Origin of the sequence: Sinomonas susongensis (assembly GCF_005877005.1) — a bacterium.
Taxonomy (GTDB): Bacteria; Actinomycetota; Actinomycetes; order Actinomycetales; family Micrococcaceae; genus Sinomonas; species Sinomonas susongensis.
Map to the genome: position 1 here is coordinate 287,641 of NZ_SSNH01000002.1, position 115,343 is coordinate 402,983.

Annotated in this window: 100 protein-coding genes (2 of these 100 only partly in view); 35 read left to right on the plus strand and 65 right to left on the minus strand. The window is 66.6% G+C overall.

What is annotated here, in order from left to right:
• Positions 1–268, minus strand: the 5' portion of a protein-coding gene (locus tag E6A21_RS04485; protein WP_138442922.1) for a proteasome assembly chaperone family protein. Its footprint begins 719 nt before the window's first position; 268 of the gene's 987 nt are visible here — the first part of the coding sequence; its start codon is at positions 266–268; its stop codon lies beyond the left edge, outside the window.
• A gap of 168 nt (positions 269–436) precedes the next feature.
• Between E6A21_RS04485 and E6A21_RS04490 the strand changes: the two genes are divergently transcribed.
• The 5 genes from E6A21_RS04490 (at position 437) to E6A21_RS04510 (ending at position 6,627) form a co-directional block, all read left to right on the plus strand.
• Positions 437–1,969 (plus strand): leucyl aminopeptidase, encoded by a 1,533-nt coding sequence (locus E6A21_RS04490; protein WP_138442923.1) that lies wholly within the window; start codon positions 437–439, stop codon positions 1,967–1,969.
• A 304-nt stretch (positions 1,970–2,273) separates the two neighbouring features.
• The gene (gene lpdA, locus E6A21_RS04495; protein ID WP_138442924.1) at positions 2,274–3,656 is read left to right on the plus strand and encodes a dihydrolipoyl dehydrogenase; all 1,383 of its coding nucleotides are present in this window, start codon (positions 2,274–2,276) and stop codon (positions 3,654–3,656) included.
• Positions 3,657–3,715: 59 nt separating this feature from the next.
• Positions 3,716–5,551 carry a 2-oxoglutarate dehydrogenase, E2 component, dihydrolipoamide succinyltransferase gene (gene sucB / locus E6A21_RS04500; RefSeq protein ID WP_138442925.1) on the plus strand — a complete coding sequence of 612 codons (1,836 nt, stop codon included), beginning with the start codon at positions 3,716–3,718 and terminating at the stop codon, positions 5,549–5,551.
• A 138-nt stretch (positions 5,552–5,689) separates the two neighbouring features.
• A complete protein-coding gene (locus E6A21_RS04505; RefSeq protein ID WP_138442926.1) occupies positions 5,690–6,061 on the plus strand; it encodes a hypothetical protein in 372 nt (123 codons plus the stop codon).
• Positions 6,062–6,198: 137 nt separating this feature from the next.
• The gene (locus tag E6A21_RS04510; RefSeq protein WP_138442927.1) at positions 6,199–6,627 is read left to right on the plus strand and encodes an OsmC family protein; all 429 of its coding nucleotides are present in this window, start codon (positions 6,199–6,201) and stop codon (positions 6,625–6,627) included.
• A 69-nt stretch (positions 6,628–6,696) separates the two neighbouring features.
• On the opposite strand, the gene E6A21_RS04515 is transcribed toward E6A21_RS04510, so the two are convergent.
• Positions 6,697–10,194: a S41 family peptidase gene (locus E6A21_RS04515; RefSeq protein ID WP_138442928.1), complete on the minus strand. Its 3,498-nt coding sequence runs from the start codon at positions 10,192–10,194 to the stop codon at positions 6,697–6,699.
• Positions 10,191–11,681, minus strand: coding sequence for a protein kinase domain-containing protein (locus tag E6A21_RS04520; protein WP_138442929.1), 1,491 nt, complete (start codon positions 11,679–11,681; stop codon positions 10,191–10,193). The genes E6A21_RS04515 and E6A21_RS04520 overlap by 4 nt, the downstream gene beginning before the upstream one ends.
• A gap of 76 nt (positions 11,682–11,757) precedes the next feature.
• Here E6A21_RS04520 and lipB point away from each other — a divergent pair, with 76 nt between their 5' ends.
• The 3 genes from lipB (at position 11,758) to E6A21_RS04535 (ending at position 14,307) form a co-directional block, all read left to right on the plus strand.
• A complete protein-coding gene (gene lipB / locus E6A21_RS04525; protein WP_281281551.1) occupies positions 11,758–12,495 on the plus strand; it encodes a lipoyl(octanoyl) transferase LipB in 738 nt (245 codons plus the stop codon).
• Positions 12,492–13,502, plus strand: a complete 1,011-nt coding sequence (lipA, locus tag E6A21_RS04530; RefSeq protein ID WP_138442931.1) for a lipoyl synthase — start codon at positions 12,492–12,494, stop codon at positions 13,500–13,502. Before lipB ends, lipA begins: the two co-directional genes overlap by 4 nt.
• Before the next feature lie 85 nt (positions 13,503–13,587).
• The gene (locus E6A21_RS04535) at positions 13,588–14,307 is read left to right on the plus strand and encodes a DUF4191 domain-containing protein (protein WP_138442932.1); all 720 of its coding nucleotides are present in this window, start codon (positions 13,588–13,590) and stop codon (positions 14,305–14,307) included.
• An 88-nt stretch (positions 14,308–14,395) separates the two neighbouring features.
• Here E6A21_RS04535 and E6A21_RS04540 read toward each other — a convergent pair whose 3' ends face one another.
• On the minus strand, positions 14,396–14,830 hold the full coding sequence (locus tag E6A21_RS04540) for an RDD family protein (protein WP_138442933.1): 435 nt from the start codon (positions 14,828–14,830) through the stop codon (positions 14,396–14,398).
• A gap of 260 nt (positions 14,831–15,090) precedes the next feature.
• Here E6A21_RS04540 and glnA point away from each other — a divergent pair, with 260 nt between their 5' ends.
• Positions 15,091–16,515, plus strand: coding sequence for a type I glutamate--ammonia ligase (gene glnA / locus E6A21_RS04545; protein WP_138442934.1), 1,425 nt, complete (start codon positions 15,091–15,093; stop codon positions 16,513–16,515).
• Positions 16,516–16,612: 97 nt separating this feature from the next.
• Here glnA and E6A21_RS04550 read toward each other — a convergent pair whose 3' ends face one another.
• From E6A21_RS04550 to E6A21_RS04565, 5 genes are all read right to left on the minus strand, one after another.
• On the minus strand, positions 16,613–16,837 hold the full coding sequence (locus tag E6A21_RS04550; protein ID WP_138442935.1) for a hypothetical protein: 225 nt from the start codon (positions 16,835–16,837) through the stop codon (positions 16,613–16,615).
• A gap of 38 nt (positions 16,838–16,875) precedes the next feature.
• Positions 16,876–17,052 (minus strand): hypothetical protein, encoded by a 177-nt coding sequence (locus E6A21_RS17750; RefSeq protein ID WP_171041263.1) that lies wholly within the window; start codon positions 17,050–17,052, stop codon positions 16,876–16,878.
• A gap of 195 nt (positions 17,053–17,247) precedes the next feature.
• Entirely contained in the window at positions 17,248–17,574 is a 327-nt protein-coding gene (locus tag E6A21_RS04555) for a cupin domain-containing protein (protein WP_138442936.1), read from the minus strand.
• A gap of 29 nt (positions 17,575–17,603) precedes the next feature.
• Positions 17,604–20,636, minus strand: a complete 3,033-nt coding sequence (locus tag E6A21_RS04560) for a bifunctional [glutamine synthetase] adenylyltransferase/[glutamine synthetase]-adenylyl-L-tyrosine phosphorylase (protein WP_138442937.1) — start codon at positions 20,634–20,636, stop codon at positions 17,604–17,606.
• A 6-nt stretch (positions 20,637–20,642) separates the two neighbouring features.
• Positions 20,643–21,983, minus strand: a complete 1,341-nt coding sequence (locus E6A21_RS04565; protein ID WP_138442938.1) for a glutamine synthetase family protein — start codon at positions 21,981–21,983, stop codon at positions 20,643–20,645.
• A 75-nt stretch (positions 21,984–22,058) separates the two neighbouring features.
• On the opposite strand from E6A21_RS04565, the gene panB reads away from it, so the two are divergent.
• On the plus strand, positions 22,059–22,949 hold the full coding sequence (gene panB / locus E6A21_RS04570) for a 3-methyl-2-oxobutanoate hydroxymethyltransferase (RefSeq protein WP_138442939.1): 891 nt from the start codon (positions 22,059–22,061) through the stop codon (positions 22,947–22,949).
• 30 nt (positions 22,950–22,979) lie between these two features.
• Here the strand turns inward: panB and E6A21_RS04575 are convergent, their stop codons facing one another.
• Complete coding sequence (locus E6A21_RS04575; RefSeq protein ID WP_138442940.1) at positions 22,980–23,168, minus strand: SPOR domain-containing protein; 189 nt, start codon at positions 23,166–23,168, stop codon at positions 22,980–22,982.
• Positions 23,169–23,207: 39 nt separating this feature from the next.
• Between E6A21_RS04575 and map the strand changes: the two genes are divergently transcribed.
• Positions 23,208–24,086 (plus strand): type I methionyl aminopeptidase, encoded by an 879-nt coding sequence (gene map, locus E6A21_RS04580; RefSeq protein WP_138442941.1) that lies wholly within the window; start codon positions 23,208–23,210, stop codon positions 24,084–24,086.
• A gap of 74 nt (positions 24,087–24,160) precedes the next feature.
• Positions 24,161–24,958, plus strand: coding sequence for a polyphosphate--glucose phosphotransferase (ppgK, locus tag E6A21_RS04585; protein ID WP_138442942.1), 798 nt, complete (start codon positions 24,161–24,163; stop codon positions 24,956–24,958).
• A gap of 16 nt (positions 24,959–24,974) precedes the next feature.
• On the opposite strand, the gene nrdR is transcribed toward ppgK, so the two are convergent.
• From nrdR to dinB, 26 genes are all read right to left on the minus strand, one after another.
• Positions 24,975–25,454 carry a transcriptional regulator NrdR gene (gene nrdR, locus E6A21_RS04590; protein WP_138442943.1) on the minus strand — a complete coding sequence of 160 codons (480 nt, stop codon included), beginning with the start codon at positions 25,452–25,454 and terminating at the stop codon, positions 24,975–24,977.
• A gap of 68 nt (positions 25,455–25,522) precedes the next feature.
• Positions 25,523–26,902: a histidinol dehydrogenase gene (gene hisD / locus E6A21_RS04595; RefSeq protein ID WP_138442944.1), complete on the minus strand. Its 1,380-nt coding sequence runs from the start codon at positions 26,900–26,902 to the stop codon at positions 25,523–25,525.
• A 25-nt stretch (positions 26,903–26,927) separates the two neighbouring features.
• On the minus strand, positions 26,928–27,401 hold the full coding sequence (locus tag E6A21_RS04600; RefSeq protein WP_138442945.1) for a hypothetical protein: 474 nt from the start codon (positions 27,399–27,401) through the stop codon (positions 26,928–26,930).
• Positions 27,394–30,930: a DNA polymerase III subunit alpha gene (dnaE, locus tag E6A21_RS04605; protein ID WP_138442946.1), complete on the minus strand. Its 3,537-nt coding sequence runs from the start codon at positions 30,928–30,930 to the stop codon at positions 27,394–27,396. The genes E6A21_RS04600 and dnaE overlap by 8 nt, the downstream gene beginning before the upstream one ends.
• Before the next feature lie 30 nt (positions 30,931–30,960).
• Positions 30,961–31,887, minus strand: a complete 927-nt coding sequence (locus E6A21_RS04610) for an RluA family pseudouridine synthase (RefSeq protein ID WP_138442947.1) — start codon at positions 31,885–31,887, stop codon at positions 30,961–30,963.
• Positions 31,880–32,515, minus strand: a complete 636-nt coding sequence (lspA, locus tag E6A21_RS04615; RefSeq protein WP_246036195.1) for a signal peptidase II — start codon at positions 32,513–32,515, stop codon at positions 31,880–31,882. The genes E6A21_RS04610 and lspA overlap by 8 nt, the downstream gene beginning before the upstream one ends.
• A gap of 70 nt (positions 32,516–32,585) precedes the next feature.
• Positions 32,586–33,209: a DivIVA domain-containing protein gene (locus tag E6A21_RS04620; protein WP_138442948.1), complete on the minus strand. Its 624-nt coding sequence runs from the start codon at positions 33,207–33,209 to the stop codon at positions 32,586–32,588.
• A 127-nt stretch (positions 33,210–33,336) separates the two neighbouring features.
• Positions 33,337–33,624 (minus strand): YggT family protein, encoded by a 288-nt coding sequence (locus E6A21_RS04625; protein WP_138442949.1) that lies wholly within the window; start codon positions 33,622–33,624, stop codon positions 33,337–33,339.
• A 5-nt stretch (positions 33,625–33,629) separates the two neighbouring features.
• Positions 33,630–34,160 (minus strand): cell division protein SepF, encoded by a 531-nt coding sequence (locus E6A21_RS04630; RefSeq protein ID WP_138442950.1) that lies wholly within the window; start codon positions 34,158–34,160, stop codon positions 33,630–33,632.
• Between the two features lie 74 nt (positions 34,161–34,234).
• Positions 34,235–34,972 (minus strand): YggS family pyridoxal phosphate-dependent enzyme, encoded by a 738-nt coding sequence (locus E6A21_RS04635; RefSeq protein ID WP_138442951.1) that lies wholly within the window; start codon positions 34,970–34,972, stop codon positions 34,235–34,237.
• Entirely contained in the window at positions 34,965–35,702 is a 738-nt protein-coding gene (locus E6A21_RS04640) for a purine nucleoside phosphorylase YfiH/LACC1 family protein (RefSeq protein WP_138442952.1), read from the minus strand. Before E6A21_RS04640 ends, E6A21_RS04635 begins: the two co-directional genes overlap by 8 nt.
• On the minus strand, positions 35,699–36,904 hold the full coding sequence (gene ftsZ, locus E6A21_RS04645) for a cell division protein FtsZ (RefSeq protein ID WP_138442953.1): 1,206 nt from the start codon (positions 36,902–36,904) through the stop codon (positions 35,699–35,701). The genes E6A21_RS04640 and ftsZ overlap by 4 nt, the downstream gene beginning before the upstream one ends.
• Before the next feature lie 174 nt (positions 36,905–37,078).
• Complete coding sequence (locus E6A21_RS04650) at positions 37,079–38,278, minus strand: cell division protein FtsQ/DivIB (RefSeq protein ID WP_138442954.1); 1,200 nt, start codon at positions 38,276–38,278, stop codon at positions 37,079–37,081.
• Positions 38,268–39,770, minus strand: a complete 1,503-nt coding sequence (gene murC, locus E6A21_RS04655) for a UDP-N-acetylmuramate--L-alanine ligase (protein ID WP_138442955.1) — start codon at positions 39,768–39,770, stop codon at positions 38,268–38,270. The genes E6A21_RS04650 and murC overlap by 11 nt, the downstream gene beginning before the upstream one ends.
• Complete coding sequence (gene murG / locus E6A21_RS04660; RefSeq protein WP_138442956.1) at positions 39,767–40,879, minus strand: undecaprenyldiphospho-muramoylpentapeptide beta-N-acetylglucosaminyltransferase; 1,113 nt, start codon at positions 40,877–40,879, stop codon at positions 39,767–39,769. Before murG ends, murC begins: the two co-directional genes overlap by 4 nt.
• 26 nt (positions 40,880–40,905) lie before the next feature.
• Complete coding sequence (gene ftsW / locus E6A21_RS04665; protein ID WP_138442957.1) at positions 40,906–42,162, minus strand: putative lipid II flippase FtsW; 1,257 nt, start codon at positions 42,160–42,162, stop codon at positions 40,906–40,908.
• A gap of 3 nt (positions 42,163–42,165) precedes the next feature.
• Positions 42,166–43,689, minus strand: coding sequence for a UDP-N-acetylmuramoyl-L-alanine--D-glutamate ligase (murD, locus tag E6A21_RS04670; protein ID WP_138442958.1), 1,524 nt, complete (start codon positions 43,687–43,689; stop codon positions 42,166–42,168).
• 17 nt (positions 43,690–43,706) lie between these two features.
• Positions 43,707–44,816 carry a phospho-N-acetylmuramoyl-pentapeptide-transferase gene (gene mraY, locus E6A21_RS04675; RefSeq protein ID WP_138442959.1) on the minus strand — a complete coding sequence of 370 codons (1,110 nt, stop codon included), beginning with the start codon at positions 44,814–44,816 and terminating at the stop codon, positions 43,707–43,709.
• Complete coding sequence (locus E6A21_RS04680; RefSeq protein ID WP_138442960.1) at positions 44,813–46,318, minus strand: UDP-N-acetylmuramoyl-tripeptide--D-alanyl-D-alanine ligase; 1,506 nt, start codon at positions 46,316–46,318, stop codon at positions 44,813–44,815. Before E6A21_RS04680 ends, mraY begins: the two co-directional genes overlap by 4 nt.
• Entirely contained in the window at positions 46,311–47,960 is a 1,650-nt protein-coding gene (locus tag E6A21_RS04685; RefSeq protein WP_138442961.1) for a UDP-N-acetylmuramoyl-L-alanyl-D-glutamate--2,6-diaminopimelate ligase, read from the minus strand. The genes E6A21_RS04680 and E6A21_RS04685 overlap by 8 nt, the downstream gene beginning before the upstream one ends.
• A gap of 127 nt (positions 47,961–48,087) precedes the next feature.
• Complete coding sequence (locus E6A21_RS04690; RefSeq protein WP_138443108.1) at positions 48,088–49,890, minus strand: peptidoglycan D,D-transpeptidase FtsI family protein; 1,803 nt, start codon at positions 49,888–49,890, stop codon at positions 48,088–48,090.
• Positions 49,891–49,979: 89 nt separating this feature from the next.
• The gene (gene ftsL / locus E6A21_RS04695; protein WP_138442962.1) at positions 49,980–50,627 is read right to left on the minus strand and encodes a cell division protein FtsL; all 648 of its coding nucleotides are present in this window, start codon (positions 50,625–50,627) and stop codon (positions 49,980–49,982) included.
• The gene (rsmH, locus tag E6A21_RS04700; RefSeq protein ID WP_138442963.1) at positions 50,624–51,622 is read right to left on the minus strand and encodes a 16S rRNA (cytosine(1402)-N(4))-methyltransferase RsmH; all 999 of its coding nucleotides are present in this window, start codon (positions 51,620–51,622) and stop codon (positions 50,624–50,626) included. Before rsmH ends, ftsL begins: the two co-directional genes overlap by 4 nt.
• A 141-nt stretch (positions 51,623–51,763) precedes the next feature.
• Positions 51,764–52,195, minus strand: a complete 432-nt coding sequence (mraZ, locus tag E6A21_RS04705) for a division/cell wall cluster transcriptional repressor MraZ (protein ID WP_138443109.1) — start codon at positions 52,193–52,195, stop codon at positions 51,764–51,766.
• 371 nt (positions 52,196–52,566) lie between these two features.
• Complete coding sequence (locus tag E6A21_RS04710; RefSeq protein ID WP_138442964.1) at positions 52,567–52,926, minus strand: DUF3040 domain-containing protein; 360 nt, start codon at positions 52,924–52,926, stop codon at positions 52,567–52,569.
• Positions 52,927–53,122: 196 nt separating this feature from the next.
• Complete coding sequence (dinB, locus tag E6A21_RS04715; protein ID WP_138442965.1) at positions 53,123–54,406, minus strand: DNA polymerase IV; 1,284 nt, start codon at positions 54,404–54,406, stop codon at positions 53,123–53,125.
• Between the two features lie 236 nt (positions 54,407–54,642).
• Here dinB and E6A21_RS04720 point away from each other — a divergent pair, with 236 nt between their 5' ends.
• Together E6A21_RS04720 and E6A21_RS04725 are read left to right on the plus strand one after the other, a co-directional pair.
• A complete protein-coding gene (locus tag E6A21_RS04720) occupies positions 54,643–55,197 on the plus strand; it encodes a hypothetical protein (protein ID WP_138442966.1) in 555 nt (184 codons plus the stop codon).
• 20 nt (positions 55,198–55,217) lie between these two features.
• Positions 55,218–56,303, plus strand: coding sequence for a polyprenyl synthetase family protein (locus tag E6A21_RS04725; RefSeq protein ID WP_246036197.1), 1,086 nt, complete (start codon positions 55,218–55,220; stop codon positions 56,301–56,303).
• A gap of 6 nt (positions 56,304–56,309) precedes the next feature.
• Here E6A21_RS04725 and E6A21_RS04730 read toward each other — a convergent pair whose 3' ends face one another.
• Complete coding sequence (locus E6A21_RS04730; protein WP_138442968.1) at positions 56,310–56,663, minus strand: Rv2175c family DNA-binding protein; 354 nt, start codon at positions 56,661–56,663, stop codon at positions 56,310–56,312.
• 162 nt (positions 56,664–56,825) lie between these two features.
• On the opposite strand from E6A21_RS04730, the gene E6A21_RS04735 reads away from it, so the two are divergent.
• Both E6A21_RS04735 and pknB read left to right on the plus strand, forming a co-directional pair.
• Positions 56,826–57,971, plus strand: a complete 1,146-nt coding sequence (locus tag E6A21_RS04735) for a LysM peptidoglycan-binding domain-containing protein (protein WP_138442969.1) — start codon at positions 56,826–56,828, stop codon at positions 57,969–57,971.
• Positions 57,972–58,050: 79 nt separating this feature from the next.
• Positions 58,051–60,078 carry a Stk1 family PASTA domain-containing Ser/Thr kinase gene (gene pknB, locus E6A21_RS04740; protein WP_138442970.1) on the plus strand — a complete coding sequence of 676 codons (2,028 nt, stop codon included), beginning with the start codon at positions 58,051–58,053 and terminating at the stop codon, positions 60,076–60,078.
• 27 nt (positions 60,079–60,105) lie between these two features.
• Here the strand turns inward: pknB and E6A21_RS04745 are convergent, their stop codons facing one another.
• Together E6A21_RS04745 and E6A21_RS04750 are read right to left on the minus strand one after the other, a co-directional pair.
• Positions 60,106–61,500, minus strand: coding sequence for a class II 3-deoxy-7-phosphoheptulonate synthase (locus tag E6A21_RS04745; RefSeq protein ID WP_138442971.1), 1,395 nt, complete (start codon positions 61,498–61,500; stop codon positions 60,106–60,108).
• Between the two features lie 53 nt (positions 61,501–61,553).
• Positions 61,554–62,294 (minus strand): lysophospholipid acyltransferase family protein, encoded by a 741-nt coding sequence (locus E6A21_RS04750; RefSeq protein ID WP_138442972.1) that lies wholly within the window; start codon positions 62,292–62,294, stop codon positions 61,554–61,556.
• Positions 62,295–62,362: 68 nt separating this feature from the next.
• Between E6A21_RS04750 and E6A21_RS04755 the strand changes: the two genes are divergently transcribed.
• From E6A21_RS04755 to E6A21_RS04765, 3 genes are read left to right on the plus strand one after another with little or no spacing between them, the layout of a single operon-like run.
• Positions 62,363–63,136, plus strand: coding sequence for an alpha/beta hydrolase (locus E6A21_RS04755; protein WP_138442973.1), 774 nt, complete (start codon positions 62,363–62,365; stop codon positions 63,134–63,136).
• Between the two features lies 1 nt (position 63,137).
• Positions 63,138–63,893 (plus strand): alpha/beta hydrolase, encoded by a 756-nt coding sequence (locus E6A21_RS04760; RefSeq protein WP_246036198.1) that lies wholly within the window; start codon positions 63,138–63,140, stop codon positions 63,891–63,893.
• Positions 63,890–64,420, plus strand: coding sequence for a hypothetical protein (locus E6A21_RS04765; protein ID WP_138442975.1), 531 nt, complete (start codon positions 63,890–63,892; stop codon positions 64,418–64,420). The genes E6A21_RS04760 and E6A21_RS04765 overlap by 4 nt, the downstream gene beginning before the upstream one ends.
• A 95-nt stretch (positions 64,421–64,515) precedes the next feature.
• Here E6A21_RS04765 and E6A21_RS04770 read toward each other — a convergent pair whose 3' ends face one another.
• Positions 64,516–65,547 (minus strand): ROK family glucokinase, encoded by a 1,032-nt coding sequence (locus E6A21_RS04770; protein ID WP_138442976.1) that lies wholly within the window; start codon positions 65,545–65,547, stop codon positions 64,516–64,518.
• Positions 65,548–65,715: 168 nt separating this feature from the next.
• Here E6A21_RS04770 and E6A21_RS04775 point away from each other — a divergent pair, with 168 nt between their 5' ends.
• On the plus strand, positions 65,716–67,530 hold the full coding sequence (locus E6A21_RS04775) for an AMP-dependent synthetase/ligase (RefSeq protein ID WP_138442977.1): 1,815 nt from the start codon (positions 65,716–65,718) through the stop codon (positions 67,528–67,530).
• Positions 67,531–67,634: 104 nt separating this feature from the next.
• On the opposite strand, the gene E6A21_RS04780 is transcribed toward E6A21_RS04775, so the two are convergent.
• Positions 67,635–71,036: a pyruvate carboxylase gene (locus E6A21_RS04780; protein WP_138442978.1), complete on the minus strand. Its 3,402-nt coding sequence runs from the start codon at positions 71,034–71,036 to the stop codon at positions 67,635–67,637.
• A gap of 211 nt (positions 71,037–71,247) precedes the next feature.
• Here E6A21_RS04780 and E6A21_RS04785 point away from each other — a divergent pair, with 211 nt between their 5' ends.
• A complete protein-coding gene (locus E6A21_RS04785) occupies positions 71,248–72,072 on the plus strand; it encodes a ParA family protein (RefSeq protein ID WP_138442979.1) in 825 nt (274 codons plus the stop codon).
• Positions 72,073–72,190: 118 nt separating this feature from the next.
• Here E6A21_RS04785 and E6A21_RS04790 read toward each other — a convergent pair whose 3' ends face one another.
• The 5 genes from E6A21_RS04790 to gcvH all read right to left on the minus strand — a co-directional run bounded on the left by E6A21_RS04790 (position 72,191) and on the right by gcvH (position 75,141).
• Complete coding sequence (locus E6A21_RS04790; RefSeq protein ID WP_138442980.1) at positions 72,191–72,784, minus strand: MerR family transcriptional regulator; 594 nt, start codon at positions 72,782–72,784, stop codon at positions 72,191–72,193.
• Positions 72,785–72,993: 209 nt separating this feature from the next.
• On the minus strand, positions 72,994–73,500 hold the full coding sequence (locus tag E6A21_RS04795) for a bifunctional nuclease family protein (RefSeq protein ID WP_043123122.1): 507 nt from the start codon (positions 73,498–73,500) through the stop codon (positions 72,994–72,996).
• Entirely contained in the window at positions 73,497–74,225 is a 729-nt protein-coding gene (ftsR, locus tag E6A21_RS04800) for a transcriptional regulator FtsR (RefSeq protein ID WP_138442981.1), read from the minus strand. The genes E6A21_RS04795 and ftsR overlap by 4 nt, the downstream gene beginning before the upstream one ends.
• Positions 74,226–74,234: 9 nt before the next feature.
• Positions 74,235–74,723: an FHA domain-containing protein gene (locus tag E6A21_RS04805; RefSeq protein WP_138442982.1), complete on the minus strand. Its 489-nt coding sequence runs from the start codon at positions 74,721–74,723 to the stop codon at positions 74,235–74,237.
• 31 nt (positions 74,724–74,754) lie between these two features.
• Positions 74,755–75,141, minus strand: coding sequence for a glycine cleavage system protein GcvH (gcvH, locus tag E6A21_RS04810; protein ID WP_138442983.1), 387 nt, complete (start codon positions 75,139–75,141; stop codon positions 74,755–74,757).
• Positions 75,142–75,339: 198 nt separating this feature from the next.
• On the opposite strand from gcvH, the gene E6A21_RS04815 reads away from it, so the two are divergent.
• The gene (locus E6A21_RS04815) at positions 75,340–76,251 is read left to right on the plus strand and encodes an Fpg/Nei family DNA glycosylase (RefSeq protein WP_138442984.1); all 912 of its coding nucleotides are present in this window, start codon (positions 75,340–75,342) and stop codon (positions 76,249–76,251) included.
• Between the two features lie 73 nt (positions 76,252–76,324).
• Here E6A21_RS04815 and E6A21_RS04820 read toward each other — a convergent pair whose 3' ends face one another.
• The 4 genes from E6A21_RS04820 to E6A21_RS18350 all read right to left on the minus strand — a co-directional run bounded on the left by E6A21_RS04820 (position 76,325) and on the right by E6A21_RS18350 (position 81,790).
• Positions 76,325–76,900, minus strand: a complete 576-nt coding sequence (locus tag E6A21_RS04820; protein ID WP_138442985.1) for a dienelactone hydrolase family protein — start codon at positions 76,898–76,900, stop codon at positions 76,325–76,327.
• 20 nt (positions 76,901–76,920) lie between these two features.
• A complete protein-coding gene (locus tag E6A21_RS04825; protein ID WP_171041264.1) occupies positions 76,921–78,246 on the minus strand; it encodes an MFS transporter in 1,326 nt (441 codons plus the stop codon).
• A gap of 232 nt (positions 78,247–78,478) precedes the next feature.
• A complete protein-coding gene (locus E6A21_RS04830; protein WP_138442987.1) occupies positions 78,479–79,531 on the minus strand; it encodes an LLM class flavin-dependent oxidoreductase in 1,053 nt (350 codons plus the stop codon).
• Between the two features lie 87 nt (positions 79,532–79,618).
• Positions 79,619–81,790 carry an ATP-dependent DNA ligase gene (locus E6A21_RS18350; protein ID WP_138442988.1) on the minus strand — a complete coding sequence of 724 codons (2,172 nt, stop codon included), beginning with the start codon at positions 81,788–81,790 and terminating at the stop codon, positions 79,619–79,621.
• 134 nt (positions 81,791–81,924) lie between these two features.
• On the opposite strand from E6A21_RS18350, the gene E6A21_RS04840 reads away from it, so the two are divergent.
• Positions 81,925–82,314, plus strand: a complete 390-nt coding sequence (locus E6A21_RS04840) for a helix-turn-helix domain-containing protein (protein WP_138442989.1) — start codon at positions 81,925–81,927, stop codon at positions 82,312–82,314.
• Here E6A21_RS04840 and E6A21_RS04845 read toward each other — a convergent pair.
• The 6 genes from E6A21_RS04845 to E6A21_RS04870 all read right to left on the minus strand — a co-directional run bounded on the left by E6A21_RS04845 (position 82,311) and on the right by E6A21_RS04870 (position 94,604).
• Positions 82,311–86,672, minus strand: a complete 4,362-nt coding sequence (locus E6A21_RS04845) for an NACHT domain-containing protein (RefSeq protein ID WP_138442990.1) — start codon at positions 86,670–86,672, stop codon at positions 82,311–82,313. The genes E6A21_RS04840 and E6A21_RS04845 overlap by 4 nt on opposite strands.
• Positions 86,673–86,836: 164 nt before the next feature.
• Positions 86,837–87,607: an abortive infection family protein gene (locus tag E6A21_RS04850; RefSeq protein ID WP_212745868.1), complete on the minus strand. Its 771-nt coding sequence runs from the start codon at positions 87,605–87,607 to the stop codon at positions 86,837–86,839.
• Positions 87,604–90,714: a type I restriction endonuclease subunit R gene (locus tag E6A21_RS04855; RefSeq protein WP_138442992.1), complete on the minus strand. Its 3,111-nt coding sequence runs from the start codon at positions 90,712–90,714 to the stop codon at positions 87,604–87,606. Before E6A21_RS04855 ends, E6A21_RS04850 begins: the two co-directional genes overlap by 4 nt.
• Positions 90,711–91,946, minus strand: coding sequence for a restriction endonuclease subunit S (locus E6A21_RS04860; RefSeq protein WP_138442993.1), 1,236 nt, complete (start codon positions 91,944–91,946; stop codon positions 90,711–90,713). Before E6A21_RS04860 ends, E6A21_RS04855 begins: the two co-directional genes overlap by 4 nt.
• Before the next feature lie 67 nt (positions 91,947–92,013).
• On the minus strand, positions 92,014–93,582 hold the full coding sequence (locus E6A21_RS04865; RefSeq protein ID WP_138442994.1) for a type I restriction-modification system subunit M: 1,569 nt from the start codon (positions 93,580–93,582) through the stop codon (positions 92,014–92,016).
• 236 nt (positions 93,583–93,818) lie between these two features.
• Positions 93,819–94,604 carry a hypothetical protein gene (locus tag E6A21_RS04870; RefSeq protein WP_138442995.1) on the minus strand — a complete coding sequence of 262 codons (786 nt, stop codon included), beginning with the start codon at positions 94,602–94,604 and terminating at the stop codon, positions 93,819–93,821.
• A 185-nt stretch (positions 94,605–94,789) separates the two neighbouring features.
• Between E6A21_RS04870 and E6A21_RS04875 the strand changes: the two genes are divergently transcribed.
• The 12 genes from E6A21_RS04875 to E6A21_RS04930 all read left to right on the plus strand — a co-directional run bounded on the left by E6A21_RS04875 (position 94,790) and on the right by E6A21_RS04930 (position 103,989).
• Positions 94,790–95,098: a hypothetical protein gene (locus tag E6A21_RS04875; protein WP_138442996.1), complete on the plus strand. Its 309-nt coding sequence runs from the start codon at positions 94,790–94,792 to the stop codon at positions 95,096–95,098.
• A 13-nt stretch (positions 95,099–95,111) separates the two neighbouring features.
• Positions 95,112–95,351 carry a hypothetical protein gene (locus E6A21_RS04880; RefSeq protein WP_138442997.1) on the plus strand — a complete coding sequence of 80 codons (240 nt, stop codon included), beginning with the start codon at positions 95,112–95,114 and terminating at the stop codon, positions 95,349–95,351.
• Positions 95,352–95,357: 6 nt separating this feature from the next.
• On the plus strand, positions 95,358–95,537 hold the full coding sequence (locus tag E6A21_RS04885; RefSeq protein WP_138442998.1) for a hypothetical protein: 180 nt from the start codon (positions 95,358–95,360) through the stop codon (positions 95,535–95,537).
• A gap of 150 nt (positions 95,538–95,687) precedes the next feature.
• Positions 95,688–95,885 (plus strand): hypothetical protein, encoded by a 198-nt coding sequence (locus E6A21_RS04890; protein WP_138442999.1) that lies wholly within the window; start codon positions 95,688–95,690, stop codon positions 95,883–95,885.
• 170 nt (positions 95,886–96,055) lie between these two features.
• Entirely contained in the window at positions 96,056–96,259 is a 204-nt protein-coding gene (locus E6A21_RS04895; RefSeq protein ID WP_138443000.1) for a hypothetical protein, read from the plus strand.
• The gene (locus tag E6A21_RS04900) at positions 96,252–98,426 is read left to right on the plus strand and encodes a type IV secretory system conjugative DNA transfer family protein (protein ID WP_138443001.1); all 2,175 of its coding nucleotides are present in this window, start codon (positions 96,252–96,254) and stop codon (positions 98,424–98,426) included. Before E6A21_RS04895 ends, E6A21_RS04900 begins: the two co-directional genes overlap by 8 nt.
• Positions 98,423–99,397, plus strand: a complete 975-nt coding sequence (locus E6A21_RS04905; protein WP_138443002.1) for a replication-relaxation family protein — start codon at positions 98,423–98,425, stop codon at positions 99,395–99,397. The genes E6A21_RS04900 and E6A21_RS04905 overlap by 4 nt, the downstream gene beginning before the upstream one ends.
• A 70-nt stretch (positions 99,398–99,467) precedes the next feature.
• Positions 99,468–100,382: a DNA-methyltransferase gene (locus E6A21_RS04910; RefSeq protein WP_212745869.1), complete on the plus strand. Its 915-nt coding sequence runs from the start codon at positions 99,468–99,470 to the stop codon at positions 100,380–100,382.
• 93 nt (positions 100,383–100,475) lie between these two features.
• Complete coding sequence (locus E6A21_RS04915) at positions 100,476–100,790, plus strand: hypothetical protein (protein ID WP_138443004.1); 315 nt, start codon at positions 100,476–100,478, stop codon at positions 100,788–100,790.
• A 226-nt stretch (positions 100,791–101,016) separates the two neighbouring features.
• Positions 101,017–101,400, plus strand: coding sequence for a helix-turn-helix domain-containing protein (locus E6A21_RS04920; protein WP_138443005.1), 384 nt, complete (start codon positions 101,017–101,019; stop codon positions 101,398–101,400).
• Between the two features lie 25 nt (positions 101,401–101,425).
• The gene (locus E6A21_RS04925; protein WP_138443006.1) at positions 101,426–102,070 is read left to right on the plus strand and encodes an ImmA/IrrE family metallo-endopeptidase; all 645 of its coding nucleotides are present in this window, start codon (positions 101,426–101,428) and stop codon (positions 102,068–102,070) included.
• 2 nt (positions 102,071–102,072) lie between these two features.
• The gene (locus E6A21_RS04930; RefSeq protein WP_138443007.1) at positions 102,073–103,989 is read left to right on the plus strand and encodes a recombinase family protein; all 1,917 of its coding nucleotides are present in this window, start codon (positions 102,073–102,075) and stop codon (positions 103,987–103,989) included.
• 130 nt (positions 103,990–104,119) lie between these two features.
• Here the strand turns inward: E6A21_RS04930 and E6A21_RS04935 are convergent, their stop codons facing one another.
• The 9 genes from E6A21_RS04935 to E6A21_RS04975 all read right to left on the minus strand — a co-directional run.
• On the minus strand, positions 104,120–105,391 hold the full coding sequence (locus E6A21_RS04935) for a hypothetical protein (RefSeq protein ID WP_246036199.1): 1,272 nt from the start codon (positions 105,389–105,391) through the stop codon (positions 104,120–104,122).
• A gap of 95 nt (positions 105,392–105,486) precedes the next feature.
• Entirely contained in the window at positions 105,487–106,224 is a 738-nt protein-coding gene (locus E6A21_RS04940) for a M48 family metallopeptidase (protein WP_138443009.1), read from the minus strand.
• Positions 106,211–109,312 (minus strand): type I restriction endonuclease subunit R, encoded by a 3,102-nt coding sequence (locus E6A21_RS04945; protein ID WP_138443010.1) that lies wholly within the window; start codon positions 109,310–109,312, stop codon positions 106,211–106,213. Before E6A21_RS04945 ends, E6A21_RS04940 begins: the two co-directional genes overlap by 14 nt.
• The gene (locus tag E6A21_RS04950) at positions 109,309–110,496 is read right to left on the minus strand and encodes a restriction endonuclease subunit S (protein WP_138443011.1); all 1,188 of its coding nucleotides are present in this window, start codon (positions 110,494–110,496) and stop codon (positions 109,309–109,311) included. The genes E6A21_RS04945 and E6A21_RS04950 overlap by 4 nt, the downstream gene beginning before the upstream one ends.
• Positions 110,493–112,943, minus strand: coding sequence for a type I restriction-modification system subunit M (locus tag E6A21_RS04955; protein WP_138443012.1), 2,451 nt, complete (start codon positions 112,941–112,943; stop codon positions 110,493–110,495). The genes E6A21_RS04950 and E6A21_RS04955 overlap by 4 nt, the downstream gene beginning before the upstream one ends.
• A gap of 71 nt (positions 112,944–113,014) precedes the next feature.
• Entirely contained in the window at positions 113,015–113,221 is a 207-nt protein-coding gene (locus tag E6A21_RS04960; RefSeq protein ID WP_138443013.1) for a helix-turn-helix domain-containing protein, read from the minus strand.
• 175 nt (positions 113,222–113,396) lie between these two features.
• Positions 113,397–113,585, minus strand: a complete 189-nt coding sequence (locus E6A21_RS04965) for a hypothetical protein (RefSeq protein ID WP_138443014.1) — start codon at positions 113,583–113,585, stop codon at positions 113,397–113,399.
• A 51-nt stretch (positions 113,586–113,636) separates the two neighbouring features.
• A complete protein-coding gene (locus tag E6A21_RS04970) occupies positions 113,637–113,969 on the minus strand; it encodes a GmrSD restriction endonuclease domain-containing protein (protein ID WP_138443015.1) in 333 nt (110 codons plus the stop codon).
• A gap of 473 nt (positions 113,970–114,442) precedes the next feature.
• Positions 114,443–115,343 carry the 3' portion of a DUF4209 domain-containing protein gene (locus E6A21_RS04975; RefSeq protein ID WP_138443016.1) on the minus strand. 878 nt of this gene lie beyond the right edge of the window, so only the last 901 of its 1,779 coding nucleotides appear in the window; its start codon lies beyond the right edge, outside the window — the gene reads right to left on this strand; its stop codon occupies positions 114,443–114,445.

The window sequence follows — 115,343 nt, forward strand, 5'->3', positions numbered from 1 at the left end:
CCTCGAGATGGTCTTCCGAGAACGTGATCCTCGGACGGCGGGCCCTGTAGTCGATGAGGGCATCGACGTCGAACTCGGCGACGGTCCGGGCCGTGCCTTCGCGGAGCAGCTCTGCCGTGATCTGCTCGACGGCGTGGCCCGCGTCGGCAAAGCCTGTGAAACCCATGAGCATCGGCAGGCCCTTCAGGTCCGGGTCTCCCAGCAGCTCCTGCGCCGCGGCATAGAGTCCGGTGGGATCCTGAAGCGGTCCGCCCGGGGCGTGGTCCATCTGCCTTTCGCTCCTCTCGGTCGTCCTCTGAGTGTCAACGGCACACGGCTGTCCATCATTCCACCACCGGCTACGATCGGAATTCCGGAGCGGGACACCCCTCCCGACCGGAAGCCCTCCTTCAACCCGCCCCAGTAGCCTTCCCCACAAGAAACGAGGCCTCCCTCCGTGTTCATCAATGCTGAAGCTTCACTGAGCGCCATCGCCCGGGACCTGCGGAAGACCCCGAGCGATGCGGTCGTCGTCGGAGTCGCCCAGGGCGGCGACGGGCCCGTCCTCCTCGACAGCCCCCTGAGCGCGAAGGATGCGGAGGCGATTCAGAGCACACTCGGGCTGTTGGGAATGAGCGGGGCCGCCGATTCACTGGTGCGTCTCCCCGGCATCCCCGAGCTCCACGCGCAGATCATCGCGCTCGCAGGGGTCGGGAAGGTCGACGGTGCTGCACCCACCCGGGAACAACTGCGCCGTGCTGCTGGCTCGGCTGTGCGTCAGCTCTCGGGACTCGAAACCGTGGTGCTCGCCTTCCCGGCTCCCACGGTCGCCGAGTTCTCAGCCGTCGCCGAAGGCGCCGCCCTCGGCGCCTATTCCTACACCGAACACCGCGGCCGGTCGGGCGAGGGGGCGAAGCGCAACGTGGCGCGCGCCGTCGTCCTCTCCCCCATAGCAGGGAGCGCGGCCGCCGACGCAGCCCTCGACCGCGCGGCCGTCGTCGCCCAGGCCGTGAACTCGACCCGCACCCTGGTCAACATGCCCCCGAGCCACCTGTACCCGGCGTCGTTCGTCGAAGCCGCAAAGGAATTGGCCAAGGGGACGCCGGTCAAGATCACGGTCTGGGATGAGAAGCGGCTCGAGAAGGACGGGTTCGGCGGCATCCTTGCGGTGGGGCAGGGAAGCACGCGCCCTCCGCGGCTCGTCAAGGTCGAATACATCCCTGCCCAGGCCCCGAAGTCCCCGTCAGTGCACCTCGTCGGCAAGGGGATCACGTTCGACACGGGCGGAATCTCGATCAAGCCCGCCGCGAAGATGGACGAGATGAAGAGCGATATGGCTGGCGCGGCCTCCGTCCTCGCCACCGTCCTCGCCGCGGCGCGCCTCGGCATCAAGGCGAAGGTGACTGCGTGGCTCTGCATCGCGGAGAACATGCCCTCAGGCAGCGCGCAGCGCCCCGCCGACGTGATCACCATCCGCGGCGGGACCACCGTCGAGGTGCTCAACACCGACGCCGAAGGCCGGCTCGTCATGGCCGACGGGCTTGCCGCCGCGAGCGAGGAGAAGCCCGACGTCATCATCGACATCGCGACGCTGACGGGTGCCGCGCTCGTGGCGCTCGGGACACGAACCGCCGGGCTCATGGGGGACACGACCGTGACCGGCGCGCTCAAGGAGGCGGCCGACGGCGAGGGCGAGGCCGCGTGGGCGATGCCCCTCCCTGAGGAGCTCCGAGCCGGCCTGGACTCCGCGGTCGCCGACATCGCCAATGTGGGCGACCGGCCGGGCGGGATGCTCACCGCCGGGATCTTCCTGCGCGAATTCGTCGGGGCCAACGGCGACGGGGCGACCATTCCGTGGGCCCACATCGACGTAGCCGGCCCCGCGTTCAACACCGGTGCCCCGTGGGGCTACACGCCCAAGCAGGGCACGGGAGCCATGGTCCGGACTCTCGTGCGCTATATCGAGGACCTTGCGGACGGCAGGTCCTGATTCCGACGACCACCCGGAGGGCGTCCGGCATTCGGCCGGACGCCCTCCGTTGCAATGTGGTGAGGATCACCTAGTGCGGCAATGCAAAACGGCTTCCACTCAGTGAGAACATAAATCCACTGCGCGAAACTCCGGCTGGTCCGTGAGCCTTGCCACAAGGGCGGGACAAACGACGGTGGGAAGGTGGAGCATAGTCCGTCAGGGCGATAGGGTTGCCCTGATACCGGGCCTGCCGGCGCACCAGCTGGCGGCACATTGTCACCCACGACGGCTTATCGCCGTCCTTCATGCGAGGGAGCGTCACGTGGCCGACCAGCCAACTGCGCAGGAATTCGACATCTTGATCCTCGGTGGCGGCAGTGGCGGTTACGCCGCCGCACTGCGCGCCGTCCAGTTCGGCTACAGCGTCGGGCTCGTCGAGAAGGGCAAGCTCGGCGGGACTTGCCTCCACAATGGCTGCATCCCCACGAAGGCCCTCCTCCACTCGGCGGAACTCGCGGACCACGCACGCGACGCGGCCAAGTACGGCGTCAACGTGACCCTCCAGGGCATCGACATGGACGCAGTGAATGCCTACAAGAACGGCATCATCGCGGGCAAGTTCAAGGGCCTGACCGGTCTCATCAAGGCCAAGGGCATCACCGTCATCGAAGGCGAGGGGCGCCTCACCGGCCCGGACACGATCACCGTCAACGGCACTGCCTACAAGGGCAAGAACATCATCCTCGCGACGGGCTCCTACTCGCGCACGCTCCCCGGCCTCGAGCTCGGCGGCCGCGTCATCACCTCCGACCAGGCCCTCGAGCTCGACTACGTCCCGAAGTCCGCCATCGTGCTCGGCGGAGGCGTCATCGGCGTGGAATTCGCCTCGGTCTGGAAGTCGTTCGGCGTCGACGTCACCATCGTCGAGGGGCTGCCGTCGCTCGTCCCCAACGAGGACGACGCGATCATCAAGCAGCTCGAGCGCGCATTCAAGAAGCGCGGCATCAAGTTCAACACCGGCACGTTCTTCCAGGGTGTCGAGCAGGACGAGAACGGCGTCAAGGTCACCCTTGTCGACTGCAAGACGTTCGAGGCCGAGCTCCTCCTCGTCGCCGTCGGCCGCGGGCCCGTGACGGCCAACCTGGGCTACGAAGAGCAAGGTGTGACCATCGACCGCGGCTTCGTCATCACGAACGAGCGCCTCCACACCGGCGTCGGAAACATCTACGCAGTCGGCGACATCGTCCCCGGCGTCCAGCTTGCGCACCGCGGATTCCAGCAGGGCATCTTCGTTGCCGAGGAGATCGCGGGGCTGAACCCCGTCGTCGTCGAGGACGTCAACATCCCCAAGGTCACGTTCTGCGACCCCGAGATCGCAACCGTCGGCTACACGGAGAAGGGCGCGAAGGCGAAGTTCGGCGACGACCAGGTCCAGGTCCAGGAGTACAACCTGGCCGGCAACGGCAAGAGCTCCATCCTCGGCACCTCCGGCATCGTGAAGGTCGTCCGCCAGAAGGATGGCCCGGTGGTCGGCGTGCACATGATCGGCGCCCGCATGGGCGAGCAGATCGGCGAGGCCCAGCTGATCGTGAACTGGGAGGCCTACCCCGAGGACGTCGCCCAGTTCATCCACGCCCACCCGACCCAGAACGAGTCCCTGGGCGAGGCCAACCTCGCCCTGGCCGGCAAGCCGCTCCACGGCTGAGACGCCTGCGGGCAACGACATCAATCGCACGATTAGAAGCACGAAGGAGCACGGAGACAATGTCTGAATCCGTCAACTTGCCGGCTCTCGGGGAGAGCGTCACCGAAGGCACCGTCACACGCTGGCTCAAGCAGGTGGGGGACCGCGTCGAGGTTGACGAGCCCCTCGTCGAGGTTTCGACGGACAAGGTCGACACGGAGATCCCCTCGCCGATCGCCGGCATCCTCGAGGAGATCCTCGTCGCGGAGGACGAGACCGCCGAGGTCGGAGCTCCCCTCGCCCGCATCGGAGACGGCACGGGAGGCGGCTCGGCTCCTGCCGAGGCAGCGCCCGCCCAGGAGTCGGCGGCCGACGCCGCTCCCGCCCCCGAGGCTGCCCCCGCAGCCCCTGCCCAGGCGGCGCCCTCCGAGGAGCCCGCTGAGCCGTCCGTCGACCAGGCCGCGCCCGACGGGCACGAAGTGACCCTTCCCGCCCTCGGTGAGAGCGTGACCGAAGGCACCGTGACCCGCTGGCTCAAGAGCATCGGCGACGCCGTCGAGGTCGACGAGCCCCTCCTCGAGGTCTCCACCGACAAGGTCGACACCGAGATCCCTTCGCCCGTCGCCGGCACCCTCCAGGAGATCAGGGTCAACGAGGACGAGACGGCAGAGGTCGGCGCAGTCCTCGCGGTCATCGGTTCAGGGACTGCCGCCCAGGCGGCTCCGACTCAGCCGGCCCCGGCCGAGGCTTCCTCTCAGGCATCCTCGCCCGCAGCGGTCGCCTCCGAGCCGGCCCCAGCGCCGGCCGAAGACGCGGACAACGCGCTCGCCCAGTCAGCCCCCACCCCGCCTGCTCCCTCGCAGCAGGCGCCCGCCGCGCAGACGGCAGCCGCTCCGGCAGCGCCCACCCAGACGGCAGCACCCGCACAGGCAGCTCCTGCTGCCCCCGTATCGGCCTCCAACGGTGCCGAGGCGGGCTACGTCACCCCGCTCGTCCGGAAGCTCGCCAACCAGCAGGGCGTCGACCTCTCGGCCGTCAAGGGCACTGGGGTCGGCGGACGCATCCGCAAGCAGGACGTCATCGCTGCCGCCGAGGCACAGAAGGCGGCACAGCAGGCAGCAGCCCCGGCGCCCGCCCAGCCGTCCGCCGCTCCTGCGGCTCCTTCCGCACCTTCAGCCGCCCCGGTCTCGTCGCTCCGCGGCACGACCGAGAAGGCCCCGCGCATCCGGCAGGTCATCGCGCGGCGCATGCGGGAGTCGCTCGACACCTCGACGCAGCTCACGCAGGTGCACGAGATCGACATGACGAGGATTGCCAAGCTCCGCGACCGGGCGAAGGCGAACTTCCAGGCGCAGAACGGCGTCAAGCTCACGTTCCTCCCGTTCATCGCGAAGGCTGTTGCCGAGGCGCTCAAGCAGCACCCGAAGCTCAACGCGGAGTACAACGAGGAGAAGCAGGAGATCACGTACCACAACGCGGAGCACCTTGCGATCGCAGTGGACACCGAGAAGGGCCTCCTCGTTCCCGTCATCAATGACGCGGGCGACCTCAACCTCGCCGGTCTCGCCGGCCGGATTGCCGACGTCGCGTCGCGGACGCGCAGCGGAAAGATCGGCCCGGACGAGCTCTCGGGTGGGACCTTCAGCATCACGAACATCGGTTCCGTCGGGGCGCTCTTCGACACCCCGATCATCAACCAGCCGCAGGTTGCGATCCTGGGCACGGGTGCGATCGTCAAGCGGCCGTGGGTCACCCAGAACGCCGAGGGCGACGACGTGATCTCGATCCGCTCGATGATGTACCTCTCGCTCACGTACGACCACCGCCTTGTGGATGGCGCGGACGCAGGCCGCTTCCTGCAGACGCTCCGGGCCCGCCTCGAGGCCGGCGCCTTCGAGGCCGACCTCGGCCTCTGACCGAGTCGCCCCGGGCGCAACGGGCCGCGGCCCGGATCCAGTCTGGATCCGGGCCGCGGCCTTTCGTTATCCACTTGGAACCCTCAGGGGTTCCGGATCCGGCGGGCCGGTCATGGGGCCGACATTAGAATCGTGACCATGACTGTCGTCCTCAGCATTTTCGTCTTCCTCCACATCGTCGGCGCAGCCATGATCGTGGGCCCGTGGATCGCGAATATGAAGAAGCCCACAGTGGGCGCTCGGCAGTTCGACGGCGCGATGACCCAGCTCATCACCGGCATCATCCTCGTCGGGCTCATCACGGTGCTCTCGAAGCAGGCAGACTCCAACGTCGCCTCCCCCGACTACCTCAAGCTCACGATCAAGTTCATCATCGCCGTCGTGGTGGGCGCCCTCGCGTTCGTGGGGAACAGACGCCGGAAGGCTGGCGACGTCGTCGCTCCCGGGCTCGCGCACGCCGTCGGCGGCCTCGCCCTCCTCAACATCGCGATCGCTACGATCTGGCCCTGACGGCAGGCCAGGCACCGTCGGCCCCGCCCGCTTCACAGGACGCGGGCGGGGCTCCTTTATGCCTACGATGGCCGGGCCAGTCACTCCGGCCTTCCGTGCCGGCGAAGCAGTCCACAGGACCAACGAAGGAGCGAAGCATGGCTACCATCCGCACCGCCCACACCGTATGGAACGGCAACCTCATGGAGGGATCCGGCCGGACCACCCTGGACACCTCCGGGCTCGGCACGTACGACGTGACCTGGAAGGCGCGTAGCGCCGACGCAAACGGCAAGACGAGCCCGGAAGAGCTCATCGCCGCTGCCCACTCCGCATGCTTCTCGATGGCGTTCAGCAACGGCCTCGCCGAGGCCGGGTACACGGCCGATGAGATCAACACTCGGGCCGAGGTCGACTTCATCCCCGGCAAGGGCATCACCACGAGCAAACTGACCCTTTCGGCTCGCGTGCCGAACCTCTCCCAGGACGAGTTCGAGAAGATCGCGGAGGGCGCCAAGAAGGGCTGCCCGGTCAGCCAGGCTCTCGCCGGGATCGAGATCACGCTCGACGCCAAGCTCGAGTCCTGATCCGGAAGAAGCACTGAAGAGACGGGACCCCGCCTGCGCTCCTCGCAGGCGGGGTCCCGCTGTCTCGGCTCAGCCTTCGTACGCGAGCGCTGATCCGGCCGCGGCCAGCTCCTGAGGCCGCGGGGGCAGGGCCGGAGGACGGACCGAACGGTAGCCGGTCCGCGCAGGGGGCCGCTCGGTCGGGATCTCCATCAGCATCTCCTTGAGCACGCCGATGCCCTGCTCGAGCTGCGGATCGAGGCCCGCGGCGTAGGCGTGCGGCGGGAAGGGGACCTCGATGTCCGGCTCGACGCCGCGGTTTTCGACCTCCCATCCGACTTCGCCTCCGAACCAGGTCGCGTAGCGCGGCTGGGTCACGGCCGTGCCGTCGGCCAGCCGGAAGCGGTTGTCGATCCCGACGACACCGCCCCACGTCCGGGTCCCGACGACGGGCCCGATGCCGCGCAGCTTGCACACCTGCGTGATGATGTCCCCGTCCGAGCCGGCGAACTCGTCCGCGAGGACCACGACCGGCCCGCGCGGGGCGTGCCGCGGGTAGGTCCGCGGCTGCTCGCCGCGCGGCATGGTCCAGCCCGTCACCCGGCGCCCGAGGAGCTCTGCGACGAGCTGGGACGTGTGGCCGCCGCGATTGCGGCGAATGTCCACCACGAGCGCGTCGAGGGCGGTCTCGGTGTCGAGGTCGCGGTGCAGCTGAGCCCACCCGCGCGCCCCCATGTCGGGGACGTGGAGATACCCGAATCGGCCCTCGGACGCCTCGCGGACGAGCCTTCGGTTGGCCTGCACCCAGTCCTGGTAGCGGAGCCGCTCCTCGTCCTTGAGGGGGACGACGGCGATGCGTCGCCGTCGTCCTTCCCGCTCGCCGTGCTCGGGGCCGTTGAGCACGGTGAGCTCGACCGTCTTGCCCGCTGCGCCCACGAGGGCCATCGCGGGCCCGAACTGCGCGGTGAGGGGGACGCCGTCGACCGCCAGGAGCCGGTCCGCGGGCCGCACGTCGGCCCCCGGCGCGGCCAGCGGGGACGTCGCGAGCGGATCGGACGATTCGCTCGCGAGGACGCGCTGGACAACCCATCCGTCGTCGTAGCCGAACTCGCCGCCCAGCCGGCCCTGGCCCCCGGCATCGGGCTCTGAGGCAAGGCTCGGGGTCACATAGGCGTGAGAGGTTCCGAGCTCCCCCTGCATCTCCCATAGGAGGTCGACGAGATCGTCGTGGGAGCCGAGCCGCTCGACGATCGGCTCGTACTGCGCGCGCACCTCCTCCCAGTCACGTCCCGCCATGTCCTCCGCCCAGAAGAAGTCCCGCTGGAGCCGCCACGCCTCCGCGTACGCCTGCCGCCACACGGCGACCGGCTCGAGGCGCACCCGGATCCGGTCGAGATCGACGCGGACGTACTCGGGCGAGCCCTCCTCGGCCTTGGCATCGCTCGGCACCGAGCTGACGCGGCGGTCGCTCACGTACACGATCCTCGAGCCGTCCCCGCTCAGCCGATACGTGTCGAGCGCGCCCACGACAGTCGTCGTGCGACCGTCGCCGAGGTCCAGCCGTTCGAGTGTCGGCTGGGGGTCCTTGTCCCCCGGCTTCGCCTTGCCGTCGCCCGTAGCGCCGGAGAGGTCGTGCGAAAGCCACAGGAGCGCTCCCGGAGCCGCCGTGAGGCGCGAGTAGTTCCCCTGACGGACCGGAAGCGCCACGACTCGATGCGCCAGCCCCTCGAGGTCCACCCTCGTCTGCCCGGATTCAGGCTTGTCGCCGTCCTCCTTCTCTGTCGTCTCCCCCGCGGTCTCTGTGCCGAAGCCCGCGACTCGGGGACCGAAGGGCGCGGCGGTCGTGGCCTCGAGCGGCACGATGTAGGGCTTGATCGGGCTCGGGAACGCGAGGTCGAACGAGTGGCCGTCGTAGACCGGGTCGAAGCTGCGTCCCGAGAGGAACGCGAGGTACTTCCCATCCGGAGTGAAGGCGGGCCACGCATCCCAGAAGCGGCCGTCGGTCACGTCGGCGATCTCGCCGGACGAGACGTTCGCGACGCGCAGCTTCGAGCGCGATCCGAAGGCTGTCACGGGCTCGCTCCACGCGAGCCATTGGGAGTCGGGGCTCCACGCAAGCTGCTCGATCGTGCCCTCCTCCACGGTCGAGAGCGTGCGCGAAGACTTCGAGTCCAGGTCCACGAGGTGCACTTCGCCGAAGGCCGTGCCCAGCGCGATGCGGCGGCCGTCGGGGCTCGGGACCAGCTGGGCCACGCGGCTGGGGGTCGGCAGGCCGAGGCGGACCGGGGCACCAGGGCGGGTCTCCCCGGAGCCGCGCTCGCGCCTGGCCGGCACGACGTAGGAACGCTGTTCGGCGGGGCCCACCCGAGCTGGCTGCAGGCCAGAGCCGGAACCCGTGCCGACCGGCACGGGAGCGGGCAGAGCGCTCTCCGCATCCGTCGCGTGCGAGGCAGCGGGTTCGGTTCCGTTGGGGGCCTCGTCTGCGGACTGGCCCTCTCCGGCGTCCCGCAGGTCCTTGAGGAAGAGCCCCTCCTCCCCTGCGTGGTCGGCGATGTACGCCACCTGGTGGCTGCCTACGGGACGGGCCAGCCGAGCACGGACGCCGGGTGTCGCCTCGACGACGTGCGAGGGGCCGTCGCGGTGGGTCAGCCAATGCACGGTGCCGTGGGCCTCGACGACGCTCGCCTCGCCGTCGTGCGTGGGCACGGCCTCGCCCAGGTGGCGCCCGACGGCGAGCCGGGCCGGGCGTCGCGACGTCGAGGCCGAGCCCAAGGTCACCTCGAGCTGGCGGGGTTCCGCCTCGAGGCTGTCCAGCAGCCAGAGCCCGCCTGCCGATTCCAGAATGATCCTCGAACCGTCCGAACTCGCGTGGCGCGCGTAGAAGCGGTCGAAGTCCGTGTGCCGACGCAGGTCGGAGCCGTCCCGCTCGACCGAGTACACGTTGCCGTAGCCCTCGTGGTCCGAGAGGAAGGCGATCCGACCGCCGATCCAGACGGGATCGCACAGGCTGCCCTCGAGCTCGGGGACCAGGCGGCGGAACTCGCCGCCGCCGTCCACGTCGATCCAGAGCTTGCCGGCGGCACCGCCGCGGTAGCGCTTCCAGGCCGCGGGCTCCCGTGAGAGGACGCTCCCGACGACGACCGGACGCTCGTCCCCGACCGAGGGGCCGAACGCCACCGAGTCGACGGGGCCGAACGGCAGCTCCTCGAGCCAGCCGCCCTCGACGGGGATCGCGTAGGCGTGGGTGTGGCGCGCGTCGGGCTGGTTGTGCGCACTGGTCACGACCACACGGCCCCGGGGGTCGAAGCCCTTCACCCGGGTGGACTGGTGGCCGAAGTACGTGAGCTGGTGGAAGCCTCCGCCGTCGACGTCCGCGGCGACCGCCTCGGGGGCGTTCCCCTGGACGACGCTCCAGACCACCTTCGTGCCGTCAGGCGTGAAGCGCGGGTTGCGGGCGGGGAGCTCGAGGGCCGAGATGCGCCAGGCCCGACCGCCGTCGACCGGGGCAAGCCACACGTCGTCCTCGGCCACGAACGCAACGAGGTCGCCGTGCACATGGGGGTACCGAAAGTAGCTGGAGGCTGTCATCCTCCGATCATAGGCAGGGCGGCCGGGAGCACCCGCGACACCTGCCACCCCGCGTCGTGGCGTTCGAGGACGATCCGCAGCCACTGGTCCTTCGCCTCCCCCGGCGGTGCAACCTCGCCTCCGTCCCTCCCCCGGACGGCGAATGCCGAGCTCAGGACGCGCACGCGGACGACGGCGGTGCTCCCGTCGGCCTGCGTCGTCGCCCCGGCTGCGTCATCTCCCGGCCCCGCGAGTTCCGCCGAGAGCACCCGGGAGGCGAACCCCTCGAGACGCCGGCCGGCGGCGTCGAGGTCGTCCGCGATCCTGCGGTCGGCGAGGGCGGCCTCGGATCCGGGGACGTTCACGCGTGCGAGGAGCTCGCGATCCGCGCCGGATACGGCGAGCGCCCTGATCTCGGCGAGCGCCTGGACCGCCTGCAGCGGGTCCTCGGACTCGGCCGCCAGCCTCAGGTGCTCGGGCACGGCCGACCCCCCCGCAGTGGGTTCGGAAGCGCCCGTGACGCGCGGCGCGAGGTCTGCCCCCAGGGCCACCACCCCCGCGAGCACTGCGGCCACGGCAACGGTGGCGACCGAAGCTGCCCACATCACCGCCGTGCCCCTGCCCCCGGGAAGCCGGGACCTTCCACGGCGCCGGCGGCGCGAGCCCTCCTGGAGGCGGGTGACCAGTTCGGGAATGACCTCGGCGTCGACCGCGGGGGCGAGATCGACCGGCTCGGCACGCCGGCTCCGCATGACAGCGCGCGCGAATTCCGCCGCCGTCGGGCGCCCCGCCGGATCCTCGACGAGCGCGGCCTCGATGGCAGCCGCCAGCTCGGTCGGGACGCTGGGGGCTAGCAGGCCGAGCGGCGGCCGCTCGCGACTCGGGCCGGGGGCCGAACCGACGAGGCAGAACCAGGCGACGGCACCGAGGCCGTACACGTCGGCAGCAGGGCGGACGGCAGCTGTGCCTGCGGTGAAAGGATCGAAGAACCCGTCGGTGCCGCGCGTCGTTCCCGCAGCCTCGCCGACGTAGCGCGCCTCGCCCAGATCGGCCAGCAGGGGCCGCCCCTGGGAAGTGAACAGGATGTTCCCGGGCGCGATGTCGAGGTGGGATGCCCCCACGGCGTGCAGGGCGGCGGCGGCCTGGGCGACAGGGCCCACGGTCGTGACCGCCTCGCCAGGCGTCAGCCTGCCGCGCACGGCCACGAGTCGAGCGAGAGAACCTCCCGCAGCGTACTCGGCGATCAGAACGGTCGAACCGGTGTTGGCGTCATTCGCCGACTCGAGGCACGTCAGCAGGTGAGGATGCGAGGGAACACCACGCCTGCGGAGCTCGCGGCGAAGCGGAGCCGACTCCGCCGGTCCGCCCCTGACCCCTCCGCGCAGCACCTTCGCGGCGCGCAGGCGCGCGTTCGCCTGCTCACGCACGAGCCACACGTCGCCGGTGCTTCCGCGCCCGAGGAGGCGGACGACGTCGTACCCCGGGATCGCTGGTCCGATGGGTTCCATGCCCCCTGTCTACCGCAGAGACAACGACGGCGTCGGAAGTTATCCACAGGCACGGGCGAGCGGTGTGAGTCATCTCATGGCAGCGCTGGTCCTCCGGGGGATTAAGCTGGTCCGCATGACTCTTGCGTTCACCCGGCTGGGGTTCGCGCCCGACTATGTCGACTACACCGCGGGACTCGCGGCACAGCGTCAGCTCCACGACGAGGTGGCAGCAGGAAACGCCCCCAGCACCGTTCTCCTACTCGAGCACGCCGCCGTCTACACGGCAGGCAAACGGACCGAGGACCACGAGAGGCCGCTGGACGGCACCCCCGTTGTCCCGGTCGACCGCGGCGGGAAGCTCACCTGGCACGGACCGGGCCAGCTCGTCGGCTATCCGATCGTGCGCCTCAAGGAGCCGCGAGGCGTCCGAGCCTACGTCGAACTGCTGGAAGACGTCATGATCACGGTGATCTCCGGGTACGGGATCAAGGCCGAACACGTCGACGGCCGCTCCGGGGTCTGGGTGCGCGCTGACGAGCGCGGAGGCGATCGCAAGATCGCTGCCATCGGGATCAGCGTCCACGACGGCATCACGGGGCACGGCTTCGCCATCAACTGCAGCAACAGCCTCGCCCCCTACGAGCAGATCATCGCGTGCGGCATCACGGATGCCGGCACGACCACCATCTCCGCGGAGATCGGCCGCGAGGTCGCACCGCTGGACATCGTCGACCGGATCACCGAGGAACTCGCCCGCCGGGCGGCCGAATTCGTGGCCGACGACGGCTCTTCCTCTTCCTCTTCCTCCCAGACTGAAGGAGCACTCCTGTGACGCTCGCACCCGAGGGACGCCGGCTGCTGCGGATCGAGCAGCGCAACGCCGCCACGCCCGTGGAGCGCAAGCCGGACTGGATCAAGGCCAAGGTGCACATGGGCCCGGAGTTCGTCCAGCTCAAGAACCAGGTGAAGAAGGAAGGCCTCCACACCGTGTGCGAGGAGGCAGGCTGCCCCAACATCTTCGAATGCTGGGAGGACAAGGAGGCCACCTTCCTCATCGGCGGCTCCGAGTGCACCCGCCGCTGCGACTTCTGCCAGATCGACACCGGCAAGCCCTCTCCCCTCGACCGCTTCGAGCCTACGAAGGTCGCCCGCTCGGTCCAGTCGATGGGCCTGCGCTATGCGACCGTCACCGGCGTCGCCCGCGACGACCTCGAGGACGAGGGCACCTGGCTCTACGCGGAGACCATCCGCAAGATCCACGAGCTGAACCCCGGCACCGGCGTGGAGATCCTCATCCCCGACTTCTCCGGCAAGCCCGAGCACATCACCGCGATCTGCGAGGCCCAGCCCGAGGTCTTCGCGCACAACGTCGAGACCGTCCCCCGGCTCTTCAAGCGCATCCGCCCCGCCTTCCGCTACGAGCGCTCCCTCGACGTCATCACGCAGGGGCGGGACCAGGGCATGGTCACGAAGTCGAACCTGATCCTCGGGATGGGCGAGACGCGCGAGGAGGTCTCCCAGGCGATGCGCGACCTGCACGAGGCCGGCTGCGACCTGCTCACCATCACGCAGTACCTGCGCCCCTCCGAGCGCCACCACCCGGTGGACCGGTGGGTCAAGCCCGAGGAGTTCGTCGAGCTGTCCCAGGAGGCGGAAGAGATCGGGTTCCTCGGCGTCATGAGCGGCCCGCTCGTGCGGTCCTCCTACCGGGCCGGGCGTCTGTGGGCGACGGCGATGCGCAAGAAGGGCCGGGAGATCCCCCCGGAGCTTGCCCACATCGAGTCGTCGGGCACGACCCGCCAGGAGGCCGCGAGCCTCCTCGCGGCCCACGCCCACTGACTCATCCGACGTCCCGCGCGTTTTCGCACGCCGCCCTCCCCGGCGAAGTCTGGGAGGGCGGCGTTTCACTTAGAATTGAAGCACTATGGCGAAGAACACCCCCAACACGCCCTCGGACCAGGCTCCGAAGAAGGCGAAGAAGCCAAACAGCTTCCAGCAGATGCTCCAGGTCTTCCAGATGACCCGACGAGCGGACCCGAACGTCGTCTGGCTCATGGCGCTGGTGTTCCTCGTCGTCGTCGGCCTCGGCGTGCTGGTCGGCTCCCTGCTCGACAACTGGATCACGGGCCTCATCGTCGGCATCCTCCTCGGGGTGCTGGGCGCGATCCTCATCCTGAGCCGCAGGGCCGAGCGCGCTGCCTTCTCGCAGATCGAGGGCCAGCCCGGTGCCGCGGGCGCCGCCCTCAACACCCTGCGCCGCGGCTGGATCGTGGAGGAGCAGCCCGTCGCGATCAACCCGCGCACGCAGGATCTCGTGTTCCGCGCGGTGGGCCGTGCCGGCGTCGTGCTCGTCTCCGAGGGGCCGACGGGCCGTGTCCGTCCCCTCATCGAGTCGGAGCGGAAGCGCCTCGCACGCATCCTCCCGAACGTTCCGATCAACGTGATCGAGAGCGGCCGCGAAGACGGCCAGACCCCGATCGACAAGGTTGCCAAGCGCATGCAGAAGCTCAAGCCCGAGCTCACCAAGGTTGAGGTCCAGGCGATCAGCAAGCGCCTCGCGTCGCTCGGCCCGCGGCTGCCGATCCCCAAGGGCATCGATCCGTCGCGGGTCCGTCCCGACCGCAGGGCGATGCGCGGCCGCTGAGCCGGAGTTTGCCTAAGACTTCGGAGTTCCCGAAGACTTCCTCGGCATACGAAGGGCCCGGACATTCTGTCCGGGCCCTTCTCTGCAGTTACAGGCGTACGAGCACCGTCTTGGCGGCCTTGTCGTGGAGCCCACGCTGGTCCACATCGAAGACGACTGCCGGAATGACGAGGCACAGCAGCACGGTTCGCAGGATCGCCGCGGGGATCCCGGCCGGGGCGCCACCGAGCCGAACGACCTTGAGCCCGAGCGCGCGGTGTCCCAGGCTGTAGCCGACGGTGCCGACAAGGACTATCTGCTCCACCGCGAAGATGCCGAGGGTCGCAGAGGAGTTGCCGTGGAAGAAGGCCGTGGAGATCAGGAGGCACGCCGCCCAATCGATGCAGAGGGCGACGACGCGGCGCCCCGGGCGGGCGATCGAACCGGGGCCGGTTCGAGGGAGGCCGAGCCCCCGCCCCGGGTAGTGGCCGGGCTCGGTCGGTGGCCCACTGATCCAGGAGCTGACGTCTCTGCGGTCGATCACCGACTCAGTCTAATTGGCCGGCCTGTTCCAGTCGGCCGTTCTATGACGTCAGCGCCTTGGCGTGCGCGGCCGATGCCGCCTAGCGTGGGGCTCGTCACAGCGGCGTGATGTAACCTCGCTGAAACAATACGGACACTGCCGAGTAACGCCATGTTCGTAGGCTGAGGGCGTTGCAGCACGGTGACGTCCGCGCGGCGATACCGCCTGCGCGCCGCCGTTTCGCGCCCGGTGCGTGCCATCCCGACCTGTAAGGAGAACAGATGTTCAAGTCTGCGGAGGAAGTCCTCGCGTTCATCAAGGACGAGGATGTCAAGTTCGTCGACATCCGCTTCACCGACCTCCCCGGCGTCCAGCAGCACTTCAATGTCCCCGCCAAGACGGTGGACGAGGACTTCTTCGTCAACGGACAGCTGTTCGACGGCTCGTCCATCCGCGGCTTCCAGGGCATCGCCGAGTCCGACATGCAGCTGATCCCGGACGTGACCACGGCCTACGTGGACCCGTTCCGTGTGGAGAAGACGCTCGCACTGAACTTCTCCATCGTCAACCCCCGCACCGGGGAGCCGTACCACCGCGATCCCCGCGGCGTCGCCGAGCGCGCGGAGGCCTACCTGGCCTCGACCGGCATCGCCGACACCGCGTTCTTCGCCCCCGAGGCCGAGTTCTACGTCTTCGACAACGTCCAGTTCGAGTCCTCCCCGCAGGGTTCGTTCTACAAGGTCGATTCCATCGAGGCCCCGTGGAACTCGGGCCGCGAGGAAGAGGGCGGCAACCTCGGCAACAAGACCCCGTTCAAGGGCGGCTACTTCCCCGTCTCGCCGGTCGACCACCAGGCCGACCTCCGCGACGCCATGGTGCTGAACCTCGACGCTGTGGGCCTCGAGGTCGAGCGCTCGCACCACGAGGTCGGCGCCGCCGGCCAGGCCGAGATCAACTACAAGTTCTCGACCCTCGTGCACGCTGCGGACGACCTGCAGAAGTTCAAGTACGTCATCAAGAACACCGCGACGGAGTGGGGCAAGTCCGTCACGTTCATGCCGAAGCCGATCTTCGGCGACAACGGCTCGGGCATGCACTGCCACCAGTCGCTCTGGAACGGCGGCGAGCCGCTCTTCTACGACGAGAAGGGCTACGCGAGCCTCTCGGACCTCGCGCGCTGGTACATCGGCGGCCTCCTCAAGCACTCCTCGGCCGTCCTCGCGTTCACCAACCCGACGGTGAACTCGTACAAGCGCCTCGTGAAGGGCTTCGAGGCCCCGGTCAACATGGTCTACTCGCAGGGCAACCGCTCGGCAGGCATCCGCATCCCGATCACGGGCACCAACCCGAAGGCGAAGCGCATCGAGTTCCGCGCACCGGACCCCTCGTCGAACCCGTACCTCGCGTTCGCGGCCCAGCTCATGGCGGGCATCGACGGCATCCGCAACCGCATTGAGCCGCCGGCCCCGATCGACAAGGACCTCTACGAGCTCCCCGCAGAGGAAGCCAAGGACATCCCCAAGGCACCGGGCTCCCTCGAGGAGGCTCTCGACGCTCTCGAGGCCGACAACGAGTTCCTGCAGGCCGGCGACGTCTTCACGCTCGATCTGATCGAGACCTGGATCGCGTACAAGCGCGAGAAGGAGATCGCTCCCCTCTCGCTCCGCCCGAACCCGTACGAGTTCGAGCTCTACTTCGGCGTGTAGGTGCTTGCGGCCTGGCCGCACACGCTCGTCCCCAGGAGTCCGCCCGGACCCTCCGCCTTGGTGGAGGGTCCGGGCGGACTCTTTCAGCTCAGCCTCTTCAGCTCAGCGCCCGGACCAGATCCACGATCATGGTGCAAGGCCATGGCTCCCCGCAGGCGGAGCACGGAAAGCCCGTGAGCTCCGACGTTGGCTGGTGCCTCTCCACCACTGGATGCCACATTTCCGCGGTCGCGACCACGTTCTGCGAGTCGCTCATGCGCAGCGCGTTCAGCTTGCCGAGGATGCCGAGATAGAGCGGCGCGGCCAGGTCCCCCTCATCCATGCCGGAAGCGTACCCCAGGGACCGAAGATCGCGTCACGCTACTGTCCCCGCCGCCACGCATCGAAGGCCGCTGCACGGTCCCGGTCCCTCATCGCTTCGAGCGTCCGCACGAGCTTTCCCTCGCTCGTCGCGAGGGCATCCGCAGCCTGCTCGAGTCGTTTGACGAGGGCCTCAAGCTGGCCGAGATCGACTGACGGGACTGCTTCATCACTCATCCCTCTTCCTCCATCTGCCGAGGACCCTCCTTCGCAGGCCCCGCAACAAGTCAACTGTCCCAAGCAGGGGTCACGAGGACACCCGTAGCGGGTACTCGAATCCGGGCAGGGCGGAGGAAGGGCACCACGTGCCGTGGACAGGCGGTACTCGGCAGGCCACTCGCCCGACGTGGGAAGACGGCCGGAAGACGGCGGTCAGCCTGCGATCGTCGAGAGGATCACCACGGCCTCGTCCAGTGCGACGACGTCGTGCCGCGGCCCGGGGAGCGCCACGAGCTGCCCCTCCTCGACCCTCGTCTCCCCCTCGTCGGCGCGGACGAGGACCGCACCCGAGAGGACGTGGAGCGTCGCTGCCTCGGGTTTGGGGTGGTCGCCGAGGGCCTGATCCCCGAGGAGGGCGATGAGCGTGTGCCGGAGCCGCCCGTCGTGCAGAAGCGCACGGGCGCTGCGCCCGTGCGGGCTCACCCTCGCACGGTCCAGCTCGAGCTCTGCCGCCGCAGCAATGTTGATCAGCTCTGCCATTCCTGACCTCCTTGGTCGTACCGCGTCCGTCACTGGCTCAGGGAATAGAACCTCTCCTCGAACACGTGGCGCGTGCGCCGCGTGAGCTGGAGATACTGCTGCTCGAGTGCGCTCGCGTGCCCGGGCGAGTATCCGCACCACCGTGCGACGGCCTCGAGGTCGCGTCGCGACGAGGGCAGCATGTCCGAGGCGCGGCCCGTCCAGACCACATTCGCGCTGCGGATCCGGCTGGCCAGGCGCCAGGTCTCGGCGAGCAGCGATGCCTCCCGCTCCATCAGGAAGCCGAGTTCGGCCGCGGCGTGCAGGCCCCCGAGAGTCGAGGTGGTCCGCAGTTCGGGGTGCCGTGCCGCGTGCTGGAGCTGGATGGACTGCACGAGCCATTCGACGTCGCTGAGGCCGCCGCGGCCGAGCTTGAGGTGGCGGCCGGGATCGGCCCCGCGGGGAAGCCGCTCCGCCTCCACTCGGGCCTTGATGCGCCGGATCTCGGTGAGGTCCGCGGGCGAAAGCCGCTCCGGGTACCGGACGCTGTCGGCGAGCCGCATGAAGTCGGCGGCCAGCTCGTCGTCGCCCGCCATGGGGCGCGCGCGCAGGAGCGCCTGCCATTCCCAGACGAGCGCCCACCTGCGGTAGTACTCCGCGAAGGAGTCCAGGGAGCGCACGAGCGGGCCGGCCTTGCCCTCGGGCCGGAGGTCGGCGTCGAGCTGGAGGACCCGCTCGGCGAGCACGGCAGGCCGAAGCGGCTGAGTGAGGAGCCCCGACATGCTCGTCACGATTTCCTTCGCCTGCCTCTGGGCCTCGGCGGGATCGGCATCGGGCAGGGGGCGGTGCACATACATGACATCTGCATCGGACCCATAGCCGATCTCGCGTCCGCCTTGCCGGCCCATCGCGACGACGAGCACGCGGGTCAGGAGCGGCCCCCGGGCAGCCGCCTGATCCTCGGCAACGCGGAGGGCCCCGAGGACCGCTGCCTGATCGGCGTCGGCGAGGGCGTTCCCGACTGCATCCTGGTCCAGCAGGCCGGCGCTGTCCGCGATTGCCGTGCGCAGGATCTCGCGGCGCCGGATGAGGCGGACGAGCCGCATGCGCGCGCTCGGGTCCTCGTGACGAGAGATCTTGGACTGGATCTCCTGCCACTGCGCGTCGAGGGGCACGGGAGCGAGCTCCTTCTCCTGGCCCAGCCACGCGACGGATTCGGGCGAGACTTCGAGCAGGTCCGCTATAAGCCGCGAATTGGCGAGGACGTGGCACAGGCGCTCGGCCGCCGCCGCGGAATCCCTGAGCATGCCGAGGTACCAGTGGGTCGTGCCGAGGGCCTCGCTGACGCGGCGGAACGCAAGCAGGCCGGCGTCGGGGTCGACGCCCTGCGCAAGCCAGTCGAGCAGGACCGGCAGGAGCTGGCGCTGCAGGGACGCCCGTCGGCTCACGCCCGCGGTGAGCGCCTCGATGTGCCGCATCGCTCCCTGCGGATCCCTGTACCCGAGTGCGGCGAGGCGGCCCTGCGCGGCCTCGGGAGAGAGCTTCGCCTCCTCGGGGCTCAGGTTCGCGACCGTGTTGAGCAGAGGCCGGTAGAAGATCCGCTCGTGCAGCTCGCGGACGCTCCGCTTGGTCCGATGCCACTTCTCGAGAAGGGCCTCGGGCGAGGCCTTCCCCGTCTCCATGACGCCCTGCACGGCCCGGGCGAGCGCGCGGAGGGCGTCCTCCCTCACGGGCATGAGATGGGTCCGGCGCAGCTGGGAGAGCTGGATCCGGTGTTCGAGGAGACGCAGCCAGCGGTACGAGGCGTCGAACTCCGCGGCCGCGCTGCGCCCGATGTAGCCGCCCTCGGCAAGCGCCGCGATGGCCGACGTCGTGTCCCGGACACGCAGCGACTCGTCCGCCCGGCCATGGACGAGCTGGAGGAGCTGCACAGTGAATTCGACGTCGCGCAGCCCCCCGGCACCGAGCTTGATCTGCCGGTCGGCCTCGGCCGGCGGAATATGCTCTGTGACGCGCCGGCGCATCGCCTGGACGGAGTCGACGAACCCGTCGCGACCGGCCGAAGCCCACACGAGCGGCCCGACCGCCTGCTCGTACTTGCGGCCCAGTTCCGGGTCGCCCGCAATGCAGCGAGCCTTGAGGAGGGCCTGGAATTCCCAGCTCTCGGCCCACCGGTCGTAGTAGGCGAGATGCGATCCGAGGGTCCTGACGAGGGGACCGTCCTTGCCCTCGGGGCGGAGGTTCGCGTCGACCTGCCACAGGCCCGGCTCTCGGGCCGTCCCCGACACCGCCCGGGAGAGGCCGGTCGCGAGCGCGGTGCCGATGCCCAGGACAGTCGAGCCGTCCAGGCCCGAGTCCTCGTCGGCGTCGACCACGTAGACCACATCGACATCGGAGATGTAGTTGAGCTCACGCGCGCCGCACTTGCCCATCCCGATGACGGCGAGGGCGACGGCGTCGACCGCCTCCGCGCCGAACGTCGCCGCGGCCTCGGCGCGGGCGACGGCGAGCCCCGCCTCGAGCGCTGCGGCCGCCAGGTCCGCGAGCTCGGCAGCCGCGACGGGGAGGAAGTCGGCCGGCGATGCGGCCGTGAGATCCCGGATCGCCAGTTCGCACAGATGCCGGCGGTAGCGAATCCGCAGCGCTTCCCACGCGTCTGCCCCAGTCCTGCTTGCGAGCGGGCGGGCAGACGACGGGTCGGCGCCGACGGAACGCAGCAGCGAGGCCCGAAGCGCCACCGGGTCGGCCCCCTGCGGTTCCGCAGAAGGGGCGGCCTCGAAGACATCGAGGTGTTCGGGGTGACGGATCAGGAATTCGCCGAGCGCCTCGGACGCGCCGAGGAGCCGGAACAGGGGCTCTGAGCGCGAGAGGCCCGCGTCGACCGTCTCCCGCAGACTCGGCACCTTCTCGAGGAGCCGCACGAGGACGACGAGGGCCCCGTCCGGGTCGGGTGCGACCGCGAGGCCCTCGAGCAGCACCTCCTCGTCGATGCCGTCGAGCTCACGCGCCGCGAGGAAGCGCTCGGCGCGGTCCGGATCGGAGGAACCGAGGGCAATGAGCCGGCGGGTGAGGCTTGGCGCCATGGCTGGCTAGAGGATGCCGAGGTTGCGGTGCAGCTCGTAGGGAGTGACCTCGAGGCGGTACTCGCTCCACTCCTGCCGCTTGTTGCGCAGGAAGTACTCGAAGACCTGCTCGCCGAGGATCTCGGCCATGAGCTCCGAATCCTCCATCGTGCCGATCGCGTCGTAGAGGCTCGCGGGGAGCGGCGAATGGCCCAGGACCCGCCGCTCTGCGGAGGTGAGCGACGAGATGTCGTCCTCCGCCGCGGCCGGCAGCTCGTACTCCTCCTCGATGCCCTTGAGACCTGCTCCCAGGAGGACGGAGTAGGAAAGGTAGGGATTGGTGGCGGAATCGATCCCGCGGTACTCGACCCGCGCCGACTGGCCCTTGCCCGGCTTGTAGAGCGGGACCCGGACGAGTGCGGACCGGTTGTTGTGGCCCCAGCTCAGGTAGCTGGGCGCTTCCCCGCCGCCCCAGAGGCGCTTGTACGAGTTCACGAACTGGTTGGTCACCGCGGTGAACTCGTTCGCGTGGCGTAGGAGGCCAGCGATGAAATGGCGTGCAGTCTTCGAGAGCTGGAACTCCGCGCCCGGTTCGTGGAACGCGTTCGAATCCCCCTCGAAGAGCGAGAAGTGGGTGTGCATGCCGCTCCCCGGGAACGCCGTGAACGGCTTCGGCATGAACGTCGCATAGGCACCCTGCTGGATGGCCACCTCCTTGACGACCGTGCGGAACGTCATGATGTTGTCCGCAGTCTGGAGGGCGTCGGCGTAGCGGAGGTCGATCTCGTTCTGGCCCGGACCACCCTCGTGGTGGCTGAACTCGACAGAGATCCCGACCGATTCGAGCATGTTCACGACGGTCCGGCGGAAGTCCTGCGCGACGCCGCCGGGCACATGGTCGAAATAGCCGCCCTTGTCGATGGGGATGGGCGCGCCGTCTGGACCGAGCTGATCAGACTCGAGGAGGTAGAACTCGATCTCGGGGTGTGTGTAGCACGTGAAGCCCATCTCTGCGGCCTTGGCGAGGGTCCGCTTGAGGACGTTGCGGGGATCTGCGGGGGACGGCTCGCCGTCGGGCGTGAGGATGTCGCAGAACATGCGCGACGTCGGCTCCGTCTCGCCGCGCCACGGCAGGATCTGGAAGGTCGAGGGATCGGGCTGGAGCAGCATGTCCGACTCGGAGACGCGCGCAAGGCCCTCGATCGAGGAACCGTCGAAGCCGAGCCCTTCCTCGAACGCGCCCTCGACCTCGGCAGGGGCCAGGGCCACTGATTTGAGGGAGCCGACGACGTCGGTGAACCACAGGCGAACGAAGCGGACGTCGCGCTCCTCAATGGTCCGGAGCACGAATTCCTGCTGACGGTTCATGGGGGGAAGTCTCCCTTACGGTAACGGGCCTGAGCGCTTCCCCCACTCTACTCAGCTTGGACTACTCTCGTCCGTATGGCCCCCACCACTTCTGACGAGTCCCCCGCGCCCTACGGAACGGGACCCCGACCGGTCTCCGGCGCCCCCTCCGGAGGCCGTCCCACGGGCCGGGTGCGCATCCATCACCTCGCCGCGGCGAAGGAGCGCGGCGAGCATTTCGCGATGCTCACCGCCTACGACCAGTACGCGGCGCAGATCTTCGACGAGGCCGGCATCGAGGTCCTCCTCATCGGGGACTCGGCCGCGAACAATGTCTTCGGGTACGAGACGAGCCTGCCAGTCACGGTCGACGAGCTCCTCCCCCTCAGCCGCGCCGTCGCCCGCTCGGCGCGGCGCGCCCTCGTCGTCGCCGACCTGCCCTTCGGCAGCTACGAGATGTCACCGGCCCAAGGCGTCGAGACGGGCGTTCGCTTCCTCAAGGAAGGGCTCGCGCACGCGGTCAAGATGGAGGGCGGGGCCTTCTACGCCGACACCGTGCGGGCCATGGTCCAGGCCGGCATCCCCGTCATGGCCCACATCGGGTTCACCCCGCAGAGCGAGCATGCCCTCGGCGGCTACCGGGTCCAGGGAAGGGGCGACGACGCCGCGCGCCTCGTCGAGGACGCGAAGGCCCTCGAGGCCGCAGGCGCGTTCTGCGTGCTCATGGAGATGGTTCCGGCGGAGACTGCGGCTGCAGTGGACGCCGCTGTGAGCGTCCCTACCATCGGCATCGGCGCCGGGGCCTCGACGACCGGCCAGGTGCTCGTGTGGCAGGACATGGCCGGCCTGCGGGGCGGCGAGGGCACGAGGATCGCGAAGTTCGTCAAGCAGTACGCGGACCTGCGCGGCACGCTCCTCGACGCGGCCCGGCGCTACGGCGACGAGGTCCGCTCCGGCACGTTCCCGGGCCCGGAGCACAGCTTCTGACGAGGACCGCCTTCTGACGCGGACCGCGACTCAGTCCCGGTCAGACCAGCCGTCGCCGTTGGCGTCGTCGGGGTCCCACGAACGGTTGCGCTCCTTGACCTTCTCGAGCGCGTGCTCGGCCTCATCCCGGGTCTCGTAGGGCCCGAGTAGCTGGGTCCAATCGCTCATCGCGTCCTCTTCGACCTGATGGGTGCGGACGTTGTACCAATACTGTGTCATGCCGCTCGCCCTCCCTTCCGTCACGAGTACACTCAGCCTATGCCTTCACCGTCAACCACGGCACCTGTGGGCGGCCTCGTGCCAGGGACCGTCTCGCCCCTCCGTGCCGTTCCAGGGTCTATCCCCCGGCCGGAGTACATCGGCAAGGACGGCCCGGAGCAATACCAGGGGAACGACGTGTACTCGCCGGAGCAGATCGCACGGATCCACGCCGCGGGAAGGATCGCAGCCCAGGCCACCGTCGAGGTCGGCCAGCACATTCGCCCGGGCGTGACAACGGACGAGCTCGACCGGATCGGCCACGAGTTCCTCGTCGCCCATGGCGCCTATCCCTCGACCCTCGGCTACCGCGGCTTCCCCAAGTCGCTCTGCACCTCGCTCAACGAGGTCATCTGCCATGGCATCCCGGATACGACGGTCCTCGCCGACGGTGACATCATCAACATCGACATCACGGCCTACAAGGACGGTGTCCACGGCGACACCAACTACACCTTCCTCGTGGGAGACGTCGACGACGAGTCGAGGCTTCTCGTCGAGCGGACGCAGGAGTGCCTGCGCAGGGCGATCAAGGCCGTCGCCCCCGGACGCGAGATCAACGTGATCGGCCGCGCGATCGAGTCGTACGCCAAACGGTTCGGCTACGGAGTCGTGCGCGACTTCACCGGCCATGGAGTGGGCGAGGCCTTCCACTCCGGGCTGATCATCCCCCACTACGACGCCGCGCCGGCCTACAGCCGGGTGATGGAGCCCGGGATGGTCTTCACGATCGAGCCGATGCTCACCCTCGGCACCATCCAGTGGGAGATGTGGGACGACGGCTGGACCGTCGTCACGCGCGACCGGCGGCGGACCGCCCAGTTCGAGCACACCCTGGTGGTCACGGAGACGGGCGCCGAGGTCCTGACCCTCCCTTAGCCGGCTCCGCCTTCTGCCCAACTGCACCTGCCCCACCCCACGAACCCCTCCCCGAACCGCGAGAGGCGCAACGCATGTCCAAAGACGACAAGAAGAAGTCCACCCACCTCATCGGTGTCGACATCGGCGGCACAGGGATCAAGGGCGGCATCGTCGATCTCAAGAAGGGGAAGCTCGTCGGCGACCGCGTGCGGTTCGACACGCCACAGCCGGCGGCGCCCGAGCCAGTGGCGGAGATCGTCGCCCGCGTCGTCGAGGAGCTCTCAGCACGCGACGGCGCGCCGACCGACGACGCCCCGGTCGGCGTGACCTTCCCCGGGATCATCCAGCACGGGGTGGCGCACTCCGCGGCGAACGTCGACAAGTCCTGGATCGACTTCGAGATCGACAGGTTCTTCAGCGAGCGGCTGGGGCGCCCCGTCGAGGTCATCAACGACGCCGACGCCGCCGGCCTCGCCGAGGCCCGCTACGGGGCGGGCAAGGGAGTCGACGGCACGGTCCTCGTCATCACGCTGGGGACCGGCATCGGCTCAGCCTTCGTCTTCGACGGCAGGCTCGTACCCAACGCCGAGCTCGGCCATCTCGAGATCGACGGCTTCGACGCCGAGAGCAAGGCGTCCGCCGTCGCCCGCGAGCGGGACGGCATCGGCTGGGAGGACTACAGCGTCCGCCTCCAGCGCTACTTCTCCCACGTCGAGTTCCTGTTCTCGCCCGAACTGTTCATCGTGGGCGGCGGCATCTCGAAGCGGGCTGACGAGTACCTCCCGCGGCTCAAGCTGCGCACCCCGATCATCCCGGCCGAGCTCAAGAACGAGGCCGGGATCGTAGGCGCCGCGCTCCAGGTTGCGATCCACCACAAGCTCAGGAAATGAGCCGCGGCAGGACGGGTCAGTCCGCGCTGACCGGCTCGTCCTGCGCGGCCCCCTGTTCCGAGCGGAGGAGCTCAATCGCCGCCTCGAAATCCTCGAGGGAGTCGAACGACTGGTAGACGCTCGCGAACCGCAGGTAGGCGACGTGGTCCAGCTTGCGGAGCGGTCCGAGGATGGCCAGGCCGACCTCATGGGCCTGGATTTCGGCGGCGCCACTCCCCCGCACCGTCTCCTCGACCTCCTGGGCGAGCATCGCGAGGTCGTCTTCGGTCACGGGCCTGCCCTGGCAGGCCTTCCGAACGCCGTTGATGACCTTCGAGCGGCTGAAGGGCTCACCGACTCCCGAACGCTTGATGACCGTCAGGCTCGTCGTCTCGATAGTCGTGAAGCGCCTGCCGCATTCGGGGCACTGCCGCCGCCGACGGATCGCGGAGCCGTCATCTTGGATGCGGCTGTCGACGACGCGCGAGTCGGGATTGCGGCAGAAGGGGCAGTACATCCTTCAATTCTAGGGTGCGCAGAAGGCCCCGCAAAGGAGATGACCACTATATGTAGTGGTGGCCCATACTAGGGACGGGGGTCGAACTCGCGTTCCTCGAAACGCCGGTCCACCGCGTCGCCGTGCCCCGGGAGGTCCTCGGCATCGGACAGGCTCCTGATGTGGCGGGCCACGGCGTCGAGCGCGGCCTCGCTGTAGTCGATGATCTGGACCGCCTTGAGGAACGTTGCGACGTTCAGGCCGGACGAGAACGCCGCCGTCCCGCTCGTGGGGAGGACGTGGTTGGACCCCGCCGTGTAGTCGCCGAGGCTCACGGGGCTGTAGTCGCCCACGAAGATCGCCCCCGCATTCCGGATCCGGCTCGCGACGGAAGCAGCATCCGCGGTCATGATCTCGAGGTGCTCGGCCGCGTAGGCGTCGCACACGGCGATGCCCTTGTCGACGTCGTCCACGAGCACGGCCCCGGACTGCCGGCCGGACAGCGCGGTGAGCACCCGCTCGCGGTGTTTCGTCGCCTCGGCCTGTTCGGCGAGCTGGGCGCGGACGGCTTCGATGAGCTCGGGCGAGTCCGTGACGAGGACCGAGCCCGCGCGGGTGTCGTGCTCGGCCTGGCTGATGAGGTCGGCCGCAACCAGCTCGGGCCTGGCACTGCAGTCGGCGAGGATGGCGATCTCGGTCGGGCCCGCCTCAGCGTCGATGCCCACGATGCCCTTGACGAGGCGCTTCGCCGTCGCGACGAAGATGTTCCCGGGCCCGGTGACCACGTCGGCGGGCTCGATCGCGGGCAGCGGCCCCTCGGAGTCCTCCCCCGCGGGAATGCCGTAGGCGAACGTGACGACAGCCTGCGCCCCGCCGATGGCGTAGACCTCGTCGATGCCGAGGAGGGCCGCGGCGGCCAGGATGGTGGAATTCGGGAGCCCCCCGTTGTCGCGCTGCGGCGGCGACGCGAGCGCGATGGACCCCACGCCCGCGGCCTGCGCCGGAATGACGTTCATGATGACGGAGGACGGGTAGACGGCGAGGCCCCCGGGGACGTAGAGCCCCACCCGGCGCACGGGCACCCAGCGCTGCGTCACAGTGGCGCCGTCGCCGGGCCGCACCGTCACGTCCACTGGACGCTGAGCCTCGGCAAAGAGCCGTGCCCTGCGGATCGACTCCTCGAGGGCGGCGCGCACGGACGGATCGACGGCTTCGAGCGCCCGGGCAATTGCCTCCGCCGGCACGCGCGGGTGGCGCTGCGCGACGCCGTCGAACTTCTCGGCGAACATCGAGAGCGCCGCGAATCCGCCAGAGCGGACGTCTGCAATGATCCCGCGGACCGCATCCTCGACCGCCGCGCCCTGCTCGGCCTCGAGCCGCGGCACGAGCGCCCTGAGCTCGGCGAGTCCGAGGCTCCTGCCCCTGAGGTCGATCGTGCGGAAGTCGAGGGCGGGTGCTGGCGATGTCACGCGCCCAGTCTACGTGGCGAAGAGGTCAGCGGCGCGCTGGAGGGCTCCACAGGACCGTCACGAGCGCGAGGACGACAATGGCGACAATGGCCGGCCAGAGCGCGATCGCGCTGAGCGCGTCGAGCCCGAACGCCGAACCGTCCACACTCGGATCCTTGCGCGACGAACCGAGCAGCTGACCGAGGCCGGTTCCCGTGAGCCACATGAAGACGCTCCCGATGCCCGAGCCGACGAGCGCCGCGAGGTAGCGGGCGGCGAAGCCGAAGCGGATGTGCGCGCGGACCACGAAGACCACGACGACGATTGCTGCCAGCGCCGCGAGCCCTTCGAACACGAGATCGCGAGGGAGCCACTGCTGATAGTCCGAACCATTGCCGTAGAGCCGGCCACCCGGTGCGGCGAGCCACCACACGACGCCGAGCACGATGCCTGCAACGAGGGGTGCGAGCAGCCAGCGGAGGACGACCGGCCAGCCGGGCCAGATCGTGGGCTCACGCATCGAGGCACGCGGGGCCGAGGAGGACCTTGAGGTCTCCGAAGAGTGCAGGATTCGGATTCACGCGCAGATGGACTCCCAGTTTCATGACTTCGATGCTCCGCGTCCCGTGGAGCCGGAGCTGGACCTCGCTGTGGCCCGGATGCGTCTTGAGCACCTCGCCGAGCCGCGTCACGACGCGCTCGGTGGCCTTGTGGGTCGGCATCGAGATCACGACGGGACCGCCGTCGGCCTGGCTCAGGTCGGGGACGGTGAGTTCCATGGCGCTCAGCATGACGGCGCCGTCGTCCCGCCGCTGGAGGCGGCCCTTGACCACGACGATGAGATCCTCCGCGAGGATCGACGAGATGGGCCCGTAGACCTGGCCGAAGAACATGACTTCCATGGACGCCCCGAGGTCCTCGATCTCGGCGCGGGCATAGGCGTTGCCGCTCGCCTTGGCGATACGGCGGCTGAGCGAGGTGATCATGCCCGCAATCGTGACGATGGCACCGTCGGCCGGACCTTCGTCCGAGATGAGCTGGGAGATCGCGTGATCCGCGTGGCCCTCGAGCACGCCCTCGAGCCCCTGGAGCGGATGATCCGAGACATAGAGCCCCAGCATGTCGCGCTCGAACGCGAGCCGGTCCTTCTTCTCCCACTCCGGGAGATCGGGGATCTCGACTGCGAGCCCGGACGGGAGTTCGCTGTCCGCGCCGCCTTCGAACGCGCTGAAGAGGTCGAACTGGTTCGCCGCCTCGTTCCGCTTGAGGACGATGACGGCGTCGACCGCCTCTTCGTGGATCATCGCAAGCGAGCGGCGCGGGTGGCCGAGCGAATCGAAGGCTCCGGCCTTGATGAGCGACTCTATGGTGCGCTTGTTGCAGACGACAGCCGGCACCTTCTGGAGGAAGTCGCTGAAGCCGGTGAAAGCCCCCTTCTCCGCGCGGGCCTCGACCATCGAATGCACGACGTTCGCACCCACGTTGCGGATCGCGCCCATGCCGAACCGGATGTCGTTTCCGACCGGGGTGAAGTTGAGCGCGGACTCGTTGACGTCCGGCGGCAGGACGGTGATGCCCATGCGCCGGCATTCGTTGAGGTACATGGCGCACTTGTCCTTGTCGTCGCCCACGGACGTCAGGAGCGCCGCCATGTATTCGGCCGGATAGTGGGCCTTGAGATAGGCGGTCCAGTAGGAGACCACGCCGTAGGCCGCCGAGTGCGCCTTGTTGAAGGCGTAGTCAGAGAACGGAAGCAGGATGTCCCAGAGGGTCTTGACCGCATCGGCGGAGTAGCCGCGATCGCGCATGCCGGCCGAGAAGCCCGCGAACTGCTTGTCCAGCTCGGACTTCTTCTTCTTGCCCATCGCCCGCCGGAGGATGTCTGCCTGGCCGAGCGAGTAGCCGGCGAGCTTCTGCGCGATGGCCATGACCTGCTCCTGATACACGATCAGGCCGTAGGTACCACCGAGGATGTCTTCGAGCGGCTCCGCGAGCTCGGGGTGGATCGGCGTGATCTCCTGGAGCCCGTTCTTGCGCAGCGCGTAGTTGGTGTGCGCGTTCGCGCCCATCGGCCCTGGACGATACAGCGCCAGGACGGCGGAGATGTCCTCGAAGTTGTCCGGACGCATGAGCTTGAGCAGCGACCGCATGGGGCCGCCATCGAGCTGGAAGACTCCCAGCGTGTCGCCACGGGCGAGCAGGTCGTACGAGGCCTCGTCGTCGAGCGGGAGGCGTTCGAGGTCGAGTTCTTCGCCCCGGTTGAGCTTGATGTTGTCGAGCGCGTCCGTGATGATCGTGAGGTTCCTCAGGCCGAGGAAGTCCATCTTGATGAGGCCGAGGCCCTCGCAGGTCGGGTAGTCGAACTGCGTGATGATCTGGCCGTCCTGCTCGCGGCGCATGATCGGGACGATGTCGATGAGCGGATGCGACGACATGATGACGCCGGCCGCGTGCACGCCCCATTGGCGCTTGAGCCCCTCGAGTCCGAGCGCTGTCTCGAAGACGCGCTGAGCGTCCGCGTCGGAGCGCAGGAGTTCGCGCATCTCCTCGGCCTCGCCGTAGCGCTTCGCCTCGGGATTGTGGATGTCGACGAGCGGCATGCCCTTGCCCATGACGTCGGGCGGCATGGCCTTCGTGAGCCGCTCGCCTACCGAGAAGGGGTACCCGAGCACACGCGAGGAGTCCTTGAGCGCCTGCTTGGCCTTGATCGTGCCGTACGTGACGATCATCGCGACCCGGTCGTCCCCGTACTTCTCGGTCACGTACTTGATGACCTCCGGACGACGGCGATCATCGAAGTCCACGTCGAAGTCAGGCATCGACACGCGGTCCGGGTTGAGGAAGCGCTCGAAGATGAGGCCGTGGTCGAGCGGGTTGAGGTCGGTGATGCGCATGGCGTAGGCAGCCATGGAGCCGGCACCGGAACCGCGGCCCGGGCCGACTCGGATGCCGTGGTCCTTCGCCCAGTTGATGAAGTCGGCGACGACGAGGAAGTAGCCCGGGAACCCCATCTGGGTGATGATCCCGATCTCGTACTCCGCCTGCTTGCGGACGGCGTCCGGAATGCCCTCGGGGAACCGGTAGTGGAGGCCCCGCTCGACCTCCTTGACGAACCACGTCTCCTCGTTCTCCCCCTCCGGGCAGGGGTAGCGCGGCATGTAGCTGGCCTTGGTGTTGAACTCGACGTTGCACCGCTCGGCGATGAGCAGCGTGTTGTCGCAGGCCTCGGGGTGGTCGCTGAAGATCGCTCGCATCTCGGCCGGCGACTTCAGGTAGAACTCGTCGGCATCGAACTTGAACCGCTTCGGATCGGCGAGTGTCGAGCCCGACTGCACGCACAGGAGCGCCGCGTGGCTCGAAGCGTCCTCGGCGTGGGTGTAGTGGAGGTCGTTCGTCGCGACGAGCGGGAGCCCGAGGTCTTTGGCGAGCTTGATGAGATCCGCCTGCACGCCGCGCTCGATGTCCAGGCCGTGGTCCATGACCTCGCAGAAGAAGTTCTCCTGACCGAAGATGTCGCGGAACTCTGCGGCGGCCTCCCTGGCTTCCCTGTAGAGGCCGAGGCGCAGCTTGGTCTGCACTTCGCCCGAGGGGCAGCCGGTGGTGGCGATGAGCCCCTTGCCGTAGGTCTGCAGGAGTTCCCGGTCCATGCGCGGCTTGTAGAGGTATCCCTCGAGGGAAGCGAGCGAGGACATCCGGAACAGGTTGTGCATGCCCTGGGTGTTCTCGGCCCACATCGTCATGTGCGTGTACGCCCCGGCGCCTGAGACGTCATCGCGGCCGCCGTCTCCCCAGCGGACACGGGTCTTGTCCCGACGCGCAGTGCCCGGTGTGAGGTAGGCCTCGACCCCGATGATGGGCTTGATGCCGGCGTCGGTCGCCTTCTTCCAGAAGTCGAAGGCTCCGAAGACGAAGCCGTGGTCGGTCGTCGCGACCGCGTTCATGCCGAGCTCTTCCGCGTGGCTGAACAGGTCACCGAGGCGCGCGGCCCCGTCGAGCATCGAGTACTCGGTGTGGTTGTGGAGATGAACGAACGACCCGGTGGAACTCACTGCTCCAGTCTAGGCTCGACGTCCGACGCCTTAGGGCCGGTCGCCACGCAGCGTGTCGACCGCGTACTGCAGGTCAGCCGGGTAGGGGCTCGTGACCTGCACCCACTCCCCCGTGCGAGGGTGCGCGAAGCCGAGACGGTGCGCATGGAGCCACTGGCGGGTGAGGCCGAGCTCGGCGGCCAGCCTCGGGTCGGCGCCGTACGTGAGGTCCCCGGCGCAAGGGTGGTGGAGGGCGGAGAAATGGACGCGGATCTGGTGCGTCCGCCCCGTCTCGAGGTGGATCTCGACGAGACTCGCCCTCCCGAACGCCTCGAGCACCTCGTAGTGGGTCACGGAGGCGCGCCCGTCCTCGACGACGGCGAACCGCCAGTCGTATCCGGGGTGCCGCCCGATCGGGGCGTCGATCGTCCCCTCGAGTGGATCTGGGAGTCCCTGCACGACCGCGTGGTAGACCTTGTCCACCGTCCGCTCCTTGAAGGCGCGCTTGAGCGCGGTGTAGGCAGGCTCCGTCTTCGCCACGACCATGGCGCCCGACGTTCCCACGTCGAGGCGGTGCACGATGCCCGCCCGCTCAGGAGCCCCGGAGGTCGAGATCCGGAATCCGTCGGCCGCGAGGCCACCGACGACGGTCGGCCCCACCCACCCGGGAGAGGGGTGCGCAGCCACACCCACCGGCTTGTCCACGACCACGAAGTCCTCGTCGTCGAGGAGGATCTCGAGGCCGTCCACGTGCTCCACCACCACTTCCAGGGGATCGCGCCTCTCGGGCGCGTCGATTTCGATCACTTCGCCGGCAGACAGGCGTCCCGACTTGGCCAGAGGGTGTCCATTCACGGTCACGTGGCCCTCGGCGAGCAGCTGCGCCGCCGCAGAACGCGAGACGCCCAACAGCGCCGAGAGGCCGGCGTCGGCCCGCGTGCCGGCGAGCTCTTCCGGCACGGTGTGGGACTCAGGCACGCGGCGTCTCCCCGCCGTCGCCCGCGGAACTCTCTGAACCCCGCGCAGGCCCCGTGTCCCTTGCGCCCGCCCCTGCGTCCCTCCGGTGCCGTGAGCCGTCCGCCCCGATCCCGAGGAGGGTCAGGAGGCAGATGAGTGCGACGCCGGTGACGACCGCCGAATCGGCGAGGTTGAAGATGGCGAAGTTCGGGAGCTGGATGAAGTCCACGACGTGCCCCATGCCGAAGGACGGCTCGCGGAAGAGCCGGTCGGTGAGGTTGCCGAGCGCCCCGCCGAGCACGAGGCCCAGGGCCACGGCCCACCCGAAAGAACGGACCCGACGCGCAAACAGGACGATCGCGACCGCGACGACGGTCATGATGATGCTGAAGACCCACGTCACGTTCTCCCCGATGGAGAAGGCGGCCCCGGAGTTGCGGATGTAGTACCAGTGCAGGAGCGGCGGAATCACAGGGATGCGCTCTCCCTCCACCATCGTGCTGGTGACCCAGTGCTTCGTGGTCTGGTCGAGCACGTAGGCGACGACGGCGAGGGCCGCGAGGACCCCCAGGACCCGGCGGTCGACCCGCCGACGCTCAGGTGCGGGCTGCTGATTCCGCGGAGGCGTCATCGAGGAGGAATTGTCCATACTGCTTTCCGTTGGCATGCCGAAGCCGGCGACCGCAAAGTACGCGGCCGCCGGCTCTGGACTTCGGTTCTCAGACCTCGGCGTTGTCGGGGATCTCGCTCGACACGACGGAGCCGCGTGCGTCGAGATCGCGGAGCTGGCCCTCGATGTAGGCCTTCAGCCGTGCGCGGTAGTCGCGCTCGAAACCGCGGAGCTGCTCGACCTTGCGCTCGAGCACCGAACGCTGCTGCTCGAGAGCGCCGAGCGTCTTGCGGGACTTCTCCTGGGCCTCGCTCACGAGGCTGCTGGCCTCGATCTGTGCCTCGGCGATGATCTTGTCGCGCTGCTCGATGCCGTCCTGCACGTGCTTGTCGTGCATCTGCTGCGCCATCGCGAGGAGACCGGCAGCCGATTCGGCCGTCTGGCTCACATTCGACTGGGCAGGGGCCGGCGCTGCGGCGCGAGCCGGCTCCGGCTTCACAACCTCAGCCTGCTTCGTCTCCTGCGCAGCGGGCTTCTCTGCCGGAACGGCGGAGCCACCCTTCGAGGTGAGCTCGGCGACCTTCTTGCGGAGCTCGTCGTTCTCCTGGTTCAGGCGGCGAAGCTCGATGACGATCTCGTCAAGGAAGTCATCAACCTCGTCCTGATCGTATCCTTCGCGGAACTTCGTCGGCTGGAAACGCTTGTTGACGACATCTTCTGGCGTCAGAGCCATCTGCTCACCTCTTTGGTCTAGTCAGTCAGGGGCTTGCCGCCACCTTGACTACCGTAACTGACTTGCGCCCGCACGCTCCACTTCACGGCCTTGAGCCGCCCCGTGGCGTCGGGACTCTGCTATGAAACTACGCGAGATTCCTAACGATTGCCATAGCGATGTTGACGGCAATCGCCAGGACGATAAAGCCGAGATCGAGACTCATCGAGCCGATCCGGACGGGCCGCAGAAGGCGCCGCGACAACCTCATCGGGGGATCCGTCACCGAGTAGATCGCGCTCGCGGCGACGAGCGAAGCACCTTTGGGCCGCCATGAGCGGGCAAACGACTGCACCCAGTCATAGACCAAGCGCCCCAGGAGCGCCACGAAGAACAGCTCGAGGAGCAGATAGACGACCGCCCACAGGATGCTCACAGAACTCAGCTCTGGTTGAAGAAGGTGGCCTGGCCCTCGCTGACCTTCTTGTCCTCGCCGAGAACTTCGATGGTCGCGGGCGTGAGGAGGAAGACCTTGTTGGTGACGCGCTCGATGCTGCCATGGAGGCCGAAGACAAGGCCCGCCGAGAAGTCCACGAGGCGCTTGGCATCGGCCTCGCCCATGTCTGTCACGTTCATGATGACCGGAATGCCGTCACGGAAGCTCTCGCCGATGACCTTCGCGTCATTGTAGGAACGCGGGTGCACGGTCGTGATCTGACGGAGCCCAGAGTCCTCACGGACTGCCGCGGCGCGCTTGATGGGGGTCACGGGGGCGCGGTACTCCTCTACCTCGGCAGCAGCCGGCTCACGGGTGGCAAGCGCCTGGCGGCGTTCTTCGCGCTCGTTGTGCACCGGCTTGTCCTCTTCCGTATGTACGTGTTCCGTGCGGGCGTTCTGGGGCTCAGCCTCGAACTGCTCATCGCTGTCCGCGAGGCCGAGGTAAACCATGGTCTTCCGCATAACTCCGGCCATGCTCGACTCCTGTACTCGGGCCGCGCGGTCCTCATGCACCGGGTCCCGGCCCTGAAGGTCCCGACTCTTCGACGCTACAACACGCGGGGCCTCGGACCGAGCACATCCGTACCGATCCGAACGTGTGTCGCGCCCGCGGCAATCGCCTGCTCCAGATCCTGGCTCATGCCTGCAGACACCATGGTCGCATGGGGATGGCTGTTTCGCAGTCCGGCGGCGCAGTCTGCGAGGCGGGCGAAGGCCCGGGCCGGGTCCTCGCCGAGGGGCGCCACCGCCATGATGCCCGCGAGCCGGAGCGCCGGGGAGGACTCGATGAGGTCGGCGAGGCCCGGGATTTCGCCGGGCAGCGCGCCACCCCGCCCTGAGGCTGCGTCCTGGTCGAGGTTCACCTGGATGAGGCAGGCGAGCGGGGGGCGGCCTTCGCGCGCCGGCTCGGATGCGGCCGCCTTCGCAAGCGCCGAGGCGAGTGCGGGGCGATCCACCGAATGGACCGTGTCGGCGTACCTCACCACGCTCTTGGCCTTGTTGGTCTGGAGTTGGCCGATGAAGTGCCACGAGAGCTCGAGGTCGGCGAGTTCCCCCGCCTTCGCGGACGCCTCTTGGTCGCGGTTCTCCCCCACCTCGGTGACTCCGAGCTCGGCCAGGGCGCGGACGTCGCTCGCCGGATGGAACTTTGTGACCACGATGAGCTGAGGGGCCGAGCTGCGCCCCGCGGCACGCGACGCCGCCTCGATGCGTTCCCGTACCCGGGCCAGATTCGCCCGGAGTTCGGCGCGGCGCTCTGCCGTGGCCAGGGACGGGCCGTCACCCATGGGACCACACCACGCCGACGAACCGGCCCTCGCCCGGAGCCCGGCGATGCGAGAACAGTCGCGGCTCCTCGAGCGTGCAGGCGATGGCATCGGTATGCGAAGGGACGCCCAGAGCGTCGAGTTCGCGCAGGACGCCGGCGGGCACGTCGAGCGCAGGCGTGCCCCACGAGGTCGTCGAGGCCGTGCCTGGAGCGAGCGCCGACACCTCGTCACGGAGCGCGGCGGGAACCTCGTAGCAGCGGCCGCAGATGCTCGGGCCAACCCAGGCCTCGACGCCTGACGCTCCCCTGCCCCGAATCGCGTCGACGGCCGCGGTGACGACGCCGGCGACGAGCCCCGCACGTCCGGCGTGGACGGCACCGAGCGCAGGTCGGCCGTCGTCGAGCTGGCCCGCGAGGAGGATCGGCACGCAGTCCGCGACCATGACGGCCACCGGAACGCCCTCCGAGAGGAGAGCGTCTGCCACTGGAGCGTTCCCGCCCTCCTCGGCCCAGACGGTGGCGGAGCCGTGCACCTGCTCCATGTACTGCACGCGCTCGGCGCCCACCGCGGCCGCGAGCGCTGCGCGATGACGCCGGACCGCGTCGTCGTCCGAGCCGACGTGAAAGGCGAGGTTGCCCGCGGCGACCTGCGTGAACGCGGCAGTGACTCCGGGACGGACGTCCCGGCGCCACCAGAAGAGGTCGCCTGCTCCGGCAGTCTCCGGGCCCTGCCCGGATGCGTCGGTCACTTGAGGAAGTCGGGCACGTCGAGGTCGTCGCGCGAACCGGTGAGGTCGTGCTCGACCACGGCGGGCAGTTCGACGTCGAACCCGGAGTCCGCCGGCGTCGTGTGGGACTGGCTCCACTGGCTGAGGCCGCCATGACCCTGCGCGGGCTGCGCCACAGGGCGCGTCGGGGCCTGCTGCTGGGCGGACGACGGCGGCGTGGCGGGCGCGGCAGGCGCCGCCTTGGCCTTGGTGTCCTCGAGCGACGGCGACGTGGCCTTCACGTCGTCGAACCCGGCCGCGATGACCGTCACGCGAGCCTCGTCGCCGAGCGCGTCGTCGATCACGGCACCGAAGATGATGTTCGCCTCCGGGTGCGCGACCTCCTGCACGAGCCGGGCCGCCTCGTTGATCTCGAAGAGGCCGAGGTCGCTGCCGCCCTGGATCGACAGCAGCACGCCGTGCGCGCCGTCGATCGAGGCCTCGAGGAGCGGGGACGCGATGGCGAGCTCGGCGGCCTTGACCGCCCTGTCCTCGCCGCGGGCGGAGCCGATGCCCATGAGGGCCGAGCCCGCGCCCTGCATGACCGACTTGACGTCGGCGAAGTCGAGGTTGATCAGGCCGGGGGTCGTGATGAGGTCGGTGATGCCCTGGACGCCGGAGAGCAGGACCTGGTCGGCGGACCGGAAAGCGTCGAGGACGGAGACGTTGCGGTCGCTGATGGAGAGCAGTCGATCGTTGGGGATGACGATGAGCGTGTCGACCTCGTCGCGGAGCGCCTCGATGCCGTTCTCGGCGGAGCTCGCCCGGCGGCGGCCCTCGAACGTGAACGGGCGCGTGACGACGCCGATGGTGAGCGCGCCGAGCGAGCGTGCGATCCGGGCGACGACGGGCGCGCCGCCGGTGCCGGTTCCGCCGCCCTCGCCGGCGGTGACGAAGACCATGTCGGCCCCTCGCAGGACCTCCTCGATCTCGTCCGCGTGGTCCTCCGCCGCCTGGCGTCCGACCTCGGGGTTGGCGCCCGCGCCGAGACCACGGGTGAGTTCACGCCCGACATCGAGCTTGACGTCCGCGTCGCTCATGAGCAGCGCCTGGGCGTCGGTGTTGATGGCGATGAATTCCACCCCTCGCAGACCGACTTCGATCATGCGGTTGACTGCGTTCACGCCACCGCCGCCAATGCCGACGACCTTGATGACGGCCAAGTAGTTCTGCGGTGCTGCCACGTTGAGTGTCCCTTGTTCGAAAGCCTGCTAGTTCTGCAAGAGGCTGGATCCCACAACCTTAACCCTCAACTGGAAGGTTATAGTTATGTCAACTAGCTCTTGGTGAAGACGGTATTTCCCGTCATTCGTGGGCGCAACGACCATGACAGCGTGTCGCCCGCATTGTGTCGCGCCCTACCGTGTCACCGGGTGCCACGGCGTGCTCACGTCGAACACGCTCACGGGAGCCTGTCCCTGCGGAGGATTCTGGGCGCTCTTCATGAGTGCCTCGAGCACCTTCGCCTTGAGGTCGCGGTCCTGCGTATTGCCCCAGACGACGGTCTGGCCGTTGGAGAGCTTGAGCTGCACGGAGTCCACGGTCCCCGCCGAGGCTGTCGCGAGCTGCGCGAGGACGTCCGCGGGAAGCGCGGAGAGCACCCCGGTCACGGCCAGGAATGTTTCGTGCGACATGTGCGCGCCCTGGGGGTCGATGACCGGAAGGGGATGGCCGGACGGATCCTTCGCCGTCGCGATCTGCACGCCGTCGCCGTCGACCACCGAGTACCCGTCAGTCTGCTTCACGAGGGCCACCGGCACGCGCTCGACCACGGTGACGAGGAGCGTGTTCGGTGGGACTGCCCGGCTCTCGACGGACTTCACCTGGACGATGGGAGCGACGAGCCGGCTCACGTCTGACGGCCCGACGAGCGGCAGCGGCCTCCCCTCGAGCGGCGCGAGGGCCGCTTGAACCTGCGCGGGCGTCAGCATCTTCGTGCCCTGGACGGTGATCGTGCGGACCGCGAGCACGGGAGTGAAGAGGACGAGCGCCATGACGCACGCCACGAACGCGACGACCGAGACAACGGCGAGGATCACGCGCCGTCGGACGCGCTTGGCGCGGGGAACTGGGAAGGCGAGCACCTCGCCCGAACCTGCAGCCGCTGCCCGGCCCGCGTCAGGGGCCGCCCTCCGAAGGAGGCGCACGCGGTGCGGCGAGGGGCGGCTGGGCTCTCGGTCCTCGGGCCCGGCGAAGCTGCCAGCGCGGTCGGCGACGTCGCCGTGGGCTCCGAGGTCATCCTCTTCGACGTCGCCTGCTCCGAGGCCGTCAGAGCCCAAGTCGTCTGCTTCGCGGTCGCCTGCTTCGAAATCGTGTGCTTCGCGGTCGTCCGATTCGAAGCCGCCCGCGGGATGAAGCACGGTGACCTTCGCAGAGCGGCCCACCGAGACACGGGCTCCGGGCGCGTCCTCAGAGGAACCCCTCGTCGGCGCCCCGTCGCGGGAGGCCCCGTCGAAGGAGGCTCCGTCGAAGGAGGCCCCGTCGTCGTCGTCCCTCGAGGAGGGAGAAACCGGCGATCCGAGCCGGGGAACCCTCGGCTTGCGTGGGCTAGGCGCCATGTTCCGCGTCCCTTCTCCCGTCTGAGCCTTCCAATGCCTTGACCAGGGCTGGCCCTAGGGCGGTCACGTCGCCCGCCCCGACGGTGAGCAGGATGTCCCCCGGCGCGGCTATCGCAGCGAGCTCGGCGACCGCGTCGGCGGCCGACGGCGCGTAGGAGCCTGCCGGGAGGGCATCGGTGACAAGCCTGCTCGTCACGCCCGGGATCGGGTCCTCCCGGGCCGGGTAGATGTCGAGCACCCGCACACTGTCGGCACCGGAAAGCGCGGCAGCGAACTGCCGCGCGAACGCCCTCGTGCGCGAGAACAGGTGTGGCTGGAAGAGGACGTGCACGCGCCCCTCCCCCGCAACCCCGCGTGCGGCGTCGAGTGCGGCGCGCACCTCCGTTGGGTGGTGGGCGTAGTCGTCGTAGACGCGGACGCCCCGGGCCTCGCCCTTCAGCTCGAACCGGCGTGCCGCGCCGCTGAAGGTGGCGATTGACGCTGCCGCGGCGTCGGGCTCCGCACCCAGCCCGACAACGACGGCGGCGAAAGCGGCTGCCGCGTTGAGCGCGTTGTGGGTCCCGGGAACGGAGAGGGGAAGCTGAACCGAGCCGCCCTCCCATTCGAGATCCCATCCCCCACCGGCGGGCTGTGCGACGAGCCGCACGTCGGCGTCCGGTGAGGTCCCGTACAGGAGGACCCTCGGACGCCCTCCCAAGGCCGTCCGCCGCCTTCCCGCGACACCGCGGGCGCCCGGATCGTCGCCGCACGCCACGAGGACGCCCTCGGACGGCAGGAGTCCCGCGAACTCATCGAAGGCGGCATGGACGGCCTCCGCCGTTCCGTAATGGTCCAGGTGGTCGGCTTCGACGTTCGTGATGATCTCGACGAGCGGCCGATAGTTCAGGAACGACGCGTCGGATTCGTCGGCTTCGGCCACGAAGATGTCCGTGGACCCATGGGCGGCGTTGACGCCCAGGGCTGGGACGTTGGCGCCGATCGCGAAGCTCGGGTCGAGGCCCGCGCCTCGCAGCATCCACATCGCCATCGACGTCGTGGTCGTCTTGCCGTGCGTTCCCGCGACCGCGAGGACGCGGCTGCCGGCCATCGTCGCGGCAAGGGCCTCGGAGCGGTGGAGGACCGCGAGGCCCCGGGCCCGCGCCTGGGCGAGCTCCGGATTGTCGGGCCGGATCGCCGAGCCGGCGACGACCGTCTCGGCATCGCCGAGGTTGGCCGCGTCGTACCCGACGGCGATCCGCCCGCCGAGCGCGGAGAGGTCGCGCATGACCGGGAGGTCCTTCGCGTCCGAGCCGCTGACCGGAACACCCCGTGCGAGCATCACGCGGGCGACGGCGGACATGCCCACCCCACCGACGCCTATGAAGTGGACGCGACCCAGTTCCGCGAGGGCGGTGCCCACCCCGGCCGTTGCCGGCTGGTTCTGGCCGGTCTGGTTCTGGCCGTTCTGGTTCTGGCCGGTCTGGTTCTGGCCGTTCTGGTTCTGGCCGATCATGCCTGGGACGCCTCCATCACCATGTCCGCCATCGCATCATCCGCATCGCGGACCCCGAGGGCTTTCGCTCGCTCCGACATGTCCTTGAGCCTCGGCGAATCGGCCAGGAGCGGGAGCACCTCGCGTTCGACCCATCCCGGGGTGAACTCGGCATCCCGGACGAGCAACGCCCCGCCGGCCTCGACGAGCCCGCGAGCGTTGAGCGCCTGTTCTCCGTTGCCGATGGGAAGGGGCACGAACACGGCCGGGACCCCGACGGCTGCGACCTCGCACACCGTCCCGGCGCCTGCACGGCACACCAGCAGGTCGGCGGCGGCGTAGGCGAGCTCCATGCCGTCCACGTACTCGACCTGGTGGTAGCCCTCGGCGGCGAGCGGCTGGCCGTCCTCGCACAGTACCGACTTCCCGCGGCCCGTGATGTGGAGTGTCTGGATGCCGGCCTGCGAGAGCGCCCGCAGGGAAGCCGCCAACGTCCGATTGATGCTCAGGGCTCCTGAGGAACCGCCGGTGACGACGAGAGTGGGCCGCTCGGTCTCGAGTCCGAGCGCGAGCCGGGCCTCGGACCGCGCCGCCTCCCGCTCCAGCCCGGACACCTCGCGCCGCATCGGCATCCCCACGAGACGCGCGTGCCGGAGCTTCGTCTCGGGGAACGCCTTCCCCACCCGCTCGGTGAAGAGGGCACCGACCCGGTTGGCGAGCCCAGCCCGCGTGTTGGCCTCGTGGATGACGATCGGCGTCCCGCGCCTCCGCGCCGCAAGGTACATGGGGGTGCACACGTAGCCGCCGACGCCCACGAGCACGTCGGCGTCCGCCCGCTCGAGGATCTCGGCCGACTGTCGCACCGCGCCGGCGAGGCGGCCGGGCAGGCGGACCAGGTCCAGGCTCGGGCGGCGAGGGAGCGGGACCCGATCGATGACCGCAAGTTCGAACCCCGCGGCCGGGACGAGCCTCGTCTCCATGCCCGACGAGGTTCCCACGGCCAGGATCTTCGCCGAGGGATCACGACGGACGACCGCCCGCGCGATGGCCAGCAGCGGGCTGATGTGACCTGCGGTTCCGCCGCCGGCGAGGACGACGGACAGTCCGGACGATGAGGCGTGCGCGGGCATTCCAGTGGGGTCCTCAGGGGGCATTGCTACGTGGTGACCTTCCGCTTCGTCGCCGTCTGCGACTTCTGGGCGCGGCCGAAGATCCGCTTCGGGCGCTCGTCGCCCGCGGGTCGCATCTCCTCGCGGGCCAGAGACAAGACTACGCCGACCGCACACATACAGCTCACGAGCGCCGAGCCGCCGGAGGAGATGAAGGGCAGCGGCACGCCGACCACCGGGAACAGGCCCGTGACCATGGCCATGTTGAGGGCGGCCTGCCCGAGGATCCACGCCATGATGGTTCCGGCGAGGACCCGCGGGAAGAGTTCCTTCTGGCGCACGACGACCCGGAAGATCGCGATCGCGAGGACCGCGAAGAGGGCGAGGACGAGCAGGGTGCCGAAAAGCCCCAGCTCCTCGCCGAGGACTGAGAAGATGAAGTCGTTCTGGGCCTCGGGGATCCAGTTGTACTTCTGGCGGCTCTGGCCGAGTCCCACTCCCAGCCAGCCTCCCGAAGCGAGACCCTGAAGGCCGTTCTGGACCTGGTACCCGAAGTCGGCGCCTTGGGTGCACATGGGCGGCGACTGGCCCAGCCACTCGTAGATGCGGCACATGCGGTTCGCGCTCGTGACGGCGAAGCCGAAGGCGCCCACGCTCAGGAAGACCCCGGTCGCAATGAAGATCTTCGTGGGGATCCCGCCGAAGAAGAGGCCGGCGGTGACCACGAGCAGGATCACGAGCGTCGTCCCGAGATCGTGGCCCCAGATCACGAGGCCCGCGACCAGGAGCCCCATCGGGACGACGGGTATGAGGGCGTGGGTCCAGCGGTCGAGGAGTTCCGACTTCTTGTTGAGGACTGTGGCCATCCAGAGCGCCAGCAGGAGTTTGGCGAACTCCGAGGGCTGGATGCTGAATCCGGCGACGTCGATCCAGTTCCGGTTGCCGAGGACGCGGCTGCCGACGACCTGCACGAGCCCGAGGAGCACGAGGGTGACAGCCATCCCGGGCCACGCGAACCGTTTGAGCCACCGTACGTTGATGCGCGAGATCACGAGCATCCCGACGACGCCCAGCACGGCGAAGAGCGCCTGCTTGAGAGCCGCGCTGTAAGGGCTCTGGCCCAGCGAGATGCTCTCCACGCTCGACGCGGAGAGGACCATCATGATGCCGATTGCCGTGAGCGCGAGAGTCGAGCCCAGGATGAGGTAGTAGCCCGCGCCTGCGCCGAGCCGTCCGGAGCCTTCGAGCCGCCGCCACAGCGTTTGGGCTGTCCTCGCCGGACGCTCCTGCTGCGCTGTGGCCATCCTCTACTCCTTGCTCTGGGCCTTCCGCTCGACGAGCCCGCGCACGGCGTCGATGAACGTCGTGCCACGCTGCGCGTAGGACGCGAACTGGTCCATCGAGGCGGCCGCCGGCGCCATGAGCACCGTGTCGCCCGTCCCCGCGGCCTCCGCCGCGCGCTCGACAGCGGCGGCCATGATGGTCGCCCCGTCGGGCCGGTCCTCTTCAGTGTCGCCCGGGTCGATGCGGATGACCGGGACATTCGGCGCGTGTCGCCTGAGCGCCCCCGCGAGGTCGCTGCTGTCGACACCGATCAGCACAACTGTCTTGAGCCGGGACGAGTGCCGCGCGATGAGCTCGTCGTACGTCACCCCCTTGGACAGCCCGCCGGCGATCCATACGACGGAGCCGAACGCCGCGAGTGAGGCGCTCGCTGCGTGGGGGTTGGTCGCCTTCGAGTCATTGACCCAGACGACGCCGTCGATCGTCGCCACGGGCTGGATCCGGTGATCGCCCGGGAGATAGCTGCGCAGGCCGTCGCGGACCGCGACGGGTTCAACGCCGAAGGCGCGCACGAGGGCAGCCGCTGCGAGGGCGTTGGCCACCATGTGGCGGGGCGCGATCTCCCCGAGGTCCGCGACGGACGCGAGCTCGGCCGCGTGGTCCCGCCGCTCCGGGATGTACGCCCGGTCCACGAGGAGTCCGTCGACCACCCCGAGCATGCTCAGCCCAGGAGTGCGCGTCGTGAAGCCGATCGCCCGGCAGCCCTCGACGACGTCGGCTTCCTCGACCATCCGCTCGGTCTCGATCTGCTCGGCGTTGTAGACGGCGGCCTTCTGGGTGTTGCGGTAGATCTTGGCCTTGTCCGCGAGGTAGGCCTCGTACGAGCCGTGCCAGTCCACGTGGTCCTCGGCGACATTGAGCACGACCGACGCGACGGGCGAGAGGGATTCCGCCCAGTGCAGCTGGAAGCTCGAGAGCTCGACCACGAACGCGTCGTACTCCACCGGCTCTCGGATCGCGTCGAGGATCGGCGTCCCCACGTTGCCCACGGCAACAGCCTTGAGACCCGCGGCGCGGAGCATTGACTCGGCCATCCCCACCGTCGTCGTCTTCCCGTTGGTGCCCGTGACCGCGAGCCACGCGGCTGCCTTCCTGCCGCGCCGCGACCGGACTCGCCAGGCCAGCTCGACGTCGCCCCAGACGGGGATGTCCTTGCGTGCGGCCGCGGCCAGGACGGCCTGGTCCGGGCGCCAGCCCGGCGACGTGACGACGAGGTCCGGCAGTTCCCCCTCGACCCGCGGAAGCGCCTGGACCGCCTCGGGGCCGAGCAGCACGTCGACCGCCCCTACGATCCGGAGGGTCTCTGCCTGGGCCTGCGTGCGGTCTGTCACCGATCCGTCGACGACGACGACGCTCGCGCCCAGCTCGATGAGCGTGTCGGCCGCCGCGAATCCGGAGATGCCGATTCCGGTGACGACCACTCGCAGCCCTGCCCAGTCGGCGTCCCAGGAGGTGAGCGATGCGAGCCGCTCACGCCGTCGTTCCACGGAGTCCCTTCCCCCGGTCACAGTCCAGCCACCCACTCCGCGTAGAACACCGCCAGTGCGACGGCCACGAAGAGCCCCGCAAGAATCCAGAATCTGACGACAACCGTCACCTCGGCCCAGCCCTTGAGTTCGAAGTGGTGCTGGAGAGGTGCCATCTTGAACAGCCGTCTGCCCTTGGTGAGCTTGAAGAAGCCCACCTGGAGGATGACCGAGAGCGTGATGAGCACGAACAGGCCGCCCATGATGCCGAGCAGGAGTTCCGTGCGGGTGAGGATCGCGAAGCCGGCGATAGCAGCCCCGATCGCGAGCGAACCGGTGTCGCCCATGAAGATCTTCGCCGGCGACGTGTTCCACCACAGGAATCCGACCAGCGCGGCGCTCATGATCGCCGCGAGCAGCGCGAGGTCGAGCGGGTCGCGGACCTGGTAGCAGACCGAGCCGGGGACGCGAGCAGAGCCGCAGTGCTGGTTGCTCTGCCAGATCCCCATGAGCGTGTAGGCGCCGAAGATCATGATCGATGCCCCCGCGGCGAGGCCGTCGAGGCCGTCCGTGAGGTTCACGCCGTTGCTGGCCGCCGTGACGAGGAAGTTCGCCCAGATGACGAAGAGGATGGCCCCGAGGACCGTACCGCCGAACGCAAGGTTGAGCCACGGGACGTCGCGGAGGAACGAGATCATCGTGGACGCGGGCGTCCTGCCCTGGCCGTCCGGGAACTGCAGGACGAGCAGCGCGAAGACGATGCCGATCGCGCCCTGCCCGATGAGCTTGGCTCGGGCGCTCAGGCCAAGACTGCGCTGCTTCGAGATCTTGATGAAGTCGTCCAGGAAGCCCACGACCCCCATGCCCACCATGAGGAACAGGAGGAGCATGCCGGACATGGTGGGGCCACCTGCGTCCGGATGCATGAGCCACACGATCAGATGCGCCAGGAAGTACGAGATCACCGTCGCGAGGACGAAGACCGCCCCGCCCATGGTCGGTGTGCCGCGCTTCGTGTGGTGGCTCGTCGGTCCATCGTCCCGGATGAACTGCCCGTAGCCCTTGTGGACCAGCAGCCGGATAAACACCGGCGTGCCGACGAAGGCGAGTACGAGGGCGAGCCCGGCACCGATCAGCAGTGCGATCACATGAGCTCCGTTCGCGCGGTGTCAGTGGGCTGAGCCTGCGCGGCCCATGCTATCCGATCGCCGAGGTGCCGCAGTCCAACCCCGTTGGACGACTTCACGAGGACGAGGTCGCCGGGTTCGAGTTCGCTCTCGAGGAGCGCGTAGGCCTCGTCGATGTCCTCGACGAACGAGCATTCGTCGCCCCAGGAGCCTTCGTTGATCGCGGAGATGTACAGCGGGCGGGCCTCGCGCCCGACGACGACGAGACGGTCGATGTTGAGCCGCACGACGAGGGTGCCGACGGCCGTGTGGGCGGCGATCGATTCGTCGCCCAGTTCGAGCATCGCGCCGAGCACGGCCCACGTGCGTCGGCCGGGCCCGAGGGCGGCGAGCGTCTGGAGGGCCGCACGCATGGACTCGGGGTTGGCGTTGTACGCGTCGTTGATCACGGTCACGCCGTCAGGGCGGTCGGTGCGCTCCATGCGCCAGCGGCTCGCGGCCCCCTGGGCGGAGAGGGACTCCGCGATGGCCTCCGTCGGCACGCCGGCCGCGTGGGCCGCGGCCGCGGCGCCGAGGAGGTTCCCCACGTGGTGGGCTCCGATGAGCCGGCTGTGGACCGGCACCGGCGCGTCTCCCCCGATGCTCAGCCCGAACACCGGCCTGCCCTCCGCATCGGTGTGGCTGTCGACGGCGGCGACGAGGGTGCCTCGCCCGGCCGCCTCCTCTGCCGTCTCGGGGTGGACGGTGAAGAACGACTTCCGTGCGGAGGTCCTGGCTTCCATGGCCCGGACCCGGGGGTCGTCGAAATTCAGGACGGCGGTCCCCTCGGGGGCGAGTGCCTCGACAAGTTCGCCCTTGGCGATCGCGATGTTCTCGACGCCCCCGAACTCACCGGCGTGCGCACTGCCGACGACGAGGACGACCCCGATGTCGGGGACGACGATGTCGGCGAGGTACCGGATGTGCCCGATGCCCGTCGCACCCATCTCGATCACGAGGTAGCGGGTCGATTCGTCGGCGGTGAACACCGTGAGCGGGACCCCGACCTCCCCGTTGTACGAGCCTTGGGGCGAGATCGTCGCGGCCTCACCGGCGGAACCATCGGGAGTCGAGCGGAAGATCCCCGCGACGAGGTCCTTCGTGGTCGTCTTCCCGGCCGAGCCTGTGATGCCCACGACCGTGAACGCCTGCCCACGCGCGGCGCGAGCTTCACGGATCCGCCGGACGGCTTCCTTCGCAAGCGCGCCCATGGCGAGCACCGCGTCGGTCACGACGACGGCGGGGAAGGGGATCCCGGCGTCGTCGGTCACCTCGCGCTCACTGAGCGCCAGCACCGCGCCGGCCGCGAATGCTGCCCCGACGAAGCTGTGCCCATCGGTGCGTTCGCCCGGCTTCGCGACGTACAGCGAGCCCTCACGAGCCTCCCGCGAATCCGTCGTCACGTGGGTGGGGATGGTCTGCGGATCGCCCACGAGGCGCCCGCCGGTGATGCGGGCGATCTCCGCCGCGCTGAACTCAATCATCGGTTCTGGACTCTATCTGCTCATCGACGGGGCCGAGGAATCCGCGCGCCACGAGGGCCTCGCGGAGCTCGACGCGGTCGTCGAGGGCGTGGTTGACACCCTTGACTTCCTGGAACACCTCATGGCCGCGGCCGGCAACGAGGACGACGTCGTCCTCATGGGCGAGTTCGACGGCGCGTCGGATGGCCTCCGCGCGGGAGGCGACCTCCTCGATCGTACGGCCGAGGGACCGTGCACCGTCTTCGCTCCGGGCGCCCTCCACGACGTCCTGGCGGATTGCTGCCGGATCCTCGTCGTGCGGGTCGTCGTCGGTCACGATGACTACCTCGGCCCCGCGGACGGCCACGGCTCCCATGAGCGGCCTCTTGCCCTGATCGCGCTGCCCCGTGGCGCCGAAGACGACGATCACGCGGCCGCTCCCCTCGGCTGGGCGCACCGCGGCGAGAGCCCGCTCGAGCGCATCGGGGTTGTGGGCGAAGTCGACGACGGCCGCGGGCCGCGTGCCCACGAGCTGCATCCGGCCGGGGACCTCGACGCTGAAGGGGTCGGCGTCGTCGGCCGCCTGCTGGATCCTGTCGAGCGGGACGCCCGCGGCGTGGACCAGGAGCGCGGCAAGGGACGCGTTGGCGACGTTGAACGCCCCTGGCAGCCCGGTTCGGAGCCGCAGGGAACTGCCGTCCGGGCCCGCGAGTTCGAAGGCCGTCCCTAGGCCCTCGCGGCGGCTGTCCGCGAGCGTCCAGTCGGCCGGGGCGCCTGCGAGCGAGAGCGTCGTGACGGGGATGGGAGCAGTGTCCGCAAGGCGGCGCCCCCACGAGTCATCGACGACGACGACGCCGCGGCCCGTGCGCTCAGGCGTGAAGAGGCGCGCCTTGGCCGCGAAGTAGTCCTCCATCGTCACGTGCAGGTCGAGATGGTCCTGGGTCAGGTTCGTGAAGCCGGCAGCGTCATAGCGGACGCCGTCGACCCGGCGGTACTCGATCGCGTGCGACGAGACCTCCATCGACGCCGCCGTGACGCCCTTCTCCCGCATGAGCGCGAGCAGAGCGTGGACATCGGTCGACTCAGGAGTGGTGAGACGGCTGGGAATCGCTTCGCCGCCCGCCACGATCTCGATCGTCCCGATGAGCCCAGTCCGGTGCCCGAGGGCCTCCAGGAGCGAGTTCGCGAAGTAGGTCGTGGTCGTCTTGCCGTTGGTGCCCGTGACCCCGATGAGCACCGGGCGGGAAGCAGACTCCGGCTGGCTCTCGAAGACGAAGGCGGCGACGGGTCCGACGGCGGCTCTCGCGTCGTCGACCACGAGGACCGGGATGGTCTCGTCCTCGTCGAGTGCGAGGAGATGTGCGCCGGCCGCGTCCGTCAGGACCGCGACGGCGCCGGCCTCGACGGCCTGGGGCACGAACGAGGCCCCGTGCCGGCCAGTCCCGGGCACCGCGACGTAGAGGTCACCGGGCTCGACGCTCCGGGAGTCCAGGGACACTCCGGTGAGCTCGACGTCAGCAGTGCCTTCGCGCGGAAGCCCGAGCAGTTCTGCCACCTCGGCGAGCGGGACGGGTCTGGTGTGCTGTGGACGGAAAGCCGATCTCGGCACCGCGCCTCCGTGGGGCGCGGACGGATTGTCCGCAGAACTCGCGTGCTCGCTCACATTCACCTTCGTTGCATTTCGGGGATTCCAACTCTAGCCGCTGGACGGGAGGCAGATCGGGCCCGCCCCCGCGGCCCGGGGGATGCCGGATCGCCCCTGCTCCCCGCCAGCGGCTGGCTGTTCTGGACTACTGCGCGTACTGCGGGTAGGCGACCGGGGTCCCAGTCGACGGAGGGACGTTGTAGAGCCGCAGCGCCTGCGACATGATGCTCCGGAAGACCGGGCCCTGAGTGATGCCGTAGATGTTGCCCTGCGGGCGCTGGATGACGACCGCCACGATGAACCGCGGGTTCTCGATCGGCGCCATGCCGATGAGCGAGGCCGTGTACCCGTCGTAGCCCGGCGTCCCGTCGTCGCGTGGCGCCTGCGACGTGCCCGTCTTCGCACCCACCCGGTACCCCGGAATGCCGGCGTCCTTGACCTCGCCCATCGTCACGTCGCTCTCGAGCATGTTCTTGACGAGCTGCGCAGTCTGCGGGCTCACGACCTGGGTGCCCGGCTTCGCCGGAGACTTGCTCTCGACGCCGTTCGATCCGACGTAGCCGTCGATGAGGCGGGGCTGCACCATCGTGCCGTTGTTGGCGATCGCGTCGTAGGCGCGCACCGTCTGCAGCGTCGACTGAGTGACGCCCTGACCGAACAGGACGGTGTTCTGCTGGCGGACGTCCCACTTGTCAGGAGTCGCGAAGATGCCCGATGCCTCGCCGGGAAGACCGATGTCCGGCGTCTGGCCGATGCCGAACTTCGTGAAGTAGTCGTAGCGCTGCTGGTTCGTCAGCGCCTGACCGGCCAGGACGGTGCCGGTGTTCATCGAGTAGCCGAGGATGCCGGCGAGCGTGCGGTTCTCCGTCCCGTGGGTGAAGGCGTCGCTGAAGGTCTGCCCATCGATCGTCACGGTCGGCGGGACGGTGTATTGGCTCAACGGGTTCGCCTTGCCCTCTTGGATGAGGGCCGACATCGTGAGCGCCTTCTCGACCGATCCGGGCTCGTAGGTGGCGCTCACCGCGCGAACTCCCCTGTCCTGTGCAGCGGTCTTCGACGGGTCGTTCGGATCGACCGGGTTCGTGTCGGCCATCGCGAGGATGTCTCCGGTCTTGGCGTCCATGACGATCGCGTTGCCCCATTCCGCGTGGAGCTGGTCGACCGAGGACTGCACCGCCTGCTGAGCGAAGTACTGCAGGTCGGAGTTGATGGTCAGCTTGACGGTCTGCCCGTTCTGCGCCGGCTTCAGGTCATCCGTTGCAACCGGGATGCGCAGCCCGTCGGCCCCTATCTCGTACGTCCGCTTTCCGTCCGTGCCCGAGAGCAGCGAGTTCTGCGTCTGCTCGATGCCGGCGAGGCCGGTTCCGTCGCTCCCGACGAAGCCGACAAGGTTGCCTCCCACGGCTCCCTGAGGATAGACGCGTTGGGACGTGCCTTCCGAGAAGATGCCCGGGAAGGCCAGGTCGGAGACGCGCGACTCGACGTCCGGCGTGACGTTCCGGGCCACGTAGTTGAACTTCTTGCCTCCGGTCACGGCCGCTGTGACGCCGTCCACCGTCATGCCCAGCGCGCTTGCGAGGTCCGAGATCGCCTGGCTCCTGGTCACGGTGACGAGCTTCGTTCCGTCGCCGTCCTTCTCCGTGCGCTGGTAGTCCTTGAAGTTCGAGGACACGGTCTGGTCGACTGTGATGTTGTAGCGGATGACGCTCTGGGCGAGGATCTTGCCGGACGCGTCGACGATCTCACCGCGTTCGGCCGGAAGCACGGTCGTCTGGAGCCGTTTGTCGAGCGCGGCCTGGGCATAGCCGCCGATGTCCAGCCCCTGGACCATGACGAGCCGGCCGCCGATGACCAGCAGCAGCACGAGCATGAGGCCGACTCCGAGGCGGAGCCGACGGGTGACGTGTGGAATCCGCAGGGGTGCACGCGAGCCGCCCCGGCCTGCCATCGTCCGCCCCGTCTGCGCCGTGCTCCTGCTCGCTCTGGCCACGCTCACGTCCCTCGCTCGTTCCATCTGCCCGGCGCCGGGCCTCTCGGCTACTGGCCGGGCGTCTTCTGCTTCGGCGCGGGTACCGTCCCGCCGTTGAGCACCACCGGCGGGGCCGGGGCGGCCGGTGCCGTTGCCTTCGGCGCCGGAGATGCGGCTGGCGTCGCCTTGACCGCGGCATTGGTCTGCTTCAGCGCGTCCGCGGCGGGCGCAGGGCTTGCGGGAGTCGCGCTGTACCCGGCAACTTCGGGTGCCGCGATGACCGCGCCCTGCGGCGTGCCCTTCGCGGCAGGCTTCGGCTGGCCGGTGACCAGAAGCGTCTTGAGGTCGATCTGACCCTTCGACGTCGCCGCCACCATTCCCAATTGTGCCGCCCGGGCAGCCAGATTCTGGGGAGCCTCGTAGTTTTGGACACGCTGCTGCAGGTCCTGGTTCTGCTGCTCGAGCCCGAGCTGCTCGCTCCGGAGCTGGACGAGCTGGTACTGACCGGACGTGACGGAGATGTTCAGCACGAGCACAGTGACGAGCGCCGCTGCGAGGACGCCGAGGCAGAAGATGGCAAACGGGGCCCGCCGCCGGACGGGGAGGGTGCTGACGAGCGAGAGGGGTGCCCGTTGGGGCGCACTGGCCGGTGCGGGGCGCCCCGCTACGGCTGAGGTGCCCGACGTCATGGCCTTCGCCTGGGCTGCTGCGCTCATCGTGTGCTCCTGACCTTGATGCGTTCGGCGGCTCGCAGTCGGGCCGAGGCGGCCCGGGGGTTCTCTTCGATCTCTTCGGCAGTCGGGACCTCGGTGCCCCGTGTCACGAGCTTCAGCTCCGGTCGGTGCTCCTCGAGTTCGACCGGGAATCCGGGCGGCGCGGTGGAGCGCGAGCGGGACTGGAGGGCGTTCTTGACGATCCGGTCCTCGAGGGAGTGGTAGGACATGACGACGATCCGTCCGCCGAGGCGAAGCGAGTCGACCGCAGCCGGCACGGCCCGCTCGAGCACATCGAGTTCTTCGTTGACCTCGATCCGCAGCGCCTGGAACGTCCGCTTTGCGGGGTGACCGCCCGTGCGCGCCGCGCTGGCCGGCACGACGGACCGGATCGCATCGACGAGCTCGCCCGTGGTTGCGAATGGTCGGGTCGCCCGCTCCTCGACGATCTTCCGCGCGATACGGCCCGCGAACTTCTCCTCGCCCCATGCCCGGATGATCCGAGTGAGGTCCTCGACGGGATACGTGTTGACCACGTCCGCGGCGGTGTGCCCTCGGCTCGTGTCCATCCGCATGTCGAGCGGCGCGTCGTACGAATAGGCGAAGCCCCGCTCGCGCTCGTCGAGCTGGAGCGAGGACACCCCGAGGTCCATGAGGACGCCATCGGTGCCGTCCAGTCCGAGTCCGTCGAGGACGTCGGGGATATCGTCGTAGACGGCGTGGACGAGCCGAGCACGCTCGCCGAACGGCTCGAGGCGTCCACCGGCAAGGCGAAGCGCCTGCTCGTCACGGTCGATGCCCACGAGCGTCACGTCCGGAAAGCGTTCGAGGATGGCCTCGCTGTGGCCGCCCATCCCCAGCGTCGCATCCACGACGACCGGGCTGCGCCCGGCACTGCGTGCCGCCTCGACTCCGGGCGTGAGGAGGGCGACGCAGCGCTCCTTCAGCACGGGAACGTGCCGCTCTGATGTCGGGCGGTCGTCGTCCTGCTGCGGCATGTCCCCTCCTTCGCTGCGTTGTCCCGATACTGCGGCTGGCCGGGATCCCCCTCCGCACCGTGGGTCCCTCCCTGGCTCCGGGGAAGGTGAGCCAGGATGGGGCCGCGGGCGGCTGGAGATCTCGGTCCGCCGACCGTTGCCTCAGAGGAGCCCGGGCAGGGCATCCTCGTCGGTGTCCGAGAAGGAGGCTTCCTTCTCGGCGAGGTAGTCCTCCCATGCCTGGGCGTCCCAGATCTCCGCCCGGGTTCCCACACCGATCACGGCGAGGTCCCGGTCCAGGCCTGCATACTTCCGCAGGTTCTGGGGGATCGTGACGCGCCCCTGCTTGTCGGGCACCTCATCAGAGGCTCCAGACAGGAAGACCCGGAGGTAGTCACGCGACTGACGCGAGGAGATAGGGGCTTCTCGCATCTGCTCGTGAATCCGTTCGAACTCTTTCTGGCTGAAGACGTAGAGGCAGCGTTCCTGGCCCCGTGTCAGAACCAGCCCTTCGGCCAGTTCGTCGCGGTACTTCGCCGGGAGGATGAGCCGCCCCTTCTCGTCCAGGCGTGGCGAATGCGTACCGAGCAACACCGGCACCACCACCCGTCTGGTCCGAGGGGCAGCACGTCCCTATCCGCCCACTTCCCTCTTACAACCACCACTTTACTCCACTCTTCCCCACCGTCAATGCGACACGGGCCGATTCTTCTGTCAATGCACACGTAAAAACCGCGGAATCTCGCGAGAGATCCGGGGTGGGGGGAAGTGGGGGGGCTGGTGGACGGGCGGGGAGCGGGATTGGAGGTGGACGGGGAGCCTCAGGACTTAAACGCCGAAGGACCCGCGAGAAGCGGGTCCTTCGGGAGCTCTGCACTACGCGAGGGGAGGAAAGTGGGGGTGGGGGCGGGGAGGAAAGTGGGGCGCCTCCGGGGAGGAAAGTGGGGCTGGCTCCTGCGCCGGCCTCAGCCCTGTTCCCGCCGGCGCTCATCCCATCTGGCTTCGAGCCGAGAGAGGAATCCGCTCTTCCCGCGACCGGGGCGCGGTTGGCGCATTCGGCCAGGGCGCCTCAACGTCCCGTAGTAGACGCTCGCGCCCATGATGAGGAATCCGACGACCCCGACGAACACGTTCGAGAATTGGACCCCGCCCAGGAGCAGGACCAGAAGTCCCACGATGCCTCCGAGTACTCCGAGCACGACGTGGCGCGTCGAGAATCGCCGTAGGGCGTCGGCGCCCATGGAGTCTGCGAATTTGGGGTCTTCCTCGTGCAGCTGCTTCTCAAGCTGCTCGAGCATCTTCTGTTCGTGCTCGGAGAGAGGCATCGCGACTCCTTCATGCTTAATGCGACGGACACAGGACCGCCATCAGCACAACGCACCGGACCGACGTCCAGTTCCGCGAGCATCGGTTGGGGCTCAACGAGCTGCTGCCCCGCCCGTCTGTGATAGTTCTACGGCTGCCCGCCGATTCGATGCTTCACCAATATTCAAGGTCTTTTAAGGATAGGCTTTCGGGTTCTCATCCAAAAGAGGTGGAAGGTCCGTCGGGCCCTTCGGAGACGCCGGGGAGGGAAGGCGGACGACGCCGGTCATCGCCGTCGTCGAGGAGGCTCGCCGGGCGCAGGGAGGCCTGTCCGAACCGAGCCGTCACGGCGTCGAGCGTCTGCTCCGCGGTGCGCCAATTGTCGTCTCGCCGTTCGAGGCTCAGCTGTACCGCTCCCCCGCTGCGGGCGAGCCGCTCGCCCCGAAGGCCGATCAGTCGAACGCTCTGCGGCCGGGGACCGAGGCTCGCCAGCAGGCGGACTCCCTCCTCGAACAGCACCTGGGCCGAGTCCGTCGGGACGGTCAGCGCCCTCGACCTCGAGAGTGTCGAGAAATCGGCGTAGCGCAGCTTGAGCGCGACCGTTCCTGCCTCGACCCCGGTAGAGCGGAGCCGGCCCGCGACGCGGTGGGCCAGTCGGAGGAGCTCTCGGCGCAGGACGGCGTCGTCCGCCACGTCCGCGCCGAAGGTCTCCTCGGCTCCCACGCTCTTCTCTTCCCGCTCGGGGGTGACGCGCCGATCGTCGATTCCCCAGCTCAGCGCCTTTGCGTGCAGCCCCGAGGCACCGAGAACCCGTTGGAGCGTCGAGTCAGGCGTGTGGGCAAGGTCCGCGACCGTATGGACGCCGAGCCGTGCGAGCGCCTCTGCGGTCTTGCCACCGATGCCCCAGAGCGCGTTGACGGGCAGCGAGTGGAGATACGGCACCGTCTCCTCGGGACGGATGACAAGGAGCCCGTCCGGCTTGCAGCGGGCCGACGCGATCTTTGCCACGAACTTCGTGGCAGCGACGCCCACGGAGGCAGCCAGGCCCAGGCGCTCCCGCACGGCCGCCTTGATCGAAGCCCCGATCTGCTCGGGCGCCCCGAGCCTGCGGACGGCTCCCGAGACGTCGAGGAACGCTTCGTCGACGCTCAGCGGCTCGACGAGGTCCGTGAATTCGCCGAGAAGCCCCATGAGCTCCCGTGATACCTCGTAGTACAGCTTGTGCCTCGGCTCCACGACGATCGCGCGAGGGCACAGCCGCAAGGCGTTCGCCATGGGCATCGCGCTCCGCACCCCGTACGCGCGCGCCTCGTAGCTGGCGGAGAGCACCACCGAGCGTTCCGACGGGAAGCCGACGATGACCATCCTGCCGCGCAGCTCGGGTCGCTCCCGCTGCTCGACCCCGACGAAGAACGCGTCCATGTCGACGTGCAGGATTCCCCGACGCCGGAGGGCAGCGAGGGGCTCAGCGCCTGCTCCCCCGCCATCCCGCCTGTCCATTCCTCCATGCTAGGCCGCGTCGGCGACCCCCTCCTGCGCCCCGACCCGGCAGCCACCGCGGCAGGCGACGGAAACAGCGGCCCGTAGACTTGACCGGGGATCCGGCCCGGGTTGTCCCGGTCGGAGCCCCGAAACGACTCGAACAGGACAGCGTCAGACACGAGCGGAGGATGCGAGTGACCGTGCCGAGGGTGACAGTGCCGAGAGCGACATCGACGAAACCAGCTGCGACAAGAGTGGCACCGCGTTCTGGGAATCGCCGTGGTGGGCTCGTCCCAGTCTTCTTCCTCGCCGGCCTGCTTCTCGCGGGCTGCTCGGACACTGGCGCGACGAACGCGCAGTCCACCACGAGCACAGCGCCCTCCGCCTCTGCGACAGTGTCCTCGGCGGCGACCAGCACGGCGTCGCCCACTGTGAGTGCGAGCGACACGCCGTCGTCGTCCGCCTCCTCGACCGTCAACGCTCTCGTGCCCGGATTCCCGACCAAGGTGATTCCGATCATGCCCGGCTCGACCCCCCTCTCGACGAGCTACGACGCGACGACCAACCCGGCAAAGGCCTCTCTCGTCGCCTCGACCGGTTCGGCCTCGGCGCAGATCCTCTCCTACTACTCCGGGCAGTTCACCGGCCAGGGCTTCACTGCCGTGGCCCCGACGAGGGTCGGTACGACCGACAGCCAGGATTTCGTGCGGTCGAACGGCAAGGAGACGGTCAACGTTGCCGTCGTCGTCGTCGACGGCCGCACGACCTACACGGTCGGCGCCTCCGTGAATCCCTCGGCCCTCAAGTAGCCATGTCAGCCGAAGCAGCCATGTCAGCCCCGCACGAAGAGCAGGCCCGCTACCGCGAGTTCCTTGCGCGCGAGCTCAACGGCTTCCTCGAGGCGCGGGCCGCGGCCATGGCGTCCGTGTCTGCCGAGGTCGCGCCGCTCATGGACGCGATCTCGGGACTTGTGACCGGGGGCAAGCGGCTGCGGGCACTCTTCTGCTACTGGGGCTGGCGCGGCGCAGGAGGCGACGTCCTCGGCCGCGACGCCGTCCAGGCCGGCGTCGCACTCGAGCTCTTCCAGGGGGCGGCGCTCATCCACGATGACATCATCGACCGGTCAGATATCCGCCGGGGTGGCCCGAGCGTGCACCGACGCTTCGGGCAGCTCCATCGCGACCGGGGTTGGGCCCTCGACGAGGAGCGGTTCGGGCAGGCGGCCGCCATCCTCACGGGCGACCTGTGCCTCTCCTTCTGCGAGGAGGCGTTCACCGCCATCGGGCCGGCCGCCGGATCGACGACGTCCGCCCGCCGCATCTTCAACACCATGCGGGCCGAGGTGATGGCCGGACAGTACCTCGACATCCTCGAGGAGGTCGCTGGGCCGAGCCGCCCCCGCAGCGAGGCCGTCGCTACCGCCGCCAACGTGATCCGCTACAAGTCCGCCAAGTACTCGACCGAGCATCCGCTCGCCATCGGCGGCGCTCTCGCCGGCGCTGACGCCGGACTGCTCGACGCGTACTCGCGCTTCTCGCTGCCGCTCGGGGAGGCCTTCCAGCTGCGCGACGACGTCCTCGGAGTCTTCGGGGACCCGCAGACGACCGGGAAGCCCGCGGGCGACGACCTCCGCGAGGGCAAACGCACCGTGCTCGTCGCCTATGCGCTCGAGCGGACGACGGCGGAAGGTGCCGCGCTCCTCGAGGCGAGCCTCGGCAGGCAGGACCTGACGGACGACGACGTCGAACGCCTCCGGGAGGTCATCGGCGGGAGCGGCGCACTCGATGCGACGGAGGCCCTCATCGACGGCCTCTCGACTCGCGCCTTCGAGGCCCTCGCCGAGCTCCCTGTGCCCGAGGACGTCCGCGCCGCGCTCCAGAGCCTCGGCCTCGCCGCAGTCCAGCGGGCGTCCTGAGGCGACCTACCAGGCGAGGATCTGGGCCCGTCGGCGGATTTCAGTCTTGCGGCCCTGTCGGAGGGCATCGATGGGACGGCCGCCTAGCGACTCGTCCGGGGTGAAGAGCCACACAATCAGCTCTTCGTCCGAGAACCCGGCGTCAGCGAGGACCGCGATCGTGCCCTTGAGGCTGTCCACCACGTGGTCGCCGTCAATGAAGAGGGCAGGAACGGAACGGATGCCGCGCTCGCCGATTCTCAGGGCGACGAGCGCCCTCTCATCCAGGAGCCCGTGCACCTTCGTGATCTTGCAGCCGAGCCTTTCGGCCACCTCGGGCAGCGGAAGCCACTCTGACACCAGATCCTCAATCTCACTCACTGGACAAGCGTGCCATGGAGCAGGCCACCGCTCCTAGTCCGGCTCCTGGCGCCTTGTGCTCGCCCGGGATCCGTGAGAGATTCACTTTGGTCACATCCGTATCTGAAGTTGTCAAGCGACACTCCAGTCACACAGGAATCATTGGTCACAGGGAGGACTTTCATGTCGGCCACACGCCAGGCTCTGCCCGGGTACAGGTCCAAGCTGCCAGCCGTCGCCGTCACCACGGCAACCCTCCCCGCCGTGGTCCTCTCCTCCCTTGCGCTGGCCGAGCCTGCCTCCGCAGCAGCGACCCCCGCGCAGCTCCAAGGTGCGCAGGCCGACGCACACGCGGCGGCCCCTCAGGCCGAGATCGTGCCGGCGTCGCAGATCGCAGCCCTCGTCCCAAGCCGCCTTGCGCCCTCGGCTGTTCCCGCGGCTCCGTCCGCACCCGAGCAGTACACGGTGGCAGAGGGCGACACGGTCTTCGGCATCGCGGCGCGCTTCGGGCTCGACTGGCATCAGGTCCTCGAGCGCAACGGGCTCCATGAGAGCTCGCTCATCTTCCCCGGCCAGAAGCTGGCCCTCGCCGGCAGCCCTGACTCGTCGCCTTCCGTCGCCCCGGCAGCCTCGCCGGCCCCCACCGCCCCGGAGGCGGCTGGGAGCTACACGATCCGGCCGGGAGACACGCTCTACGGCATTGCCACGAGGCTCCGCGTGCCCCTCGGAGACCTCCTCGCCGCGAACGGCCTCAGCCTCTCCTCGGTGATCTACGCGGGTCGCTCGCTCAAGCTCCCGGGTACGCCGACGGTCACAGCTGCGTCGGCCGCGCCAGCGCAGCCCCTCGTCGGAAACAGCTTCCTCGGCTTCACCTATCCGGATGCCGTGGTCTCCTCCGCCAACGAGAACAAGCAGATCCTGAACGCCTCCCCGGTGCCGACGCGGGAGCAGATGAAGCAAATCGTCGCGGACACGGCCAGGACCATGGGCGTCGACCCCGTGCTCGCGCTGTCCCTCGCCTACCAGGAGTCCGGCTTCAACCAGCGGGCCGTCTCCCCCGCGAATGCAATCGGCGTCATGCAGCTCGTGCCCTCATCGGCAGAATGGGCTTCCGCCCTCGTGGGCCGCAAGCTCAACCCCCTCGACCCCCGGGACAATGCGACCGCCGGCATCGCGATCCTGCGCGCACTCCTCGACGCGGGTCCGTCCCGGGACGTCGCCATTGCCGGCTACTACCAGGGCCAGACCTCGGTCGCTAAGCGCGGAATGTTCGACGACACCAAGGCATACGTCAAGGCCGTCACGGCGAACATGTCGCTCTTCCGCTGAGCCCGAGGACCGCGGGCCGGCCATCCTGCACCGGCCCGCCTCCGGGCCCGACGGCTCCCGTTCGGCTTAGGATCGTAGGGTGAACGCAGAGCACACGGACGGCCTCGTGGGCGGAATCGTCGGCGGGCGCTACGAGGTCGAGTCGCTGCTCGGGACGGGCGGAATGGCGACGGTCTACCTCGCCATCGACACGAAGCTCCAGCGGCGGGTCGCCCTCAAGGTCCTGCATCCGCATCTGAGCCGGGACCGGAACTTCGCCGAGCGCTTCGAGCGCGAGGCCATTGCCGCGGCGCAGCTTTCGCATCCGCATGTCGTCTCCATGCTGGACCGCGGTCAGGACGGCGGGGTGCTGTACCTCGTCATGGAGTTCGTCGCGGGGCGCACGCTGCGCGACCTCCTGGACGAGAACGGGGCCCTGGCACCCAAGCAGGCGCTCGCGCTCATCGACGCGGTGGTGGACGGGCTCGCGGCTGCCCACGCAGCCGGCATCATCCACCGCGACGTCAAGCCGGCGAACGTCCTCCTCGCGGACGACGGCCGCGTCAAGGTAGGCGACTTCGGACTTGCGCGAAGCCTCGCCGCCACGCACGTCACGGACACCCTCTTCGGCACCGCAGAGTACATCGCCCCGGAAATGCTGACCGGGCATCCCGTGGATGCCCGCACCGATCTCTACGCAACGGGCGTGATGCTGTACGAGATGCTCACGGGGCGTCCGCCGTTCACAGGCGGCGACAGGAGCTTCGTCGCATACCGCCACGTCAATGAGGATGTGCCCGCTCCCTCGGCCCTCGCCCCCGGGCTTGCCCCCGAGCTCGACGAGCTCGTCGGGTGGATGACCCGACGGGATCCCGACGGCCGGCCGCCGAGCGCTCTCGCCCTGCTCGGCGAGGTCCGCGACATTCGGCGCTCGCTCACGGACGAGCAGCTCGACTACCGTGCACCGGGCGCGAAGACCCGTGCCGGAGAGGCTGCCACGAGCGTCATCGGGCCGCACGAGTCCCTGACCGAGAGGATGGCGGGAAGCCGGACACAGGCCCCCGCGCGGGGCACCGAAGTCATCGCGGCAATGGGCTCCGGCCACACGAGCGTGATGCCACGACCCGCGCCGCCCGTGCCGCTCAGTCCGCGCGAGCAGCGGCGGCAGGCCAAGGATTCCGACCGTGCGGCGCGCGCTGCAGCGGCTCGCCCGACTCATCAGCTCGGCAGGGGAAGCTCCCGGAGGCGCGGGGCGATCTGGCTCGCCGTCGTCGTCGTGCTCGCGCTCCTCGCGGCCGCGCTCGGCTGGTTCTTCGGCTTCGGGCCCGGCGCCCTCGCGACCGTGCCGCCCGTCAAGGACCTCACGTTCGCCCAGGCCCAGTCGGTCCTCCAGCAGTCCGGACTCGCCTACAAGAGACAGGACGTCTACGACGACACTGTCTCCTCGGGCCTCGTCGTCGCGAGCGTGCCGGGCGCTGGCAGCCAGGTGCGCAAGTTCGAGGGCGTGCAGGTGATGGTGTCGAAGGGCCCGGAGCTCTTCCCCCTCGCCGACCTCACGGGCAAGTCGGTGAGCACCGCCAAGACCTCGATCTCGGACGCACAGATGACGCTCGGAACAGTGAGCGAGGCGTACAGCGACAGCGCCCCGCCGGGGACCGTGATGGTGCAGAGCCCGCCGCCCGGGGCACCCGTCAGGCACGGCACCGCGGTCTCGCTCACCGTCTCCAAGGGACCCCAGCCCGTCGCCGTCCCGCGCGTGGTGGGCCTCAGCCAGGACAGCGCCGTTGCCGCGGTCCAGGCAGCGGGCCTCCAGCCCGCGATCGCCGGGACCCCCGTGTTCGATCGCAATGTCCCCGCAGGCTCGGTCGCCGCGCAGACGCCCAATGCGGGCCAAGACGCTCCCAAGGGGTCGACCGTGACGCTGACCCTCTCCAAGGGGCCCCGCATGGTGCACGTCCCGAACTTCGTCGGCCAGCAGGTGACCGTCGCCAAAGCGGCGCTCGAGAAGCTGGGCTTCACCGTCAGTGTGCAGGACGTGCTCGGCGGCTTCTTCGGCACGGTTCGGGCTCAGGAGCCCGTGGACCGCGACGTTCCCGAAGGCTCGACGATCAACCTCACCGTCGTCTAGAAGCCACCCTCACGGCCGTGCAGGGCGTCACGACCTCTGCGTCAGCGCCTCGGAGACGAGGAACGCCATCTCGAGCGACTGCATGTGGTTGAGCCGGGGATCGCACACCGACTCGTAGCGGTCCTCGAACGCGGCCTCGTCGATGGGGTCCGAACCGCCGAGGCACTCCGCAACGTCGTCGCCTGTCATCTCCATGTGCAGGCCGCCGGGCACCGTGCCGAGCGCGTGGTGGACCTCGAAGAAGCCGCGCACCTCGTCCACGACGTCGTCGAAGCGGCGCGTCTTGTACCCGTTGCGCGACGTCACCGTGTTGCCGTGCATCGGGTCCGTGACCCACAGCACCTGGGCGCCGGAGGCTGTGACCTTCTCGACGACGGGCGGGAGCTTCTCCCGGATGTTCTTGGCGCCCATCCGGGTGATGAACGTGAGCCGGCCCGGCTCGCGGTCGGGGTCGAGCCTGTCGATGAGCCTGAGCGCGTCGTCGCCCGTCACGCTCGGGCCGAGCTTGACCCCGATCGGGTTCCGGACGCGCGAGAGGAAGTCGACATGGGCGTGGTCGAGCTCGCGGGTCCGCTCCCCGATCCAGAGGAAGTGGCCGGAGGTGTCATAGGGAAGGCCCGTGCGTGAGTCGATGCGCGTCAGTGCCCGCTCGTAGTCGAGCAGGAGGGCCTCGTGGCTCGCGAAGAACTCGACGCGCCTGAGCGCCTCGAAGTCCGCCCCGCACGAGTCCATGAACTTGACCGCACGATCGATCTCACGGGCGAGCGACTCGTAGCGTGCGTGGGCCGGGTTCCGGGTGAAGCCCTGGTTCCAGGCGTGGACGAGCCGAAGGTCCGCGAAGCCGCCCTGCGTGAACGCCCGGATGAGGTTCAGGGTCGCGGCCGAGGTGTGGTACGCCTGCAGCATGCGAGCGGGGTTGTGGGCCCGCGATTCGGGGGTGAATTCGTAGCCGTTGACGATGTCGCCCCGGTAGGCGGGCAGAGTCACGCCCTCGCGGGTCTCGGTGTCGGACGAACGCGGCTTGGCGAACTGGCCCGCCATCCGGCCCATCTTGATCACGGGCGTCGCGGCGCCGTAGGTCAGGACGACGGCCATCTGGAGGATCGTGCGGATCCGGCCGCTGATCCTGTCCGCCGTCGCAGCCTCGAACGTCTCCGCACAGTCGCCCCCCTGGAGGAGGAAGGCTCGGCCCTGCGCCGCGTCTGCGAGCCGGTGCCGCAGGAGGTCCACCTCGCCCGCGAAAACGAGCGGCGGGAGGATCGAAAGCTCGGCGACCGCGCGCTCGAAAGCGGCGGCGTCAGACCACGACGGCTGCTGCGACACGGGGAGCGACCGCCAGTCGTCGAGACCCGGATAGTCCGCGGCGCCGCTCTGGGAGGTGCTCGTGAACGGGGCCGGCGGGGGCGTGGAGAGTTGAGTCACGACACAAGGCTAGCTCAGCGGCGGCGAGGCCTCCGCAGCATGACGACGGCGCCTCACCCGCCCGCCGGCGTCTGCTCTCCGTGCTCCTTTTCGCCGGCGGCGCGGGCGGCCCGTTCTGCCGCGAGCTGCGCTTTGACGGTGGCGGCGTACACGTCGACGTACTCCTGCGCGGAGAGCCGTTGGAGCTCCTGCATGATGCGGTCTGTGACCATCCGCTGGACTGCCCTGTCGCCGGCGTTCTCGTAGAACTCGGAGAAGTCGAGCGGCTGCCCGAAGATGATGCCGACCCGTCGGATGCTCGGGAAGCGCTGGCCGATGGGCTGGACCTTCTCCGTGCCGATCATCGCGACGGGCACGACCGGGACGCGGGCCTCGAGCGCAAGCCGGGCGACGCCCACCTTCCCGCGGTAGAGGCGGCCGTCCGGCGAGCGCGTCCCCTCGGGATAGATCCCAAGCAGGCCTCCGCCCCGGAGCACAGCGGTGCCTGCCCCGAGCGAAGCGCTCGAGGCCGAGCCGCCGGAACGGTCCATCGGGAGCTGGTTCGTGAGCCTGAAGAAGGCTGCGGTCAGGCGCCCCTTGAGGCCCGCGCCCGTGAAGTACTCCTGCTTCGCGAGGAACACGACCGGCCGGCGGACCATGACCGGCATGAAGATCGAGTCCGAGAACGAGAGGTGGTTCGAGGCAAGGATTGCGGGGCCCGCGTCCGGGACATTGGCTCGGCCCTTGACCCACGGCCGGAACAGCAGTCTGACGATCGGCCCGATGAAGATCCGTTTCAGAATCCAGTAGATCAACGCTTGCCTTCCGGTCGACAGCGCGAGCGTGCTTCCTGAGTTCACTCTAGCGATGCCACGATGAGTCCATGAGTCCCCGCGCCGACGAGTCCCGGCCCCGCTGCGGCGTGGCCATCTGCCACGGCTTCTCGGGCGCGCCGTCGTCCGTCCTGCCCTGGGCGGAGGGCCTCGCGGCCCGCGGCTTCGACGTCGAGGTGCCACTCCTTCCGGGGCACGGGACCAACTGGGAAGACCTCGAGAGGAGGCAGTGGCGCGAGTGGGCGGAATGCTTCGAGGACGCATGCTCCCGAGTGGCGGCGCGGACCGACCTGCTGTTCGTCGCGGGACTCTCGATGGGCGGGGCGCTGGCCCTGCGTGCCGCGACGAGGCTCAACGTCGGGGGCGTCGCCGTCGTCAATCCGGGGCTGGGGTTCTACGACTGGCGGGTCCGCTACCTCGGCGCGATCCGGCTCTTCCGCCGCACGACCCTGCCCATCGACGAACCGGCGGCGCCCGACTCGGTGGGCGACGAGGGAGACTACCAGGTCACGCCACTCGCGGCCGTCCACGAGCTCCGGCTCCTGTTCCGGGACACCGAGCGCACCCTTCGTCGCGTCACCGCCCCGCTCATCGCGTTCAAGTCCGACGTCGACCCGGTCGTCCCGCCGTCGTCGATGCGCCGCATCCTGGGGAAGGTCGCGAGCCGCGAGGTGGACTTCGTGCCGCTCCACTCGAGTCCGCACGTGGCGACCCGAGGCGTCGAGGCGCACCTCATCGTCGAACGGACCGCGGAATTCTTCACACGTTGCGCCGAGCGTCCCGAGACCGATACGCCCGTAACCCGATCGGGGCATAATGCTTGACATGAACAGCGTCTCGGCGCCGGTGGGTGTCGTCCTGGGCCATGGCTTCACGGGCAGCCTCACGCCCGTCGCCCCGTGGGCCGAGGCCCTCCGGGCCGAGGGCTTCCGCGTCGCGACACCGCTTCTCCCCGGTCATGGCACGACATGGGGAGACCTCGCGAGGCGCAGCTGGCACGAATGGTACGACGCGTTCGAGTCGGCGTACCTCGAGCTTTCCGAGGAGTGCCCGGTCGTCGCCGCCGCGGGCCTCTCGATGGGCGGGGCCCTCGCCCTGCGCCTCGCCGCGCTGCACCCGGTCGCGGCCGTCACCGTGGTGAATCCAGCGCTCGTGGTCGACGATCCGCGCTCCCACGTCTCCGGCGTCATGCGCTATGCCCTCCGGTCCGTCCCGGCGATCGGCAACGACATCAAGCGGCCTGGCCAGGACGAGCACGCCTACGACCGCACTCCCGTGGCCGCCGCGCACCAGCTCAAGCTCCTGTTCCGCGACACCGTCGCGCTGCTCCCCCGCGCGACCGCGCCGCTCCAGGTGTTCCGCTCGGCCGTCGACCACGTCGTGACGAGTGAGCGCAGCGTAGGCGCCATCACGCGCCGCTACGGCGGTTCCGACCTTCGCTTCGTGCGGCTGCCGGACAGCTACCACGTCGCGACCCTCGACAACGATGCCGAGTCGATCTTCACGAGGTCCGCCGCGTTCATCCACGAGGTCACGGCGCCCCTCACAGCAAAGCCTGAGCCCACCGAGGAGCACGCATGAACGGGCGCCCAGACCCGGACCGCGCGGACCACGCTGCCGACGACGACGTCTGGCGCGATCTCGTCGCGCGGCTGAGAGCCGACGACCCGAGGCTCGGGCCCGGATTCACGGATGAGGAGTTCGGCCCGGCTCCCCTCGAGCCCTCGGCGGCCGAGCGCGCCGCGGCGGTGCGCTCGCTGGAGCAGTCCGAGGACGACGCACACACACCGGACTTCGAGGAGTTCGACCCCTTCGGGCTGACCCGGCCCCGCGGCAGGGCCGTGCGGGACGACGAGCCTGAGGGCGACGGAGAATTCGTCCCCGAGGAACCCGAGCCCATCCTCGCCGGCGCCGACCCCGCGACCGTCCTCGCATGGCTCGGCGCACTCGGCTCGCCTCTCGGGCTCCTGCTCTCCGCGCTCTTCTGGAGAGGCATTCCGGCCTGGGCCATCGCGATCCTCGTGGCCTGCTTCATCGGCTCGGTGGGCTACCTCATCATGCGCCTGCCGCGCGAGAAGGACGAGGACGACGACGGCGCTCGCCTCTGAGGCGCCCGGCTGCTGTTCCAACTCCTGCACGGCGCCCAACTCCTGCTCAGCGCCCGGCAGCTGCACCCAACTCCTGCCCAGCGCCCAATTCCTGCTCAGCGCCCGGCAGCCCACCCCGCCCGCGGGCTCACGCGTGAGAGATCGGCAGCGCCGATAAGCCCTGCCCGCGGTCCGAGCTCGGCCCGCTCGATACGGGCGGCAGGGCGGAAGCCACGGCCGGTGAGGTTGCGGGCGAACGCGCGCCGGGCGGGCTCGAGAAGGAGGTCGCCCGCGTCGCAGAGCCCGCCTCCGACCACGAAGGTGCCCGGATCGAGTGCGGCCGCCAGATTGGCGAGGCCGAGGCCGAGCCACTCGCCGACGTCCTCGAGGAGATCGCGCGAGGCCCTGTCCCCCTTGCGGGCGAGCTCGGTGACGACGGCGCCCGTGATGGCGTCGACCTCCCCGCCGACAGACTTGAGGAGCTCCTGTGCAACGGGCGAATTGGCCCGCGCAAGCTCGCGCGCCTCCCTGCCGAGGGCATTTCCGGAGGCGTACTGTTCCCAGCAGCCGCGGTTCCCGCACTCGCAGCGGTGGCCTCCGGGCATGATGACCTGATGCCCGAACTCGCCCGCGACGCCGTAACGACCGCGCTCGAGCCGCCCGCCGATGACCATCGCGCCGCCGATTCCCGTGCCGAGCGTGATGCAGACGAGCCGCTGCTCGCCGCGCCCGGCGCCGAATCTCCACTCCGCCCAGGCCGCGGCGTCGGCGTCGTTCGTGAGATGGACGCGGCGACGCAGGAGCCGCTCCAGGTTGTCACGCAGCGGCTCGTTGCGCCACGCAAGGTGGGGGCTGAAAAGCACGGTGCCGCCTTCGAGGTCCATCCACCCGGCCGCCCCGATGCCGACCGACCCGATGCGGTGGTCGACGCTCAGCTCGTCGACGAGTTCGACGATGACGCGCTCGACCTCGCGCGGCTGCGAGCCCGGCGTTGCGCGACGCGCCTCCCTGATGATCTGGCCCTCGGCGTCCACGATGCCTGCTGCGACCTTCGTCCCGCCGATGTCGATCCCGATGGCGAGTCCGCGGCGGCGGAGGCGGGGGCCGGGTGGCCGACGGGGCGGAAGCGGGCGTCGCGGAGTAGGCACCGAGCCAGTCTAGTGGGGCCGGTGGGACTTCCCGGGGGTGGCCATCTCCAAGGCTGGCCAGTAATGTTACTCGCCAGTAGCATCCGGAACGTGGCGTGAACCACACGAGCAGCGGCCTTGACTATGGTTGAGGTACGCACCTTTCGAGGGCAGAACAAAGGAGTCAACGTGCGAGAGAAGATCGTCCCTCCCCTCGTCCCCCACGCGGTAGCACGGAACATCACCGACTTCGTCATCGAGCAGGCGGAGAAGCCCGCGAACCCTGCCCTCTTCGCGCGCCGCGGTCCCACCGGCACATGGCACGACGTCCGGGCGACGGAGTTCCGCGCCGACGTCGAGCGGCTCGCGAAGGGTCTCATCGCGAGCGGAATCGGACAGGGCGACCGCGTGGGCATCATGGCCCGCACCTGCTACGAGTGGGTCCTCGTCGACTTCGCCATCTGGTTCGCCGGCGGGGTCTCGGTGCCGATCTACGAGACGTCCTCCCCGTCCCAGGTCGCGTGGAACCTGGGCAACTCGGAGGCTGTCGCCGCGTTCGGCGAGACGGCCCATCACGAGGACATGATCCACGTCGCGATCGAGTCCGAAGGGCTCTCGGTCTCGAACGTCTGGCAGATGACGCCCGCCGGACTCGACCAGCTCCGGTCCGCCGGGGAGCGCGTGAGCGACGAGCAGCTCGAGGCCCGCCGTGCGGCCGCTGGCCTCGACTCCCTCGCGACTATCATCTACACCTCGGGGACCCTCGGCCGGCCCAAGGGCTGCGAGCTGACCCACGGCAACTTCGTGAGCCTCTCGGAGAACACGATTGCCGCCGTCCCCGAGGTCTTCACGCCCGGCGCGAAGACCATCATGTTCCTCCCCCTCGCCCACGTCTTCGCACGGTTCATCTCGGTGCTCTGCGTCGCCGCGGGCATCCAGGTCGGTCATACCCCCGACATCAAGAACCTGCTCCCCGACCTCCAGAGCTTCCAGCCGACGTTCATCCTGGCCGTCCCGCGCGTCTTCGAGAAGGTCTACAACTCCGCGGCCACAAAAGCCGAGAACGAGGGCAGGGGACGCATCTTCTCGCTCGCAGCCGAGACCGCGATCGCATGGTCGGCGGCGCACGACGACGGCGGCAGCCCGAGCCTCGGCCTGCGACTCCGGCACCGGCTCTTCGACGCGCTCGTGTACCGGAAGCTGCGCGCCGCCATGGGAGGCCACATCCGTTTCGCCGTCTCCGGGGGTGGTCCGCTCGGGAAGCGGCTGGGCCATTTCTTCCATGGCATCGGCCTGCTTGTCCTCGAGGGCTACGGCCTCACGGAGACGACCGCGCCCATCGGCGTGAATACGCCGTCGCGCATCAAAATCGGCACCGTGGGGGCGCCGCTCCCCGGCAACTCGGTGCGCATCGCCGACGACGGCGAGATCCTCGCCAAGGGCGTGTGCGTCATGCGGGGGTACTACAGGCTGCCGGAGCTGCAGGCCGAGACGTTCACCGACGGCTGGTTCCACACGGGCGACATCGGAGAGCTCGACGACGACGGGTTCCTGACCATCACGGGGCGCAAGAAGGACCTCATCGTGACCGCCGGCGGGAAGAACGTGGCCCCGGCACCGCTCGAGGACCAGATCCGCAGCGACGCGCTCGTCTCGCAGGTCGTCGTCGTCGGCGAGGGCCGCCCCTTCATCGCCGCACTCGTGACGCTCGACGAGGAGGCACTGCCGGGATGGCTCGAACGGCATGAGCTGCAGACGATGGCCCTCGCTGCGGCGGCAGAGAACGAGACGGTGCGGAAGCATGTCCAGGCCGTGATCGACCGCGCGAACGACTCCGTGTCCAAGGCCGAGGCGATCAAGGCCTTCCGGATCGTGCCCAGCGACTTCACTGAGGAGTCCGGGCACCTCACCCCGTCGCTCAAGGTCAAGCGCGCGCAGATCATGACGGATTTCGCCACGGTCGTCGAGGAGATCTACGCGACGCCCCGGCCGGCGTCTGTCTGACAGGCCGTCCGTGGGTCCTGCGAAGGGCGGGGCGGACGACGCGGTGGCGCCGCCCGCCCCGGTCCTAGGACCGCAGCCGGCTCAGCGGGTGGTTCCCGCGCGGATCAGGAGCTCTTGACCACCAGCAGGAGATCTCCGCCCTGGACCTGCTGTACGCCGTTGATCGCGATCCGTGAGACCGTGCCCGCGACCGGCGTCGTGATCGAGGCTTCCATCTTCATCGCCTCGATGGTCGCGACGGTGTCCCCGGCCTGCAGGACGTCTCCCTCCTTCGCGGTCACGTTCACGGCGCCCGCGAATGGCGCGGCCACGTGGTTCGGGTTCGCCGGATCGGCCTTCTCCGCCTGCGCGATATTGCTCTCGACCGACCGGTCGCGCACCGACACCGGCCGCGACTGGCCGTTGAGGAGTGCGAGAACCGTCCGCATGCCCTTCTCGTCAGGCTCGGAGACGGCCTCGAGCTGAGCGATGAGGCGGACGCCCCGCTCGAGCTCGATCACGTGCTCCTTGCCACGCTGGAACCCGTACAGGTAGTCACGGGTATCGAGCACGGAGAGGTTGCCGAAGGCCTCGCGGTTCGCGAGGTACTCCTTGGTCGGCCCCGGGAAGAGGAGGCGGTTGAGGGTCGCACGCCGTGTCGCCGAGTCCCCGCGGAGCGCCTCCGAGTCCTCGGGGCTCAGGGCCTCCTCGCGGACCTTCACTGTCCGCCCCTGCAGCGCCTTGCTGCGGAACGGCTCGGGCCAGCCCCCGGGCGGGTCGCCGAGCTCCCCGCCGAGGAAGCCGATGACCGAGTCGGGGATGTCGTACTTCTGCGGATTCTCCTGGAACTCCGCCGGGTCGGCGTTGATGCCCACGAGGTGCAGGGCCAGATCCCCCACGACCTTCGACGACGGCGTGACCTTCACGAGGTGGCCGAGGATCCGATCCGCCGCCGTGTACATGTCCTCGATCGCCTCGAAGCGCTCGCCGAGGCCGAGCGCAATGGCCTGCTGGCGCAGGTTCGAGAGCTGGCCGCCGGGGATCTCGTGGCGGTAGACGCGGCCCGTCGGGCCCGGAAGACCGGACTCGAACGGTGCGTAGACGCGGCGCACTGCCTCCCAGTACGGCTCAAGGGCGCTCACGTCTTCGAGCGAGATGCCCGTGTCCCGCGGAGTGTGCGCGAGGGCCGCCACCAGGGCCGACGCCGGCGGCTGGCTCGTGGTGCCCGCAAGGGACGCTGAGGCGACGTCGACGGCGTCGACCCCGGCGTCGACCGCGGCGAGGAGTGTCGCGAGCTGCCCGCCCGCCGTGTCGTGCGTGTGCAGGTGGACCGGGAGGTCGAACCGCTCGCGCAGCGCGGACACGAGCTTGGCGGCGGCCGCCGGCCGCAGGAGACCGGCCATGTCCTTGATCGCCAGGATGTGGGCGCCGGCGTCGACGATCTTCTGTGCCAGCTCGAGGTAGTAGTCGAGGGTGTAGAGCTTCTCGTTCGGGTCGAGGAGGTCGCCCGTGTAGCAGAGGGCGACCTCGGCAACCGCGGTGCCGGTGTCGCGGACGGCTCGGATGGCGGGCGCCATCTGGTTCACGTCGTTGAGCGCGTCGAAGATGCGGAAGATGTCGATTCCCGTCTCGGCGGCCTCCTTGACGAAGGCGTCGGTGACTTCCTCCGGGTAAGGGGTGTAGCCGACCGTGTTGCGACCGCGCAGGAGCATCTGGATGCAGATGTTGGGGATCGCGGCGCGCAGGGCGGCGAGGCGCTGCCACGGGTCCTCGCCGAGGAAGCGGAGCGCGACGTCGTACGTCGCACCCCCCCAGGCCTCGACCGAAAGCAGCTGCGGCGTGAGGACCGAGACTGCCGGTCCGGCCGCGACGAGGTCGCGCGTCCTGACCCGCGTCGCCAGGAGCGACTGATGGGCGTCGCGGAACGTCGTGTCGGTCACTGCCACCGGGGTCTGCTCGCGGAGCGCCTTCGCGAAGCCCTCGGGGCCGAGTTCGAGCAGACGCTGCCGGGAGCCGGCCGGCGCACTCGAGACGTCCACGGCGGGAAGCTTGTCGCGCGGATCGGCGTGCACCGTGAGTTCGCCGTTGGGCTTGTTCACCGTGACGTCTGCAAGCCAGCTGAGCAGCTTGGTTCCCCGGTCGGCCGAGCTGCGGGCGTGCAGCAGTTCGGGGCGCTCGTCGATGAACGACGTGGCGACGTTGCCCTCGACGAAGTCCTTGTCGTCGAGCACGGCCTGAAGGAACGGGATGTTCGTCGAGACGCCGCGGATGCGGAATTCGGCGAGGGCACGACGGGCGCGCTTGACGGCGGTCGCGTAGTCGCGCCCACGGCACGTGAGCTTGACGAGCATCGAGTCGAAGTGGGGGCTGATCTCGGCCCCCTGGTACACCGTGCCGCCGTCGAGCCGGACGCCGGCGCCGCCCGCGGACCTGTATCCCGTGATCTTCCCGACGTCGGGACGGAACCCGTTCGCCGGGTCCTCCGTCGTGATGCGGCACTGGAGGGCCGCCCCCCGGAGCCGGATCGACTCCTGGGAGAGCCCGAGGTCCGCGAGCGTCTCCCCCGAGGCGATGCGGAGCTGCGCCTGGACGAGGTCGACGTCGGTGACCTCCTCCGTGACCGTGTGCTCGACCTGGATGCGGGGGTTCATCTCGATGAACACGTGCTGGCCCGCACGGTCGCCGACGGTGTCGACAAGGAATTCGACGGTGCCCGCGTTCACGTAGCCGAGGGCTTTCGCGAACTTGACCGCATCCGCGTAGAGCGCCTGACGGATCGACTCGTCGAGCTGGGGCGCCGGAGCGATCTCGATGACCTTCTGGTGCCGCCGCTGAAGCGAGCAGTCCCGCTCGAACAGGTGCACGACGTTGCCCTCGGCGTCGGCCAGGACCTGCACCTCGATGTGACGGGGACGCAGGACGGCCTGCTCGAGGAAGACCGTCGGATCGCCGAAGGCCGCGTCGGCCTCGCGCATGGCGGCGTTGAGCGCTTCCGGAAGAGCCTCGCGTGCATCGACGCGCCGCATGCCGCGGCCACCGCCGCCCGCGACGGCCTTGACGAAGATCGGGAACCCGATCGTATCGGCGGCCTCGATGAGCTCCTCCGGGTTCGAGCTCGGCGCGCTCGACTTGAGCACCGGGATGCCCGCCTTGCGCGCAGCCTCGAGCGCGTGGACCTTGTGGCCCGCCAGTTCGAGCACCTCGGCAGGCGGCCCGACGAAGGTGATGCCCGCATCGGCTGCGGCACGCGCGAGCCCTGGATTCTCGGAGAGGAAGCCGTAGCCCGGGTAGATCGCATCGGCGCCGGCTTCCTGGGCGACGCGGATGATCTCCTCGATGTCGAGGTAAGCGCGGACAGGGTGGCCCTCCTCGCCAATGAGGTAGGCCTCGTCCGCCTTCTGACGATGGATGGAGTTGCGGTCTTCGTACGGGAAGACGGCAACGGTCTTGGCACCTAGTTCGTAGCCTGCGCGGAACGCTCGGATGGCGATCTCTCCGCGGTTGGCCACCAGAATTTTCGAGAACACGTCGACTCCTGATCGGGGGCACTGAAGGGCGCGGCTAGGTGGTGCCTAGTCTCTACACGAGCAAACTACCAACTCAAGGCCGTGTGGCCGGAAATCACAGCGTCCCGGCTTGTAATGTGCGGGACGGAACGCCGGGCGTGTGGCCCCGAGCGGTCGCCGCGCCCCACTAAGATGGTGGGGAGTCGGCCAGCGGATAGGTGTGGATTCTCCAGTGCAAGTAATCAGCATTAGCAGCCTCAAAGGCGGGGTTGGTAAGACGTCTGTGACCACGGGACTGGCCTCGGCGGCGCTCGCCGCGGGGATCCCGACCCTCGTCGTCGACCTCGACCCGCACGCCGATGCCTCGACCGCACTCGGCGTGGCCTCGGACGGCAAGCTCGAGGTCGGCCGGATGCTGAAGTCCCCGCGTCGGGTGAAGCTCTTCGACAACATCGTGAGCAGCAGCTGGGTCCGCCGCGCAGCGAATTTCGAGGGCCGTGGCATCCGCAGGCTCGACGTCGCCTTCGGCGGGTCCCTCAGCAGCCTGTACGACCGGCCCGACCTCGGGCGACGGGATCTTCGCCGCCTCTCCCAGATCCTGGACGGCCTCGACGACTACGGCCTCGTGCTCATCGACTGCCCGCCCTCGCTCAACGGCCTCACCCGCATGGCGTGGAACGCGAGCAACCGCGTCCTGCTCGTGGCGGAGCCTGGCCTGTTCTCAGTCGCCGGCACCGAACGCACCATGCGGGCGATCCAGCTCTTCCGGCAGGAGTTCGCGCCGAAGCTCGCACCCGCGGGAATCATCGCGAACCGCGTCCGCGCCTCCTCGACCGAGCACGCCTACCGGCTCGAGGAGATGAAGCAGATGTTCGGCCCGCTGCTCCTGGCCCCGCACATTCCCGAGCTTGCGAACTGGCAGCAGATCCAGGGCGCTGCCCACGCAGTCCACCACTGGCCGGGTGACGCGGCGCGGACGACCGCCGCGCTCTTCGACCAGCTCCTCAAGGCCATCGTGAAGCAGGGCCAGGACCTTCGTCCTCGCGCCTCCCGCTGACAGGGGCTTCGGTCCGCCTCCGATTCCTCTTGATATGCGAAAGGGCACCCCTCACGGGGTGCCCTTTCGCATATCAAGCCTGTGCCCCCCGTCGTGGACTCCGACGGCGGCCGCTCGGTCAGCCCGTCTTCCGGGCCGCCCGTCGCCGGCCCAGCTCGTCGCCCGGGAACGTCTGGTCCTCGGCGTGCTCGCTCGGCAGTTCGGCGAGGCTGCCCTCGACCTCACGCCAGACACGGCCCACGGCAATGCCGAAGACGCCCTGGCCGCCCTGGACGAGGTCGATGACTTCATCCGCGGAGGTGCACTCGTACACCGAGGCGCCGTCGCTCATGAGAGTGATCTGGGCGAGATCCTCGACGCCGCGTTCGCGCAGGTGGCCTACCGCGATCCGGATCTGCTGGAGGGAGACACCCGTATCAAGCAGGCGCTTGACCACCTTGAGGACGAGGATGTCGCGGAAGCCGTACAGGCGCTGGGAACCGCTGCCGGCCGCCCCCCGCACTGTCGGTTCGACCAGACCCGTGCGGGCCCAGTAGTCGAGCTGCCGATAGGTGATGCCAGCCGCCTTGCAGGCGGTTGGGCCGCGGTAGCCCGCTTCTTCGTCGAGCACAGGCAGGTCCTCACTGAACAACAGGCCCTGCTCGCCGACCGGGACTTCAACGCCGGGTCCGCTGATCTGACGCAGCTTTCCCGACTCGCCCTTGGGACTCACGTCACCCTCCTTCTCTCGCCCCCCGCGGGGATGCCGCACCGCCCCAGAGAGGGAGGCTACTGAAGAGCAGCACTGTAATTACATTCAGCAGTGCAACTACCAGTGTCACCCGAGCCGGTCGGCGATGCAATGGGAGCTTCCATCGATGACGTTAGAACCGACGGGAGGCGAAAGCAAAGACCAAGGCCCCGAGCGGAAGCCGTGTCGGATTACTCGTCGAAGTCCTCGGGCTCCACGTCGGCAAGGAACTCGCGGAAGCGACGCATCTCGCGCTCCTCCTCCTCGGGGCTCGGCGACGCTTCCTCCGTGCCCTCCTCGCTGCCCTCTGCGAGCTGGACGCCGGCCTCCTCGAGGACGGCGTCCGCACACCAGATGCGGCAGTTGACGCGCAGCGCGACGGCGAGGGCGTCCGAAGCACGCGACTCGATGACCGTGCCGTCGTCGAACCCCAGCTGGGCATAGAAGACGCTGTCCTGGACAGCCACAATCGTGGCGCTGACGACCTGGCGGCCCAACCCGTGCACCACGTTCACCAGCAGATCGTGCGTAAGCGGCCGTGGAGGGACGACGTGCTGCTGGGCGAGCGCTATCGCGCTCGCCTCCGCGGTGCCGATCCAGATCGGCAGATGCCTTTCGCCCTGCTTCTCCTTGAGGAGTACGAGTGGCTGGTTGGACGGCAGCTCGATGCGCACGCCGACAACCTCTACTTCGATCATGACCCCTCCATCCTCGAGATGCGGCCGTGCACGAGGGCACGGTGGAGCGTGAGGCACAGGTCGCTGATCTCCCGCGCCGCCTCGGCAGTCCGCGCCCGCGCCGCTTCATCACGGCGCGAGGCGATGGGTGCCACCGCCCGTTCCACGAGCCCGAACTCGCGCTCGGCCGCGGCACGAAAGGGCCCGAGATGCCGCGGCTCGATCCCGTGGGACTCGAGCTGAACGCAGGCCCGGGCCACCTGGAGGGCATGCTCGTCGTACCGGCCGTCTTCTTCGGAGATGAGTCCGTAGCTCCTGAGGGACTCCACGAGGGAGGCGCTCGCGCCCGATTCCGCGCGGAGCTGTTCCTCCGAGAGTGCGCGCGATCTCATGGCCTGGAGCTCGTTGGCGACGTCATCGCTCACGGCCCGCGGCGCAAGGGTCAGGCCGCCGGGAAGGCTCTCAGGCCGCTCGCCGCGATCGATTGCGTCCAAGTAGTCCTTGATCACCTTGAGGGGGAGGTATTGGTCCCGTTGGAGGGCGAGCACGAACCTCAGGCGCTCCACATCCCGCTCTCCGTACTGCCGGTAGCCCGCGGGCGTCCTCTGGGGCGAGATGAGGCCCTTCTCCTCGAGGAAACGGATCTTCGACGCCGTCATGCTCGGGAACTCCTCGGCCAGCGAGGCCAGGACTTCACCGATATTGAGGCTCGAGGCCCCCCTGCGCTCCGAATGAGCGAGTGCCATGCGCGCCCCCTAGGCGGAGTGCCTCACCGTGCTCGTTGCAGGGCTCTGGTAGTACGTGAGCCTGAACTTGCCGATCTGCACTTCGGCACCCGTGCGCAGGACCACGCGGTCTACGCGGTCGTGGTTCACATAGGTGCCGTTGAGGCTGCCTGCATCGACCACTTCGAAGGCGCCGGTCGGCGTGCGGCGGAACTCTGCGTGCCGCCGCGACACTGTCACGTCGTCGAGGAAGATGTCGGCGTTGGGATGGCGGCCCACCGTGGTGGCCTCCGAGTCGAGAAGGAATCGCGCGCCGGAGTTCGGCCCCGAATGGGCTATGAGAAGAGCCGAACCGAACGGCAGCGCGTCGATGGCCGCCTGCTCCTCCGAGGTCAGCTGGCGTGCCGCCAGCGGCTCCTTGCCAATCGGCGGCAGGTGGATCGACGTCGTTTCAGACGCAGAGATCTCGCGCTCCGTGGCCTCTCCCGCGCCAAGACCACGACGCTCCTCGCTGCCCATCGTTCCTCCTCGTCGGTGTATCCCCAGATGTCTACCCTACCTGCTGTTCATACTGGGATGCACTGAGCAGATCGTCGACCTCGGCGGCGTCCTTGAGCTTGACCTCGATGAGCCAGCCCTCACCGTAAGGATCGCTGTTCACGAGGGCGGGATCGCCGTCGAGCGCCTCGTTGCGCGCCACAATGGTGCCGCTCACCGGGGCGTAGATGTCGCTGACGCTCTTGGTCGACTCGACCTCCCCGACGACCGCGTTGGCGCTCACCTCGGTGCCCACCTCGGGCATCTGCACGTACACGACGTCGCCGAGCGCGTCCTGCGCGAAGTCGGTGATGCCGACGCGGACGACGCCGTCGCCGCCCGCAGCCGAAATCCACTCGTGTTCGGCGGTGTAGGAGAGGTCGCCAGGGACATTGCTCATGGTGCGCCTTTCATCGAAGCGGTGCCCTCGGAATCCCGCGGGGCCGTGTCCGCTGAAAGTATAGGCATAACGAAACCCCTGCTCAGGGCCGGGTTTTCTGGCACGATGGACGAGTCACGAGGGGGCGTCGGCGGCGAACCGGCTGATCGCCCGGCTGCCCTTTCCGTGAACTCGTGGTCAGCGACGAAAGGCAGCGCGATGCCGGAGCTCCCCGAAGTCACAGCACTGGCAGCGTACCTCGACGGTCGCCTGCGCGGCGCTCGGATCGAACGCGCCATCTTCCCGTCGATCCACGCCCTCAAGACGGCCGACCCTCCGTTCTCGACCCTCGTCGGCCGCCGCGTGGAATCGGTCGGGCGGCGCGGGAAGTTCGTCGTCCTCGGGACAGGGCCGGGGGAAGGCGGGGCCAAGAGCCCGGAGGACGACGGCGCGGGCCGGCTTTCCGTCGTCGTCCACCTCGCGCTCGGCGGGTGGGTGCGGGTCTCCGACAAGCTGCCCGAGCCGACCCTTCCCCGCGGCAAGGGGTATGTGGCGGCGCGGCTCGGATTCGAGCGCGACGGAGAGGTGACGGGGATCGACCTCACCGAGTCGGGGACGTGGAAGCGCCTCGCGGTGTTCATCGTGCGCGAGCTAGACGACGTGCCGGCGATCGCAGACCTCGGGCCCGAGCCGCTCGAACCCGAGTTCACGCTCGAGACGTTCCGGGCGCTCCTCAACCACCGCCAGCAGATCAAGGGCCTTCTCCGGAACCAGAAGGTCATCGCCGGGATCGGCAACGCGTACAGCGACGAGATCCTGCACGCCGCGAAGCTCTCCCCATTCGCGATTGCCTCGACTCTCTCGGACGAGGAGACGGAGCGCCTGTACGAGTCGATGCGAAGCATCCTGCAGGGAGCCATCGAGGACGACCTCGGCCATCCGCCGGAGGAGCTCAAGGACGAGAAGCGGCGTAACATGCGCGTCCACCGCAGGACGGGAGAAGCGTGCCCCGTCTGCGGTGACACCATCCGCGAGGTCACCTTCTCGGACAGCGCGCTCCAGTACTGCCCGACGTGCCAGACCGGCGGGAAGATCCTCGCCGACCGGACCACCTCGAAGTTCCTCAAGTAAGCTCGAAGTTCCTCAGGTAAACGAGAAGTAGGGCCCATCCAGGAAGTCGGGCCCATCCAGGAGGCCCGAGGCCTCAGACCGTGTCCAGGAGCGCAAGCGCCCGCTCGAGCAGCAGCCCGGCCGCGAGGGAGTCGTAGTCCGCCAGGCTCGCGTCCGCGAAGAAGTGCTCGCTGCCCTCGTAGAGGAACAGCTCCGCGTCCGGCATCATCGCAACAAGCTCCCGCGCCGCCCCGAGGTCGCCGTCGGCCGCGAAGTACGGGTCGGCGGCCTTGCCGTGGATCTGCACCGGGATGCCCGGGGGCCACGTCGTGCCGAACTGCGCCACGGGAAGACACGCTGCAATGAAGAGCGCGCCCCGCGCCCCCGGGCGCGTCTGGGCGAGCTGCTGGGCTGGCATGACGCCAAGCGAGTAGCCCGCGTAGACGAGCCCGGGCGCGAGATCCTCGACCGCGCGCGCACCCCGCGAAAGGAGCTCGCCGAAGCCGAGCTCCTCGGCGTGCGCCACGCCGTCGTCCACGTTCTCGAAGGTCTTGCCGTCGAAGAGGTCCGGGGTGTGCACGACATGGCCCGCACGCCGCAGCTCCTCGGCAAAGTCGAGCAGTCCCGGCGTGAGCCCGAGCGCGTGATGGAAGAGGACTGCTTCAGCCACTGTTCACAGCCCCCTTTCGCTCATGCGCGTCCAGCCTCGGTCGCCGTCCGCTCCTCCTGATCTACGTACCCGTAAAGCTCCGGGAGAATCAGCCACGCCGAGAGGAAGCCGATGAGCGAGAGGACCGAGACGGCGAGGGTCGCGCCGACCTTGCCCCACGCGGCGGTCATGACCGGGAAGATGAACGCTCCGAAGAAGGAGGCACCCTTCACGAACACGTAGCCGAAGCCGGACGCCGTGGCGCGGAAGCGGGCCGGGGCGACCATCGACGTGATGGTCATGCCGTTGGAGGCATCCCAGTAGTGGCCCCACATGAGCACGCAGGCGCCCAGGACGATGAGCCACTTGATATCGGCTCCGAGCGCGAACGCCCCGACGAGGAGGCCGACGAACGCGAGGCCGAACCCCCACATCGCAACGCCCTTGTGCCCGATCTTCGCGATCATGATCGGTGCCACGAAGCCAGAAATGGTCGCGAGGACGTAGATCGCGGCGGTCACCAGATTGGTGCCCGTGATGTTCGAGCTGCTGCCGCTGCCGGCAACGCCGACGCCGGCGGTGACGAGGATGACCGGGAGGTAGAACCCGAACGCCGTGAACTCGGCACCCTGGCAGGCGTTGGAGATCCAGCCGAAGATGGTCGCGCGGCGCTTGATCCGGTCGGCCCAGATGACCTTGAGGAAGTCGCTCACCTTCGGCTTCTCGATCTCGACATCGTGGTTCGGGAGCATCTCGAGCGGGTCGTCGAAGAGGCGCTGGGAGACCTCCTTCGCCTTGACGAACTGGCCCCGGTTGATGAGCGACATGGGCGTCTCGGGCAGGTTGAGGCGGGCCAGCAGCAGGATGAGGGCCGGGATCGCGCCGATGGCGAGCGCGACGCGCCACAGGATGTGGTGGTCCATGCCGGACGCGTACATGATCGTGATGACGACGATGGAGAAGACCTCGCCGAGGCCGAACATGAACTGCCAGCGGCTGCCCATGACCTCGCGGGCGCCCTTCGACATGGACTCCATGATGTAGGCGTAGCCGTTGGAGATGTCGCTGCCGAGCGGGATGCCGATCAGGAAGCGGATGATGATCAGGTCCCAGATGCCCACCGAGAAGCCCTGCACGATCGCGAGCACGATGAAGAGCACCATCGTGAGGATGAAGACGGCCTTGCGGCCGAGCTTGTCCGCCACGTAGCCACCGATGAGGGCTCCGATGAGCGCCCCGCCCTGGACGCCGGCGGTGATCAGGCCAAGCTCGGCTGCGTTCGGGTGGTATTCCGCGCTGATGAAGACGAGGACGAACGAGATCGCGTACAGGTCCCATGCCTCGATGAGGATGGTCGCAATCATCATCCAGCCGCCCCTGAAGCTGGATACCGTTCCTGTCTTGTTCAAGAGGGTTTGTGTTGCCTCGTCGGACAGCCGACGGATAGTCGCTTGGTCCATCATCGCCCCTCGTGTCGGGGGGTCACGTGAAGCGCTCGCGAGACCCCTTGCTCGCGGAAGACCGGGCAGATGGGTGCAGCCCAGAGAACCGCTCCTCGAATCGAGAACGGTGCAACCCTAAGCACGGCCCCCTACACCGTCAAGGCTTCGCGGGATACCCCTCCACGGGTCCTTCGGTGTTCGGCTTCCAGCCCAGTGCCGGGGCCACGTGTTCGGCAAACGCCTCCAAGATGTGGAGGTTGTACTCGACTCCGAGCTGATTCGGGACCGTGAGCATCACGGTGTCGGCCGCGGCCACCGCGCTGTCCTTCAAGAGTTCCTCGGCCAGCTCGTCGGGCTCCCCCGCGTAGGTCTTGCCGAAGGTCGAGCGGAACCCGTCGATGATGCCGACCTGATCGCCGTCGGGGCGGGACCCGAAGTACATGGCATCCCGGGAGCTCACGATCGGGAAGATGCTGCGGCTCACCGAGACGCGAGGGCGGCCCGTGTGCCCCGCGGCAACGTAGGCGTCGCGGTAGCGGTCGATCTGCTGGCGCTGGAGCTCGTGGAACGGGACTCCGGCATCCTCCGTGAGGAGCGTGGAGCTCATGAGGTTGAGACCGAGCCGCCCCGCCCACTCGGCCGTGTCACGCGTGCCGCTCCCCCACCAGATACGCTCTCGCAGGCCGGGCGACTGCGGCTCGATCGGCAGGCGGGTTCCGTTGGGGAACTGGTGCGGGTCGCCGTCGGCCACGCCCTCTCCGTCGATGGCGCGCAGGAAGAGGGCGAACTTCTCGCGGGCCAGATCCGCGCCTCGAGCGTCGGCGGAGCCCGTGTAGCCGAACGCCTCGTAGCCGCGGAGCGCGGGCTCGGGTGAACCCCGGCTGATGCCGAGGGCGATCCGGTTCCCGGCGATGATGTCGAGGGCCGCGGCCTCCTCGGCGAAGTACAGCGGATTCTCATAGCGCATGTCGATCACGCCCGTGCCGACCTCGATGCGCTGCGTCCGCGCCGCCATCGCGGTGAGCAGCGGAATCGGCGAGGCCTGCTGGGGCGCGAAGTGGTGCACCCGTACATACGCACCGTTGACGCCCAGCTCGTCGGCGCCGACGGCGAGGTCTATGGCCTGGAGGATCATGTCCTTCGCGGACTGCGTCTGGGAGCCGCGGAAGGGAGCGTAGTGCCCGAACGAGAGGAATCCGAAAGCCTTCACATGAGCGGGCAACCATGTCGTGGCCCCACGCATTCCCGCGGGCACGACAAATCCCGCGGGCACAGCAAAGGCCGCTGACCTGATGGGTCAGCGGGTCAGGACCGAGGCGAGGTCGTAGCTGACGGGTTCCTCGAGCTGGTCGTAGGTGCACGACTCCGGCGAGCGGTCCTCGCGCCATCGGACCCATTGCGCGGTGTGGCGGAACCGCTCGCCCTCCATGTGGTCGTACTTGACCTCGACGACGCGCTCCGGCCGCAGCGGGGTGAAAGAGAGGTCCTTGTCTGCATTCCAGCGGGACCGTGCGGCCGCCGTAGGAGTGCGAGGCGCGGGCTGGTCGCGGTTGTCCGGCAGCACCTGGGCGGCCTCCGCCCACGCCCAGGGGTGCCCCTCGAACGTGGTCACGAGCGGCTGCAGCTCCTCGAACAGCTCCTTGCGGCGGGCCATGGGAAACGCCCCGATGACGCCCACCGAGTTGAGCCTGCCCTGGGTGTCGTACAGGCCCAGGAGCAGGGATCCGATGGCGTCTGGCTCGTTCTTGTAGAGCCGGTACCCGGCGAGGACGCAGTCGGCCGTCCGCTCGTGCTTGAGTTTGGACATGACCCGCTTGTCCTCGGCGTAGAGCTCTCCGAGGGGCTTGGCGATGACGCCGTCCAGGCCGGCGCCCTCGAAAGTGCTGAACCACTCCAGCGCGACGGCGGGGTCGTTGGTCGCCTGAGTGAGGTAGACCGGGGGCTTGGCGTCCTTGAGTGCCTCCTCGAGGGCAGCGCGCCGCTCGCCGAACGGACGCTCCACGTAGTTGGTCTGGCCCAGGGCGAGCAGGTCGAAGGCCACGAAGCTCGCCGGCGTCGCGGCACTCAGCTTTGCGATCCGGGAGGCCGCAGGGTGAATGCGCTGCTGGAGGGCATCGAAGTTGAGCCGGTCGCCCGTGTCCGGGTCCACGAGGATGATTTCGCCGTCGATGACCGAGTGGTCGGGGACGCTTGCAACGATGGCTTCGACGAGTTCCGGGAAGTAGCGCGTCATCGGCAGTGCGTTGCGCGATCCGATCTCGACCCGATCACCGGAGCGCCACACGATCGAGCGGAAGCCATCCCACTTCGGCTCGTACAGGTACTCGCCGATCGGGAGCTTCTTGACCGGCTTGGCCAGCATCGGCCCGTAAGGCGGAGCGATCGCGGTGCCCCACTCGGCGTCGCGCTCCGCTTTGGGCGCCGAATAGTCGTCGTCCGCTCGGTCAGCCTTGCGCTTGCTCGGCGGCACCCGCGGCGGCTCGCCGGGCATCTTGGGGTAGTCCGGCGGGAAGTTGAGCTCGCCGAGCCCGCGCTCGAGGTCCGCGTCCCAGAGGGCGAGTGCCCCCGAAATGTCGCCCGGCGCGGCGTCGATGTCTGCCCACGGGCAGCTGCGGGCGGCCAGGAGCGCGGGAACCGTACGGACCGTGAAGTCGCGCGGGTCAGCGTCGGGGAGCTCGTCCCAGGTCAGCGGGGTTGAGACGGGCGCGTGGGGCAGGGGGCGGGGCGAATAGGCAGCGGCGATCGTCCGGTCGCGGTTGGCCTGGTTGAAGTCGACGAAGACCCGCTCGCCGCGCTCCTCCTTCCACCACGCGGTGGTCACGAGGTCCGGCATGCGTCGCTCCAGCTCGCGTGCGATCCCGATGACGGCGTGGCGCACCTGAAGGAACTCGTGGGTGGGCCGGATGCGCGCGTAGACGTGGACGCCCCGGTTGCCCGACGTCTTCGCGTAGGCCGTGAGCCCGGCCTCGGCCATGACCTCGCGCAGCGCGAGCGCGGCGGTGACGGCGTCCCGGAAGTCGCGCCCGGGCTGGGGATCGAGGTCGATCCGCAGCTCGTCCGGGTTGTCCAGATTGGCCGTGCGCACCGGCCACGGATGGAAGGTGATCGTTCCCATCTGCGCCGCCCAGGCGAGGGCGGCGGCCTCGTCGAACACGAGCTGGTCGTGGCGCCTGTGGGACGGGTAGGTGCAGGTCACCGTCCTGAGGTAGGAAGGAGCGCCCCGCGGCGGCCGCTTCGAGAAGAACTCCTCGCCGTCGATCCCTTCGGGGAAGCGCTGCAGAGTCATGGGCCGGTCGCCGTTGAGCCGCAGAAAGGGCGATGCCACTGAGATCAGGTAGCTGGCCAGGTCGCGCTTGGTGAGGGGCTGATGCCCTTCGACGCCGGGCCACAGCACCTTCTCCGGGCTGCTCAGCTTGACCTCCCGCGCACCGTCGGGGCCGTCCACGTACAGGATCTCAGAATCCGCCATGCGCCCAACGGTAGCTGCCACAGCGCCATCGGGGCAGATCGGACTCACCAACGCAAAAGCCGCGGGAACGATTGAGTTCCCGCGGCTTCGTGGTCGAGGTCCTGACACAGTATTCAAAGCAGGGCCTCCACAAAATGCGCCAGCTGGAGGCAGTGGCCGCCGCCACTACTCAACTAGCCCAGAACGAACAGTGGAAGCCACATCAGGAGCCGAAACCACGCTACCGCCTCAACGACCGCCTCGGCCTAGAGGTGCTGGACCAGATCGTTGCCCGCTATGAGGCAGGCGAGCCGACGACTGCGCTTGCGGCCGAGTTTGGAGTCGCCAAGTCATCCTTGCTACGCCTTCTTGAAGTCCGCGGCATTGCCATGCGCAACCAGCGCCTGACATCCGACCAAAAGCAGCAGATCCTGCAACTCAGGAAACAGGGAACGGCCATCCGTGCGATCGCAGCCCGGGTAGGCTGCAGCTACGGTACCACCCAGGCCTTCCTCAAGGTGCAGTCGGATCCGACGTCTCGTTAGTCGTGTTGTCGCTCGGACGCTTCGACCAATGAATCGACGCCGTACGCACCTGAGATCAGAAGCTGGTCAACTAGGTCGAGAACGGCTGCACGCTGCTGGTCGGTCACGGCTTGCGCGTATGCGCGTATGAGCAGCGCGCCGACCTCTCGCGCATCGCCTGCCGCGGCCGTCCGGATGTCCGCGACATCTCGGTTATTGATTTCAAGGAATCTCCGCGCGGCGGCAATGGCGAGGTCGTCGACCCGGTCGGGGGCCGCTTCAAGTGTCAAGAACATCTGAACCGACATGTCGGAGAAGGTCGGAGAGTTGATCATCGACAGCAGCAGGCCTCGATACGGAGCTAAGCGCTCTCCTCGGAGCTGAACAGCTACCTCCGCTGACGCCTCACGGACCTCAGGCGATTGGTCGTTACAAAATTCGGTCAGTGCCAAGGCGATTTGGCCTCGATTGGTTGTGCCTACCAATTGATATACACATCCACGTGCCGCCCCTATACGAGCTTCCCGGTCGGATCCAGAACGAACCCGTTGCAGCGGTCCGTCGAGTCCCCATTGAGCTGATGCCATGGCGGCTAACTCACCACCGCGTTCGCGGGCACCATCCACCGTCGAACTTAGCATCCGATCGATTAGCAGTTTGACCGTGTCGATGTCCGTATAGCCGACGGCATGAATCAGCCTTCGCACAGTGGAGGCAGAGAGAATGCTATCGCTGAAATCGATAAGGATCTTGAATGCTGTAATTGCTTGCTCGGGCTGGAATCGCAAGCAAGTAAGAATAACGTCGGCTACGGCAGCGCGCACGCCAACCACTGGGTCTGATGCCATCTGCGAAAGAGAGCCCACTACAGCGTTCGTCAGTATTCCGTCGGTATCAGCAGACAACAGGACAGCAAGATCCAAAGCGAGGGCTCCGCGTGCGCAATTCATCGACTGACTCTCGATCTTGTCAGCTGTAGACGGTTGCTCCTCATCGTCGCTAAATTCCGGATCTGGGCTCGTAAGCACTTTGTCCGCGACCAGCTGTACCATATCAACTGGAACATGGCCGCGAAACCGCTTCAGGGGCAATCCCAACCACTGGTCGTTCTCCGGATGCCCCAAAGAGGCGATGTGTCGCACCGCAGCAAAGACGGCCTCCGATGATTCGCACTTCTCTGCTTGGGAAACTCCCAATAGTATGGCATTGGCGTAATTCGGGTTCACATTTGATGTTAGTTTCAGCGCTAGAACTAGGAACCGATCAGTGTTTTCACTTGCGCTTTTTTGGAGCATGGAGGCAAGCTCATGAACGCCGCCGGTGAATGTGGCCCAGTTCGCGCCCTCTTGGTTGTGCTTTATGAAGGCTCGAATCCATTGGTCGTCTGTCAGCAGCCTCGCCTTGTCCGGTGGGATAGGCGAGCGGATGAAGCCGGATGCCATCGAATCAATTGTCTCGGTCGACTTTGGTGAAAACTGGCGTCTGAACTCCGCGAGCTTCTTGCGACCGGTGGGCGACAACTTGCTTTCGCACAGGGCGCTCAACAAATCGTATCTGTATCTCAGTTTGTATTGCTTGTCCCAAGGGAGACGAAAATCCAGGATCTGACGCTCTAAGCTCTGATGCTGCGTATCCGTGATATGCGCGCAGATCGCAGACAGGACGGATGCTGCCAGTTCGAAGGCGTCTGTTCCTCTGAATCTGTGAGGACCTTCAAGCATTACGTCGGCAATACGTAGGGCGAGGGCCGATGGCTGCAGCAGGGCAACTTTGTATAGGATCCACTGGGCAACATCATGATCATCTCGAGCGAAGGGCTCGAGTAGTTCCCACGTTGCAGCGTCATCGCTAATGAGCTTGCCAAACGCGCGGACCAGACCGACGATGATCGCCTGATCTAGCTCGTGCGTTCCAAAGCTAATGTAGTGAGCAGAGAACTGCCGTGACGGTTTCGGAGCCTCGCTATCTGCAACCTCGGTTGTCTTGAGAAGCCCGAGAATATACGGAGCAAACTTCTCGACGAACAGAGTTGGAGCAGCGTCGGATGCGTGCTGGACCAGGTCAATGACGGTATGGTCGTTGTCTTTCAGTGCTTCGAGAGTGCCATCTGGTCTCGGCTCCATCGCACCGGAACGATCGATGAGGAAGGCACCTAAGAGCTCAGCTGCCCAGTCTGGCTTCTTCTGCGCCAGCCCGTAAGAACTGAGCCAGAGCGAGTGGGCTTCAGTGTCGTAAACTCCGCGTCGGACGGCCTCCAGCAGGACGTCAAAGAGCGGACGGCTTTCGCTGATATCAGCGAATCGGACTACCCATCGGACCCAAGAAGCAATCTCGGGATTATGGGCGTGAGCACGAAGCACCTCAGCCAGGCGGTCTGCCTTCGTACGCGCGACAGTCGGCATCAGTTCAAGGGCGTGCCTCTGCTGTTCCTCGTCCATGCCGAGCCAGTCCATAATCATGCCATCGCTGTCGAGGCGATCAAACCAATCATCCGTCCGGAGGGCCGTCCAGACATGCTCACTAAAATCCGGATTCGTGTCTAGGACCATCTGCACGATGGTCCAGTCTGTCGTCGTTGGGCTTGCTAGTGACTTCAAGACCGCCAATGCGACAGCCTTGATATGAAACCGGACCGATGGTTCTGTGAGCAGAGCAAGTAATTCAGAGCGAAACCTGTCAGCGTTGACCTCGCGAAGGTAGTTCAGCACCTGCCGAACTTGAGACCGGCGGAAAAGCTCTTGCTTGGTGCCATTAACGAAGTCGACCAGCGACTGCCCCGACTGCATCCATCGACGGGCGAATGCGTAGTCAAAGAAGGATTCATGGAAGAAGGCAATCTTCGAGCCATCACGAACCAGCACATTCTCGGACACAAGGTATGCCGCATCGGCGGAGAGGTCGTCGCCGTCAAGGACGCTCATCGGCACGGCCAAAGATTGTTCTGTGCTAATCGAGTCGACAATCTTGAAGATGATAGCGTCGAAGCGCACTTGTCGGCCTGACCGACGCCGACACTCGTTGGCCTTCCGTTCCCAGAAGACGTCAAAGAGTTGGTTCGCGCTCTCGAATTGGGGGAATGCCGCTTGCGACACTATGCCGCCCAGCATCCTGAGGTTTAATGGTGACGACAGAAGCTCAAACTGTGATTGCTCCAGTCCAGCCGGATCAACCCCCATTGCTAGGAGGACCTCCTGGACTTGATCACTCGTGAGGTTCCCGACCTCAAACAAGTCCGACTCTGGTTTGGTCGACAATTGCCGCATCCGAGGGTCGTTTTCGATGTCGAATTTCCGCGAGCCGAAGACCAATTGGATATTTTCGAACGCGGAGGCTTCGCGGACGAGGTCCTCTATGCTTGCAAGATTTTCCGGGAGTCGCCCTGAAAGTAAGCTCGCAGCGTCAAGTTGATCAATGACGAGGACGGCCGCCTGGCCGTTGATGTGTTCGGCAACTACGGCTACGGGTGACGCCGACAGTCCAAGAACACGGCCAAGATCGTCTGTCGACGAAAAGCTATCGAGCCTGTCAAGACGAAATGCGAAAACCGATATGCCGTCGTCCTGAAGGCGCCTGGCAGCTTGCGCCAACACCGCGCTCTTACCAGAACCGCCCGCTCCGACGACAAAGTGCGTCCGGTGCGAGGCGCCGATGATCGTGGCAGCAAGATCAGAAGCTTCCTGCCTCGGGATAGCCGGGTCGAGAGATGCCTCGCTGACCGAGGCGAACCAGTTGTTGGTAACGACGGTAAACCGATCAACGTCCGTTCGGCTGGCCTCGTGATATCTGGGGACAATGCCGTATGAACGTAGGCCAGCCTCAATGGAAGGTGAATCAAGAATCTTACCTAGGCTATTGAGAGCGAAATTGCCTAGGCCCGCTGCGATTAGCTTTCCGGTTAAGTCACCAGATTCCCCTCGAAGCATTGCAGCCGCGATTGCAGCATTCTGTAGTTCAAGATCCCTCTCGTCGGACCAAGAAATGTGGAATCCGCGAAGCAGTGTCCACGCGGCTTCAGGTGAGTCGACTACTTGAAGGACCTGATCTCGAGTCTGATTCAACTTTTCTGATAAGTCTGCTCGGATGAAGTCGTCGGGTGATTCATATAGCCGGGCACGACTGCAGAGTTCTTGGATTGACTCGGCGGGCAGCATGGACGCGAAGTGGTATTCGCGACCATCACTAATATGGCTTAATGCTCGGCTCCAGATGCCTTTGGCATTGAGAGAACTGACTGACCATCGATCGTCATTCCCATTCTGTCGCTTCACTTGATGAGCTTCATCAACGCCATCATGATGGTATACGAACTCGGCGCCCTCGCCGATATCTCCGACCGCCTCCAGTACGATGGATTGGCCGGGATTCTGAAGTACGTACAAGAGGTGCCGAATGGTCCATAGACCTTCGTATCTATTGCCAAACTTGTCGGCTTCGCCACCAGGACGCGGGCTCAAATCAGCTCTCCATTGAGCTTACGGTGATCACGCGCCTTGTGCTCGGACAGTGGCCGTTCGTCAGACTCGGACATAGGTTTGCAATTCCTTCACAGTTTCGGCACCTTTATGCCCAATTTTTCATCAACATAAGCGAATACCGTCTTTCCGGCATTGATGGCCAGCCGAGCCTCTGGTTCGTTAAGAAGCGTTTGATTTGGGTGCGCCAGGCTAGCATTGTTTCTTATTGTATTGAGCTTATCCAGTACATTCGACATTGCGTAGAGCACTTGTGTGACATCGGCGGAGCGCGCCCCCGATGCGTGCATCCTTGGGTGGTTCTCGCGTAGAGCTTTGAGTGCGACGGTGATAGAGGGGTCGCTGGGCAAAACTATGCTAGCTGCGTCGCAGAGCGACAAGAGATGTCCGTGCAGCGCTGTGTGGATCCGATCGACGGCGCTGATCGGGCCACTCGTTCGCAGCAGTGTGTCGGCATCAACAAGCGCTCGAACAACAACGTCTCGAGTGGATGTTGGTGAAGGGGTAGCTACGGAAGGACCTCGCTCCACTTCGAGTGCCCACGTCTCAATTTCTGAGCGGAGTGCTAGGCGCTCGGGGTTCGAGCCGTCCGATTCCCCAAATTTTGCGATCACCCCACGCAGGATCTTGGCTTGATCATGAGGAGTTCTTGATAGCAAAATCTCGATGAACCGTTGCCGGGTCGTTCCCTCGTACGCATCGGTCTCAACGTCGTAAATCCCGCAGTACTCCGGGTAAAAGTCAGCGTGAGTCCGATAGCTAAAGTCGCCGAGGTAACCACCGGAGACACCGATATACCTGTTCACCAGACGCATCACTTGTTGCTTCGTCAAGGCCGTCACGACTCTCCACGCCCTGCACTAAGTCCGAAGAATCGTTCAAAGAACGCGCCCAATTTCGCTAGCACACGCTGCTTCTTCTCACCGTGGCCCCCCTCGGCCGAGAATCGCGACACCGGTGGCAGTACCTTCGTGATAGCGATACCTGTCGCGCGCAGTGACCCTTCGCGGAACGAAGCGTCGACGAAGCTCCTCGTTTCCTCTGGGCGCAGGTTCTCGTCTTCGATGATCTGGGTGAGCTCGGATTCGCGGCGTTCAGCGACGTAGCGCTGCCACTCGTCGTCGACATCTCCTTTGGCTGAGACGCGATCGACGAAGTCTTCGATGAGGTCGCGCTTATTGCGGAGCGATGGGCTGGAGTCGATGGCACGGGTGATCTCGGCGCGCAGCTCTTTGTCCTCGCCGTCGCCGCGCTCGTCGCGGTATTTTTGGACGAGCATGAGGATGTAGTCGACGTTGATCTCGACCTGTTTGACCAGCTCGATCTCGAAGACGACGTCCTCGTTGATCGACTCCTTTTCAGAGTCGCCGCCCTTGCGGAACTCGGCGTAGAGATCGAGGTAGATGCTTCGATAGTCCTGGTTCTGCCGCTCGGTCAGGATCTCGTTTCCGGCGAACTCGTCGAACGAGGTCAGGATGTTCTGCAGGCGCAGAATGGCGCCAAGGAGCTTGATGAACTCCTTCTGCGCAGCCTCGCCCTCAATCGGGGTGCCGAGCGGGAACTGGGTGAGCAGCTCGTTGACCTTCTCGCTGTACTCGCCGTAGTAGTCGCCGTACGGCTTCAGCATCACGATGCCCTTGGCGTCTTTGTTGCCGAACAGGGCGATCGCGTCGTTGGTCTCTTCCTCGAGGTCGCGGAAGGTGACGATGTGGCCGTATGTCTTGACCGAGTTCAGGATGCGGTTAGTTCGCGAGTATGCCTGGATCAGGCCATGGGAGCGGAGGTTCTTGTCCACGAACAGCGTGTTCAACGTCGTAGCGTCGAAGCCGGTGAGGAACATGTTGACCACGATGACCAGGTCGATCTCGCGGTTCTTCATCCGTAGCGACAGGTCTTTGTAGTAGTTCTGGAAGCGGTCGGCCGAGGTGTCGTAGCTGCTGCCGAAGATGCGGTTATAGTCCTGGATGGCTTCCTCCAGGAACGAGCGAGCGTCGCCGCTCAGCGCATCCGTATCGAAGTCCTCCTCATCGAGCGCGCCGTCTTCCATGTCCGGATTGGCGGCGAAGGAGTAGATCAAGCCGATTTTGAGCCGACGGTCTGGCGTGAGCGCTTCCTGCTGCAGCTTGAACTGGCTGTAGTAACGCCGCGCCGCGTCAATCGAGGCGGTCGCAAATAGCGCATTGAAGCCCTTCACGCGCTTCCTCTGCTTGATCTCGTCGGCTACCTTCGGGTTGCGACCCACCAGGTCCTCGACATTAGTGATCACGGAGTGGCTGTAGCCGCTGGAGCGCTTGGTCTTCTGGTCGAAGTGTTCGAGCGTGTAGCTGACGATCTTGCTGACCCGCTCAGGCGCCAGTAGTGCTCGTTCGGTATCGATCGCCGACACCTGCTTGTCGTCAGGCGTACCGACTTTGATCGTGCTGATGTAATCGACTTTGAAGGGTAGGACGTTCTTGTCGTTGATCGCGTCCTTGATCGTGTAGGTGTGTAGCTTGTCGCCGAATGCATGCTCCGTTGTCTTCAAGTGCGGGTTGCCGCCGCTGCCTGCGTTGGTTGCGAAGATCGGCGTCCCGGTGAAGCCAAATAAGTTGTAGCGCTTGAACGCCTTGGTGATCGCGGTGTGCATGTCGCCGAACTGCGATCGGTGACACTCGTCGAAGATGATGACGACGTGGCCGTCAAAGATGCTGTGGCCCTTGTTGGCGTTGATGAACGTCGCGAGCTTTTGGATCGTGGTGATGATGATTCGCGCTTGCGGGTTCTCCAGCTGCTTCTTGAGCACTGCGGTCGAGGTGTTGGAGTTGGCGGCACCTTTCTCGAAGCGGTCGTACTCGCGCATCGTCTGGTAGTCGAGGTCCTTGCGGTCGACCACGAAGAGGACCTTGCTGACACTTTCCAACTTGCTCGCCAATTGCGCAGTCTTGAACGACGTCAGCGTCTTGCCCGATCCGGTGGTGTGCCAGACGTACCCACCGGCGGCGACGCTGCCAAGCTGCTTGTAGTTGGTCGAGATCTCGATCTTCTGCAGGATCCGTTCGGTCGCCACCACCTGGTAGGGACGCATTACTAGCAGCATCCGGTCGGCCGTCAGCACACAGTAGCGGGTGAGGATATTGAGCAGCGCGTGCTTGGCGAAGAATGTCCTACCGAATGCCGTCAGGTCTTGGATAGGCCGGTTGGCCGCATCCGACCACCAGGACGTGAACTCGAACGAGTTCGAGGTCTGGCGTTTGGTCTTCTTGGCACTGGCGCTCTCCGAGATGTGCTGGCGCCGCGTCGTGTTCGAGTAGTACTTCGTGAGCGTGCCGTTGCTGATCACGAACAGCTGCACGTACTCGAACAGGCCGGAGCCGGCCCAGAAGCTGTCACGCTGGTACCGGTTGATCTGGTTGAACGCCTCGCGGATGTCGACGCCGCGACGCTTCAGCTCGATATGCACCATGGGCAGCCCGTTGACCAGCACCGTTACGTCATAGCGGTTGGCGTAGTTGCCGCCGTTGCCACCCTTACCAATCTCGTACTGATTGATGACCTGGAGACGGTTGTTGTGGATGTTCTTCTTGTCAATAAGGCTGATGTTCTTCGTCGACCCGTCATCGCGCATCAGAAGCTGGACGTGATCCTCCTGGATCCGAACAGTCTTCTCGACGATGCCATCGTTGGCACCTGCGATCCGCTCGGCGAAGAACTGCAGCCACTCCGTGTCCGAAAACGTCACGTCATTCAAAAGCTCAAGCTGACGGCGCAGGTTCGCGACGAGCTCAGCTTCGGAGGTGATCGCCAAGTACTCGTACGCCTGCGACTCCAGCAGCTTGATGAACTCGCGCTCGAGGTCTGCCTCCGACTGGTACGCGCTGGCGGACTGCGCGTCGGCGACGTACTCGGCTACAACCGTACTCTCGGACGAGATGGCGATCGGATCGTACTTGCGTGCAGGTGACTCGCTCATGCCGTGGCATCCTCAAAGGTAAGGAGACGATCGCGGTAGAACTTGTACTGCTGGCGACGGGCGGTCAATTCGGCCGGAAGACTCACGCTAAGGTCGTTCACGAGCGCATTGAACTTATCGAGCATGTTGACCATCCGCTCCTGTTCCTCAACTGACGGCACAGGGATTTCGACAAGCTTGAGCACATTCGCGTTGAACTGAGGTTGACCTCCTGTACTCACCATCGCGCGGGCCTGCGACCAGTAGAGGTCGCTCTGCGCAAAGTGCCAGTAATATGCGGGGAGCACGTTCGGTTGCTTGAATCGAATACGAATCAGAAATGATGCGTAGACTGCGGGCGGCTCATCAGAGCCTACGAGCATCGTCTTTCCGTACGTCGCACCAGTTCGCGCCATCAGGAGATCACCTGGCTCAACGACGTACTCACGTGCTGTCGACGAGGGTTCCACGTACTTCGCCCCATCAGCGGAGAGTTGTCCCCAGGGAGTGATATCGGTGATGCGTAGGAAGCGATAGGCACCGGTGTTGGCAGCGCTGGCGGTGAAGCCGTACTTGAAGTCCGCAAGCTGACCTAGGGGAATCTTCCGAACGCCTCGGTGCTCGGAAGAGGTCAAGAGTTCGTCCCGGTAGAAGGCATATTGGCGGCGCCGAGCTTCCAACTCCGATTGCAGTTCCGCTTCCAACTCCGCTTCCAGCTCGGCGAAATGATCCAAGATTCTGACGATTTCCCGCTGGACTTCGAGGGGCGGTACCGGGACGCGAACTTTTGCAAGCTGCTTCGCTGAGATGTCGATGACCTTGGTGCCCGTCGCGAGCGCCTTCTTCTGGGCAAAGAACGACTCGGACTGAAACCAGTACGAGAGGAACTTTGGGTCTTGGTCGTGCTTGATCACCGTGGCGTGTCCGCCGGTTACAATTGGCTCCTCACCGAGCCAGGCGACTGCCTTACCGACGTCCTCGACGTTCTCGCTGGTGTTCGTAATGATGATATCGCCCGGTGCGGCCTCAGCGAGCTTGGCTGCGGTTGCTGGTTCGACGAATGATATAGTGCTCGTCGTCCATACGCCGTAGCGCGTGTAGATCTGCCCGTAGTGAATCGCGCCGACGCCCTCGTCCGTGAGGTCTGTCTTCGGCATTCCGTTGCCGCGCACTAGCTTGGCGATATCGCCAAGCGTCTTGAACTGGACTCCGTTCGGGGCGAATTCTTTGATCAAGTCTGCGATGCGGCTCACGACACACCCTCGGCGTGAAGCTTAAGTCGCTGTTCGACACAAGCTGCCACATAGACACGATCGGCGCTCACGACGCGTCCTCCAGGTCAGCGACGATGGCGTCGATGGCAGTGCGGAGTTCGGCCTGTCGGGCGACGATACGGGCGATTGTCGCATTGAGCTCGGTAATGTCAACCGCTTCGCGGGTGTCTTCCTGCTCGACATAAGACGAAACGGAAATGTTGTAGCCATTCTCGGCGATGTCCTGATTCGCAACGAGAGCGGTGAAGTGATCGACAGTCTTGCGAACGACGAATGCGTCGAGGATCCTCTCCTGGTTGTCCAGGAGAAGCTTGTTCTTGTTGCCGACCCGCTTGGACTCGGCGGATGCATCAATAAAGAGGACGGAGTTGTCCTTCTTTGACTTTTTCAGCACGAGGATGCAGGTCGCGATCGTAGTACCGAAGAACAGGTCAGGAGGTAGCTGGATGACGGTGTCGACGTAATTGTTGTCGATCAGGTACTTGCGGATCTTCTGCTCCGCTCCACCTCGGTAGAGCACCCCAGGGAATTCGACGATCGCAGCGGTGCCGTTGACGGCCAGCCATGACAGGATGTGCATGGTAAACGCGAGATCGGCCTTCGACTTCGGCGCGAGCACTCCCGCAGGCGAGTACCTGGGGTCATTGATCAGCAGCGGGTTGGCGTCGCCCTCCCATTTGATCGAGTAGGGCGGATTGGACACGATGGCCTCGAACGGCTCGTCGTCCCAGTGTTGAGGGTCGGTGAGGGTATCACCGTGGCGGATGTCGAACTTCTCGTAGTTGATGTCATGCAGGAACATGTTGATCCGCGCCAGGTTGTAGGTCGTCAGATTAATCTCCTGACCGAAGAACCCTTGTCGGACGTTGTCTTTACCTAGCACCTTCGCGAACTTGAGGAGTAGCGAGCCTGATCCGACCGCTGGGTCATACACCTTGTTGACGGACGTCTTGCCCGCAACAGCGATACGGGCGAGCAACTCGCTGACCTCCTGTGGCGTGTAGTACTCGCCGCCTGATTTACCGGCCTGCGAGGCGTACATCTGCATGAGGTACTCGTAGGCGTCGCCGAACAGGTCGATGGTGTGGTCGTGGAAGTTGCCGAGCGGCAAGTCGCCGATGGCGTCCAGCAGTCCCGCGAGCTTCTTGTTGCGCTTCTCTACGGTGTTGCCTAGCTTCGAGCTGTTGACATCAAGGTCGTCGAAGAGACCCTTGAGGTCATCTTCACTATCGGTACCTGACGCTGATCCCTCGATGTTCTTGAAGATGGCGGCGAGGGTCTCGTTGAGGTTCTCATCCTGAGCCGCAAGCTTGCGGACGTTGGAGAAGAGCTCAGAGGGCAGGATATAGAAACCCTTCTCAGCGACGGTGTCCTTACGCCCAAACTCGGCGTCACTGTCCGAGAGCTTGGTGTAGTCGAAGTCCAGGTCCCCGGCTGCCACCTCGAGCTCATTGAGGTAGGCCGTCAGGTTCTCGGAGATGAACCGGTAGAACAGAATGCCGAGCACGTAGCTCTTGAAGTCCCAGCCGTCGACGCTGCCACGCAGGTCATTCGCGATCCGCCAGATCGTCTTGTGTAGCTCGGCGCGCTGTGCTTCCTTGGTGGCTTCGGCCATAGGTCTGTCATACTCCTTGCGCCTGGGCGCGCTTACGTTGGTTCCCCTGAGGATGTGCTCTCAACTTAGCAGCGGGCACCGACAAATCTCGGTAGCGGTATGCCGTGTGCTCTTCAGGCGGAGCGTCGTCGCCCGAGAGCTTAGCTCCCATAGGGGTACGACATCTGCTCTGATTTTAACCTGAATTGCCTTTTTCGTAAATCATCGAGTGCTTTTTAAGACTGCTAAGCGTCCTCTTATTTCCCTGCAGTAGAGTAGGGATCTTTGTTTTTGAATTCCACGCGACGGACATCGATTTGCGCGGAACTCTTTCGCTCGACACTTACCGTCGCAAATAGGTTAGGATTCGTAAAGTGAGCACCGAGCATCCAGCTAACCCAAACAGGCATGATCCAATGAATCGTAATAGTGGCGATCGGCTCATCGACATCCGGTTTGGAAAGGTCGAGCGGGACATCGAATGTCTCGTATGCCCGGAGCATGTCACGAAGCTTTGATTCTCCGAGGGCGAAGGGACGATCCTGCAGAGCGTTGTCGATGAACACCTTTGGGCGGCGATATCCCATGCCCTCCGGTACCTCGATGCCGAGGCCAACCGAAAGTAGGCTTTGAGTATCGTTCTCGATTTGAGCGGCATAAACATTTCCGAGCGGCCGATCGTATAAATACCCGTCGCGAATGATGTGGCTGAGCTGGACGGCACCCCTGTCACTGCGACGAAGAATTGTCCGTTCTGTCACGAAGCGCTTCCGGGAGCATTCCCCAAGTCGCTGGTCAAGATTATCTCCAGCAGTATTCAGCCCGCTTGACTCAAAGAAGGCGCGGATCGTGCCGTCCTCGCCGTCGTCATGCACGGCTGCAAGGTGCATCAGAACATCGAACGCCTGCTCTACGCTGCCGTGCCCGACGAAGTCTGTCAGTTGATCCAGGCCAGACAATCGCTGCAGGGTGAGGGGCCCTGCGCCACGCCGAAACGTCCGCAGCTCCTTGTGGAGTTCCTCACGAAGCGGGTCGTCAATCATCAGCCGTTCCAGTCTTCCAATGCCGTCGTTTCCTGCAGATTAGCGCTCGCGAGCTGCGTGTGGATGGCCCTACGTGGACGCTGTCAGTTTTGTGTCAGTGACCGGTACCGCTCTGCCACTCCACGCTAGATATACGGCTTTCGTTCAAGAGGGCGAGCCGAATCCCATAGCAGGAAGGCATACCGATGACTGAGCTTATTCCCCGCCCGAGCGGCAAGCTGACCCCCTACAACGCACCCGAAGGATTCTCCCGTTCTGAGGGCAAGGCGCTCCAGCGCCGTCAAAATGCAGAGGTCGCCAACGGGTTCGTCACCGCGGCGCGCGTGCAGGCGGCCGGGTACGTAGCCGCCACCGGCATGCATCTGAGCGCGATGCTCAGCCGGGAAGCTGAGTTTCAGGCTAACGGCGACCCACGCGCCGCCGATCGCCTGAACTACATCGCCGATTCCTTCGCCGAGTACGCGGCGTGGGAAGTCCGCAGGTTCCAGCGTTAGAAGGGGACTCGCGATGCGCCACGTCTTTGGCTCCCCGTTCCGTACTCAGGCTGAGCCGGTCACTTTCGACCACGAGGAGGTCGCAAGGGCGTTTGTCGCCCGACTGACTTCACTCGTCGAGGAACTCGACCACACGTCCGGCACACTCAAAACCGAAGCTCCGGCAATGGCTCGGCACTTGGCCCTGGTGTCCCAGCAGATGGCCGCTCTGGCGCTCACAGCGCTGGAGACCTGGCCCAAGGCCGATCGCTAAGTCGCCATGGCGACTCTTGTCGTCCTCATCGTCGTCTCGGCCGTCATCCTGGCAATGCTTTGTCTAGGCAACGCCTTGGCAGTCCAAATTAGACGGCTCCGCGCACGTCGGGACGCCGATGAGGCGATCGAGCGGCTCTACGACTACTACCGCGACGCCCTTCGAGAGATACACCGCCGCCGGTAGCCGCACTACCGAAAATCCGTTCGGATTCCTTTCTTTTCTCAACCATGCCTCCAAGAGAGGGGTTATTCGTCATGCTCGAAAACTTCACATCATCCGAGTGGTCGCTGTGAAGCAGCAGCATCTGGGCGATCTGGCGATGGAACGTCACCGGTGAGCGAGAACGATCCGAAGTCTTGGTTCGACCGGGCCATTGGGGCGTGCATGTCGATTCTGCTCGCTGCCATCGCCCTCTACTGCGCAACTCAGGTACTGCAGGCCATCCTGCCGTTTCTCGTTGCGGCTGTCGGGGTCGTCACGCTCGCATGGGGTGGCTGGGCATTGCTGCGCTACCTACGGGGCCGCTACTGAAATCACGCCGCCAATAGTCCGCAAGTATGGCCTACCTGCCGGTGTTGTGGTTTGGACAAATTCCCTTGAACGTTCAACTTATTGAACGCATAGTAGACAACAGATCGTTCAACAAATTGAACGACCCGGTCAATCAAGCCACAGCACCGGCAGAAAGGAGGGAAACAATCATGACCAAGAACATTCGCAAGCACCATCCGCAGCCACCAGAGCGCCGCATCATCGTCGAGGGCGTCCAGCGCGAGCGACCAGACCTGCGCAAGCTCAGTCGCGCGGCGATCGCTCTGGCCCAAGCTGAAGCCGAGCGGGAAGCCCAGGCGCAGCACCGCGCCTCACGCCCCACGCGGCAGCGGGAGGCTACCGACCGTGAGTAGCCGCGACCATCGCCTCGACCAGCTCGTCTGGCAGCGCATCTACTGGCCAAAACCTCTAGATGACACCCATGCCATCGGTCTGCTGCGCAGCTGGGCCGCCCAGATCCACGCCCCGCTCATCATCCTCGAGGCGCGGGCCGACCGGACAGGCGTGCAGTATTTTGTCGGCGCTCAGCGCCGTCATGTCGCCGCCGTTCGTCGTGATGTCGAGCAGCTCGTCCCCGACGCGCTCGTTGTCGACGTCGACGACGAGCGCATCCCGGCTGCCTCAGCGGGCAGGGTGGCCTTCTCCCCCGCAGCCCAGCCGCTCCAGGCAAACGACGCCGATGGCTCGACGCGGGCCATCCTGGCTGCCCTGATGGCAGTGACAGGATCGGAGCGGATGGTTGTCCAGGTTGTCCTCGGCCCGCGCATCGCCCCGCGCCTGACCCCGAAGGATCAGCCCCGCATCGACCAGAGCTTCGCCTCACTCCTTACAGCCGGCATCCAGCCCGAGCAGCGGGCAGGCGTCCGCCGCAGTGTGGAGTCCAAGCGTGCCGAACCGGGTTTTGCCGCTGTCATCCGGCTCGGCGTGCATGCCGCCAATGAGCCTCGCGCCCTGAGCCTCGTCCGCGGCGTCGTAAACGCCTTTCGCTCCCTGAGCGCCCCTGGGATGCGGTTTGTCTTCCGGCCCGAGCGCCCCGACAGGCTCAATCAGCCCAGCAGCTCATGGCCCTTGCTTACCCCCGTCGGTCAGCACCTCACCGTAACTGAAGTCGGCCGCCTGAGCGCCTGGCCGACCACCAGCAGCGAGGCCGTCTACCCAGGCCAGCCACCAGCCCATCCGCGACCCATTCGTCCATCCTTCGCCGCTGCGGTTGGGGATCGAATCGTTGCCGAATCGACAGCTCCCGGTAGCGAGCACATCTCACTGGGGCTCTCGGTTGCCGACAGCACCCGCCATGTCTGGGCCATGGGACCGACCGGCGTTGGCAAGTCCTCGTTGCTGCTGAACCTGCTCATCGCCGACATGACAGTAGGCAGGGGAATCGTCGTTATCGAGCCGAAAGACCTCATCCGCGACCTGCTGCACCACATCCCGCCCGAGCGCGTCAAGGACATTGTCCTGGTCGACCCCCTGGACGAGGCCCCGGTCGGCATCAACCCGCTCGATCGTCACGGCCGCAGCCCGTCACTCGTCGCTGACCAGCTCTTTGGTAGCTTCCGCGCCCTGTACGGCGACCAACTCGGGCCGCGTAGCAGCGACATTCTCCGCCACGCCCTCGGCGCCCTGGCGCACACTGACGGCGCGAACCTGGCCCAGCTGCCCCTGCTGCTCGGAAACCGTGCCTTCCGCACCCGGATCGTCCAGCCCATCGCGGCTGCCGACCCGATCTCAGCCGGACCGTTCTGGCATTGGTTTGACCAGCTCTCCCCAGACGGTGCCGCCCAGGTTGTCGCCCCGCTGATGAACAAGGTCCGCCCGCTGCTCGACACGCACCTGCGGCGCATCCTGGCCCAGCCCGATCCCCGCTTCAACCTCCGGCAGGTGTTCACCGAGCGGAAGATTCTGCTCGTGCCACTGCAGAAGGGCGTCATCGGGCCCGAGGCAGCCCAGCTCCTCGGCGCCCTCGTTGTCGCCGAACTATGGCAGGCCATCCAGGAGCGGGCGGCCATCCCGCCTCAAGACAGGGACGTAGTGACTGTCGTCCTAGACGAGGTCCAGGAGTACCTGCGGCTCCCCACCGACCTGAGCGACGCTCTGGCGACTTCGCGGAGCCTCGGCGCGGCGTTTCACGTTTCCCACCAGTACCTCGACCAACTCCCCCAAAGCCTCCGCACTGCTTTCGAGGCCAACTGCCGTTCGCGCATCTTCTTCCAGCTCGCCGCCCGCGACGCGAAAGCCGCTGCCGCCATGGCTCCAGGCCTCGACCCCGAGGACTTCATGGCGCTGCCAGCCCGCCACGTCTACGCCCAGCTGGTCCGAAACGGCGCCGTGACCGATTGGGCCTCCGGACGCACCCTTGACACTCCACGGTCGACCAGCTCACCCGAGACGGTGAGGCGAGCCAGCCGCACCGCCCATGGCACGCCCGCGGCTCTCGTCGATGAGCAGCTCTACCGGGTCGCCACGCCGGAAACCGGCGCGGGAGGGAGTACCGGTAAGCGCCGAAGGAGCCAGCCATGAACGCGAAGGACGCCCCACCGCTCGGCCCCCCGATCGCGTCAGCTCGTGCAGCCGCATCCGCACCGGTCAGTGCGGGAACAGGCCGAACAGTGGCGCCGAATATCGGACCTCTGACCCATCCCGCTCCGCATACCGGGAAGAGGACGAGCCATCGTCGGCTCCGGGACATCGCTGCCCAGCTCAGTAGCCGGGACCTGGCCGTCCTCACCTCAGTCGAGCGGTACCGGTTCCTTACCACCGCACACCTCCAGGCGTTCCACTTTGGCGGTCACCAGTCAGCGGACACGGCGGCGCGAACCTGCCGCCTGGTGCTCTCACGGCTGCGCGACCTGCGGGTCCTCGGCGTGTTGAACCGGCGCATCGGCGGAATTCACTCGGGCTCCGAGGGGATGGTCTACTACGTTGATGCTGTGGGTGACCGCATCCTGCGCGAGCGGCACCCCGGACGCCCGCGTAAGCGCTCCGAGGAGCCTTCCGCACGGTTTGTTGATCACACTCTGGCTATTGCCAACCTCGCCGTCGATCTTCTCCGCGAAGCCCACGATCACGGGGCTGAGATCGTCCGCCTCGCACCCGAGCATGAAGCCTGGCGTCGTTACACCGACCTCCTCGGCGCGCCCCAAACACTCAAACCTGACCTGTACGTCGAGCTGGCCGAGCACTACGGCGACTCCGATGTCGACGCTTTCTTCGTCGAGGTCGACCTCGGCCAGGAGAGTTTGCCGACGCTCCTCGGAAAGTGCGATGCCTATGAGGCCTATCGGGCAACAGGGGCAGAGCAGCGCACCTACGGCAGCTTCCCGGGCATCGTCTGGGCGATGGACGCCTCCCGCGAGCAGACGGCCGAGCGTCGCCGCGAAAATCTCACCAGAGACATCGACGGCAGCCCCAAATACTCGCCCGGTACCTATACCGTCGCCCCGCTGCATGAGACGGCCGCCCGTCTCATGGAGGGGTACGGCGATGGGTGAGCCGCTCAACCGGATCATTGTCGGTGATGCCCTGGATACTCTCAAGCGCCTTGAGTCCGCCAGTGTCGACATGTGTCTGACCAGCCCGCCGTACTTCCGGCTCCGGGATTACGGCGGCGACGGCCAGCTTGGCCTCGAATACACCGTTGACGATTGGGCCGAGTCCGTGCGCGACATCGCCAGAGAAGTTCGGCGCGTGCTCGTGCCGACTGGCACCCTCTGGCTCAACCTCGGCGACACCTACGCAATGCACCCCCGCCAGGGCGCCCGCGCCAAGAGCCTCCTGCTTGCTCCCGAACGCGTCGCCAAGCTCCTCCAAGAGGATGGCTGGATTCTCCGGAACAAGATTGTCTGGGCCAAGCCCAACCCGATGCCCTCTAGCGTCCGCGGCCGGCTCACCGCCGCCCACGAAGTCGTCTACTTCTTCGCCAAGCAGCCGCGCTACCACTTCGACCTTGACGCCATCCGCGCACCGCACACCACCACGCCGGCTAGGCCACGGGTCTCGCGAAGCCGTCATCCACCACGACAACAGGACTGGCGTGGGCCCAATGCGAACCGTACCAACGGACTCGCGGCGCTCCAGCGTGAGGGCAGGGTAGGCCATCCACTGGGAAAGAACCCGGGCGACGTTTGGACCATCCCCACGGCACCCGCCTCCGGCAGCCATCACGCCGCCTTCCCCTGTGCCCTCGCCGAGCGCTGCATCCAGGCCGGAAGTCCCGCCGCCCGCTGCCGCACCTGTCGGTCCCCCTGGGTCAGGCCGGTTAGAAGACTCGGGCACACGGCTGTCCGGCTCGCCCTCCAGCCCCAGTGTGGTCACCCAGGGCCGCCTGAGCCCGGCGTCGTCCTCGACCCCTTCATTGGTAGCGGCACCACCGCTGTCGCCGCCGAAGAACTGGACCGGAACTGGATCGGCATCGAACTCAACCCGACCTACGCCAGCGAGGCGACCCAGCGCATCCACGGAACCCGGGCCGCATGAAGGCCAGGGGTCGGACGACTCGTCGGCGCACTGCGGCCGGTGACCAGGACTCCATCCCGAAGTCCCGCCGGTCGCACACACCGAGGAGTTGTCATGACGACCCCCGCAGGCGGCACCGATCGCCACAACCCGGCAGGAGTGAAGACTCTCGCCATCCGGCTCGAACCGGACGTCCACACGCAGCTGACGCTCATCGCCCAGCTGCGCGGCAGCACCATCACCGACGAGATCAGGAAGGCTCTGACGGCGCACATCGCCAACGTCAAGGGCAATACCGATCTGGCCTCGCAGGCCGAATCCGCCATGGCGGAAATCGAACGTGAAGCCGCTGCCCGCCGCGAGGCCATCGCCAGTCTGTTCGGCAATGAACAGACCACGGAGAAGCCCCGCACACCCCGAGGACGCTGAGTCGAGCCACCCCGGCAGGGACAGCAGGCAGGCCAACAGGCCAGCCGCTGCCCCTGCCGGTATTTACCCAGCCATCAGGAAGGAGGAACGCATCCCTCAGTCGCGACGACCCAGAAATATAAAACTAATCCGCCTCCTCCGCCCATGGATTTGGCGTTGTAGAATTCGCTTAAATCGTTGAATATGTTGAACGGTAGGCCCATAATCATGGATGGAGAATATTGAAATGCAAGAATACGACGCACAAGGACTGGCCAAGGCCATCCGTAACCAACGCGAGAAGCTCGGCCTCTCGGCCAGCGAAGTGGCCCGGCAAGCCGGCGTAGCCAAGGGCACCATCACCCGACTCGAACTCGGGCAGATTGGCAGCCCACGTATGGACAACCTCCGTGCTATCGCCGATGTCCTGAATGTCTCGTTGACCGAGCTGCTGGCCGACTCCAGCCTGCTCCGCGAATCCGACCTGCCAGCCCTAACGCCGTATTTGCGCACCAAATTCAAGGACATGCCCGAAGGCGCCGTCAAGGAAATCGACGAGCATTTCCGAGAAGTCGCCAAACGCCATGGCATCCATCTCAATAACGGTCCCGCCGCTGGCGAGGACGAATAACGCTCTCATATGAAAGGAGACAGCCATGACCACAAAAGCATCATTCACCACCGAGCGCAGCGTCCTGGCCAGTCTCCGGGCGCTCATCCCAAACCGCATCGTCACCAACCAGAGTGAAGCCCTGCGCGTCGCCGAGCACCAGGCCAGTCGACTGCTCGAACTCCATCACATCGATGACGGACCTGTCCCGAGCGGCCTCATTCCCGAACTGCCCAAGATCGAGATCGAACTTGTCGACGCACCCGTCTCGGGGGCAAGCTTCTGGAACGGCAGCGCCTGGATCATCCAACTCAACAAGCACGAGAACTATTGTCGCCAGCGCTTCACCCTCGCCCACGAGTACAAGCACATCGTCGACCACAACCGGGCCGACACCCTCTACATGGGCACTCGGGAAACCACAGCCCAACAGCAAGCCGAACAAGCTGCCGACTACTTCGCCGGATGCCTCCTTGTGCCCAAGAAGCTCCTCAAGCGTGCCTACTACGGCGGAGTTCAACGCACGGCCGACCTCGCAGGTCTTTTCCACGTTTCCGAAGCCGCCATGGCCGTCCGCTTGCGGCAGACCGGCATCGTCGAAGCTGCCCCACGCTGCACCCCCGCCAGCACTCCCTTCAGCCACACCTGGCAATACCGCTTCAACCGCACGGCCCGACCACAAGGAGTCTGACTATGACCATCGAAGAGATCGACAAACTCAAGCCACACAAGGCTGTCCTGTATCTGCGTGTCTCGAGCAAGAAGCAGACGGAGACCGCTATCGACATCGACAAGGACGGCAACTCGATCGCGACCCAGCGTGACATCTGCCAGCAGAAAGCACAGTCTCTCAACGCTGACATCGTTCACGAGTTCGTCGAGCCGGGCGTGTCCGCTCAAACCATCGAAAAGCGGCCCGTCTTCAAGGACATGATGAAGTTCCTCGGCGAGCATCGCGACGTGGACTTTGTGATCGTCTATGCCAGATCCCGTGCTTTTCGCAACTTCGTGGACGCCGCGATAACGAGGCGCCATCTGGACAAGCTGGGCGTGCGTCTTCTCTCGGCGCGGGAAGACTTCGGCGAAGGCACCTATGCCGAAGCCATGGAAGCGGTCACCGACATCATGAACCAAGTCCAGAACCAGCTCAGTGGGGAAGACATCCGGATCAAGATGCGCAACAAGGCCATCAACGGAGGCACCGTCAGCAAGGCGCGCCTGGGTTACCTCAATATCCGCAAAGACATCGAGGGGCGCATGATCAACAGCATCGGGCTAGACGAGAAGCGAGCCCCGCTTGTTCTCAAAGCCTTCGAGCTCTACTCGACGGGCAAGTACTCCATCGACCGCCTCGAAGCCACAATGGACGATCTGGGACTCACCACGCGCCGCACGGCACGGACTCCCGAACAGCCCGTCTCTGCGAGCAAGCTCCACGCCATGCTGAAAGATCCGTACTACGTCGGCTATGTCAGTTACAAGGGCGAGCTCTACCCGGGCCGTCATGAGCCCATCGTCGGTCAAGACCTTTTTGACCTCGTGCAGGAGGTGATGAGCGCGCGAAGCGGATCGGGCTCACGCGACCGTGTGCATGATCACTACCTCAAGGGCATGCTCTACTGTCTGCGCTGCCATGCCGCAGGCCGCCAGAGCCGGATGATCTACATGCGCACCAAAGGGCATGCCGGGAGTATCCACGAGTACTACTTCTGTCGGCTTCGCCAGGAGGGTCTCTGCGACTTGCCGCACATCCCGACCTACGTGATCGAAGACAAGATCATTGAAGCCTACGACTGGCTCCAGCTCGCGCCAGAATTCGAGGCGGACGTCCGCGAGCGACTGACGCGGACTCTCGACGGGGAGCAGCAGGACTTCAGGATACTCACCGCTGCCCTGAGTAATCGGCTGCGAGAGGTGGACGCCAAGGAGACGCGGCTCATCGATTTGGCGTCAGACGGCGCTTTGCCCGCGATAAAGATCCGGCAGAAGCTCTACGAGCTCCGAGTGCAGAAGGATCGGATCCAGGACGAACTGGCCAACCTCGAGAGCAAGATCGCTGTCGGGGCTGATCTGCTGTCCAAGGCTCTCGATCAGATATCTAACCCGAAGGCTTCCTACATCGCTGCGCCGGACAGGGTCCGTCGCCTACTCAACGAAACCTTCTACAACTACTTCTGGGTGGGCGAACGGGGGGTCGTGCGTCCTTCCCTCAACCACCCGTTCGACGACATCCTGGCCGCCCAGCACGCCTTCCGATCGCCCGTTGTGTCCAGCACAACAAAGACCCAGGAATCGATCTCCCGACCGCCTGAAAGGGCCAAAACAGGCGTCTCAGCCACCCTGGAACGTCAGTTCGTGGGCAACAAAAAGGGCGCCGATTTCTCGACGCCATCCCTGTTGTTCAACCTTGCGTCGATCTACTCGAACCATGGTTCGAATAAAGCGACTCTGGTCGGGCTGACAGGATTTGAACCTGCGACCCCTTGGAGGGTTTTTGAACCCTCCGGAAGACTGCGGAAATCTCGCGTTTTCCCTGGTCAGACGGGGAATCGGGCGACTCCCCCATGTGGATTCTACCGGGTCATTCCCGGTCGGTCACGGGTGTTTTAGATGGGTATTTGATGGACGGCCGGCCTGATGGACTGAAGGATCGATTGAAGCGACTGGCGCATCCGCCGGGCTGTGCCACCAACGCATCCTTCCCCGACTGCTTAATTCTCGGACTTATCGGGTTCTTGTCTCAGAGAGGATAGTCTTTGGCGTCGGGCCATGGCGCCTTCCAGTCTCGATTTTGCGGGTGGCTCGACAGCCACTGGCGGATGTTGATCAGGACTTCGTCGACGTCGTGCAAAAGGTCCCGCTGCTTGCGGACGAACGTGCGGTCCGTCACGTTGGCGCGCAGGGCGTGGGCGGGCTTCTGCCGCGCCGCGCGGACTTCGCGTAGAGGCTTCAGCGCCCACTTCACAGCATCCGCCTTCACATGGTTCATCGTCATGAACAGCTCAAGGCGGTTGAGGGTGCCCAAACGCTCCTTTTTCTCGTTCACCCGCGGAACCTCGGCCTTGTCGAGCGCTGCGCCGTCGATGTTGTCCGAGAGGAGCTTGTCGAAGGAGTGAATGAAGTGGTCCCATTCCCGCTGGTCCGCCCGAAGGATCCAGCCGAAGTCTTCTGGCAGCTCGTGGGACCGGAAGAGACGCGCGCCCCACACGTTCTCGTAGAGGTCGCTGATGGCTTTGAGCTCCTGAGCGAGCCGGGCGAACGGTCCTATGCCGTCCGGCCAGTGGCCCATTTGGGTGCCGTACCAGACGGGGTGAGGGGTGATGCCCTCTTCATGGACCTGAAAGCTCGCCCAGCGCTGCTGGTGCTCGGGTGTGAGGTCGTCCAAGTCACCGTAGAAGGCCGCGACGCGTCGGACAATCGGGGAGTCCCGGACCTCCGGATCATGCTGGCGCATGTCGTAGGCGAAGCCGAGGTGCATAAGGCTGACTCTGTCCTTCTTTGGCTGGTCCTTGTCGTCGTAAGCGTCATCGGACATCCAGAAGTTGATTCCGAAGTCGCTCATGCCGAATCTGTAGCGGGCATCGTTGCGATAGCCCTCGAGCACGTCCGAGCTAAAGAAGGCGAGCTCAAGCGTGGACCGGCCCCGCGCCATGGCCTTGGTGAACGGGGCGTCTTCGAACTTCTTGGGCAGTTTCATCCGCTTCAGTGCCTTCGCCGTGGGGTAGAGGCATACTCCATAGTCGTCTTCGGAGAGCTCGCGAAGCTCTTCGATCTGCTCGGCGACGGTTCTCCGCGAAGGCCAGGGCCGGATGTGGATGTTCGGGTAGTCGCCTGGGCCTACCACCTCGATGAGGCCAGCGTCGGCCAGCTCGACGGCGGCCTCGATCTCGTCGCGCGAGTTCCGGGTGGTGCTGACATGCAGCCCGTTGAAGTCGCCTGACTTCATGTAGCGCTGCTTCACCTTCTTCAGCAGCTCTCGCGCGGACGGGGAGAGGTCATCTATTGCGGCCACGTCGATCCAAACTGTCATGCCCTGGGCAAACTGGCCGGGTCCGCTGCGGCGAAGCTCAGCAGACCCGGCATGTATGGTTGTAACTTCCCGCTTAATCACGCCCGCTCGCCTTCGCCCCAGTCCTCGTGCCCGAGCGGGGCTTCGTTCAGCTCGTCTCGGCGTGATCGCCAGTCGGGCAGGAACCGGTCCATCAAGGCCACGAACTTCTCGCCGTGCCCACGCTCCAGCAGGTGCATCAACTCGTGGACGACGATGTACTCCAGACACCGCGGAGCCTTCTTCGCCAGCTCCGGGTTGAGCCAGATCGTCCGTGACGTGGTGACGCAGGTGCCCCACTTGGTCTTCATCCGGCGCACGACGAACCTGTCCGCCTCGACTCCGAGGATTGACTGCCACTTCTCGAGCAGCGCGGGCACGGCGGCCTTCAGCTCACGCCGGTACCACCGATCCAGTGCCCCGAACCGTCCGGCGGCATCGGTGTCAGGTGGAGTGATCACCCAGAGCGTATGGCCTTTGGTCCGGACACTGTACGCACCCCTCGACTGGGAGACGTCGAGGAGATACCGCTCCCCCCACACATAATGGGTCTCCCCCGAGACCATCTTGCGTTCTGTCTGCCTGTCCGCGTTCTGGAGCTGCTCTCGCCGACGCTTGATCCACGAAAGCCGCTGCACGACCGCGAGCCGGATCGCGTCCTCAGTCGTGCGCTGCGGTGCAGCGACCCGTACCCGGCCCATTGGAGGGTAAACCGATATGTGCATGTTCTTGATGTCCTTGTAGACGACGTCGACGCCGAGGCCCGCGACGGTGAGGTAGCCGCTAGCGGTACTCATCGTTGTTCTTCAGCAGTTCGATGAACTCTGCCAACGAGTCCTCTTCGACGCCAGCCAGTTCCTTGCGCAGCTCACGAGCGAGCGCGCGCTCCTTCATCCTGCCGGCACCGGCGTCGGCCCATCCGTGTTCCTTGCTCGATTGGATCCTGTGGTGCAGTGCTTCGGGGTCGACGACCAGGTCTGCTGGACTCCATTGGAAGTCCACGATCGCCCGACGCGCAGGTGTGCTCGCCCATTCCGGGTAGGTCTTGCCGTCTGCAGCCTCTCGGGTGCCAACTTTTCCGGCCAGCTCGATGAGTTTGCGGAGGTAGTCCGCGTAGTCCTCGGCGTCTTCCTTCTGCTTCTCGATGAGTGCGTCGAGGAGTTCGGACATGTGGTCGTAGTAGCGTGGGTTCATCGCATGCTCGTCAACGATGGTCTTGCGGACGTTGTTGATGATCGTCTCCGCAGTGGCCGCGCTGCTGCCCCTGATTCGGGGTGGCAGCGTGTCGACGGCGTCCGGCCCGCGCTCGACGATCAGCTCGACCAGAGTCTTCTCCAGGTCGGCGACCTGTTCGACGGGTTTGGCGTGGATGTAGGTGTCGAGCAGTTGGCGCATCCCAGCCTCGTACTGCTTCATGTCGATGTTCTCGCCGGCTCCGGCCTCGACCTCGCTCTTGACGGCGGTGTAGTGGGCAACCTCGCCCTTGATCGACGCGATCTCAGCCGTCGTGTAGCCGGCGGCTTCAATATCACTGGCGACGGCTCCAAAGGCGCGTACGAGGCTAGCAACGGACTTGTAGAGCAGGACGCGTTTGGGTTCGTTGTCCTTGATCTGGTCGGCATCCCCCGGGGTGGACGCAACGAAATAGTGCTGGTATTCCAGCGTGCCCTTTGGCGGGGCAACCGGCTCGCACAGCGCACGGACGGCGTCGAGCGCCTCCTCGAGATCCTTGCGGTCCTGCTCACTGCGGTTGCTGATCAGTCCGTCGACATCATCGGCCTCGTACTCGCCGAAGGCTTCGGAGGTGTAGTCGGTGACGGTCTTGTCGAGCGACTTGAACAGGTCTCGGTAGTCGACGATGTAGCCGTATGCCTTGTCGTCGCCGTCGAGACGGTTGACGCGGCATATCGCCTGGAAAAGGCCGTGGTCGCGCATTCTCTTGTCGATGTACAGGTACGTCGCACTCGGCGCGTCGAAGCCGGTCAGGAGCTTGTCGACCACGATGAGCAGCCTCATCTGGCCGGGTTCCTTGACGAACCTCTTCTTGACATCGGCCTCGAACTCTTCGACCCGGCCGATGGCCTCATCGGGGTGCACGCCGAAGTGGTCGGCGAGCATCTGCCGGTAGATCTCGTACTTGCGGAGCTCCTCCGTGTCCCCCTCGCCCGCGTCTTCCTTGGAGATCGCGGTAGGGTTCGGCTTGTAGCTGGTCACGATCGCGACCTTGCGCCTGAAGCCACTCTTCACGAAGGCCTCGTAGAAGGTGCAGGCCTGGTAGACCGAGTCGCTCACCAGCATGGCGTTGCCCCGGCCGCTGATCAGCCGTGGCTGGGTCTCCATGTCAATGAGGATGTCCTGGACGATCTGCGCCGAGCGGGGTGCAGAGGAGAAGACCTTCTGCGTCGTTCCCCACTTCTGCTTCAGCCGGGCCTTCGACAGGTCGGTGAGATTCCGGGTCTTGGCATCGAACCACTTGTCGACCGCCGCGGAGCCCTGGAGCTCCTGCTCGACCTTCCGGGCCTCGTACTTCAGGTCGAGCACGACGCCGTCGCGGACGGCCTCATCAAACTTGTAGGTGTGGATGAACGACCCGAACGTCTCGATGCTGGTCTTCTTGTCGCTCTTCAGCAGCGGCGTGCCGGTGAAGCCGATGAACATCGCCCCCGGCAGCAGGTCCTTCATGATTCGGTGCATCTTGCCGCTCTGGGTGCGGTGGGCCTCGTCGACGAACACGAAGATGTTCCCCTTGGCACTGAACCCGTCCGGGATCTTCGTCTTGAGTTCCTTCGCGAAGTCCTCGGCGTCCTTGTCGCGGGCCTCTTCGTCGGTGCCGCGGAACTTGTGCACCAACGAGCACATGAGCGGCGGGTTGGACTTGTTGAGCATCGCGAGCATGTCCGCGCCTGACTGGGTGCGGCCGATCTTCTCCCCGACCCCGGAGAAGCCGCCCTCGATCTGCTCGTCCAGCTCGGTGCGGTCGGTGATCACGAGGACGCGGGCATCATGCCGGGTCTCCAGGATCCACTTGGCCAGCCATACCATCGTCAGGCTCTTGCCCGACCCCTGGGTATGCCAGATGATGCCGCCCTCGCGCCTCGCGACGCGTGCCCGAGCGGCCTTGACACCGAAGTACTGGTTGTGCCGCGGGGACTTCTTCACACCCGCGTCGAAGACGATGAAGTCGTGGATGATCTCCAGGAAACGCTCCTTGGAGCACATCTGGGTGATCGCGAGGTCGAGGTCAGCGTTCTCGCCCTCCTCCTTCCACCGCAGCCAGTACTTCTCCGGGGTCTCGATCACCCCATAATGCAGCCCCTCGACGTCGTTGCCCGCGAACAGCAGCTGGACGGTCGTGAAGAACGGACGGACGAAGTCATGACGCTGGTTGCCGATGTTCTGACGAATGCCGCTGGCGACACTCACCGTCGAGCGCTTCAGCTCGACCACACCGAGCGCGATCCCGTTCACATAGAGGACGAGGTCGGGCCGCTTCGTGTGCTCGCCCTTGACCGTGACCTCTTCGGCCACCACGAAGTCGTTCTTCCCCGGGTTGGCCCAGTCGATCAGGTGGACTGACTGGGTGGTCTCGCCGACGTCGGTCTTGACCTTCGCGCCGTAGCGAAGGAGTTCGTAGACCCTACGGTTCTGGTCGTACAGGGAGGACCCGCCTCCGAGCGCCGCGGCTGTGAGCACTTGCTGCATGGCACGCGAGACCAGCGCGTCGTCGTATCCACGGCGGACCAGGTAAGCGCGGAGTCTACCTTCGTCGACGTTGCGGTTGTCCTGGTCTTTCAGGTTCCCGCCATAGACGTACCCGAGCTTGTTCCGGAGGAGCCCGACGACCCGGCGTTGTGTCTCGCGCTCCTTCTGACCGACTGCGCTCATGTCTCCTCCTTCGAGGGCAGGCGGGTCCGCCCCGTCAGCAATTCCTGCATCATCCCGACCTTCACCGCACGCGCCCACTCCAGACGACGATCCCAAGCGACGATCTCTGCGTCAACGTCCTGCAAGACCTCGGCAATAGCACGCTGCTCGTCCGCTCCAGGCAAAGTCAGCGCGATACCTGAGATATAGCTGCGAGTCGTGGCAAGGACTTTCGTACCCGCCGCCAACCGGAGCAAGGCTGCACGAAACGCGGGGATGAATTGGATATACCCCTTGAAACCGTCTGCAAGCACTGACTTATCGAACCGTGCGGCAATCGTGTGGAGCCCCGGAACCGCTCCCTCCGGCGGCACGTCTGTGACTTCTACCGACTTGCCGACCCCATCCGGATCTTCAGATGCATCAGCGAATACTAAGTCCCCAACGGCCAAACGACCGGCACGAGATGCTAGATGTGACGCTGCCCGCGGCATGCTCTCGGAAGCAGCGTCAAGACGAACTGAACTTCGTGTGTGGATGTCGCCATAGTGGAGGTATCTCAGAGGTGATTCTTGATCGAGCTGATCGCGAGACAGCGCAACCGTGCGAAGGTATGTGACGTGATCGCCGAGAGTGATATCACGCCACTCGCCGGTAAACCCAGGAAGGCGTGTGCTGCCGGTGAGGAGTTCCTGCACCATACCCAGCTTGACATCACGCTTCTTCGCGATGAGTTTCTCCAACGCTTCTATTTGAGTGTCCGCTTCCAATATCACCGCGGCGATGTTTGCTTGCTCCACGCGGCGCGACGGGATCATTACTTCGTATGCCGTCAGATTGTTGCGATTAAGGGTGGGGACAGACGTCGCAGCGTCAAGGCGTTCCAGGTGGAAGGCAGCAAGCACGGCAGCCACAAATCTCGGATCATTGCCATTGAAGTCGTCGGCCCACAAGGTGGTGTCGTGCGGCCAAAACGGCTCATCGACATAGAAAACTCGCCCGAGCAGCCCCTTCCTCCCGGTAACGACCGCCGGAGGCTGGACCGCAGCCCTGGCATGGAAGTACGAGATGCCGGACGATGAGTAAACCGGTACCGAGCCAGCAACGCGCGTTGCCTCGGTGATGTCGAACCCACGTTGGAGGCGACAGAGATCGGAGGCACGGACTACTTTCCAGCCATCGGGGATGGAACCACCGATATTCACAGGACTATCCCCATCTCAATCAGATGTCCTAGCACTTTCGCGCCCAAACGGTCAATCTCAGCCTCACGCTGGGCGACCGTTGACTCGTAACGAGTAGAAAGCGCCCGGAGTCGTGAAATCAGGCTGAGTCCAAGGGCAGTCACTTCACCGATGATGCGCCGCTCGAGCGCAGCTCCCCACTTGTCATTAACCACAAGCTGCTGCACCTCGCTCTCAGTCAGCGAGTTGTACTTCGCAACGACCTTCTCGTTGAGCGCGGTGGCCGCCGTCTTAACCGCTGACTTGGTCTCGGCCTCGGCGGAGTACAGCGCGATGACCTTGGTGAGCGCTGCGATCTCATCGGGGTCACCGCCGGAGCGTTTGATTTCCTTGAGGTAGTCGCCCGCAGCTTTTTTGGGCAGCTTGCCTTCGTCGTCAGCGGCGTCGAACAGCAGCCCGCCTTCAACGGCGTTTTCTTCGATATATTCTGCAACCGCGAGGGTGGCTGCGTCGGCGGCCTCGGTGAGATGGTCCAATTCGGCCTGCTCGGATGTGAAGTAGCGGGCGATCACGTGCTCGGGTGGGAGGAGGTCCATCACCCAGCGTTTCGCCTTCGCACCGGTACCGAAGAGGATGTGGGCGTCTTCGTACTTGGGCTTGTTGTTCTTGTCCTTCCACATGCGTGCGGTGCGCGGGTGCACGGCCCGGGTCCAGCCTTCGCTGGCGATCAGCGACACATCGTCGTGCATGACGTCGTTCCAGTAGCTCATGAGCTGTTCGTAGACGCCGTACTCGTCGATCAGCGGTCGTGGCCGGAACGCATCCAGGAGTGCCTCGGACACGTAGCGGATGAGGTCAGCGGGTTTGGTGTCCAGGTCGATCTTTTCGAGCAGACCGCGCTTGCTCGCCCACCACTGCCTCACCGTGTTCGCGGTGTCGAGATCGAAAGCCTCGTACTCGCCGGAACCAATGACTGTCGACCGGATTTCACTGGGCTCGACCTTCAGCTCCGAGTAGCCCTCACGCAGCGGTGTGAAGAGTTCACTGAGGAGGTTCGGGAACGCATCCCAGTAGGGCTGAAGTGCGTCGAGGTCGCGGTTGGGGATGCCACCGTGCATGTGTGCACGGAGGTCCTGGATGTCCTCGGGCTCGGAAGAGTCGATGTAGCGCGGGATGTTGAGGTTGTAGTCGTTCTTCGGATCCGCGATCTCGCTGATCGGCACCATGCGGGAGTAGCGCGCGATCTCTTTTCGGGTGGCGAAGGCGTCGACGATCTTGTGCATGTCGCGCGGCCGCAGCCGGTTCTTAGGGCCGTCCTTGGCGAAGCCCTTGCTCGCGTCGATCATGAAGATACCGGCGCGCGCCTGGGCCTCCTCCTTGTCGAGCACGATCAGGCAGGCAGGGATGCCGGTGCCGTAGAAGAGGTTCGGCGGCAGACCGATTATCGCCTTGATGTAGCCGCGCTTGATCAGCTCAGTGCGGATCCTCGCCTCTGAGTTCCCGCGGAACAGCACACCGTGCGGGAGTACGACAACACCCTTGCCTCGCGGCCGCAGCGACTTGACCATGTGCAGGAGGAACGCGTAGTCACCGTTCTTGTCGGGCGGGGTGTCGAATCCATCGAATCGGCCGAAGGAAAAGTCGAAGCCATTAAGCCAAGTCTTGACCGAGAACGGCGGGTTAGCCACGAGATAGTCGAATGTCTGGAGGTTGCCGTTGTAGGTGAATTTCGGGTTGGCCAGAGTGTTTCCCTGGCGCAGGTCGTGGGTCTCGTTGCCGTGGAGAATCATGTTCATCCGCGCGAGCGCCCAGGTGGCGTTGTCGTTCTCCTGGCCGTAGATCGTCAGCCCGTTCGGTGCGGCGTCGGCGACCTTGATCAGCAGCGATCCGGAGCCGCACGTCGGATCGTACACGGTGGTGGACTTGGGGGCGTCGGCAGGGATCTGGAGCAGCTGCGCCATCACGCGGGAGACCTCAGCCGGGGTGTAGAACTGGCCCTTGCTCTTTCCGGACTGGGTGGCGAAGTGCCGCATGAGGTACTCGTAGGCATCGCCCAGCAGGTCGTCGCCCTCGGCTTTGGAGCCGGTGAAGTCCATGTCCTGGAAGATGCCGATCAGGTTCGAGACCCTGTCCTGCAGTTCTTTGCCGGAGCCCAGCTTGGCGGGGTCGTCGAAGTCGGCGGTGTTGATGACGCCCAGTAGGTCGTTCTCTTCGGCGAGACGCCGGATCGCGATGTTGACCTTCTCTCCGACGTCGGTCTTGCCCTTGAGCGAGACCAGGTAGTCGAAGGAGCCGTCGTCGGGGACGTAGATGAGCGCTGACTTGTCGGCCTTCGCCTTGTCGGAGACGTACTTCACGAACAGCAGGGTGAGGACGTAGTCCTTGTACTGGCTCGCGTCCATTGACCCGCGCAGCTCGTCGGCACTGCTCCAGAGTGAGGAGTACAGATCAGATTTCTTCAGCGCCACGGCTCACTCTTTCTACGTTCAGATACATGCATCCCGGGCCGAGGGCAGTCGCCCCGGCCCACCAACACTGCTCAGGGTCTTCCGCTGCCATCGCCTGCGTCCGAGATCGCGACCCCTCCGCTGCGGACCCAGGCGTCAACCTCGCTCGTCTGAAACTTCCAGAGCCTGCCGACCTTGTGGGCCGGCATGGAGCGTTCGGCGATCCAGATGTAGACGGTCTCCTTCGTCACCCCGAGGTAGCCTGCAATCGCTTCGGCAGAGAGCCACGGTTCACTCACAACAGCACTCCTCGGGACAGACAGCGGCCGTCCGGTCCCTGTCTGTGCCGATCTTACTGTGATCCGCACGGTCTGACTCGGTTAGACCGGGCTCGCCCGACGACGCACCTTGTCCCGGCAACGAGTGAAGGGCGACGTTCGACAAGGAGCCAGAGAAAAGACTGCAAGAGGAGCGTTACATCCCAAGTATCGCCTTCAGGATCACCGCCGCCGCGATCTCCGTGAGGATGTCGATGCTGGCATTGGCGACCATTTCCCAAATCTTCAGCCATCGCGTCTTCACCCTGCCGCTCGTGGCGTCAGCGATCTCGGCCTCGAGCTCCTCCAAGTCGGCTTCGACCAACTCCTGCGTCGTTGACGGCACCTTGTACGCCTCGATCAGGCTCCGGAGCGCTCGGCATGACCGAAGAGTCAACTAAACCTTCAGCAGTCCCGTGAGCCGCTGCTGGCCGTCGAGGATTGCGGTGACGGACTGGCCAGGAGCGATGTCCAACGTCGGGTTATGGCGGTTGCTGAACTCGTTGTACTCCCTGAGGAATCCGTAGAACCGAAACTTCTTGACGGTTTCCGGCTCGACCTTCCACGAGAGGAAGCCACCGATCGGGTACCCGCGCATCATCGAGTCGAGCAGTCCGATCACCTGTCCGGGCCTCCAGACGTACCCACGCTGGATCGCGGGCAAGATCAGGTCACCCTTCTGGATGCGCCGGAGTGTCTCTGCGATCGTTGTTGGCGGCAGGTATCCCATGTCACGGAACCCTACCGCGGAGGATTTCCCGCGACTGAGGACGGATCAGTGGTGTGCACGATCAGGTCCTGCAGACGCCACTGGAAGGCGGCGTTCGGTTCGGCCGCCAGGGTTCCCCTTGGAGGATTTTTGGCGCCTCCGGAAGACCGGGGAAAACCTCGCGTTTCCCCTGGCCATACAGGGAGTCGGGCGGCTTCCCCGTGTGGTTTCTACTTCGTCATTCCTAGTCGGTCACGGGTGTATCGGTGGGTATCTGGTGGTCTGGTAGCCTGACGGTGTCGACGGTCCATTGGCTAGGCCTCTAGGAGCTTCCCGTCCACCAACCACCGGCACCTCCGGCCAGCTTGACGTGGTCACCGTACGCGTATTTGTGGGAATCGGTATCCGACCGCTGCTACTTAGCCGATCACGGAACGCAGATACCTAGCGCTCAACCCCATGGTATGAAGTCGTGTCTTAGGTACCGGAATTGTCTAATGCGCGGGGGGCTCGGCAGCTTGGCTGTCGATGTCGTTGGGTGGGTCTTCTCGAAGTTGAACGCCTATGGCGAGGTAGAGGGCCGCGACGAGGATCAGCGCTGTGGCTAATTCGCCAACTTCCGACACGAATCCGTGCAGTAGTTCGTTTCTGAGGTTCTCCCCAATGGGGCTTGCGAGCAGCGTGGTGATGTAACGGCCCCATGACTCGTCCAGTCCAGCTTCGATTAGGCCCGGCATTAGGGCACCTAGCCCTGGGTACTGTCCGGGCGTCTTCTCTCTCTGGGTGCGGTAGACGGGCAGGGGGATCGCCAGGGTGATGGCGCGTGCGAGAGCTTCGACGCGGGGGGCCGTTGAATAGGCTGCGCCCTCAGCGTCACCTCCGAAGTGGCGCAGGAAGTCCCGTGCGAGGGCCCTCCCGAGAGCCTGCTGCACATGCGAATTCTTCGAGAGGAACGACGCCAGATCGTTCTCCGGGATCGGACCCCACTTCCGCCAGATGCGACGTAGAGCCTCTGCAATTAATGGGGCTTGAACGTGGGCAAGACGAATCTCGATTTCTGCGAGCTGCCATTCAATCTTTTCGTCCTCGCTGGATGCGGTGTATCTCGGCAGGCCGTCGCCTCCCAGCCGGACCTTAGGAAACAGCGCACGAAGCGGGGCGAGGCTCATTCCTTCTGCTACGGCTGATCGATTGGAATCAACATTGCCGGAAGGCGGAGCGGAAATGAGGAGACGTAGGGCATCGTGCCAGCTCGAAGCGCCTGTGATGTGGTCCAGATAGCCTTCTACAGCTTCCCTCGGGATCTCGATCGGGAGAGAGCTTCGGACAAGCCCGAGCTCGTCAACAGTGATGGCCTGTAGGGCGCCGGTGATCTCGTCGACCAGGTCGTTGAAG

Excerpts from the sequence above, each read along its gene's own strand:
- sucB (WP_138442925.1), top strand. The coding sequence starts at position 3,716 with ATGTCTGAATCCGTCAACTTGCCGGCTCTCGGGGAGAGCGTCACCGAA.
- E6A21_RS04505 (WP_138442926.1), top strand. The coding sequence starts at position 5,690 with ATGACTGTCGTCCTCAGCATTTTCGTCTTCCTCCACATCGTCGGCGCA.
- E6A21_RS04510 (WP_138442927.1), top strand. The coding sequence starts at position 6,199 with ATGGCTACCATCCGCACCGCCCACACCGTATGGAACGGCAACCTCATG.
- E6A21_RS04515 (WP_138442928.1), bottom strand. The coding sequence starts at position 10,194 with ATGACAGCCTCCAGCTACTTTCGGTACCCCCATGTGCACGGCGACCTC.
- E6A21_RS04520 (WP_138442929.1), bottom strand. The coding sequence starts at position 11,681 with ATGGAACCCATCGGACCAGCGATCCCGGGGTACGACGTCGTCCGCCTC.
- lipB (WP_281281551.1), top strand. The coding sequence starts at position 11,758 with ATGGCAGCGCTGGTCCTCCGGGGGATTAAGCTGGTCCGCATGACTCTT.
- E6A21_RS04535 (WP_138442932.1), top strand. The coding sequence starts at position 13,588 with ATGGCGAAGAACACCCCCAACACGCCCTCGGACCAGGCTCCGAAGAAG.
- glnA (WP_138442934.1), top strand. The coding sequence starts at position 15,091 with ATGTTCAAGTCTGCGGAGGAAGTCCTCGCGTTCATCAAGGACGAGGAT.
- E6A21_RS04550 (WP_138442935.1), bottom strand. The coding sequence starts at position 16,837 with ATGGATGAGGGGGACCTGGCCGCGCCGCTCTATCTCGGCATCCTCGGC.
- E6A21_RS17750 (WP_171041263.1), bottom strand. The coding sequence starts at position 17,052 with ATGAGTGATGAAGCAGTCCCGTCAGTCGATCTCGGCCAGCTTGAGGCC.
- E6A21_RS04555 (WP_138442936.1), bottom strand. The coding sequence starts at position 17,574 with ATGGCAGAGCTGATCAACATTGCTGCGGCGGCAGAGCTCGAGCTGGAC.
- E6A21_RS04560 (WP_138442937.1), bottom strand. The coding sequence starts at position 20,636 with ATGGCGCCAAGCCTCACCCGCCGGCTCATTGCCCTCGGTTCCTCCGAT.
- E6A21_RS04565 (WP_138442938.1), bottom strand. The coding sequence starts at position 21,983 with ATGAACCGTCAGCAGGAATTCGTGCTCCGGACCATTGAGGAGCGCGAC.
- panB (WP_138442939.1), top strand. The coding sequence starts at position 22,059 with ATGGCCCCCACCACTTCTGACGAGTCCCCCGCGCCCTACGGAACGGGA.
- E6A21_RS04575 (WP_138442940.1), bottom strand. The coding sequence starts at position 23,168 with ATGACACAGTATTGGTACAACGTCCGCACCCATCAGGTCGAAGAGGAC.
- map (WP_138442941.1), top strand. The coding sequence starts at position 23,208 with ATGCCTTCACCGTCAACCACGGCACCTGTGGGCGGCCTCGTGCCAGGG.
- ppgK (WP_138442942.1), top strand. The coding sequence starts at position 24,161 with ATGTCCAAAGACGACAAGAAGAAGTCCACCCACCTCATCGGTGTCGAC.
- nrdR (WP_138442943.1), bottom strand. The coding sequence starts at position 25,454 with ATGTACTGCCCCTTCTGCCGCAATCCCGACTCGCGCGTCGTCGACAGC.
- E6A21_RS04600 (WP_138442945.1), bottom strand. The coding sequence starts at position 27,401 with ATGCGTGAGCCCACGATCTGGCCCGGCTGGCCGGTCGTCCTCCGCTGG.
- lspA (WP_246036195.1), bottom strand. The coding sequence starts at position 32,515 with ATGGACAATTCCTCCTCGATGACGCCTCCGCGGAATCAGCAGCCCGCA.
- E6A21_RS04620 (WP_138442948.1), bottom strand. The coding sequence starts at position 33,209 with ATGGCTCTGACGCCAGAAGATGTCGTCAACAAGCGTTTCCAGCCGACG.
- E6A21_RS04630 (WP_138442950.1), bottom strand. The coding sequence starts at position 34,160 with ATGGCCGGAGTTATGCGGAAGACCATGGTTTACCTCGGCCTCGCGGAC.
- E6A21_RS04635 (WP_138442951.1), bottom strand. The coding sequence starts at position 34,972 with ATGGGTGACGGCCCGTCCCTGGCCACGGCAGAGCGCCGCGCCGAACTC.
- E6A21_RS04650 (WP_138442954.1), bottom strand. The coding sequence starts at position 38,278 with ATGGCGCCTAGCCCACGCAAGCCGAGGGTTCCCCGGCTCGGATCGCCG.
- murC (WP_138442955.1), bottom strand. The coding sequence starts at position 39,770 with ATGATCGGCCAGAACCAGAACGGCCAGAACCAGACCGGCCAGAACCAG.
- murG (WP_138442956.1), bottom strand. The coding sequence starts at position 40,879 with ATGCCCGCGCACGCCTCATCGTCCGGACTGTCCGTCGTCCTCGCCGGC.
- ftsW (WP_138442957.1), bottom strand. The coding sequence starts at position 42,162 with ATGGCCACAGCGCAGCAGGAGCGTCCGGCGAGGACAGCCCAAACGCTG.
- E6A21_RS04680 (WP_138442960.1), bottom strand. The coding sequence starts at position 46,318 with ATGATTGAGTTCAGCGCGGCGGAGATCGCCCGCATCACCGGCGGGCGC.
- E6A21_RS04690 (WP_138443108.1), bottom strand. The coding sequence starts at position 49,890 with ATGGCAGGCCGGGGCGGCTCGCGTGCACCCCTGCGGATTCCACACGTC.
- ftsL (WP_138442962.1), bottom strand. The coding sequence starts at position 50,627 with ATGAGCGCAGCAGCCCAGGCGAAGGCCATGACGTCGGGCACCTCAGCC.
- rsmH (WP_138442963.1), bottom strand. The coding sequence starts at position 51,622 with ATGCCGCAGCAGGACGACGACCGCCCGACATCAGAGCGGCACGTTCCC.
- E6A21_RS04710 (WP_138442964.1), bottom strand. The coding sequence starts at position 52,926 with ATGCCTCTCTCCGAGCACGAACAGAAGATGCTCGAGCAGCTTGAGAAG.
- dinB (WP_138442965.1), bottom strand. The coding sequence starts at position 54,406 with ATGGACAGGCGGGATGGCGGGGGAGCAGGCGCTGAGCCCCTCGCTGCC.
- E6A21_RS04725 (WP_246036197.1), top strand. The coding sequence starts at position 55,218 with ATGTCAGCCCCGCACGAAGAGCAGGCCCGCTACCGCGAGTTCCTTGCG.
- E6A21_RS04735 (WP_138442969.1), top strand. The coding sequence starts at position 56,826 with ATGTCGGCCACACGCCAGGCTCTGCCCGGGTACAGGTCCAAGCTGCCA.
- E6A21_RS04755 (WP_138442973.1), top strand. The coding sequence starts at position 62,363 with ATGAGTCCCCGCGCCGACGAGTCCCGGCCCCGCTGCGGCGTGGCCATC.
- E6A21_RS04760 (WP_246036198.1), top strand. The coding sequence starts at position 63,138 with ATGAACAGCGTCTCGGCGCCGGTGGGTGTCGTCCTGGGCCATGGCTTC.
- E6A21_RS04765 (WP_138442975.1), top strand. The coding sequence starts at position 63,890 with ATGAACGGGCGCCCAGACCCGGACCGCGCGGACCACGCTGCCGACGAC.
- E6A21_RS04795 (WP_043123122.1), bottom strand. The coding sequence starts at position 73,500 with ATGATCGAAGTAGAGGTTGTCGGCGTGCGCATCGAGCTGCCGTCCAAC.
- ftsR (WP_138442981.1), bottom strand. The coding sequence starts at position 74,225 with ATGGCACTCGCTCATTCGGAGCGCAGGGGGGCCTCGAGCCTCAATATC.
- E6A21_RS04805 (WP_138442982.1), bottom strand. The coding sequence starts at position 74,723 with ATGGGCAGCGAGGAGCGTCGTGGTCTTGGCGCGGGAGAGGCCACGGAG.
- gcvH (WP_138442983.1), bottom strand. The coding sequence starts at position 75,141 with ATGAGCAATGTCCCTGGCGACCTCTCCTACACCGCCGAACACGAGTGG.
- E6A21_RS04815 (WP_138442984.1), top strand. The coding sequence starts at position 75,340 with ATGCCGGAGCTCCCCGAAGTCACAGCACTGGCAGCGTACCTCGACGGT.
- E6A21_RS04825 (WP_171041264.1), bottom strand. The coding sequence starts at position 78,246 with ATGATGATTGCGACCATCCTCATCGAGGCATGGGACCTGTACGCGATC.
- E6A21_RS18350 (WP_138442988.1), bottom strand. The coding sequence starts at position 81,790 with ATGGCGGATTCTGAGATCCTGTACGTGGACGGCCCCGACGGTGCGCGG.
- E6A21_RS04840 (WP_138442989.1), top strand. The coding sequence starts at position 81,925 with ATGCGCCAGCTGGAGGCAGTGGCCGCCGCCACTACTCAACTAGCCCAG.
- E6A21_RS04855 (WP_138442992.1), bottom strand. The coding sequence starts at position 90,714 with ATGAGCGAGTCACCTGCACGCAAGTACGATCCGATCGCCATCTCGTCC.
- E6A21_RS04865 (WP_138442994.1), bottom strand. The coding sequence starts at position 93,582 with ATGGCCGAAGCCACCAAGGAAGCACAGCGCGCCGAGCTACACAAGACG.
- E6A21_RS04870 (WP_138442995.1), bottom strand. The coding sequence starts at position 94,604 with ATGATTGACGACCCGCTTCGTGAGGAACTCCACAAGGAGCTGCGGACG.
- E6A21_RS04875 (WP_138442996.1), top strand. The coding sequence starts at position 94,790 with ATGACTGAGCTTATTCCCCGCCCGAGCGGCAAGCTGACCCCCTACAAC.
- E6A21_RS04880 (WP_138442997.1), top strand. The coding sequence starts at position 95,112 with ATGCGCCACGTCTTTGGCTCCCCGTTCCGTACTCAGGCTGAGCCGGTC.
- E6A21_RS04885 (WP_138442998.1), top strand. The coding sequence starts at position 95,358 with ATGGCGACTCTTGTCGTCCTCATCGTCGTCTCGGCCGTCATCCTGGCA.
- E6A21_RS04895 (WP_138443000.1), top strand. The coding sequence starts at position 96,056 with ATGACCAAGAACATTCGCAAGCACCATCCGCAGCCACCAGAGCGCCGC.
- E6A21_RS04905 (WP_138443002.1), top strand. The coding sequence starts at position 98,423 with ATGAACGCGAAGGACGCCCCACCGCTCGGCCCCCCGATCGCGTCAGCT.
- E6A21_RS04910 (WP_212745869.1), top strand. The coding sequence starts at position 99,468 with ATGTGTCTGACCAGCCCGCCGTACTTCCGGCTCCGGGATTACGGCGGC.
- E6A21_RS04915 (WP_138443004.1), top strand. The coding sequence starts at position 100,476 with ATGACGACCCCCGCAGGCGGCACCGATCGCCACAACCCGGCAGGAGTG.
- E6A21_RS04920 (WP_138443005.1), top strand. The coding sequence starts at position 101,017 with ATGCAAGAATACGACGCACAAGGACTGGCCAAGGCCATCCGTAACCAA.
- E6A21_RS04925 (WP_138443006.1), top strand. The coding sequence starts at position 101,426 with ATGACCACAAAAGCATCATTCACCACCGAGCGCAGCGTCCTGGCCAGT.
- E6A21_RS04930 (WP_138443007.1), top strand. The coding sequence starts at position 102,073 with ATGACCATCGAAGAGATCGACAAACTCAAGCCACACAAGGCTGTCCTG.
- E6A21_RS04940 (WP_138443009.1), bottom strand. The coding sequence starts at position 106,224 with ATGAGTACCGCTAGCGGCTACCTCACCGTCGCGGGCCTCGGCGTCGAC.
- E6A21_RS04945 (WP_138443010.1), bottom strand. The coding sequence starts at position 109,312 with ATGAGCGCAGTCGGTCAGAAGGAGCGCGAGACACAACGCCGGGTCGTC.
- E6A21_RS04970 (WP_138443015.1), bottom strand. The coding sequence starts at position 113,969 with ATGGGATACCTGCCGCCAACAACGATCGCAGAGACACTCCGGCGCATC.